Source organism: Streptomyces sp. NPDC102406 (assembly GCF_044765725.1).
Lineage (GTDB): Bacteria > Actinomycetota > Actinomycetes > Streptomycetales > Streptomycetaceae > Streptomyces.
This window is the reverse complement of record NZ_JBIWKP010000001.1, coordinates 1,679,599-1,792,489: the sequence shown is the minus strand read 5'-3', so window position 1 is coordinate 1,792,489 and position 112,891 is coordinate 1,679,599. Positions and strand designations below refer to the sequence as shown.

Here is a 112,891-nt window from a genome sequence, read left to right as displayed (position 1 = left end):
TGCGGGGCGCGGTGCGCGAGTCCGTGGTGGCGCCGCCCGTCGGCGCGGACGTGCTGCGGGTCGCCGTGTGCGCGGTGCCGCTGATGTCGAACTTCACGGATGTCGACGCGCTGGCCGCAGAGCCGGGTGTCGTGGTGCGGTTCGTGGACCGTGCCGAGGAGTTGGTCGACGCCGATCTGGTGGTCGTGCCCGGGACGCGCGGGACGGTGCGGGCCCTGGAGTGGCTGAGGGCGCGCGGGCTCGCGGACGCGCTCGCGCGGCGGGCCGCCGAGGGGCGCCCGGTGCTCGGCGTCTGCGGCGGCTTCCAGGTGCTCGGGGAGCGCATCGAGGACGAGGTCGAGTCGCGGGCCGGGGTCGTGGACGGGCTCGGACTGCTGCCCGTACACGTACGGTTCGCGGCCGACAAGACGCTGGACCGGCCCGTCGGCACGGCCCTCGGGGAACCGGTCGAGGGGTACGAGATCCATCACGGCGTCGCCGATGTGCTCGGCGGCGAGGCCTTCCTCGACGGGTGCCGGGTGGGGGCCGTGTGGGGCACGCACTGGCACGGGTCGCTGGAGTCCGACGGGTTCAGGCGGGCGTTCCTGCGGGAGGTCGCCGCGGCGGCCGGGCGGCGGTTCGTACCGGCGCCCGACACCTCGTTCGCGGCGCTGCGCGAGGAGCAGTTGGACCGACTGGGGGATCTGATCGAGCGGTACGCCGACACGGACGCGCTGTGGCGGTTGATCGAGGGCGGGGCTCCCCCGGGGCTGCCCTTCGTCCCGCCGGGAGCTCCGTCGTGAGCGCCCCGCTCCCCCCTCCCGCGCCGTTCGCCGCGCCCCTGACCGGGCTCGGCCGCCCCCGCCCTGTCGTCTTTCTGGAGGTCCGATGACCACCCCGTACCCGTTCACAGCCCTCGTCGGCCAGGACGATCTGCGCCTGGCCCTGCTGCTGAACGCCGTGTCGCCCGCGGTCGGGGGTGTGCTCGTGCGCGGCGAGAAGGGCACCGCCAAGTCCACCGCCGTACGCGCCCTGTCGGCGCTGCTGCCCGCGGTGGACGTCGTCGCCGGGTGCCGTTTCTCCTGCGACCCCGCGGCGCCCGACCCGCGGTGCCCGGACGGGCCGCACGAGACCGGCCCGGGGGTCCGACGGGACGCGCGCATGGTCGAGTTGCCGGTCGGCGCGTCCGAGGACCGGCTCGTCGGGGCGCTCGACATCGAGCGGGCGCTCGCCGACGGCGTCAAGGCCTTCGAGCCGGGGCTGCTCGCCGACGCGCACCGCGGCATTCTCTACGTCGACGAGGTGAACCTGCTCCACGACCACCTGGTCGACCTGCTCCTGGACGCCGCGGCCATGGGCGCCTCCTACGTCGAACGCGAGGGCGTCTCCGTGCGGCACGCCGCGCGCTTCCTCCTCGTGGGGACGATGAACCCCGAAGAGGGCGAACTGCGACCGCAGTTGCTCGACCGGTTCGGGCTGACCGTGGAGGTCGCCGCGTCCCGGGAACCCGAGCAGCGCGTCCAGGTCGTCAAGCGCCGGCTCGCCTACGACGACGACCCCGAGGGGTTCACCGCGCGCTGGGCCGCCGAGGAGGCCGAGGTGCGCGAGCGGATCGCCGCCGCCCGCGCCCTGCTTCCCCACGTACGCCTGGGCGACGGGGCGTTGACGCGGATCGCCGCGACGTGCGCCGCGTTCGAGGTGGACGGCATGCGGGCCGACATCGTGATGGCCAGGACCGCGACCGCGCTCGCCGCGTGGGCCGGGCGCACGGACGTCCTGGCGGAGGACGTGCGGCAGGCCGCGCTGCTCGCGCTCCCGCACCGCAGGCGCCGCAACCCCTTCGACGCGCCGGGTCTCGACGAGGACAAGCTCGACGAGACCCTGGACGAGTTCGGCCCCGACGACCCCGAGCCCGACGGCCCGGACGACCCGGACGACGGAGGCCCGGACGGCGGGGGCCCCGGCGGAGGCGGCGGGCAGCCTCGACAGGACGGACCCCCGCAGGACGGGGAGCAGCGGGACGGGGAGCAGCGGGACGGACAGCCGCAGGACAGTGCCGAGTCGCCGTCGTCGCAGACCCCGGAGGGCCCCGCGGGCGCTCCCGCGGCCGGTGGCGCCCAGGAGCAGCGGGCCGTCTCGGCCGGCGAGCCGTTCCGGACGAAGATGCTGAGCGTCCCGGGTCTGGGCGAGGGGGCCGCGGGGCGGCGGTCCCGGGCGCGGACCGAGCACGGCAGGACGACCGGCGCCGTACGGCCCCGGGGTGCTCTGACCAAGCTGCATCTGGCGGCGACCGTGCGGGCGGCGGCGCCGCACCAGCGGGCGCGCGGCCGGTCCGGGCGCGGGCTCGTGGTGCGCCGTGACGATCTGCGGCAGGCGACCCGGGAGGGCCGCGAGGGAAACCTGGTCCTCTTCGTCGTGGACGCCTCCGGCTCGATGGCCGCCCGGCAGCGGATGGGCGCCGTGAAGGGCGCCGTGCTGTCGCTGCTGCTCGACGCCTATCAGCGGCGCGACAAGGTGGGGCTCGTGACGTTTCGCGGGGCGGGTGCCGAGGTGGCGCTGCCGCCGACGTCGAGCGTGGACACGGCCGCTGCCCGGCTCGCGACGCTGCCCACCGGCGGGCGTACGCCGCTGGCCGCCGGGCTGCTCACGGCGCACGAGGTGCTGCGCGTGGAGCGGCTGCGGGACCCGGCGCGCCGGCCCCTGATGGTCGTGGTGACCGACGGGCGGGCCACGGGCGGTCCCGAGCCGGTGAAGCTGGCGGGCCGTGCGGCCGGGCTGCACGCCGCCGAGGGCACGGCCAGCGTGGTCGTGGACTGCGAGTCGGGCATGGTGCGGCTCGGGCTAGCCGGTCAGCTCGCCGGACAACTGGGCGGCTCGGCCGTCACGTTGGAGGAGCTGCGGGCCGACGCCATCGCCGGACTCGTCAAGGACGTACAGGGAACGAACCAGACCCGCAGGAGGGCCGCCTGATGCCGCAGGGACAGCCGAGTGTCGTACCGGACGACGGGCTGACGACACGTCAGCGACGCAACAGGCCGCTGGTGTTCGTGCACACGGGCGTCGGCAAGGGCAAGTCGACGGCCGCGTTCGGGCTCGCGCTGCGCGCCTGGAACCAGGGCTGGCCGATCGGGGTGTTCCAGTTCGTGAAGTCGGCGAAGTGGAAGGTCGGCGAGGAGAACGCGCTCAAGGTCCTCGGCGCCTCCGGTGAGGGCGGCACCGTCGCCTGGCACAAGATGGGCGAGGGCTGGTCGTGGGTGCAGCGTGACGATCAGGCCGACAACGAGGAGAAGGCCCGTGAGGGCTGGGAGCAGGTGAAGCGGGACCTGGCCGCCGAGACGTACAAGCTGTACGTGCTCGACGAGTTCGCGTATCCGCTGCACTGGGGCTGGATCGACGTGGACGAGGTGGTGGAGGTGTTGCGCGGGCGCCCCGGCACCCAGCACGTCGTCATCACGGGCCGCAACGCCCCCGGGAAGCTGGTCGAGTTCGCCGATCTCGTGACCGACATGTCGAAGGTGAAGCACCCGATGGACACGGGCCAGAAGGGTCAGCGGGGCATCGAGTGGTGAGCATGCGGTCCGTGGACGTGCCCCGCCTCGTCGTCGCGGCGCCCGCGTCGGGTTCGGGCAAGACGACGGTGGCGACCGGTCTGATGGCCGCGTTCGCCGAACGAGGTCTCGCCGTGTCGCCGCACAAGGTCGGCCCCGACTACATCGACCCGGGCTACCACTCGCTGGCGACCGGGCGCCCCGGCCGGAACCTGGACGCGTACATGTGCGGGCCCGATCTCGTCGGCCCGCTGTTCGCGCACGGCGCGCGAGGCTGTGAACTCGCCGTCGTGGAAGGCGTGATGGGCCTCTTCGACGGGGCGTCGGGCCAGGGCGAGCTGGCGTCGACGGCGCATGTCGCCAAGCTGCTGAAGGCGCCCGTGGTGCTGGTCGTCGACGCGTCGTCGCAGTCGCGGTCGGTGGCGGCGCTCGTGCACGGCTTCGCCTCGTTCGACCCGCAGGTGCGGCTCGCGGGCGTCATCCTCAACAAGGTCGGCTCGCGGCGGCACGAGGAACTGCTCACGGAGGCGCTGGAGGAAGTCGGCGTCCCCGTCTACGGCGCGTTGCGCCGCACCCCCCAAGTGGCCACCCCCGCCCGCCATCTGGGGCTGGTGCCGGTGGCCGAGCGCAGTGGCGAGGCGGTGGACTCGGTGCGCGCGGCGGCGGCCATGGTGCGCGACGGCTGCGACCTGGAGGGCCTGCTGGCCCTGGCGAGGACCGCCCCGCCGCTGACGGTGGAGGAGTGGAGCCCGGCCCTGGCAGGGGCGCGCGCGACCACGACGGAGCCCTCGGGCCCCGGCCCGGTCGTGGCCGTCGCGGGCGGTCCCGCCTTCACCTTCTCCTACGCCGAGCACGCCGAACTGCTCACCGCCGCGGGCGCGCGGGTCGCCCCCTTCGACCCGCTGCACGACGAACACCTTCCCGAGGGCACGGCGGCGGTCGTCATAGGCGGCGGTTTCCCGGAGGTCTACGCGCCCGAGCTCTCCGCCAACGCACAGCTCCGCAAGGCCGTCGCGGAGCTGGCCCGCGCGGGCGCCCCGGTCGTCGCGGAGTGCGCGGGCCTGCTCTACCTCTCCCGGTCCCTCGACGGCCAGGAGATGTGCGGTGTCCTCGCGGCGGACGCGCGGATGTCGCCGCGTCTCACCCTCGGCTACCGGGACGCGGTCGCCGTCTCCGACAGTGTCCTCGCCCCGGCCGGGGCCCGGCTGCGCGGCCACGAGTTCCACCGGACCGTGATGGAGCCGGGCGCGGGGCCCGCCCCCGCGTGGGGCCTGCGGCTCCCGGCGGCGCGCGTCGAGGGCTTCGTCCAGCAGAACGTGCACGCCAGCTACCTCCACACCCACTGGGCGGCCCGCCCCGAGATCGCGGCGCGCCTGGTCGAGCGGTGCGGCGGCGCGCCGTGACCTCAGCCGGCGAGGCCGACCACGAGCCAGATGAACGCCGCTCCGGCGACCGTGCACAGCAGGGTCGAGCGGGCGGGGTGCTCGTGGTGGGCCTCGGGCAGGATCTCGGCGGCGGCCAGGTAGAGCAGCACGCCGCCGAAGAAGCCGAGATACCCGCCGAGCAATTGCTCCGGAATGGTGAACAGGAGCGTGGAGGCGGCGCCCACGACAGGGGCCGCCGCGTCGGCGAGGAGCATCGTCGTCGCCTTGCGGCGGGCGTTCCCGTACAGGCGGGTGATGGTGTACGTGTTGAAGCCGTCGGCGAAGTCGTGGGCGATCACCGCGAGCGCCACGGCGACGCCCATCCCCCCGCCCACCTGGAACGCGGCGCCGATCGCGATGCCGTCCATCATGCTGTGCCCGACCATCGCCCCGGCCGCCGTGAGCCCGACCTCGGGGGCCCGGCCGTGCGTGTGCTCGGCGGCGCCGTGGGCGGCCTGGCGCTGGGCGAGGAGATGTTCCAGGACGTGGGCGGCGAGGAACCCCGCCACGAACAGCAGCAGCGCGGCGGGCACCCCGAAGACCGGGCCGCCCGTCGCGTCCAGCGCCTCCGGCAGCAGGTCGAGGCCGACCACGCCGAGCATCAGCCCACCCGCGAGACCGAGCACCAGGTGGCGCCGGTCGGTGACCCTCCTCGCGGTCCAGCCGCCGACCAAGGTCATCACAAAGGCGCCGAGCGCCACGAACACCGCCATGGGCCCTTGCTAACCCATCCGGCACCCACGGCGCACATCCGACACCGGCCCGGCGGTGTCATCGTCGGGGTCGGGGCCCGCGCCGGGGCGGCGGCCGGGGAGGTGCTCGCGCTCGTCCGGGCCGTCCTGGCGGAGGCGGGGTCCTGCCCCGGCGACGTGGTGGCGCTCGCGACCGTCGACGCGAAGGGACGCGAGCCGGGGATCGTGGCGGCGGCCGGTGCGCTCGGGGTGCCGCTGGTGACGTACGGTGCGGGGCTCCTCGCCACCGTACCCGTGCCGCGTCCCTCGGAGCGGGTGCGCGCGGCGGCGGGTACGCCGTCGGTCGCCGAGGCCGCCGCGCTCGCCGGCGGGGGTGAGCTGCTGGTGCCCAAGCGGGTGTCGGTGGGGGCGGGTGGGGCGCCCGGGCGGGTGACTTGTGCGGTGGCCCGGGCGGGGTAGGCGGGGGCCGTCCGTCCGTTCTCCGCACCGTGCTCTCCGCGCCCGCCTTTCCCCTTCCCGTCCCGCTTTTCTTTCTCGTCGTCCTTCGTTCCGTACGTTCCCCGCAAGGAGTCAGTTCCGTGCTCACCCCTCCCCCGGCTCTGCTCGCCGCCCTGGAGCAGCGGCTCGATGACGTCCTGGGCACGGCACGCCGCCGCGCCGACGTGATGGTCCTGCTCGTGGGGCGGGGCTCGGCCGATCCCGCGGCCAATGCCGAACTCGCCGCCGCAGGGCGGTTGTTGTGGGAAGGCAGCGGGCTCGCCGGGGTCGAGCCGGCCTTCGTGTCGGGCGCGGCCCCCGATGTGCCGTCGGGGCTCGACCGGTGCGCGGCGCTCGGGGCGCGGCGGGTGGTCGTGCTGCCGTACGAGGCGCCGGTCTCGGTGTCCGACCTGTGCTGGGCGCAGGTGTCGGGCTGGGCCGACGCGCATCCGGGGGTGGAGGTGCTGCGCGGGGCGTTCCCGGGCGGCCCGTCGGTCGCGGGGGGTGGCGGGCCCGATCTGCGGCATCACGGGGACGCCGAAGTGCGGGACGACGGGGAGAAGTTGACGGACCTCGCGGTGAACGTCCGTACCGGTACGCCGCCTTCGTGGCTGCGGGAGTGTGTCGCCGCGTCGCTGGAGGGGCTCGCGGCGTATCCGGACGGGCGGGCGGCTCGCGCGGCGGTGGCGGCGCGGCACGGGGTGCCGGTGGAGCGGGTCCTGCTCACGGCCGGGGCGGCGGAGGCGTTCGTCCTGCTGGCGCGGGCGCTCAGGGTGCGGCGGCCGGTGGTGGTGCATCCGCAGTTCACGGAGCCGGAGGCGGCGCTGGCGGACGCCGGGCACGCGGTGGGGCGGGTGCTGTTGCGGGAGGCGGACGGGTTCCGGCTGGATGCCGCACTGGTGCCGGACGACGCGGATCTGGTGGTGGTCGGCAACCCGACGAACCCGACGTCCGTGTTGCATCCCGCTGAGGAGATCGTCCGGCTGGCGCGGCCGGGGCGGGTGCTCGTGGTAGACGAGGCGTTCATGGACGCGGTGCCGGGCGAGCGGGAGTCGCTGGCCGGGCGGACGGACGTGCCGGGTCTGGTGGTGCTGCGGAGCCTGACGAAGACGTGGGGGCTGGCCGGGTTGCGGATCGGGTACGTGCTGGCCGAGCCGCGGGTGGTGGCGGAGCTGGAGCGGGCGCAGCCGTTGTGGCCCGTGTCGTCGCCGGCGCTGGTGGCCGCGCAGGCCTGTGTGTCGGATCGGGGGGTCGCGGAGGCGGCGGACGCGGCGGTGGCGGTGGCCGGGGACCGGGAGCATCTGGTGCGTCTGCTACGGGAGTTGGCCGGGTTCGGGGTGGTCGTGGCGGGGCCCGCGCAGGGGCCGTTCCTGCTCGTCCGGGTGCCGGGCGCGGAGGGGGTGCGGGAGCGGTTGCGGGAGAGCGGTTTCGCCGTGCGGCGCGGCGATACGTTTCCAGGGCTCGGGCCGGACTGGGTGCGGGTCGCCGTACGGGACCGGGCCACCGGCGCGCGGTTCGTGGCGGCCTTGCGGGAGGTACTGGAGGCAGCCGTCTGAAGGGGCGCCGCCTCCCCCGGCGACGCCCCTTCCTTCCCCCCTGATCCCCCCTGATCCCCCCTCCCGGGGTCGCCGCTACGCGCGTGAGCGGGCGCGGCGGGTCATGGCTACTGCTGCGCCTCCTGCGACGAGAAGGGCGATCGCGCCACCCGCGATGTAGGGCGTCGCCGTGTTGCCGCCCGTCTCCGCCAGATCGGGCTCGGTGGCGGTGGCGACCGGGCGGTCCGCCTTGGCGCCCTGCGGTTCCACCTCGTCGGCCGGTTCGGGCGCGGCGGGCGCCGGGGCCGCCTTCGGGGTCTGGCAGGTGGCTTCGGCCAGGGTGACCTCGCCGTCGACCTCGGCGACGTTCAGCTTCAGCGGGTTGACTGCGACCTTGAGCCGGAGCGCGGAGGCGGCGGCCGTCGTGGAGGTGGTGGAGGTGGTGGACAGGCCGAGGGAGACCTCGCCGACGCCCGGCACCTTGACCTCCGTGGTGCCGCCCGTGGTCAGTGTCACCTTCTTGCCGAGGACCGTGACGGAACCCAGCAGGTTCGAGGTGGCGACCGGCTTCTTCCCGGCTTCGCACAGGGCCTTCGAGGTGACCTGGTCGACCTCGATCAGGGAGAGCAGCGGCAGGCCGGGGACGTGGACCTTCGCGTGGGCGAGCTGGGTGAAGCCCTCCGCCTTGTCGGCGTCGGCGGTCGCCCGCGCCGTGGCCACGTCGGCGCGGAGCACGTTGATCGGCCGGCCGCCGTCGACCCCGTCCAACCGCACGGTCAGCGCGGTCTTGTCGGCGCCGGCGGGGGCCTGCACCTCGTTGAGCGTGGCCCGCAGCGGGACGTTCACGGTCTTGTTGAGCAGGGAGACGTCGAGGCCCGTGCGGAGCACGACCGCACCGGCCTTGCCGCCGTGGTCGCCCGTCGCGGCGGCCGGGCCCGCGGTCGCGAGCGCGGCGGGCCCGACGGCGAGCACGGTCGCGACGGCGATCACGGCGATGCGGCGGGCGGGCGTGCGCGGGGCGGTGGTGACAGTGGAGCTGGGCATGCTGGTGGGACCCCCAGAGAGGACAGAACGGGACAGGGGACGAACGGCACGGGGGCCGTCGGGGCTCGGCGCATGGGGACATCACGCGGCGCCGCCGACGGCGTCGGCCGGTCATCGATGAGGGAATCTTTACGCACTGAGGGTGAACGGGCGGCTACCCGCGATCAGTTCACCCCAAAGGGGGGTTTCCGCTCATGCCTTCGAATCTTGGGGCTCGGTTGTTCCCTGCCGTCACCCTGGTGTCCCCCGATTCACCGTTCGCGCCGGGGCACGCGAGTGATGTGCAACGAGCGCCCGGCCGCGCGGGTAACGGCGCGTCAACCGGCCCGCCCGAGACTGCTCGTTGCCGCACCTAACCCACCACGTGGCCCCGCAGCACGATCCTGCGCGGCGCCGCCAGCACCCCGATCTCCTCGCGCGGGTCCTCCTCGTACACGACGAGGTCGGCCGGGGCGCCCTCCTCCAGGGCCGGGCGGCCGAGCCAGGCGCGGGCTCCCCAGGCCGTGGCGGAGAGCGCGTCGACGGCCGGGATACCCGCCTTGACGAGTTCGGCGACCTCCCCCGCGACGAGGCCGTGGGCGAGCGAGCCGCCCGCGTCCGTGCCGACGTAGACGGGGACGCCCGCGTCGTAGGCCGAGCGGACCGTGTCGTAGCGGCGCTCGTACAGCCGCCGCATGTGCGCCGACCAGCGCGGGAACTTCTTCTCGCCGCCCTGGGCGAGCTGCGGGAACGTGGCGATGTTGACCAGGGTGGGCACGATGGCGACGCCGCGCTCCGCGAAGAGGGGGATCAGGTCGTCGGTGAGGCCCGTCGCGTGCTCGACGCAGTCGATGCCCGCCTCGACGAGGTCGCGCAGCGAGTCCTCGGCGAAGCAGTGGGCGGTGACGCGGGCGCCGAGCCGGTGGGCCTCGGCGATCGCGGCCTCGACGGCGTCGCGCGGCCAGCAGGCGCCGAGGTCGCCGGTGGAGCGGTCTATCCAGTCGCCGACGAGTTTGACCCAGCCGTCGCCGCGCCGGGCCTCCTGGGCGACGTAGGCGGTGAGGTCCTCGGGTTCGATCTCGTGGGCGTAGTTGCGGATGTAGCGGCGGGTGCGGGCGATGTGCCGGCCCGCGCGGATGATCTTCGGCAGGTCCTCGCGGTCGTCGATCCAGCGGGTGTCGGAGGGCGAGCCCGCGTCGCGCAGCAGCAGGGTGCCGCGGTCGCGGTCGGTCAGGGCCTGCTTCTCGGCGGTCTCGGCGGGGACCGGGCCGTGGGCGTCGAGGCCGACATGGCAGTGCGCGTCGACGAGTCCGGGCAGGACCCAGCCGTCGACGGTCGTCATGTCCGGACGCGGGGTGACGGGGCGGTCGTAGGTGATCCGGCCGTCGATCACCCACAGTTCGTCGCGCACGTCCTCGGGCCCGGCCAGGACCCTCCCCCTCACGTGCAGCGCTCCCGGCTGGCTCAGCTCACTCATGCACGAAGCCTATGAGGGGGGTGGGTACGCTCGACAGCGGCATCCCGTCCGAACCCGTGAGCGAAGAGAGCACCACCGTGACGCATCCGTTTCTCGATCTGGCCCCCCTGAGCGCCGGGCACTTCGCCGCCGTCGAGGACCGTGTGGCCCGTCTCCTGGACGTCTCGACCCCGTCCCACGACGTCGTGATCATGCAGGGTGAGGCGCTGCTGCCGCTGGAGGGGGCGATCCGCGGGACGGCGGGGCCCGGCACCGTCGCGCTCAATGTGATCACCGGCCCGTACGGGCAGACCTTCGGCGACTGGCTGCGGGACTGCGGGGCCACCGTGCACGACCTGGCGGTCCCCTTCCACGCGGCGGTCACCGCCGAGCAGGTGCGGGCGGCGTTCGCCGAGCACCCGGAGATCGACTTCGTCTCGCTGGTGCACGCGGAGGCCGCGACCGGCAACACCAACCCCGTCGCCGAGATCGGCGAGGTGGTGCGGGAGCACGGCGCGCTGTTCTACCTGGACGCCGTGGCGTCGATCGCCGCGGAGCCGGTGCTGCCGCGGGCGTGGGGGGTGGACCTGTGCGTGATCGGCGCGCAGAAGGCGATGGGTGGCCCGGCCGGGGTCTCCGCCGTGTCGGTGTCCGCGCGGGCCTGGGAGCGGATGGCCGCCAACCCGCGGGCGCCGCGCCATTCCTATCTGTCGCTGCTGGACTGGAAGCGGCGCTGGATCGACGGGGGCAGGAAAGCGCTGCTGCACGCTCCGGCGCAATTGGAGATGCTGGCGCTGGAGGCGTGCGTGGAGCGGATCGAGAGTGAGGGCCTGGATTCCCTGATGGCCCGTCACGCGAGCGCCGCGGCGGCGACCCGGGCCGGAACTCTCGCTCTGGGCGGGGGACTTGAGCCGTACGTCCATGAGGCCCGGGACGCCGCGCCGGTCGCCACGACGCTGCGCGCCCCGGCCGGGACCGACGCCCGCGATCTGGTGGCGCGGGCGCTCGCCGTCGACCCGGCGCTGCCGCTGGTCGCGGGTGGTGGCGCGCTGGCCGAGGAGATGATCCGGGTCAACCACTACGGTCCGCAGGCGACGCGGGGGGTCGTGCAGTCCTCGCTGGCCGCGCTCGGCGGGGCGCTCGCGGAGGCCGGGCTCACGGTGGACCTGGAGGGTGCGCGCAAGGCTGTCGCCGGCGCCTGGGTCTGAACCGCTCCGCCTCCGCACAGTGGCGCCGCCCTTTCCGGGCGGCGCTTTTCTTTTCCGCTTGCAGTTCTTCTTCCGACTCTTCTTCTGCTACTACTTCCAAGCATTCTTCGGGTAATTATCTGAGTAGCTTCCCGTACTGCTTCTTCCCGCTTTTCCGGAACGTAAACACTAAGATTCCGAGAACGGAAAATGACGCAATCCGGACGCCGTCCGGGACCGCCGCAACGCTGTGACGTACTCCACAAGTGCAGCGTTATGCCCCTTATTTCCACCTCAAATCACCCTATTTCGTCAGGGGCTCGTGCGCGGGCTCACCTGCGCGCGATAACACAGATCAGCCCAGTACGTAACCCCTCGCCCAGATGCAATCCCAGAAATTGCTCGGTAAATTCAATTCGCATGACCGCCGCACAAGCGCAATTCCAGCTCGATCAGCCCAGCGTGGCCGACGGCGCCGCGATCTGGCGTATCGCACGTGACTCGAAGGTGCTCGACCTCAACTCCTCCTACAGCTATCTGCTGTGGTGCCGCGACTTCGCCACCACCTCGGCGGTGGCTCGCGACGAGACCGGTGAGGTCGCCGGGTTCGTCACCGGATACATACGGCCGGAGCGCCCGGGCACCCTGGTCGTGTGGCAGATCGCCGTGGACGACGCACACCGCGGGCACGGTCTGGCCGGAGAACTGCTCGACGCGCTGACCGCCAAGGTGGCCGCGGCGCGGCAGGTCACCACCGTCGAGACGACCATCACGCCGGACAACGCGGCGTCCCAGGCGCTGTTCCTCTCCTTCGCCCGCAGGCACGGGGCGGAGGTGGAGCGTCGGGTCCTGTTCGACGCCGGGCTCTTCCCCGACGACGGGCACCTGCCCGAGGAGCTGTACCGCATCGGTCCGCTCGCGCCGGCCGCCTGACCGACCGGCGTCCCCCAAGCCAACCCCCCTCAACTCCCCTCCCAAGAGGAGCATTCGCTGTGACCATCACCCAGCCGGACCTGAGCGTCTTCGAGACCCTTGAGTCGGAGGTGCGCAGCTACTGCCGAGGCTGGCCCACCATCTTCGACCGGGCCCAGGGCAGCCGCATGTACGACGAGGACGGCCACGAGTACCTGGACTTCTTCGCGGGCGCCGGTTCGCTCAACTACGGGCACAACAACCCGGTGCTGAAACGCGCGCTCATCGACTACCTGGAGCGCGACGGCGTCACGCACGGCCTCGACATGTCGACGACGGCCAAGCGCAACTTCCTGGAGTCCTTCCAGAACATCATCCTGCGCCCGCGCGACCTGCCCTACAAGGTCATGTTCCCGGGCCCGACGGGCACCAACGCCGTGGAGTCCGCGCTCAAGCTGGCCCGCAAGGTCAAGGGCCGCGAGTCGATCGTCTCGTTCACCAACGCCTTCCACGGCATGTCGCTCGGTTCGCTCGCCGTCACCGGCAACGCGTTCAAGCGGGCCGGCGCGGGCATCCCGCTGGTGCACGGCACCCCGATGCCGTTCGACAACTACCTGGACGGGCGGACCCCGGACTTCATCTGGTTCGAGCGGCTCCTGGAGGACCAGGGCTCGGGCCTCAACCAGCCCGCCGCCGTGATCGTCGAGACGGTGCAGGGCGAGGGCGGCATCAACGTGGCCCGCGCCGAGTGGCTGCGCAAGCTCGCCGAGGTGTGCGAGCGCTGGGACATGCTGCTCATCGTCGACGACATCCAGATGGGCTGCGGTCGCACCGGTGCCTTCTTCTCCTTCGAGGAGGCGGGCATCACACCGGACATCGTGACCGTTTCGAAGTCCATCAGCGGGTACGGGCTCCCCATGTCCCTGTGCCTGTTCAAGCCGGAGCTCGACGTCTGGGAGCCGGGTGAGCACAACGGCACGTTCCGCGGCAACAACCCCGCGTTCGTGACGGCCGCCGCCGCCCTGGAGACGTACTGGACCGACGGCCCGGCCATGGAGAAGCAGACGCTCTCCCGCGGCCAGCAGGTCGACGAGGCGCTCGGCGCGCTGCGCGACGAGTTCCGCGACGAGACCGTGGAGTACCGCGGGCGCGGGCTGGTGTGGGGACTGGAATTCCGTGACAAGGAGCGGGCCGACAAGGTCGCCAAGCGGGCCTTCGAACTCGGCCTGCTGATCGAGACCTCCGGCCCCCAGAGCGAGGTCGTCAAGCTCCTCCCGGCGCTGACGATCACGCCCGAGGAGCTGGAGGAGGGGCTGCGCACGCTCACCAGGGCCGTGCGCGAGACCGCCTGACACCCCTCAGGAACGTAGAAGAGAGAGGCAGCGACACACCGTGATTGTCCGTTCGTTCAAGGAGATCGAGAACACCGACCGGCACGTGAAATCGGCGTCCGGCACGTGGGAGAGCAAGCGCATCGTGCTCGCCAAGGAGAAGGTCGGCTTCTCCCTGCACGAGACCATCCTCTACGCGGGTACGGAGACCAAGATGTGGTACGCCAACCACATCGAGGCCGTACTCTGCGTCGAGGGCGAGGCCGAGCTCACCAACGAGGAGACCGGCGAGAAGCACTGGATCGAGCCGGGCACCATGTACCTCCTGAACGGCCACGAGCACCACACGCTGCGGCCCAAGACGGACTTCCGCTGCGTGTGCGTGTTCAATCCGCCCGTGACCGGGCGGGAGGACCACGACGAGAACGGCGTCTACCCGCTGCTGACCGAACCCGAGGAGGCCTGATCCCCATGACCGCCATCTCCGCGGAGCACGGCATCGCCGATCTGTACCCGACCCGCGGCACCTCCGAGGTGGCCACCCCGCGCGTCGACCCGGTCGTCTGGTCGCCGCCGGGGGCGCGGGGCCCGATCCGTGAGACGGATCTCGCGGCCTTCGAACGGGACGGCTTCCTCGCGATCGACGAGCTGCTCGGTCCGGACGAGATCGGCACCTACCAGGCCGAGCTGAACCGGCTGATCACCGACCCGGAGATCAAGGCCGACGAGCGTTCCATCGTCGAGCCGAAGTCGAAGGACGTGCGCTCCGTCTTCGAGGTGCACAAGATCAGCGAGGTCTTCGCGAACCTGGTGCGCGACGAGCGCGTCGTGGGCCGGGCGCGGCAGATCCTCGGCTCGGACGTCTACGTCCACCAGTCGCGGATCAACGTCAAGCCCGGCTTCGGGGCCAGCGGCTTCTACTGGCACTCGGACTTCGAGACCTGGCACGCCGAGGACGGCCTGCCGAACATGCGCACGGTGTCCGTCTCCATCGCGCTGACGGAGAACTACGACACCAACGGCGGCCTCATGATCATGCCGGGGTCGCACAAGACGTTCCTGGGCTGCGCCGGTGAGACGCCGAGGGACAACTACAAGAAGTCGCTCCAGATGCAGGACGCGGGCACGCCGTCGGACGAGGCGCTGACCAAGTTCGCCGACAGCCACGGCATCAAGCTGTTCACCGGCAAGGCCGGCTCGGCGACCTGGTTCGACTGCAACGCCATGCACGGCTCGGGCGACAACATCACCCCGTACCCGCGCTCGAACGTGTTCATCGTGTTCAACAGCGTGGAGAACACGGCGGTGGAGCCGTTCGCGGCGCCGGTGCGGCGCCCCGAGTTCATCGGGGCACGGGACTTCACCCCGGTGCGGTGACGTCCGCGTAGGGACACCCGCGTCTTCGTACGCGGACGAGTGGGGCGGGACCGGTCGACGGTCCCGCCCCACTCGTGTACTCACAGCCAGGCGAGCCGGGCCGCCCGGTCCAGGACGGTGCGCGCGGTGGCCTCGTCGCCGCGGCTGGTCCTGGGGACGGTCCGCGGGGTGACCCGGCCGCCGATCAGGAGGCAGAAGTCGACGGCGTCCAGGGTGAGTTCGGCGCGTACCGGTGCTCCTTCGGCGCCGAGGACCCACTCCGTGCCGCCGTCGGCGTCCGTGACGGTGAGGGCGACCGGCTCGGCCGCCGGGCCGAGCGCGAGGCCCAGGAGGCGGACGCCGAGGCGGACCAGGCGCCACAGGTGCGGGGCGGGTGGCGCGGGGACGGGGTGGCCCAGGGCGCGGCCGATGTCGTCGGCGTGGATCCACGTCTCGAAGGCGCGGACCAGGAAGTGGTCGGCGACGGGCAGCCGCACGCCGAACAGCGTGGCGGCGCGCGCGGCGAGTTCGGGGTCGTGGGCGGCCGGGCAGGCGAGCAGCGCGGTCGCCTGGGTGCGCCAGGTGGTGAGGGTGGCCCGCGGGGAGCGGGTGCGTTCGTGGGCGATGACGTGCTGGGTGCGGGTGTCCCAGGCGGTGCGCCAGCCGGTGTCCCGCGGCGCCGGGGAGGCGGGCGGGGCCGGCGGGTCGTAGGCGGGGAGGCCCACGTGGACGGCGAGGTGTTCGTCGGCGGCGACGAGGTGGGCGACGGTGTCCTGGACGGTCCAGTCGTGGATCACGGGGGTCCGCCAGGCGGCGAGGTCGGGTGCGGCGTCGGGCTCCGGGTCGAGTTCGGCCAGCAGGGCCTGGAGCGCGGCCACGGCGGCGGCGTACGGCTGGGCGTGCGGGGCGGTGCGGGGCGCGGCGGGGCGTGCGGCCAGGGCGCGGGCCAGGACGCCGTCCGGTGGGGCGGGGGCGGGCGGGGCGGTGTCCCCGGCGGGTGGGCCGTCCAGGAGGCGTACCGTCTCGCGGAGCCGTTCCGCCTCCGCGGCGCACGGGGCGCAGTGCGCCACGTGGTCGGGCACGATGTGCTGTTCGGAGGGTGGGAGAGCGCCTACGGCCCAGGCGCCGAGGAGTGCACAGATCGCCGCGTGGTCGTACGCGTCGGTGCTCATCACGCGCTCCTTTCCCCGGGCGGCTCGGGTGGGTCCGCGAGGGTCTCGGCCAGCCGGTGCAGGGCCGTGCGCAGCCGGGTCTTCGCGGTGCCCTCGGGGATCCCGAGTTCCGCCGCCGCCTGACGGTACGTCCGTCCCGCGAAGTACGCCAAGTGGACCACCTGCCTCTGGGGCAGCGGGAGTTCGGCGAGGGCGGAGTGGAGCAGGAGGGCGCGTTCGCGGTCCACGACCCGTTCGTCGGGGCCGGGTTCCCGGGCCGGGATGGCGTGCAGCACCTCGTCGTCCGCGGCGACCGCCTTGCGGTGGCGGGCCTCGCCGCGCACCCAGTCCACGGCGCGGCGGTGCGCCAGCATGGTGAGCCAGGTGCGCAGGGAGCCGCGGCGCGCGTCGTAGGCGTAGGGCCGCGCCCAGAGGTGGGCGAAGACCTCCTGCGCCACGTCGTCGGCGGAGCCCGTCCGACGGGTCACCCGGACGGCGACGGCGCGGACGAGCCCGCCGTAGGTGTCGTACGCCTCGGTGAGCGCGGTCTCGTCGCCGTGGACGAGCCGCTGGTGCAGCTCGGCGTCGGCCGTAGGTCCTGTCCCGTCCTTGCGGGCCACCGGCACCACCACCTCGTAGTGCCTTCCTAGCGTCCGGCGGGCCCGCGCGCCAGATGTACCGGCGCGCGGGCTTGTCCGGGCGGGGGCGGGACGCGTTCAGCGGGACAGTGCCTCCAGGAGGCGGTCGACGTCCTCGGCCGTGTTGTAGAGGTGGAAGGAGGCGCGCAAGTTGCCCGCCCTGTCGGACACCTCGATCCCGGCGGCGTGCAGATCCGCTTGCAGCGACCCGAGTTCGGGGACCGAGACGATGGCCGAGTCCGGGGAGGGGATCGGCTCGCGCCCGAGGGCCGCGAGCCCTGCGCGGAAGCGGTCGGCGAGGGCCAGGTCGTGGGCGCGGACGGCGGCAGGGCCCAGCTCCTCGATCACGGCGAGGGAGTGTCGTGCCCCGGTGTACGCGATGAGGCCGGGCGACTCGTCGAACCGGCGGGCGGAGTGGGCCAGTTCGGTGACGGGCCCGTAGCAACTGTCCCAGGGCTTCTCCCCCGCGACCCAGCCGCCGAAGATGGGCGTCAGCTCGTCCGGGTCCTCGGGGCCGACGAAGAAGACGGCGCCGCGCGGGCAGGTCAGCCATTTGAAGGCGACGGTGGCGAGGTAGTCGGCGTGGGCCGCGTACGCGTCGAGCGGGAACCAGCCCGCCGCCTGCGAGGCGTCGACGTAGAGGCGGGCACCGTGGGCGCGGGTGGCGGCGCGCAGGGCCGTCAGGTCCGCCACCCGCCCGTCCGCGGACTGGACCGCGCTCACGGCGACCAGGGCGGTGCCGGGGCGGACGGCCTCGGCGAGCGCGTCCAGCGGAACGGTGCGGACCTTGAGGTCCCCGCGGACGTGGAAGGGGTTGACCGTGGAGCTGAACTCGCCCTCGGCCGTGAGGACTTCGGCGCCTGCGGGCAGCGAGGCGGCGATCAGTCCGGTGTACACGGCGACGGCCGAGCCCGTCGCCACCCGGGCCACCGGGACCCCCGCGAGCCGGGCGAAGGAGGCGCGGGCCTCCTCGACGTCCGCGAAGAGGGAGTCGCTCGGGCGGCCCTGCGCCATGCCGACGAGCGCCTCGCGCATCGCGTCCACGGCCCGCGCGGGCAGCAGCCCCACGCTGGCGGTGTTCAGGTAGGTGGTGGCCGGTGCGTACTGGGCGCGGACGAGGTCGAGGTCCAGGGCGGGGGCGACGGGCGGGTGCTCACCGATAATCTCCATGGCCTCACTGTGCCGCGCCGCCAACTCCCCGTCCATCGCGGATTTTTACGCGTTACCTCTAAGAGGTGCTTATCCGTGCTGATCGGTGGGGCCGGTCAGGCCTGGGGGACCGCGCAGCCGTCGGGGCCGCAGGCGTCGGCGTCACCGGCGCTGTCGATCACGGTGAGCGGCGAGCGGTTGTCCCACGCCTGGGTGAGGGCCTGGGTGAAGACCTCGGCGGGCTGGGCGCCGGAGACGCCGTAGGTGCGGTCGAGCACGAAGAACGGCACGCCGGTCGCGCCCAGCTCGGCGGCCTCGCGCTCGTCGGCGCGCACCGCGTCGGCGTAGGCGTCCGGGTCGGCGAGCACGGCGCGGACGTCGGCCTCGTCGAGACCGGCCGCCACAGCCAGCCGCACCACGTGCTCCTCGTCGGCGAAGACGGAGCCGTCCTCGGCGAAGTTGCCGCGGTACAGGGCGTCGACCAGGGCGTCCTGGACCCCCTTGTCCTTGGCGAGGTGGAGCAGGCGGTGCAGGTCGAAGCTGTTGCCGTAGTCGCGGCCCTCGGTGAGGTAGGGCAGGCCGAGCGCCTGGGCCTGCGCTCCGAGGCCCCGCTCGTTGGCCGCGGCCTGCGCCTCGCTGATGCCGTACTTCTCGGCGATGCGCGGGACGACGAGGCCTGTGTCGCCCTTGGCGACGGCCGGGTCGAGTTCGAAGGAGCGGTGCACGACCTCGACCTGGTCCTTGTGCGGGAAGGCGTCGAGGGCCTGCTCGAACCGGGCTTTGCCGAGGTAGCAGAACGGGCAGTTGATGTCGGTCCAGATCTCGACGCGCATGGGGTCTCTCGCTCCAGTGGATACGTACGGCGCAGGGGGTGCCCTGCGCCGTACGTCAACCGCTCGGGCCGGTGGCTAATTCCCGTCCCGCAGGTCCCCCGGCGCCCCGGACCGCAGCTCGATGCGGTCGAAGGTGACGTCGCACCCCTTGCCCGTCGGCGACTGCGCGAGGAAGCCGACCTGGGCCGCCGCCGCGGACTTCTCGTCGCCGAGCGCGAAGACGCGGACGAACGTCCACGTCTCGCCGTCGGTGGAGGCGTGGAAGGCGAAGGCGGAGCCGGTGCGGGTGATCCGCAGCCACACCGTGGCGCCGGGGACCACGAAGGAGTTCGCGTCGTCGGAGTGGCCGCGCGTGACGACCGTGCAGATCGTGGGCTCGTCCGGGGAGCGCTCGTAGCAGAGCTTGGCCCACTCCCGCTCCCCCACGTGGAGGTAGAGGACGCCCGCGTCGAACGCCGCCGCGAACCCGACGCTCACGCGGGCGACGAGCTGGAAGTCGCCCTCGGGCGCCGTGCCGAGCAGGCGCGGCGCGTCGGAGGCGGGTTCGAGCGCGTCGCCCGCCGGGGGCACGAAACGGTCCTGGCGGGCGCCCGCCCGGCCGGTGAGCACGCCGTCCGCGTAGGCCCAGTGCCCGTCGGGGCCGTGGGCGCGGAGCGCGAAGGGCAGTTCGGGGATGCGCAGGTCCGCGTTCTCCATGGGTCTCAGTTCTCCAGGCGGCCGTTGAAGCGGCGCGGCAGACCCAGCGGGTTGTCGTCACGCAGCTCCGGCGGCAGCAGGGCCTCGGGCGTCGTCTGGTACGAGACCGGGCGCAGCCAGCGATCGATCGCGGTGCCGCCGACCGAGGTGGAGGTGGAGGTGGTGGCCGGGTAGGGGCCGCCGTGGTGCTGGGCGGGGGCGACCGCGACGCCGGTGGGCCAGCCGTTGACCAGGACGCGGCCGGCGATCGGGGTCAGCTCGGCGAGGATCTCGGTGCCGCGGCCCTCGCCCGCCGCCTCCTCGGTGGAGAGCTGGACGGTGGCCGTGAGGTTGCCGGGCAGGCGCGAGAGGACGGCGGTGATCTCGTCCGCCGTCTCGTACCGGGCGACGACCGTGACCGGGCCGAAGCACTCCTCCAGGAGCAGGTCGTGGGGGCCGCCCTCGACGGCGAGCTTCGTGGCCGGGACCGTGAGGAAGCCGGGGCTGACGGTGTGCTCGCCGCCCGCGCCGGGCGTCACGGGGGCGTCCACGTCGGGGAGCTGCGTCCGCTCGGCGACGCCCGCGACGAAGTTGTCCCGCATGCGGTGGTCGAGCAGGACCCCGGCGGCGGTGGAGCTGACGGCGGCGGTGAGGGACTTGACGAGGGTGTCGCCCGCCTCGCCGCTCGGCGCGAAGACCAGGCCGGGCTTCACGCAGAACTGGCCGACGCCCAGGGTCATGGAGCCCGCGAGGCCCGTACCGATCTGCTCGGGGCGCTCGGCGGCGGCGGCCTCGGTGATGACGACGGGGTTGAGGGAGCCCAGCTCGCCGTGGAAGGGGATCGGCACCGGGCGGGCCGCCGCCGCGTCGAACAGGGCGCGTCCGCCGCGTACGGAACCGGTGAATCCGGCGGCTGCGATCAGCGGGTGCTTGACCAGCTCGACACCGGCCTCGAAACCGTGCACGAGGCCGAGCACGCCCTCCGGGATGCCGTGCCGGGCGGCGGCCCGGCGGATGACGGAGGCGACCAGCTCGGAGGTGGCGGGGTGGTCGGGGTGCGACTTGACGACGACGGGGCAGCCCGCGGCGAGCGCGCTCGCGGTGTCGCCGCCGGGCACCGAGAAGGCGAAGGGGAAGTTCGACGCCGAGTAGACGGCGACGACGCCCAGCGGGATCTTGTAGCGGCGCAGGTCGGGGATGGGCGGGGTCGCGGTGTCGTCGGGGTGGTCGATGACGACGCCGAGGAAGGCGCCCTCGTCGACGATCCCGGCGAACGCCCGGAGCTGGTAGCTGGTGCGGGCGAGTTCCCCGCTGAGCCGGACCGGGCCGAGTGCGGTCTCCGCGTCGGCGGCCTCGACCAGGTGGTCCTTGGCCTCGTCGAGCAGATCGGCCGCGGTGCGCAGGAAGGCCGCGCGGACGGTGCGGTCGGCGAGGGCGGGCAGGGCCTCATGGGCGGCGCGGACCGCTTGGTCCACCTCATGGGCCGTGGCCTCGACCGCGACCTGCTCCCGCTGCTTCCCGGTTCGGGGGTCGACACTCCAGACTGGTGCTGCTGCCACGGCAAATCCTCCGGCTTTTCTCCCGGCTCGGCGGACGAGCCGCGAGAGTCGTTCGATATACTGAACGCTGTCTCTGATGGTGAACTCTATGGAGACTATTTCTCGTCGAACGAAGGGGTCAAGGGCGATGTCGGCTGGCGAGACGGGGGCCGTTGCGGGCGCCGCAACGGGTGGCGCACAGGTCAAATCGGCGGTCCGCACGGTCGAACTGCTCGAATACTTCGCCGGACGCCCCGGCATGCACTCCCTCGCGGCGGTCCAGGAGGCCGTCGGGTACCCCAAGTCGAGCCTCTACATGCTCCTGCGCACGCTCGTCGAACTCGGCTGGGTGGAGACGGACGCGACCGGCACGCGGTACGGGATCGGGGTGCGGGCCCTGCTCGTCGGGACGTCGTACATCGACGGCGACGAGGTGGTGGCCGCGGCACGGCCCACGCTCGACCGGCTCTCCGACGACACCACGGAGACCATCCACCTGGCGCGGCTCGACGGCACGAACGTGGTCTACCTCGCCACCCGCCAGTCGCAGCACTACCTGCGGCCCTTCACGCGCGTGGGGCGGCGCCTGCCCGCGCACTCCACGTCGCTCGGCAAGGCGCTGCTCGCCACGCACACCGACGAGCAGGTCCGCAAGATGCTCCCGGAGACGCTGCCCGCACTGACCGAGCACACGATCACCGACCGCGAGAAGCTGATCGAGGAGCTGCACGCGGTGCGGGAGCAGGGCTTCGCGGTGGACCGCGAGGAGAACACGCTCGGCCTGCGCTGCTTCGGTGTCGCCGTTCCCTACCGGACACCGGCCAGGGACGCGATCTCCTGCTCGGTGCCGGTGGCCCGGCTCACCCCCGCGCACGAGCAGATGGTCAAGGACGCGTTGTTCGACGCCCGGGACCGGCTGACGCTCGCCACGCGCCGCCTCTGACCGCGCCGCCCCTCCTCGCCGGATGAGAGCTTCCTGAAAAAGCGGCACGAACGGAACGATTCGCTCCTAGCCGCTCGTCCTGTCTGTGGGATGAACAAGACGATCAGGCGCGCCGCCGTCTTCAGTCTGCTGCTCGTGCTCGCTCTGCTGGTGAGGGCGACATGGGTGCAGTTCTACGACGGTCAGGCCCTCGCGGACAACGACAAGAACCGGCGGAAGACGATCGCGCGGTACGCGTATCCGCTCGGCGACATCATCGTGGGCGGAGAGGCGGTGACGGGCTCGGAGCGGACAGGTGGCGGCAGCGACCTGAAGTACCGGCGGACCTACAAGGACGGCTCCCTCTACTCGGCGGTCACCGGCTTCACCTCGCAGGTGTACGGCTCGACACAGTTGGAGGCGCTGTACCAGGACGTGCTCGACGGCACGGACAGCAGGCTGTCGAACCCCGTCGACACGCTCACCGGCAAGCACGCCGACCCCGGTGATGTGATCACGACGATCGACCCGGCCGTGCAGAAGGCCGCCGCCGAGGCGCTCGGCTCCAAGAAGGGCGCCGCCGTCGCGATCGACCCGAGGACGGGGAAGATCCTCGGCATGGTGTCGTCGCCGTCGTACGACCCGTCGAAGATCAGCGGTTCGGGCGCGGCCGACGCGAAGGCGTGGCAGGAACTTTCGGCCGACAAGGACGTGCCCACCCTGAACCGGGCCCTGAAGCAGGCGCTGCCGCCGGGCTCCACGTTCAAGCTGGTGGTCGCCGCCGCCGCCCTGGAGAACGGGCTGTACGCGTCGGTCGACGAGAGGACCGACTCCCCCAACCCCTACCTGCTCCCCGGGACCAGCACGTACCTGAAGAACGAGAGCGTGAGCGCGCCCTGCGAGAACGCCTCCCTCCGCACGGCTCTCCAGTACTCCTGCAACAACGTGTTCGGCAAGATCGCCGTCGACCTCGGGCAGGACAAGATCCGGGCGATGGCCGACAGGTTCGGCTTCGACGACAAGAAGCGGGACGTGCCCGTCCGCGCCGCCGAGAGCGTCTACCCCACCGGCATGGACAAGGCCCAGACCGCGCTCTCCGCCATCGGCCAGTTCGACGTGACGGCCACACCGCTCCAGATGGCGATGGTCTCCGCGACGCTCGCCAACGGCGGTGAGCAGGCCGCGCCGCACATGGTGTCCGAGGTGACCAACGCCGACGGCGACGCGGTCAGGAGCTATCCGGACTCCGACACCGAGCGGGTCGTCAGCGAGTCGACGGCGTCGCAGCTCCGGTCGGCGATGGAGACCGTGGTGGCGAAGGGCACGGGCACCAACGCGCAGATCTCCGGGGCGACCGTGGGCGGCAAGACGGGCACGGCGCAGCACGGCGAGAACAACAGCCAGACCCCCTACGCCTGGTTCACCTCGTACGCGAAGGACGACACGTCGGGCAAGGAGGTCGCGGTGGCCGTGGTCGTGGAGCAGTCCGACGCGGCGCGCTCGGAGGTCAGCGGCAACGGTCTCGCGGCGCCCGTCGCGCGGGCCATGATGGCGGCGGCGCTGCGGGACTGAGGCCGGCCGCGGCTCGGCCGGGGCTCTTTCCGTCGCTCCTCTTGCGCGCGATTCCACTCTCCGGAACCCTTTCCTCCGCCGGATGCGAAATCCCGTACGACCTTCGAGACGTCGTACGGAACGCTGGTACGCTCTCGCATCCCGTCGAGCCGCACAGTGAGGGGAGGATCCGCGTGAGCACCGTCGTGGACGACGACGCCTCCGCCGAGTTCCAGGCCTTCTTCGAACGGCACCATGCCGAACTCGCCCGGCTCGCCCACCTGTTGACGGGTGAGCCGGACGCCGCCGACGATCTCGCGGCGGACGCCCTGCTCGCCCTCTGGCACCGCTGGGACCGGGTCAGGAACGCCGACCACCCGGTGGCGTACGCCCGCGGTGTCGTCGCCAATCTCGCCCGGACCCGGATCCGCAGCGCGGTCCGCGAGCGGCGGCGCGTCGCCCTGTTCTGGTCGGGGCGGCAGGAGCGTGCCGAGGACCCCGACGTACCGGCCGTCGTCGACGTGCAGGGCGCGCTGCGCGAACTCCCCTTCCGCAAGCGGGCGTGCGTGGTGCTGCGGCACGCGTTCGACCTCTCGGAGAAGGACACCGCGCTCACCCTCGGCATCTCGGTGGGTACGGTGAAGAGCCAGACGTCGAAGGGCATGGCCGAGCTGGAGCGGCGGCTCGGGCCCGACGAGCGGGGCGGGCAGGCGCCGTCGCGTCCCGTACGGGCGCTCGGAGCGACGGCGGAAGGAGGCCGGCGGTGAACCAGGAAGTGCGGCAGCGGCTGCGCGACGCCGCCGACGCGCACCGCCCCGACCGGGAGCGGATGCTCGCCCGGATCGAGCGCGGCATGTCCGCGCCGCATCCGGCGCGGCCGGAGCCGCGCCGGCCCGCCGCCGGCTGGGTGCGGATCGCGGGGGCCACGGCCGGGGTCGCCGGGGTACTGGCCGTGGGCGGGTTCGCGGTCGACGGGGCGCTGCGCCAGGACGACGGGCCGCGCCGGAGCGTCGCGGTGACCCCGACGCCGACGGCCGTGCCGACACCGACGGCGGACGCCACCTCGCGGGCCCCGCGGCCCTCGGACCCGCCGCGCCACCGGACCGGTTCGCCGCCCGCCGCGCGGCATTCGGCCTCCGCGCCGGTCGCCCCTCCCCCGGCCGGCGGAAAGGCGACGGCGCCCTCGGCACCCGCCCCGACGGCCACGCTCGACGGGCCCCTGTGGTCGGACGGATCCGTCGACCCCGGCTCCAACGACTACTGGGCGCAGAGCAACATCACCTTCAAGAGCAAGAGTCCCTTGGCCTCCCTGACGGTGGAGTTGCGGATCGCGCAGACCGGGAAGGTCTCCGACACCGGCAACTGGCGCTCCCTGTCCGCCGAGGACTTCACGGTGTCCGTCGCCGAGCGGGACGGCTTCCTGGTCTACCGGTGGGTCCTGAAGGACGGCCGTACGGTGCCGCCGGGACAGTACGTGTTCGCCGGGCAGTACAACCACGCCCAGGGCGGACGGGACGCGGGCGACGACACGTATTCCGTGACGGCACGGACGACGGGGGGCGAGCGGGCCGCTGTGGGCGGGGACTTCGCCTAGGTGTTCCGTCCACGGAGGTCGGTGCGAGAAGGCGGCAACCTTTCCCGGTGGCCCGGCGACTACCGGGCATGACCAAGAAAGCCAACCGCTCCCCCCATACGCACCGGCGCCGCGTCACCCGCCGCCGCGCCACCCTCGGCGGCCTCGCCGCGCTGACCCTCACCGGCGCCGCCCTCGTCACGACCGGCATGCTCGGCACGGCCGGCGCCGCGACCGCCTGGCCGACGGCCAAGGGCACGCAGGCCGTGAGCAGCAGCATCTCGGTGTCGGGCACCTACGACGGCGGCTACAAGCGGTTCTACGGCTCCGGTGACCTCGGCGGTGACGGTCAGGACGAGGGCCAGGACCCGATCTTCAACCTGAAGGACGGCGCCACGCTGAAGAACGTCATCATCGGCTCTCCCGCCGCCGACGGCGTCCACTGCGCGGGCACGTGCACCCTGCAGAACGTCTGGTGGGAGGATGTCGGCGAGGACGCCGCCACCTTCAAGGGCAAGTCCACGTCGTCCGTGTACACCGTCTACGGCGGCGGCGCGAAGAAGGCCGACGACAAGGTGTTCCAGTTCAACGGCGCGGGCAAGCTCGTCGTCTCCAAGTTCCAGGTGTCGGACTTCGGCAAGCTGGTCCGCTCCTGCGGCAACTGCTCGACGCAGTACAAGAACCGGAACATCGTCATCGACGACGTCGACGTGACCGCCCCGGGCAAGTCCGTCGTCGGCATCAACTCCAACTACGGCGACACGGCCACGCTGCGCAACGTGCGGATCCACGGCGACAGCAGCAAGAAGATCAAGCCGTGCATCCGGTACACCGGCAACAACACCGGCGCCGAGCCCAAGGAGGTCGGCAGCGGCCCCGACGGCACGTACTGCCGGTACACCGCCTCCGACCTGACCTACGACTGAGCCGTCACGGTCCGACACCGTCCCTGAGGGACACAGAGCGCCCCGCCGGCGGGACCCGGCGGGGCGCTTCGTCCCGGTGCCGGGCGGCTACGGGCGCCAGTCGCCGAGGTAGCCGCGCGGGGTGTGGCGCGCGGCCTGCTCGCGGGTGAGCTGCGGCCGGTTCTCGGGCACCGTGACGACCGCGCCGGGTCCGGAGTTGCGGTACTCGGCGAACCGCTGGTCCTGCCACGGATAGCCGCTGGCCATATTGGTGTAGGGCGTCACCGCGTCGATGCCGGCGTCCATCCGGGTGTCGCGGACGGTGAGCATGGGGCGGGCCGTGGTGTCGGAACTCGGCACCCACGGGCGGGCCAGTTTGTAGTACGCGTCCGGCGCCGCGGAGGTGATCCGGGAGCGCGTGACGAGGAAGCCGCGCGGGTTGGCGCCCGCGGTGGACGGCGCGAGAACGAACCCGTACGGGGCGCCCGCCAGGTCGGTGCGGACCAGCGTACGGAAGTGGCAGTGGTCGAAGACGGCGGTGCCGCGCCCGAAGACGAAGTCGACGTCGCCCTCGACGTAGCAGCCGTGGAAGTACTGGCGGGCGAAGGTGGTGAGCGCCGTCGTGTCGGCGTACAGGGTGTCCTGGTGACCGAGGAAGCGGCAGTCGAAGAAGGCCGAGCGGTCCCCCATGACCTTGAGCGCGACGGCCTGGGTGCCGGTGACGCCGGGGTGGTCGGCGCGCAGCCAGTCGTTGGCGAAGGTGATGCCCCGCGCCGTGAAGCCGTCGGCGCGCAGGGTCACGGTGGCCGACCCCGAGGTGCCGTAGGTGCCCGAGCCGTCGGGTCTGGGGGTGCCCGCCGCGTTGTCGTGGACGATGACGGTGCGCCGCGGGTCACCGGCCGCGCCGATCCAGGTCATGCCGGTGGAGGTGGGGGCGGCGGTGACCGTCTCGCGGTAGGTTCCCGGCGCGATGACGAGGGTGTGGCCGTCGCCGGGGGCGGCGGTGACGGCGGCCTGGACCGTGGTGAAGTCACCGGCGCCGTGCGCGTCGACGTAGAGGGTGCGCTCGTTCAGGCGGCGCGCGGGCGAACCGTAGGGCCCGAAGGGGCGGGGCCGGGCGGCGGCCGGGCCCGCGGTGAGGCCGAGCGGGACGGCGGCGGCTGCGGCACCTGCGGTGAGCAACGTCCGTCGTGACAGGCCTGGTTGCATGGGTGTGCTCCTTCCGGACGGGGTGCGGAGCGGCCGGGGCCGCCCCGCACCCGGGCGACGACGTCGGGTCAGCGGAGCCGGTCCGCTCCGGCGCCGTGCGCGACGACGCGGGGCACGGCCTTCGCCGGGTCGACGTGCGTGCGCAGCGTCGGTGTCCATCCGGCGCCCGACCTGAGCGGGGTGTCGGGGTGGGTGGCGTTGTAGGCGGCGACGATGTCGGTCCTGGTGCCGTTGACGACGTTGCCCTCGGCGGTGAGGGGAGAGTCGCTCCAGCGGTGCAGGACCGAACCGGCGTCGACGCCCTCGGGCAGTGTGAACGCGTTCTTCTCCGCGACGAGCTGCGACTTGAAGCCGATGCCGAAGGCGTAGGCGAAGTCGCCGTTGGCGACGTAGGAGTTGTTGTACGCGTCGACCTGCCCGAAGCGGACGCGCGGCGCGCGCTCGACGAGGTCGCGGAACAGGTTGTGGTGCAGGGTGACGCGCAGCTTGCCCTCGTCGGTGGCGCCCGCGCTGTCGCTGTTGCCGATCATCAGCGTCTTGTCGTGGTCCTCGAAGACGTTCCAGGAGGCGGTCACGAGGTCGGCGCCCTTGACGATGTCGAGCTCGCCGTCGTGCTGCTGGTAGATGCGGCCGTAGTACGAGGGCAGGGTGGAGTCGGGGTGGGTGCCGTCGGTGAACGTGTTGTGGTCGAGCCAGACGTGCGTGGCGTTGTAGACGACGGCGGCGTCGTACTCGGAGTTCCAGTTGCCGGTGGAGCCGTCGGTGGGGTCCCACTGCGGGAAGCAGTCGAGCGGGGACTCCAGGGTGAGGCCGCGCACGATGACGTTGTCGACGCCGTTGATCTGGAGGCTGCCGCCGACGATGCCGGCGCCCTTGCCGACGCCGATGATCGTGGTGTTGGCGGGGACGGCCGCCTTGATGGCCTTGGCCTGCGCGGTGGCGGACTGGTTGCGCAGGTACTCCTGGGTGCCGGGGGTCGCCTTCTCGCCCTCCAGGTCCGTGTCGTAGCCCCATACGGCGGGGTCGTAGTCGGCGAGGTAGCGGGAGAAGTCGTAGCCGTCGACGGCGAACTCGGAGCAGTCCGCGCCGTCCGCGTCGAGGACGCCCTTGACCTTGATGATGCGCGGGGCGGTGCCGCTGTCGGCGAGGGCCGCCTTGAACGCGGCCCAGGTGGAGACCGTGTACACGCGGCTCGCGGCGGCGCCGCCCGTGGTGCCGGTCGTGGCCGAGGCCCAGCCGTCGCCCGCGGGCAGCGTCCGGCGGGCGGTGTCGCGGCCGTGCGCCTGGGCGGTGGTGGCGGTGACGGCGAGGACGAGGGCGGTGCAGCCCACGAGCCCAGCTATGACGCGGCCATGACATCTCGGTGTGCTCACTGTGTGCTCCTTGCGAGTGCGAGGGGAAGGGCGGAAGTCACGCGGGGGTGGTGCCGGGCAGCCAGGTCAGCCGGGACCGCCAGGCCTCGGAGCGTTCGTCGATCTCGTCACCGAGGCGGCGCACGTCACGCGCGGGCAGCACCCGGCGGCGCAGCAGCTCCCCGGCGACGAGCCGGGCAACGGCGATCGCGCCGGGCGGGTTGGCGTGCGTGTTGTCCTGTTCGGTGGCGGTCCAGTTGAAGTAGACCTTCGTCTCCTCGACGCCGAGCCGCTGCCACAGCGCGAGGGAGAGCGCCTGGATGTCGAGGAGCGCGACGCCCTCGTCCCGGGCGAGGGCCCGCATCGCCGCGGGGTAGTCGCCGTGCGTGGGCAGGGCGTTGCCGTCGGCGTCGAACTTCCTGCGCTCGACGGGGGTGGCGAGCACCGGCCGGGCGCCCTTGGCCCGCGCGCCGTCGACATAGCGCTTCAGATACTCCTGGTACGTCGACCAGGGCTCGGTCCAGCGCGTGGGGTCGGCGCTCTTCTCGTCGTTGTGCGCGAACTGGATCAGCAGGAGGTCGCCGGGGCGGATCGCGGCGAGGATCGTGGCGAGGCGGCCCTCGTCCAGGAAACTCTTCGAACTGCGGCCGTTGACCGCGTGGTTGGCGACCGCGACGCGCGAGGAGAGGAAGAACGGCAGGGCCATGCCCCAGCCGCTCTCCGGTGCGGCGTCCGCGTACTTCTGGGCGGCGGTGGAGTCACCCGCGACGAACAGGGTCCGGCCGCCGGTTCTGTGGCCGGGCCGCGCGGGCCGGGCCTCGGCCGGGGACCCGGCCGCCGCGGCCAGCGGCAGTCCGGCGAGCGCGGCCAGGGTCGCTCTTCGAGTGGTCGACACGACGATGTGCCAGTCCTTTCACGGACGTAACGCAGGTGCGTACGGGGTGGGAGGGTCCGACGGCGGGAGTGGCGGGACGTGTGACATCCCGCCGCCGGACCGGTCGACCGGGCGCGTCACGGCCTTACTTGGCCTGCGCCTTCCATTCGTCCTGCGCCTTGTTGAGCTGCTCGGCGAGCGTGTCGAGGAACTTCTTCGCCGACTCCTTGCCGAGCATCACCTTCTGGAGGTCGTCCTCGTTGTCGGCCTTGGAGATGGTGTTCCAGTCCGGCAGGTAGTACGGAAGCTGCACGATCTTGGTGGAGCCGGACGACAGGGCCTCGGCGGCGAGCCGGGTCGGCTCCGACTTCCGCACCCAGGCGTCCTTGGCCGCGTCGGTGTTGGCCGGTATCTGCTTGGCCGACTCGTTCCACTTGCTGTTCTCCGCGTGGGAGGCGGCGAACTCGATGAACTTCCAGGCCGCCTGCTTGTTCTTGCCCGACTTGAAGAGGGCGAGACCGTCGACCGGGTTGGAGACCTGGACGCGGGTGCCGTCGTCGCCGGTCGGGTTGGGCAGGCCGCGGAACTTGTCGCCGAACGCCTTCACGTGGTCGCCGTAGGAGCCCAGGTTGTGGCTGAGCATGCCGATCTGGCCGCTGTCGAACTGCGCGACCATCTTGGTGAAGTCGTTGTTGACGTCGGCGGACGGCGTGGCCTTCTTGTAGAGGCCGACGTACTTCTCCAGCGCGGCCACGTTCTTCGGGTCGTTGACCGTGGTCTTGGTGTTGTTCGCGTCCCAGAACGAGGTGATGCCGCTCTGCCCGTACATCACGTCGAGGGCCTGGGCGATGGAGCCCTCGCCGCCGCGGATGGTGTAGCCGAACCGGTTCTTGCCGGTGTCGGTGAGCTTCGCCGCGGCGTCGAAGAACTTCGTCCACGTCGTCGGCGCAGGCAGGCCCGCCGACTTGAACAGGTCGGTGCGGTAGTACAGCACACCGTTGTTGGCGGAGGTCGGGACGGTGAACAGCTTCGAACCGGAGCCGCCCGCGGCCTTCACCGAGTCGATGAAGGCGTCGTTGAGCTTGCCGTTGAGGGAGCTGGTGGCGAGCCGGTCGTCCAGCGGTTCGAGGGCGTTCTGCGCGGCGATGCCGGCGAGCATCGCGGTGCCCACGCCGCCCACGTCGGGCAGGCCGCCGCCCTGGATCGCGGTGTCGTACTTGGACTGCACGTTCTCGGCGGGGATGCCGACGTACTTCACCTTGATGCCGGGGTTGGCCTTCTCGAAGTCCTTGATGATCTCCATCCAGACATCGCGGCGCACGGCCGTGTTGTTGTCCCAGAAGGTGATCTCACCCTTGCCGGAACCCTCGTCGCCCTTGTCGCCGCCCGCGCCGCTGCCGTCGTCGCCGCAGGCGGTCGCGGTGAGGGCGAGGACGGTGGTCAGGGCGAGGGCGGTGCCGGTGCGGAGCGCGCCTTTGCGCATACGGATGTTCATGATCGGCTCTCTTCTTCTGGATCCAACGGGGTGTGACTGGCTGGGGTGTGACTGGCTGGGGTGTGACTAGCTGTTTCCGGGCCGGCCCAGGGCTGCCTGGGGGCCGGAGAACTTCCCTACGAGGGCGGGCACGGCGGCCGCCGGGTCGAGGTGGTAGGCGTAGAAGGCGTGCGGGTCGAAGGCGTCGCCCCAGGCGTCGGTGCGTCCGGTGGTGTCCTTCAGGATCGAGCCGCGCTGCACCAGTTCGGCCGTGGCATCGGCCTGGTAGGGGTGCTGGAGCCCGTCGTAGTAGCTGTTCTCGATGACCATCTCGGTCCGGCCGCGCGACCAGTTCCCGTACGTCCAGGTCGGGTCGCCGTCGTCCGGCTGCGACGACAGGTAGTTGTTGTAGAGGTGCGCGTAGCGGCAGTTGTCCGCGGAGGGGTTGCGCTGCTTGGTGCCGCGGAACCAGTTGTGGTCGACGGTGATCTTCGTGACGACGTTCGTGGTCCAGCCGATGCCGAAGGTCTTGTTGTTGTTCTCGAAGCGGTTGGCGGAGACGGTGACGTAGTCGCTGTCCTTGCGGATGTCGAGCTGGCCGTCGCAGATGTTCGAGAAGCGGTTGTGGTCGATCCACACGTGGTCGGCGGTGTCCATCTGGATGCCGTCGAAGTCGGTGTCCTTGCAGTCCCGGTTCCCCTCGATCGCGGAGTCGCGGATCGTGAGGTTGCGGATGATGACGTTGCCGGTGCCGGGGTTCAGGTGCAGTTCGCCCGCGACGAGCTGCCCCTGGGTGCCGACGCCGACGATCGTCTTGTCGGAGGCGACGACGATGTTCGCGCCGAACGGCTCCGCCTCGATGGTGGCGGCGACCCGGATCACGTAGGGCTCGGTGGCGGCGGCGTACTTCTCCAGGGACGCCTGGTCGGTGACGGTGACGACCCGGCCGCCGGCACCGCCGGTGGTGCCGCCCGCGAGGGAGGCGAAGCCGTGCGGGGTGGCGAGGAACCCGCCCGGGCGGTCAGGTCCCGGCGCGGCGTGCGCGGCCGGGCCGAGGGCGGTGAGTCCGGCGACGGTGAGGAGTGCGGCCAGGGCGGCCCGTGCCCTACGGCGTCCGGTGCGGTGGAGGTGCATCGTTGCGGCTCCCAACAGAACAGGGCGGGCGGTCAGTCGGTGGCGGTGATCCGGAAGTGGCTGAACAGGGCCGTCCCGGCGGGTCCCGGACCGGTCGGCGCCGCCGCGAAGAGGCCGAGCAGCGCCCCCACCCAGCGCCACGGCGCCGCGGCGAACACCTGGCCCGAGCGCCGGAACCCGGCGCCGTCGCCCGTGTCGACGAAGAAGCGGCAGCGTGCCCCCTCCGCGATGTCGACGCGCAGCCGTGCCGTCCCCTCCGGTGCCGGGCGCGCGGCGGCGGCATCGCGTTCGGCGTCCGCGACGGCCTCCGCGAACCGGTGCACGACGCGGGCGGTGCCGTCCTCGGCGCGCTCCAGACCGATCCAGGAGTAGGCGTCGCCGAGCACCACGAGCCCCGCCCTCGCGCCCGGCGCGGTGCTGGTGAGCCGCAGGTCGACCTCGACCCGGGACGGCAGCAGCGGCAGCCGCTGGGTGAGCAGATGCGGTACGCGGCGCAGGTCGCGCACCCCGTCCGCGGACCGCACACAGGTGAGCCGCAGCCCGTCCCCCGCGTGCGAACTCGCCCAGCCGTCACGGGGGTTGGCCGTCCACTGCCACTGCCGCCCGAACCGGCCGCCGGGGAAGTCGTCGTCGGTGGCGGGCGCGGTCACCGGCTGCGCGGGCAGCGCGGGCTTGCGATGCACGCGCACGGGGGCGCCGTCGTCACCGAGCACCGGCCAGCCGGCGGCGTCCCACCGCATCGGCTGGAGGTGCACGACGCGTCCGTAGGGGCCGCGCTGCTGGAAGTGCAGGAACCAGTCCTCGCCCGCGGCGGTGCGCACCCAGCCGCCCTGGTGGGGGCCGTTGATGTCGGTGTCGCCCTGTTCGAGCACGACGCGCTCCTCGTAGGGCCCGAAGAAGGAGCGGGAGCGGAAGGCGCCCTGCCAGCCGGTCTCCACGCTTCCCGCCGGGGCGAGGATCCAGTACCAGCCGTCGTGCCGGTAGACCTTCGGGCCCTCGATGGTGAACCAGCCGGGCAGCAGGTCCCCGTCGATCAACAGCGTCCCCTCGTCCAGGAGTTCGCTGCCGTCGGGGCTCATCCGGTGTCCGGTCAGCCGGTTCTTGACGCCGGCCCGCGATCTGGCGTAGGCGTGCACGAGGAACGCCTCGCCGCTCTCCTCGTCCCACAGCGGGCAGGCGTCGATGAGGCCCTTGCCCGCCTTGAGGAGGTGCGGCGCGGTCCAGGGCCCTCTGATCGAGGGCGCGTTGACGTGATGGACGCCGTGGTCGGGGTCGCCCCAGAAGATCCAGAAGCGGCCCGCGTGGTGGCGCAGCGACGGTGCCCAGACCCCGCAGTCGTGGCGGGGCGCGGCGAACGCCTCCGCGGGTGCGAGCCGGTCGAGGGCGTGCCCGACCAGCGTCCAGTTGACGAGGTCGCGGGAGTGCAGCAGCGGCAGGCCCGGGGCGCGGCCGAAGCTGGACGCCGTGAGGTAGAAGTCGTCGCCCACGCGGACCACGTCGGGGTCGGACCAGTCGGCGGCGAGGACCGGATTGCGGTACGTCCCGTCGCCCAGGTCGCCCGTGCGCCGTGCCCCGCTCATGCGGTCACCGCCCTGCGGACCAGGGCCGCGGCGCGGGCCCTGTCCAGGCGCCCGTCGGCGACGACGGTGAGGACGCGGCGTACGGCGGTGGCACCGGCGGCGATCCGCAGCCGGGCGTCGGAGGCGAGCGAGGAGCCGACGCCCGGGTACTCCTCCGTGCGCACGAACCAGGGGTCGCGGCGGGTCTCGGCGGTGGCACCGGCGAAGACCAGGGTCCAGCCGTCGCCGGCCAGGGCCAGCCAGTCGGCGGTGCCGCCGTGGACGGCCGCCTCGCCCTCGGCGGTCGCGGTGAACACGGCGGGGGCGGCGGCCTCCTTGGGGGCGCGCCAGAAGAACCCGCCGTAGGCGGCGCCGGGGCGGCCGTTGGTGGCGGGGCTGCCGATGGACACCTCGTCGGTGCCCGGGTTGGTCAGGGTGAAGGTCAGGTCGAGGGCCCAGGCGTCGGGGCTGAGGGGCACGGCGGCGACGGTGCGCCGCTCGCGCAGCACGAGGCAGCCGCCGGCGGTCCACTCCAGGTCCTCGACGAAGCCGTCCGGGTCGCACAGCTTGAATTCGAGGTGCCGCTGCTCGCCGTGGTTGTCCAGGACGGTCGGGCCCTGGCCCCGGACGTAGGTGCGACCGCCCCAGAAGTTGTACCCGGCGACGTCCGGGACCGCGACGCCCGCCCCGAGGTGGTGGACGTGGTCGGCGGGGGCGAACTCGGTGACCCGGACGCCGCCGAGGGTGCTGACCGGGTGCAGGCAGGGGCGGGGCGCGAGGTCGTGCCCGACGTCGGGGCGCAGGTCGTAGCGGGCGACGGGGCGGCCCGCGCAGCTCAGGGTCAGCGGTGCGGTGACTTGTCGCAGGAGGTGACTCACGATGCTGCCTCCAGTCCTGGCCGGGCCCAGACCGCTCCGAGCTCGGCATATCCGGTGAGGGAGTCGGCGCTGGCGGCGACGAGGCCGTCGATGCCGTGCACGACACGGCGGACGGCGCCGACGCCCGCGCCCGGCAGGGCGCTCCACGCCTCGGCGGGCAGGGGGTGCGGGTCGGGGGCGGTGCGGACCGCCTCGACGACCCGCATGAAGGCGCCGGTCGCGGCGGGCGGCACCAGCAGTTCCGTGCCCGCCGCCAGGTGGTCGAGCAGGTTCTCCAGGAGGTCGGTGCGGCCGTGCACGGTCTCCTGCGGGCCGTGCCCCGCGCGCTGTACGAGGACCCGGTCCTGCTTGTACCAGAAGGTGATCCGGCCGCGGTCGCCGTGCACGACGACGTACGGCTCGTCGGGGTGTTCGGCGCAGAGCGTCGCGGCGACGGTGACGCGTGCGCCGTCGCGTGTGGTGAGCGCGACGAAGGAGGTGTCGTCGGCCTCGATGGCGTTGGCGCGGAACAGTTCGGTGCGGATGGCGGCGAGGTCGTCGGCGCCGGTCGCCCCGTCGAGGGCCAGGGCGGTGGAGACGGCGTGGGCGAGGGGGTTGGTGAGGACGCCGTCGACGACGTCGACGGGCCCGGTGCCGGCCGGGTCGTCCAGGCGGCGGCGCCCGGCCCAGGGGGCGCGCCGGAAGTACGCCTCGTCGCGCGCCCAGGCGCCGGCCGCGCCGATGCCGAGGGGTTGACCGATGAGGCCGTCCCGTACGAGTCCCCTGATGTGGGGCACGGCGTGGGAGCCGAGGGACTGGAACCCGATCTGGCAGGCGACGCCCGCCTCGGCGACGCCCCTGACCATCCGCTCGTACTCCGCGTACGACGGCGCGGGCGGCTTCTCCAGGAGGAGGTGCACGCCCCGCCGCGCGGCGGTCAGGGCCAGCTCGGTGTGGGTGGGGATCGGGGTGCAGATGATCGCGACGCGGGCGCCGGTCGCATCGAGCAGCGCCCCGAGGTCGTCGCCCTGCGCGACCGGCGGGTGCTGACCGGCGAACCCCCCGAGTTCCCCGGCGTCCAGCGGCCGCAGCTCGCACACGCCGGCGAGGGTGACGCGGCCGGCGTCGGCGAGGCGCCGGAGGTTGTTCAGGTGCCAGTGGCCGTGCCCGCGCGCCCCGGCGAGGACGACCGGGACCGGCTCGGTGACCGCCGGGGCGCTCATCCCTTCACCGCCCCTGCGCTGAAGCCCGTGACGAGCCACTTCTGGATGAAGGCGAAGACGATGACGACCGGTACGGCGGCGACGACACCACCGGCGGCGAGCGCGCCCAGGTCGACGGAGTCGGCGCCCATGAGGGTGGCGAGGCCGACGGGGATCGTCTGCTTGTCCTGGTCGGAGAGGAACATCAGGGCGAACAGGAAGTGGTTCCAACTGTGTACGAAGGCGAAGGAGCCGACCGCGATGATGCCCGGCCGCAACAGCGGCAGGACGACGGCGCAGAAGGCGCGGAAGCGTCCGCAGCCGTCGACCCAGGCCGCCTCCTCCAGGGAGTACGGCACGTTCTTGATGAAGCCGCTGATGAGGATCATCGTCAGCGGGAGCTGGAAGACGGTCTCGGCGATGATGACGCTGCCGAGCGAGTTGATCATCTTCAGGTTGGCGAAGATCTGGAACAGCGGGACCAGCATCAGGGCGCCGGGGATGAACTGGGAGCACAGCAGGGCCAGCATGAAGCCCTGCTTGACCTTGAAGTCGAAGCGGGCGAGGGCGTAGCCGCCGGCCAGCGCGACGACGGTCGTCATCAGCATCGAGGCGACGCCGACGAGCAGGCTGTTCTGGAAGAAGATGCCGAAGGACCGCTCGTTCCAGACCTTGTCGAAGTGGTCGAGGGTCAGCGGCCACGGCACGAGCGAGGTGGAGCCGGTGGGCCGGAACGCGAAGAGCAGCATCCAGTAGAACGGGATGAGCGTGAAGAGGAGGTAGACGCCGAGCGGCACGTAGATCTGCCAGCGCGGCACGTCGTCGTAGGAGCGGCCCTTCTTGCGGGGCGGGACGGCGTCGAGTCGGTGCCGGGCACCGGTGGTCGTGGTGGCGGGTGCGGTGGTGGCGGTCAACTGGGCTTCCTTGACGGTCACTTGCCCTCACCCCCGAACTTGCTCAGCCGCAGATAGACCATCGAGCAGAACAGGAGGATCACGAAGGCGATGGAGGTCAGCGCGGACGCGTAGCCGAAGTCGTGGCTGTCGACGGCGATGGAGGCGATACGCAGCGGCAGGGTGGTCGTCTCACCCGCGGGCCCGCCGCCGGTGAGGGTGTACAGCAGGTCGACGTTGTTGAACTCCCACACGGCGCGCAGCAGCGTGGACAGGATGATGGCGTCCTTCAGGTGCGGCAGCGTGATGTGCAGGAACTGCCGGAAGCGGCTGGCGCCGTCGACCTCGGCGGCCTCGTACAGGTCCTTCGAGACGGACTGGAGGTCGGCGAGGATGAGGATGGCGAAGAAGGGAACGCCGCGCCAGAGTTCGGCGGTGACCACCGCGGGGAAGACGGTCGCGGTGTCCGACAGCCACGAGGTGCCGTAACTGCCCACGCCCATGTCGGCGAGGTAGCGGGTGATGCCGGTCTGGGAGTTGTAGAGCAGCATCCAGACGGCGGAGGTGAGCACGCCGGAGACGGCCCAGGGCGAGAAGACCAGGGCGCGGGCCATCGCGCGGCCCACGAACGTCTGGTTGACGACGAGGGCGAGACCGAGACCGAGCAGGAGCTGGAGCACGACCTGCACGACGACCCATTGGAGGCTGAAGCCGAGGGTGCTCCAGAAGTCGGGGTCGTCGGTGAACGCGGTGACGAAGTTGTCCAGGCCCGCGAAGCCGTTCCGCCACGGTTTGGTGGGGTTGTAGTTCTGGAGGCTGTAGTAGAAGACGCTGATGACGGGGTACGCGATGAAGCCCAGCATCAGCAGCCCGGCGGGGGCGATCAGCAGGTACGGGAGCCTGCGGGGGGTGGCCGACTTGCGGCGCCGGGCGGGCGGGGCTTTCGCCACGGCAGTGGCTTGGGCCATGACTGGACTCCGTTCTTCGAAGCGCTTCGCAGACGCTGTTCGGGGTATCGGCCGGGGGGTGCGGGGCGCGTGGGCAGGTCAGCCCGCGTAGGGATCAGGGACCTTGCCCGGCCTGGCCAGGAAGGCGAAGTCGCAGCCGGTGTCGGCCTGGGTGATCTGTTCGTTGTAGAGCGCCCCGTAGCCGCGCTCGTAGCGCTCGGGCGGCGCGGTCCACTCGGCGCGGCGCCGCTCCAACTCCGCGTCGTCCACGTTGAGTTGCAGTGTGCGGGCTTCGACGTCGAGGGTGATGCTGTCGCCGGTGCGCACCAGCGCCAGGGGTCCGCCGACGTACGACTCGGGGGCGACGTGCAGCACGCACGCCCCGTAGCTGGTGCCGCTCATCCGGGCGTCGGAGATCCGCACCATGTCCCGTACGCCCTGCTTCAGCAGGTGGTCGGGGATCGGCAGCATCCCGTACTCGGGCATGCCGGGGCCGCCCTTGGGTCCCGAGCCGCGCAGCACGAGGACGCTGTCGGCGGTGATGCCGAGCTCGGGGTCGTTGATGGTGCGCTGCATGGTCTTGTAGTCGTCGAAGACCACGGCGGGGCCGGTGTGCTTGAGCAGGTGCGGTTCGGCGGCGATGTGCTTGATGACGGCGCCGTCGGGGCACAGGTTGCCGCGCAGGACGGCGACGCCGCCCTCGGGCGCGACCGGGTTCTCGCGGGTGCGGATGACGTCGTCGTCGTGGACGACGGCGCCCTCGATCTGCTCGCCGAAGCGGCCGTTGACGGTCGGCCGGTCCAGGTGGAGCAGGTCGGGGATGCGGGTCAGGAACGCGGGCAGGCCGCCGGCGAGGTAGAAGTCCTCCATCAGGTAGGTCTGTCCGCCCGGCCGTACGTTCGCGAGCACCGGCACGGTCCGCGCGACGCGGTCGAAGTCGTCGAGGGTGAGGCGGACCCCGGCGCGGCCCGCCATGGCTATCAGGTGGATCACGGCGTTGGTCGAGCCGCAGAGCCCGAGGATCGTGGTGACGGCGTCCTCGAAGGCGTCGGAGTCGAGGATCTCGGAGGGCTTGAGCGCGGTCCAGGCCAGTTCGACGGCGCGCCGCCCGGACGCGGCGGCCATCCGTTCGTGCGCCGAGTCGACCGCCGGGATGGAGGAGGCGCCGGGCAGCGTCATGCCGAGCGCCTCCGCCGCCGCCGTCATCGTGGAGGCGGTCCCCATGGTCATGCAGTGGCCCGGGGAGCGCGCCAATCCGCCCTGGAGTTCCCGCAGTTCGCAGTCGGTGAGGTTGCCCGCGCGGTGCTCGTCCCAGTACTTCCACATGTCGGTGCCGGAGCCGAGGGTCTCGCCGCGCCAGTGCCCGGGGAGCATGGGCCCGGCGGGCACGAACAGGGACGGCACGTCGGCGGAGGTGGCGCCCATCAGCAGCGCGGGCGTCGACTTGTCGCAGCCGCCGAGGAGCACCGCCGCGTCGACGGGGTAGGAGCGCAGCAGCTCCTCGGTCTCCATGGCGAGCAGGTTGCGGTAGAGCATGGGGGTCGGCTTCTGGTACGTCTCCGACAGTGTGGAGACGGGGAACTCCAGGGGGAAGCCGCCGGCCTGCCACACGCCCCGTTTGACGGCCTCGGCGCGCTCGCGCAGGTGGACGTGGCAGGGGTTGATGTCGGACCAGGTGTTGAGGACGGCGACGACCGGGCGGCCCCGGTACTCCTCGGCCTCGTAGCCGAGCTGACGCATCCGGGCGTTGTGCGACCAGGTGCGCAGGGTGCCCTCGGTGCCGTACCACTGGTGGGAGCGCAGCTCGGTCGGGTCGAGCCGCTTTCTGGGGGCGGTGCTCACAGGGACCACCCCGCCGCGATGTCGGCGACCTCGGCGCGCTCCGCCTCGGGCAGCTCCTGGCTGGGCGGGCGCACCTCGCGGCGGCACAGACCGAGCGAGGCGAGGGCCTCCTTGACGACGGTGACGTTGTTGGCGGAGGCGTCGGCGCCGCGCAGCTCCTCGAAGCGGCGGATCTGTTCCCAGACCTTCATGGCGCCCGGGAAGTCACCCGCTCGAAGCGCTTCGATCATGGAGAGCGAGATGCTGGGCACGACGTTGACGAGGCCGGAGGTGAAGCCGGTGGCGCCAGCGGAGAAGTAGGACGGCGCGTAGGGCTCGGCGAGTCCGGCGACCCAGACGAACCGGTCGAGGCCCGCGTCCCGGGCGAAGGCGGCGAACCGCGCGGCGTCCGGCACGGCGTACTTGACGCCGATCACGTTCGGGCAGGCCGCGCCGAGTTCGGCGAGGCGGGCGCCGGGCAGCGAGGCGTTCTTGAGGTAGGGCACGACGCCGATCTCGGGCACGGCCTCGGCGATGGCGCGGTGGTAGTCGACCCAGCCGCCCTCGGAGACGTACGGGTGCACGGGCTGGTGCACCATCACCATGTGGGCGCCGAGGTCGCGGGCGTGGCGGGCCGCCTCGACGGCGGTCGGCACGTCATGGCCGACGCCGACCAGGATCGCGGCCCGCCGCGCCGCCTCGGCGACGGTCAACTCGGTCACCCGGCGCCGCTCGCGCGGCGTCAGGGCGTAGAACTCACCGGTGTTGCCGTTCGGCGTGAGCGTGCGCACCCCGGCGTCGAGCAGCCGCTTCAGCAGGGTCGTGTACGTGGCCTCGTCGACCGAGCCGTCCTCGGCGAACGGGGTCACCGGGATCGCGACGACGTCGGCCAGCGCGGCCCGCTGGGTCTCGAACGAAACGGACTGCGCGGTCATGACTGCTGCTCACCCTCTTCATCCCGGACCTCGGGAAAGGCCCGCTGTACGAACGACGCGATGTGGTCCCGCAGGGCGCGTGAGGCGCCCTGGGCGTCACCGGCGAGGGAGAGTTCCAGGATCTCCTGGTGCTCGGCGGCCTCCCGCTCCCAGGACGGGTCGGCGGCCCAGGCGACGGCGGAGACCAGGGCGGCCTGGTCGCGGACCTCGTCGAGCATCTTGCCGAGCAGCGGATTGCCGCAGGGGATGTACAGCGCGCGGTGGAACTCCCGGTTGGCCAGGGAGCGTTGAGCGGTGTCGGTGGCGGTGGCGGCGCTCTCCAGGGCCGCGCGGGCGGCGTCGAGGGAGGCGCGGCGCCGCACGGTGCGGCGCAGGGCCTCGGGTTCGAGGAGCAGCCGCACGTCATAGACCTCGCGGGCCATGTCCGCGTCCACCATGCGCACCGTGACGCCCTTGTACTGGCTCATCACGACGAGCCCGGTCCCGGCCAGCGTCTTGAGCGCCTCGCGCACCGGCGTCTTGGAGACCCCGAACTGCGCGGCGAGGTCGGTCTCGACCAGTGCCTGTCCCGGTCTCAACTGCCCGGTCAGGATGCGGTGCTTGATCTCGTCCTGCACGTACTGCGTACGGGAGGGGATCGGAGTGGGCACTGAGGTCATGCGCGCCTCTCGGGTCTGGCGTGGGGGTGTGTCGCGTCTGATGACTGACGTGTGCGCGGATCGCGTATCTCGTATCGCGTATCTCGTATCGCGTATCTCGTATCGCGTCTCATATATGACGTACGAAGTACGACGCGTTGAAGCTAGAAGCACCGCGGGGTTTCGTCAACGCTTCCGCCAAAAGAAGTTCGGACGACTTTCGCGACCGCCTCCACAACGGCGGCTGCCTCCCGCGAGGCCCCAAGAGGGCGCTCGCGGAAGGCAGTTGTGGGTGCTCGCCGGTTACGGCCTCCAGGCCGGGTCGCGTCCGCTCAGGCCGATGACGCGGTCGAGCAGCGGCGCGTCCTCGGGCACCGGCACGACCGGCCCGAACAGGCCGTCCGGGCCCTCCTCCGCCGGCGTGAGCAGGTCGCGGGCGGCCCGGAGCGCCGCCTCGTCGGGCGTGTACTCCTGGCCGGTGGCGCGGGCCAGGTCCCAACCGTGCACGACCAGTTCATCGGCGGTGACCAGGCCGGCGACGGCGCCGGGCAGGTCGAGACCGCCCGCCCTCGTCATGCCCTCCCAGGCGGCGGGCTCGCGCCAGGTCTCGACGAGTCCGTCCAGGGCCACGGGCAGGGCCGCGCGCCAGTCGGGGCCGAGTTCGGGCAGCGCGGCGCCGGGGCCGTGCTCCTCCGTCTCCTTGCGCCCGGTGGCGCTCAGTCCGGCGGACAGGCCGAGGAGGTGGCCGAGCAGGTCGCGCACGGCGTACTCGGAACAGGGTGTGGGCGCGTCGAGCTGGTCGTCGCGGACGCCGTGGGCGAGGCGCGCGACGATGCGGGCCTGCGGACCGATGTCCACTGTGCTGTCACTCATGGGTGACCCTTCCGGTGAGGGTGACGTTCTCCACCGGTGGACCGGTCCGCGGCCCGGAACTCATCGCCGCGGCGCGCCGACACCGCCCGCGGCACCGCTCAGAGCTGTGCGAGCGCCTCCCCGACCGCCGTCAGATCCGCGTCCGACGCGAGCCCGGCGTGGTAGAGCCGCAGCTCGTCCGCGCCCAGGTCGCGGGCGGCGCGGGCGTCCTCGGCGAGGGTGCCCGGGCTGCCGCCCATGCCGCGTACGACGGTCAGGTTCGCGGCGAGGACGCCCTTGCCCCGGGCGGCGAAGGGCCGCAGCAGGCCCGCGCCGCCCGTGCACGGCACGACGACGCCGTCGGCGACGGACAGGATGTGCGCGGGGTCGACGCCCGCGTTGGCGCCGCAGTGGTAGGAGACCGGGTCGGCGTGGAGCAGCACCTGGAAGTCGGCGGGGGCCGCGTCCCTGACCGCCGCGACCGCCGCCTCCTGGAGGCTTCGGGCGACCTCGTCGCGGTAGGCGCGGGTGGCCGTCGCGGTCTCGGCGCCGAGCAGCTTCTCGACGCTCGCCCAGCCCTCGTCCTCCGCCCGCCCGCGCCACAGGGGCTCCAGAGCGGCCCGCACGGACCGCGCCAGCTCTTCGCCGTCGAGGCCGTGTTGTGCGTACCCCCGGTGGCAGGCGGCGCAGAAGCAGAGCGACATCAGGTACTGCCCGGCCTCGCCGAGTCCGACACCGGCCGTCTTGTCGTGGGCGTGCAGATGGGCGAGGCCGTACCAGCCGAGCGACTCCAGTTCGGTGCCGTCGGCGCCGGGCCGGACGGCGGCCTCGGCGGCGAGGTCGACGAGGTAGGCGCGGGTGGCTTCCTGCGCGATGCAGGGCGCCCAGGGGTAGGGGTCGCCGTAGGCGTTGCGGACGGAGGTGTCCGGGTGTTCGGCGCCGAGGCGGGAGTTGTGGGCGAGGACGACCCAGGTGTGGACGGAGAGCCCGGCCTCGGCGAGGGCGTCCGCCGCCTCGCCGTACGCGTCACCGGGCGCCCAGTCACCGGCGGCGTACGGCCGCAACTCCCTCCCGCGCCAGCGCTGTTCATCCACCGGGTAGAGCACGGCGGCGTGTTCGGCGGTGACGACGCGGTGGCGCGGGTGGCGCGGGGTGAGGGCGCGGGTGGAGTGGTAGGCGGCGGCGAGGGTGACCTGCCGGACGCCGAGTCCGGCGATGCGGCGGGCCGCGTCGGGGTCGCCGACGACGTCCCAGGGATAGACGAACGCGGAGGTCTTCACTCGCCGGTTCCTTCCACCAACGCCTGGCCGCGCTCGATGAGTTCGGCCAACTGCTTGACGTGTTCCTCGGTCGGCTCCTGGAGCGGCGGGCGCACCTCGCCGACGTCGAGCCCGCGCAACCGTACCCCGGCCTTGACGAGGGACACGGCGTAGCCCCTGCCCTGGTTGCGCAGTTCGACGAGCGGCCGGTAGAAGCCGTCGAGCAGCTTGTTCGCGGTCGCGTCGTCGCCCGAGTTCAGTGCCTTGTGGAAGGCCTGCGCGAGGTCGGGCGCGAAGCAGAAGACGGCGGAGGAGTAGAGGGTGATGCCGATGCCGCGGTAGGCGAGGCCGGTGAGTTCGGCGGTCGGCAGCCCGTTGAAGTAGAGGAAGTCGCCCGGGGCCTCGGCGCGGACGGCGCTGACGATGCGCTGCATGAGGTCGAGGTCGCCGAGGCCGTCCTTGAGGCCGAGGACCTTGGGGTGGCGGGCGAGTTCGACGACGGTCGACGGGGTGAAGACCGCGTTGTCCCGCTGGTAGACGATGATGTCGAGGGAGGTGGCCTCGGCGAGTTCGGTGTAGTGCCGCAGCAGGCCTTCCTGGCCGGCCACGACGAGGTAGGGCGGCATGGCCAACAGGCCGTCCGCGCCCGCCCGTTCGGCCAGGCGCGCGTACTGGACGGCGAGCGCCGTGCCGTACCCGGCGCCGGCGACGACGGGCACCCGTCCTCCGGTCGCCTCCACCGCCGCCGCGACGCAGGTCTCGAACTCCTCGGGGGTGAGCGCGTGGAACTCCCCCGTGCCGCAGCAGGCGAACACGGCGGCGGCCCCGGCCTCGACACCGCGCCGCACGTGGGTGCGGTAGGTGTCGAGGTCGAGGGCGCCGTCAGGTCCGTACGCGGTGACGGGGAAAAACAGCGGCCCGCTGGGGACGCTGAGTCGATCGGCGAGGGGCGCTGACGTCACGGGCTCTCCCTGAACTGTGCACGTTTCTGATCCGCGTCTATATTTCTGAACGCGCTCACCGTAAGCCGCCTCAAAGCAGGCGGTCAAGCATCCCAACTCGCCCGGCTGCGGCGGAATTTCTCCCTTCGGATGACACCGCGCGCACGCTCGCGGAACGCCGCGTACGCCCCGCCCGGGCGCGCGCGACCCTTGACGCCGCAGGACGCCCCTCCTTAGCGTGTCCACGAATGTGAATGCCGCTCACACATACGGAGATCACGCACATGTCAGTCCCGTCAGAGCCGCCCGAGTCGCCCGAGCCGTCACGCGCCGCCGGGCCCCGCACGATCCTGCTGACCGGCGCCGCCGGCGGACTCGGCACCCTCATGCGGGAGCTGCTGCCTGAGCACGGGTACGCGCTGCGGCTGCTCGACGTGCGCCCCATCCCGGACGCGCCGGACGCGATCGTCGCCGACCTGAACGACACGGAGGCGCTGCGCGAGGCGGTCCGCGGCGTGGACGGCGTGCTGCACCTCGCCGGGATCTCCCTGGAATCCACCTTCGACAAGATCCTCGAGTCGAACATCAAGGGCACGTACCACCTCTACGAGGCGGTGCGCGCCGAGGGCGAGAGCCGCGCGGACGGCGTCGCCCCCCGCATCGTCTTCGCGTCGTCCAACCACGCGATCGGCTTCACCCCGCGCCCGCGCACCGAGGACGGCGACCCCCTGGTCCCCGTCGAGACGCTCCGCCGCCCGGACACGTACTACGGCCTGTCGAAGTCGTTCGGTGAGGACCTCGCCCAGTTCTACTGGGACAAGTTCGGCCAGGAGACGGTGTCGGTGCGCATCGGGTCCTGCTTCAAGGAGCCGACCGACGTACGCATGATGTCGGTGTGGATGAGCCCCGCCGACGGCGCGCGCCTCTTCCACGCGGCGCTGAGCGCCGAGAACGTCGGGCACACCGTCGTCTACGGCTCCTCGGCCAACACCCGCCTGTGGTGGGACCTGTCGAGCGCGCGGGCGCTCGGCTACGAGCCGCAGGACGACTCCGAGGAGTACGCGGGGAACCTGCTCGCCGAGTTCGGCCCGCTCCGCGACGACAACCCGGCCCACCGCTACCTGGGCGGTCGCTTCGTCGACGACCCGCCGATCTGGCCCCACTGAGCGCCGGTCTTCGAACGAGCGACGCGACAGGGCGGCGGGCGGGCACCGAACGGGCCCGCCCGCCGCCCTGTTCGGGCATCCGCCGTGCCCGAACCCACATGATCCGCCGCTCCCCCGCAGGTCCGCGACGGGCGGCGATGGAGCCGAACGGGCCGATGCGGGCAGCATCGGGCCCGCGACAGACCTGGTCACCGCCGCCCGACGCCGGTAGAACTTCCGGTGCGGGCCCTTCCGGGCCCGAACGGGCAACGGAGCTCTTCCAGGGAGGCGGACCGGCATGAGCGCGGAGGAACGGCAGCGGGAGATCGTGCGCGCGGCGCGCCGCGCCGGTTCCGTCGACGTCACGGAACTCGCGGCCGAGCTGGGCGTCGCCAAGGAGACCGTCCGCCGCGATCTGCGCGCTCTGGAGGATCACGGCCTCGTCCGGCGTACGCACGGCGGGGCGTATCCGGTGGAGAGCGCCGGGTTCGAGACGACCCTCGCCTTCCGTACGACGATGCACGTGCCGGAGAAGCGGCGGATCGCCGCTGCCGCCGCCGATCTGCTGGGGGACGCCGAGACCGTCTTCGTCGACGAGGGGTTCACGCCGCAGCTCATCGCCGAGGCGCTGCCCCGCGACCGGCCGCTGACGGTCGTCACCGCCTCCCTCGCCACGGCGGGCGCGCTGGCCGGCGCCGACCACACCACCGTGCTGCTGCTCGGTGGCCGGGTGCGCGCCGGCACCCTCGCCACCGTCGACCACTGGACGACGAAGATGCTGGCCGGCTTCGTCATCGACCTCGCCTACATCGGCGCGAACGGCATCACCCGCGACCACGGCCTCACCACCCCCGACCCGGCCGTCAGCGAGGTGAAGGCGCAGGCGATCAGGGCCGCGCGGCGCACCGTCTTCGCGGGCGTGCACACCAAGTTCGGAGCCGTCAGCTTCTGCCGGTTCGCACCGGTGGGGGCGCTGGAGACGATCGTCACGGGCAGCCAGTTGCCCGCGTCCGAGGCTCACCGCTACTCGCTGATGGGCCCCCAGGTCATCCGCGTCTGACCCCCGTCGCTCTCCGGGCGGCACCCACCCCGCGCCGTACCACCTGTCGTACCACCGGTCGGCATCCGCCTGCCCAGGCATGCCCTTTTCCCCTCCACGCGACATGAGTCCAGGAGCATCCATGCGAACCCAGAGCCGACGGAGGCCGCCGGGCGCCCTGCTCGCGACGGCCGCCGCAGGGACGCTGCTCACCCCCTTCCTGTCCGGCTGCTGGGCCGGCGCGGGCGGGCTCGGTACGAGCGGCGACGCCATCAACGTCCTGATGGTGAACAACCCGCAGATGACCGAGTTGCAGAAGCTGACCGCCCGCCACTTCACCCGCGAGACCGGCATCAAGGTGAACTTCACCGTCCTGCCGGAGAACGACGTCCGCGACAAGATCAGCCAGGACTTCGCCAACCAGGCGGGCCAGTACGACGTCGCGACGCTCAGCAACTACGAGATCCCGATCTACGCCCGCAACGGCTGGCTGCACGACCTCGGCCCGTACGTCCGCAAGGACCCCCGCTTCGACCAGCGGGACATCCTGCGCCCCATGCGGGAATCGCTCACCGGCGACGACGGCAAGCTGTACGGCGAACCCTTCTACGGCGAGTCCTCCTTCCTCATGTACCGCAAGGACGTCTTCGCGAAGAAGGGGCTCAGGATGCCCGCGCGCCCGACCTGGCGGCAGGTCGCGGACCTCGCGGCGAGAGTCGACGGCGCGCAGTCGGGCATGAAGGGCATCTGCCTGCGCGGTCTGCCCGGCTGGGGCGAGTTGATGGCGCCGCTGACCACCGTCGTCAACACCTTCGGCGGCACCTGGTTCGACAAGGACTGGACCGCGCGCCTGGACGACAAGGGCTTCAAGGACGCCACGCGCTTCTACGTGGACCTCGTACGCGAGCACGGCGAGGCGGGCGCGGCCCAGTCCGGTTTCGCCGAGTGCCTCAACAACCTCACCCAGGGCAAGACCGCCATGTGGTACGACGCGACCTCCGCCGCCGGTTCGCTGGAGTCCGCGAACTCCCCGGTCAAGGGCAAGATCGGGTACGTGTCCGCGCCTGTCGAGAAGACCGCGAACAGCGGCTGGCTGTACACCTGGGCGTGGGGTCTGCAAAAGGCGTCCCACAACCCGGACAGCGCCTGGAAGTTCATCTCCTGGGCGTCGGGCAAGGAGTACGAGAACCTCGTCGGCCAGAAGGTCGGCTGGTCCGACGTGCCCGCGGGCAAGCGCGCCTCCACCTACGAGATCCCGCGCTACCGCTCGGAGGCCGCCGCCTTCGTGGACGTGACCCGCACCGCCATCGAGGGCGCGAGGCCCCGCGACCCGGGGGTCCAGAAGCGGCCCGCGCCCGGCATCCAGTTCGTCGGCATCCCCGAGTTCACCGACCTCGGCACCAAGGTGTCCCAGGAGATCAGCGCGGCCATCGCCGGACGCCAGTCCGTCGACTCGGCCCTGCGGAAGTCCCAGAAACTCGCCGCCGAGGTCGCGAAGGAGTACGAGGGCCGATGACGACGACACCGACCTTGACCCCGGCCCCCGCGGCCACCGCCGGCATCCGCACCACCCGCCCGGCGCCCCGCAGGCTCCGCGCGTGGGCGACCCGGGCACCCCTGCTGCCCGCACTCGTCTTCATGATCATCGTGACCCAACTGCCGTTCGTGGCCACCCTGGTCATCTCCCTCTTCGACTGGAACGCGCTCTACCCGGACGCCCGGCACTTCACCTGGTTCGGCAACTACGCGGAGGTCCTCACCGACCCCGACCTGCGCCGGTCCGTCCTGACGACCATCGTGCTGACCGTCACGGTGGTCGTGGTGAGCCTGCTCGCGGGGCTCGGTCTCGCCCTGCTCCTCGACCGGCGGTTCCGGGGGCGCGGACTGGTCCGTACGCTCCTCATCGCACCGTTCCTCGTGGTGCCGGTCGCCGCCGCCCTGCTGTGGAAGCACGTCCTCTACAACCCCGAGTACGGGCTGCTCAACGGCCTGCTGCACTACGTCGGCGGCCCCCAGCCCGACTGGATCTCGCACAACCCGCTGATCGCGGTCGAGGTGTCGCTGATCTGGCAGTGGACCCCGTTCATGATGCTGATCCTGCTCGCGGGCCTCCAGTCGCGCTCCCCCGAACTCATCGAGGCGGCCCGGATGGACGGCGCGGGCCCCTGGCAGGTCTTCCGCCACCTCACCCTGCCGCACCTGCGCCGCTACCTCGAACTCGGCGCCCTGCTCGGCTCCATCTACATCGTGCAGAACTTCGACGCCGTCTTCACCCTCACCTCGGGAGGCCTCGGCACCGCCAACCTGCCCTACACCGTCTACCAGAGCTTCTACCAGGCCCACGAGAACGGTCTCGCCTCCGCGGCGGGGGTCCTGGTCGTCATCGGTTCGATCATCATCGCGACCTTCGCGCTGCGCGTCGTGTCGTCCCTGTTCCGCGAGGAGGTGTCACGCGGATGAGCCTCACGGCCTTCTTCAGGAACAAGGGCCTCGGTCTGGCCGCCTGGCTGCTCGGCATCGTCTTCTTCCTGCCCATCGCGTGGATGGTGCTGACGTCCTTCCACTCCGAGGAGGACGCGGCGACCAATCCGCCGTCCTTCGCGGCCTCCCTCACCCTCGACGGCTACCGCGACTTCTTCGGCGCGGGCGGCGGCGCGAGCCCCTGGCCCGCGCTCATCAACTCGACGGTCGCCTCGCTCGCCTCGACGCTCTGTGTCCTGCTCCTCGCCCTCCCGGCGGCGTACGCGCTGTCGATCCGCCCGGTGCGGAAGTGGACCGACGTCCTCTTCTTCTTCCTCTCGACCAAGATGCTCCCCGTCGTGGCGGGCCTGCTCCCGATCTACCTCTTCGCCAAGAACACGGATTTCCTCGACAACATCTGGCTCCTCGTCATCCTCTACACCTCGATGAACCTGCCGATCGCCGTGTGGATGATGCAGTCGTTCCTCGCGGAGGTGCCGGTCGCGGTCATCGAGGCGGCCCAGATCGACGGCGCGCGCCTGCCCACGGTCCTCACCCGCGTCGTCGCCCCGATCGCCCTGCCCGGCATCGCGGCGACCGCGCTCATCTGCTTCATCTTCAGTTGGAACGAACTCCTCTTCGCGCGGGTGCTCACGGGCGTCGTCGCCCAGACCGCGCCCGTCTTCCTGACCGGCTTCATCACCAGCCAGGGCCTGTTCCTGGCGAAGGTGTGCGCCGCGTCGCTCGTGATCTCCCTGCCGGTGCTCGCGGCAGGGTTCGCCGCCCAGGACAAGCTGGTCCAGGGCCTGTCGTTGGGAGCTGTGAAATGAAGGCCGCGATCGTCGAGTCCGTCGGCAAGGTCGTCGTCGGCGAGGTCCCCGACCCCACGCCCGGCCCCCGGGACGTCGTCGTGGAGGTGGCGGCCTGCGGCCTGTGCGGCACCGATCTGCACATCAGGCAGGGCGAGTTCGCCCCTACGCTGCCGGTCGTGCCCGGCCACGAGTTCGCGGGCACGGTCGCGGAGGTCGGCGGCGACGTCACGGAGGTGCGGGTCGGCGACCGGGTCGCGGTCGATCCCTCGCTCCACTGCCACGAGTGCCGCTTCTGCCGCGCCGGACGCGGCAACCTCTGCGAGCGCTGGGCCGCGATCGGCGTGACGACGGCCGGCGGCGCCGCCCAGTACGCGCTGGCCCCCGTCGCCAACTGCGTCCGCCTCCCCGACCACGTACGGACCCAGGACGCGGCTCTCATCGAACCGCTGTCCTGCGCGGTCCGCGGCTACGACGTGCTGCGCTCGCGGCTCGGCTCGCACGTGCTGATCTACGGCTCGGGGACCATGGGGCTGATGATGCTGGAGCTGGCCAAGCGCACCGGCGCGGCCCGTGTCGACGTCGTCGACGTGAACCCGGAGCGCCTCGCGACGGCCCGGCGGCTCGGGGTCTCCGCGTCCGCCGCGAGCCCGGACGATCTCGACCGGCCCGAGGGCTGGGACGTGGTGGTCGACGCGACGGGCAACGCGGCGGCGATCCAGGACGGCCTCGGCCGCGTCGCCAAGGCGGGCACGTTCCTCCAGTTCGGCGTCGCGGACTACGCGACCCGGGTGACGATCGACCCGTACCGCATCTACAACCAGGAGATCACCGTCACCGGCTCGATGGCGGTCCTGCACAGCTACGAGCGGGCGGCGGAGCTGTTCGCGGGCGGCGTCCTCGACCCGGACGTCTTCATCAGCGACCGGCTGCCCCTGGACGCGTATCCGCAGGCGCTCGACCGGTTCGCGTCGGGGGTGGGGCGGAAGATCGTCGTCGTGCCGTAATCCGGTGTCGGCCGCGGCACGGTCAGCTCTACGCTCCGACCGTGCCGAGACCACAGGGATTCACCTACACCGAGCGCGCCGACGGCAGCGTCACGATCAGCCACGCCGGGCGCGACGCGGGCGTGCTGCGCGGTGCGCGGGCCGAGCGGTTCCTGACCGAGGTGGCCGCCGGGGACGCGCAGGTGGTCATGGCCCGCTGGACCGGCAACTACCGCCGGGGCAACGAGCGGCAGGCCCGCGACCACCCGCGCAACCGGCGCTGACGCCGGGCGCCGGGCGTCAGAGCGCCTGGGCGGCGGGCTTGACCATGCCGCGCACCGTGCGCGACTTCACGAAGTCGCCCATCGCCGTCATCTCCCACTCACCGGAGAACTGCTTGATGAGCTTCGCCATCATCACGCCCGTCTGCGACTCCGCGTTCGTCAGGTCGAAGCGGACCAGCTCCTCGCCGGTCGCCGCGTCCAGGAGGCGGCAGTACGCCTTGGCGACCTCCGTGAACTTCTGGCCCGAGAACGAGTTCACCGTGAAGACCAGGCCCGTGACGTCCTGCGGCAGGCGGCCCAGGTCGACGACGATCACCTCGTCGTCACCGCCGCCCTCACCCGTGAGGTTGTCGCCGGAGTGCTTGATGGCGCCGTTCACGATCGAGAGCTTGCCGAAGTAGCAACTGTCGATGTGGTTGCGCTGCGGCCCGTACGCGATGACCGACGCGTCCAGGTCGATGTCCTTGCCGCGGAACGCGGGCTCCCAGCCGAGGCCCATCTTGACCTGGCTCAGCAGCGGCTTGCCGCCCTTGACCAGGGACACCGTCTGGTTCTTCTGGAGGGAGACCCGGCCCTTGTCCAGGTTGATCTTGCCCGAGCCCGGGGCCGGGGCGGCGGGCGCGGCGGCCGGGGGCGCGGCCTGCGGCGGGGGCGGCGCCAGCCGCGGGTCGACCGGCGGGGTGGTCGGGGCGGGCATGGAGGGCACGGCGGCGGCAGGGGTGGCCGCGGGGGCTGCGACGGGCGGGGCGGCGGGCGCGGCCGGTTCCTCGACCGAGACGCCGAAGTCGGTGGCGATACCGGCCAGTCCTTCGGCGTAGCCCTGGCCGACGGCGCGGGCCTTCCACGCCCCGTTGCGCAGGTAGATCTCCATGATGACCAGCGCCGTCTCCGTGCCGAGCTGCGGGGGCGTGAACGTGGCCAGGACCGAGCCGTTGGCCGCGTCACGGACGGTTGCGGTGGGCTCGATGCCCTGGAAGGTCTGACCCGCCGCGTCGGGGCTGGCGGTGACGACGATCTTCTCGATGCCCGCCGGGACGGCGGCGGTGTCCACCGTGATCGAGTCGGGGCTCGTGCCGCCGCCCGACGTGTAGGTCACGCCGGGGCCCGCGGGCTGGTTGAAGAAGATGAAGTCGTCGTCCGAGCGCACCTTGCCGTCGGCGGCGAGCAGCAGGCCCGAGACGTCGAGCCGCACGGGGGCCGAGACGTCCACCACCACACGCTGCGCCGTGAGGGGGATGTTCGAGCCGGGCGTCATAACTGTCATGCCAGGGGTAACGAGCGACTCCGCTTTACCGTTCCCTTACCCAAGACTTTTCTGGCGGCGCCGACCAGGATGCCACTCGAATGCGAGAGTTTCCGGCGTGAACCTGCACAAAAAAGACTCTTCGCACAAAACCGCACCGGACGATCCGACCACCGCCGAGGGCGTCGCCGACGCGGGCGACCTCGGGTACAGCAAGGCGCTCAAGCCACGGCACATCAGCATGATCGCGATCGGCGGCGCGATCGGCACGGGTCTCTTCCTCGGCGCGGGCGGCAACCTCACCAAGGCGGGACCGGCGCTGGCGATCGCGTACGCGGTGTGCGGGGTGTTCGCGTTCTTCGTGGTGCGGGCCCTTGGTGAACTGGTCGTGCACCGGCCCTCCTCGGGCTCCTTCGTGAGCTACGCCCGCGAGTTCCTGGGCGAGCAGGGCGCGTACGTCGCGGGCTGGATGTACGTGCTGAACTGGGCGACCACCGGGATGGCCGACATCACAGCGATCGCGCTGTACGTGCACTACTGGTCGGTGTTCACCTCGGTCCCGCAGTGGGTGCTCGCGGCGATCGCGCTCGCGGTCGTGCTGACCGTGAACCTGGTCTCGGTGAAGAGTTTCGGCGAGACGGAGTTCTGGTTCGCCATCGTCAAGGTCACCGCGATCGTGGTGTTCCTGCTGGTGGGCATCTTCTTCCTGGTCTCCCGCAAGGAGGTCGACGGCCACACCCCCGGCCTGTCGCTCATCGGCGACCACGGCGGCTGGTTCCCGATGGGCGTACTGCCGGTCGTCCTCATCACACAGACGGTGATCTTCGCCTACTCGGCGGTCGAGATGGTCGGCGTGACGGCCGGGGAGACGGCCGATCCGGCGACGGTCGTGCCGAAGGCCGTGAACTCGATCATGTGGCGGGTGGGCATCTTCTACGTCGGCTCGATCGTGATGCTGACACTGCTGCTGCCGTGGACGGCGTATTCGGCGGACCAGTCCCCGTTCGTCACGGCGCTGTCGAGGATCGGGGTCCCGGCGGCGGGCGGCATCATGAACCTCGTCGTGCTCACGGCGGCGATGTCGTCCCTCAACTCCGGTCTCTACACGACCGGGCGCATCCTCCGCTCCATGGCGATGGCCGGATCCGCTCCCTCCTTCACCGCGCGGATGAGCCGCAGCCATGTCCCGTACGCGGGCATCCTGCTGACGTCGACGGTGGCGCTGCTCGGGGTCGCGCTCAACGCGTGGCTGCCCGACGACGCGTTCGGGATCGTCACGAACGTGGCCTCGCTCGGCGTCATCTCCACCTGGTGCATGATCATGCTCTGCCATCTGGTGTTCGTGCGCCGGGCGAGGCAGGGGCTGGTGCGACGGCCCGCGTTCCGGCTGTGGGCCTCGCCGTGGATCGAACTGACGACGATCGCGTTCCTGCTGGCCGTGCTCGTGATGATGTGGTTCGACACCGACGGTCCCGGCCGCGACACGGTGCTGCTGCTCGTCCCCGTCGCGCTCGCCCTGACCGGCGGCTGGTTCGCGGTGAGGGGCCGGGTCCACCGGATCGCCGCCGAACGGGAGGCGCCGCCGGTGGACCCGCTGGGCTGAGCGCCGCGCACACGGGTGTGCGCGGCGCCCGCCGTCGGCCGCCCGTCAGCGCTGGCGCTTCCAGGGGCCGGTGATCGCCAGCATGATGCCGGGCGTCTGGATGTTGGCGTACAGGGTGCGCCCGTCCGGCGAGAACGTGACGCCGGTGAACTCGCTGTACTCCGGCTCCTCCGCGGTGCCGATGTTCAGCTCGTTGCGCGCGATCGGGTAGGTGTTGCCGCGCTCGGTCGCGCCGAACAGGTGCTGGACGCCCTCGCCGTCCTCGGCGATGACCAGGCCGCCGTACGGGGAGACGGTGATGTTGTCCGGGCCGTCGAAGGCACCGTCGACCGAGGGGTCGGCGTTGACGCCGAGCAGCACCTTGAGGGTCAGCGTGCGGCGCTTGGGGTCGTAGAACCAGACCTGTCCGTCGTGGGCGACGGGGCTCTCGTCACGGGCGAACGAGGCGACGACGTAGGCGCCGCCGTCCGCCCACCACATGCCCTCCAGCTTGCGGGCGCGGGTGACCTCGCCGTCCTTGAACTGCTTGCGCGTGGAGACGGTCTTGGCGTCGCGGTCGGGGACGTCCACCCAGTCCACGCCGTAGACCGTGCCGATCTTCGTGGCGCGGGACAGGTCGTCGACGAACCGGCCGCCGGAGTCGAAGCACTTGAAGGCCTGGAGGACACCCGCGTCGTCGGCGAGGGTGCGCAGCTTGCCACGGCCGTGGTGGAAGCCGTGCGGCGGGACCCAGCGGTAGAGCAGGCCGTTGGGGCCCGAGGCGTCCTCGGTCAGCAGCAGGTGCCCGCGCTTGGGGTCGACGACGACGGCCTCGTGGGCATAGCGGCCGAGCGCCTTGATCGGCTTGGGGTCGCGGTTGGCGCGGCGGTCGGCGGGGTCGACCTCGAAGACGTAGCCGTGGTCCTTGGTGAAACCGTTCTTCCCGGCCTTGTCCTCGGTCTCCTCGCAGGTCAGCCAGGTGCCCCAGGGGGTGTTGCCGCCCGCGCAGTTGGTGGCGGTGCCGGCGATGCCGACCCATTCGGCGACCTCGCCGCCGCGGCGCACCTCGACGACCGTGCAGCCGCCGGCGGCCATCGGGTCGTAGACGAGGCCCTCGGTGAGCGGCACCGGGTGCGGCCAGTTGGCGCGGGCGCCGGCCAGCTCGTGGTTGTTGACGAGGAGGGTGGTGCCGCGCGGCCCCTCGAAGGTGGAGGTGCCGTCGTGGTTGGACGGCGTGAACTCGCCGGACTCCAGCTTGGTCTTCCCGCTGTAGGTGATGACCTTGTACGAGAATCCGGCGGGCAGCGCGAGGATGCCCTTGGGGTCGGAGCGCAGCGGACCGTAGCCGGCGCCGTGGTGGCCGCCGTGGTGGCCGTGGCCGTGCCCCGCGGCCTCGACGGTCTCGGCGTCGTCGGTGGCGGCGAGCGCGCCCGGCGCCGTGGCGAGGGCGCCGACGGACCCTGCGAGGGCGACGCCCGCTCCGGTGACGGCGGAGCGTCTGGCGAAGTCCCTGCGAGAGAGTGACATGGTGGCTGTCTCCTGCTGACGGTGAACGATGACGGACCCGGTTTCGGCCACACGTTCCCGTCCTCGCCTGAACGGCGGTTGAACGCCGCCCTACGTCCAGGGGCCCGCTTGCGGGCATTTCGCGCGGGACGCCTTGACCACCTTGTCGTACGGCAATAGACAGGCACTACCCGCAGCACAGCATCACCCGCCCAGGGGGTGGCGAGCCCAGTGGACGCACGCCAGGCACGCGATCTCCATGAGAGCCGGCTGTTGCGGCTGGCCCATGTCACCGGAGTCGGCACCGGCAAGGACGAGGGCTCGGGCGAGGACGTGATCGTCGTCTTCGTCACCCGGAAGGTGCCCCGCGACCGGCTCGGTGCGCACGACGTGGTTCCCGACGCGCTCGACGGGGTGCCGGTACGCGTACTCGCGATCGGTGAGGTCCACTCCCGGAGCGGGGCGGACGACGAGGCGTAGGGACCACGCACTCAGGCGGGGCACGTACGGCTTCGACGGCGCGACCTCGTCGTTCGAGCACACGACGCGGCACCTGTGCTGACCCGCACCTGAGGCGCCTGCCCGCACCGGGGCCGAACTCCCGTCACCACAGCGGGAGTCCGGCCATGCCGGGAGAGGTCAGCCCTGTGCCGAACGCGCCTTGAAGGCGGCCTTGCGGGCCTCCTTGGCCACCTTCTTGTTCGGGTGGAGACGGCCCATCGCCTCCAGGACGTCGGCCGTGGCGGGGTGCTCCACCCGCCACGCCGCCGAGAAGAACCCGCTGTGCTGCTCGGCGAGGCCCTCGACCAGGGCCTGGAGCTCGTCCGAGTTGCCCTCCAGGGAGAGCTGCGCGGCGATCGTGTCGACCGTCAGCCAGAAGACGAGGTCCTGCGAGGGCGCGGGCACGTCGACCGCGCCGTGCTCGGCGAGCCAGACCCGGGCGAGGCCGCCCAGCTCGGCGTCGTCGAGGACCTCACGCAGCGCCGGTTCGGCCTCCGCGCCGACCAGCGAGAGCGCCTGCTGGCAGCGGAGCCTGCGCAGCGGCGCGCCCTCGTCGCCGCCGCGCGCCGCCGCCAGCAACTCCCTCGCGGCGCCGAGCGGTTCACGCCGTGCGAGCCACTGCTCGATCTCGGCCTGCGCCGCCGCCTGCGGGAACGCGGACGTGCCGTCGAGGAGCATGTCGGCGCCCTTGTCGACGAGGTCGCCGACCGCGGGCGCCGCCACTCCGGCCTCCAGCAGCCGCGAGCGGATCCCGAACAGTCCGAGCGGGGTGAGCCGCACCATGCCGTACCGGGCGACATCGGCCTCGTCCACGGACTCCACGGACTCGACGGGCACCTCGTCGGCCTCGGCCATCAGCGCCTCGTCGACCGGCTGGAACTCCACGAGCCCGACCGGTTCGAGCAGCCGGAACTGGTCGTCGAGGCGCATCATCGCGTCCGACACCTGCTCCAGGATGTCGTCGGTCGGCTCCCCCATGTCGTCGGGCACGATCATCGACGCGGCGAGCGCGGGCAGCGGCACGGGTCCGTCGCCCGCGCCGCCCTCGCTGACGGTCAGCAGGTACAGGTTGCCGAGCACGCCCTCCAGGAACTCGGTCTCCGCCTCGGGGTCCCATTCGAGCTGCGAGAAGTCGATCTCGCCGCCCTCCTCCATGGCGCCCATGAGGTCGTCCAGGTCGGGCACGGTGGCGTCGGCGATCGACGTGTCGAGCGCGGCGAGCCACAGGCCGAGCACGTCGGCGGGCCCGCCGGAGGTGAGGGTGGTGAGCTCCGCGCCGACGGTGACGGTGCCGCCCCCCTCGGCGTCCTCGTCCACGACCTCGATCAGGCCGGTGTCGACGGCGACGTTCCACGCCTCGCTCGCGTGGGCGACGGCGTCGTCGCCGCTCAGGCCCAGCTCGGCCGCGGCGGCGGGCAACTGCTCCTCGACGAGTTCACCGCCGGCGCCGACCCGGGTGTCGGGCCCGGCCCAGCGGGCGAGCCGCACCGCGCGCGACAGAAGGGGGGTGGCGAGGGCGTCCCGCGCCAGCTCCGCTTCGGCGGGCAGCCGGACCGGCGGCAGGGGGAGGCTGTCTGACATCGGCTGGTTCTCCTCAAGGGCGTACGTTGCGACCGCTCAGCCTAGACGGATTTGACCCTTTGCCGCCCAGTTCATGTACCCGTCAGGTTTCGGTCGGCCCGCGGACACCCCCGAGACCTTGACAACTCCCCGGCCCAGGACAGAGATTGACGCGCGTAGAAGGCTCTGAACGGCCACAGAACGCCGTAGCAGGACCCGCAGATCACAGAGAGCCACCCTCGTCCCGGCGCTCGCCACTCGCACGTCCCCGGAGGGATCCCCTTGCCGAGCAAGCCCGCGCAGTCCGTGTACTCCCGCTCCCGTCTCGCCGCGCTCGCCGTCACCACGGCCTGCTGCGCCACGTACGCCGTCGTCGCGACGGGCCCCGCGCACGCCGCCGCCACCGCCGCCGTCCACGACATCCAGGGCACCACCCGGACGTCCCCGCTCGCCGGTCAGCAGGTGACGGGCGTGGCCGGTGTGGTGACCGGGGTCAGGACGTACGGCTCCTCCCGGGGCTTCTGGCTCCAGGACACGACGCCCGACGACGACCCGGCCACCAGTGAGGGCGTCTTCGTCTTCACCGGTTCCGCGCCGACCGTGAAGGTGGGCGACGCGGTGACGGTCTCCGGCACGGTGACCGAGTACGTGCCCGGCGGCGCCTCGTCCGGCAACCAGTCGCTCACCGAGATCACCAAACCGACGGTGGCCGTGGTCTCGTCCGGCAACCCGGTGCCCGTCACGAAGGTCGACGCCACGTCCGTCCCCGCCGCCTACGCGCCCGCGGGCGACCCGGCGGCGAACGGCTCGGTCAACGCCCTGCCGCTGCGACCGGCCGCGTACGCCCTGGACTACTACGAGTCCCTTGAGGGCCAGAACATACGGATCGGCTCCTCGCGCGTCGTCACCGCCACCGACCCGTACGCGGAGCTGTGGGTCACGGTCAAGCCCGGCGAGCACCCGACCGCGCGGGGCGGCGCCCGGTACGGCTCGTACGCCTCGCAGAACACCGGCCGCCTCCAGATCCAGTCGCTCGGCGCGGTCGCCGACTTCCCCGCGGCGAACGTCGGCGACGTCCTCACCGGCGCCACCGAAGGACCGCTCGACTACAACCAGTTCGGCGGATACACCCTCGTGGCACGGGAGTTGGGCGCGCTGAAGCAGTCCGGGCTCGCCCGGGAGACGACGCGGGCGCAGAAGTCCGGCGAGCTGGCCGTGGCGACGTACAACGTCGAGAACCTGGACCCGACGGACGCCACGTTCGAGGAGCACGCGGCGGCGATCGTCCGCAACCTGAAGTCGCCCGACATCGTGTCCCTGGAGGAGATCCAGGACAACAACGGCGCGAAGAACGACGGCACGGTCGCCGCCGACGTGACCGTCACCAAGCTGATCGACGCGGTCGTCGCGGCGGGCGGCCCCCGGTACGACTGGCGCTCCATCGACCCGGTCGACGGCAGCGACGGCGGCGAGCCCGGCGGCAACATCCGCCAGGTGTTCCTCTTCAACCCCGAGCGGGTGTCGTTCACGGACCGCGCGGGCGGCGACGCCACGACGCCCGTCGGTGTGACCCGCAGCCACGGCAAGGCCGCGCTCACCGCCTCCCCCGGCCGGATCGACCCGGCGAACGAGGCCTGGAAGAACAGCCGCAAGCCGCTCGCGGGCGAGTTCACCTTCCGCGGCAGGACCGTCTTCGTCATCGCCAACCACTTCGCGTCGAAGGGCGGCGACCAGGGCCTGACCTCGCAGTACCAGCCGCCCGCGCGCAGCTCGGAGACCCAGCGCCACGCGCAGGCGACAGCCGTGAACGCCTTCGTGAAGTCCGTCCTCAAGGTCGAGCGGAACGCCGACGTGATCGCGCTCGGCGACATCAACGACTTCGAGTTCTCCGGCACGGCGCAGCGCCTTGAAGAGGGCGGAGCGCTCTGGTCGGCGATCAAGTCGCTGCCGCGCGCCGAGCGTTACACCTACGACTACCAGGGCAACAGCCAGGTCCTCGACCAAATCCTGATCAGCCCCTCGATCAGGAAGAAGGCCGCGTTCCGCTACGACAGCGTGCACATCAACAGCGAGTTCCACGACCAGATCAGCGACCACGACCCGCAGGTGCTGCGCCTGCGCCCGTAGCGCACACCGTCCGCCGGTGCCGGGCCCACGGGCCCGGCACCGGCGGACGGCTACGACTGCTCGGGCCGCCGCATGAGGACCGCCCGGCGTTCGGCGCCCTCCCCGTCGGCGACGAGCAGCGCGTACTCGTCGGCCACCATCGCCTCGGCCACGGCGACCGCCCGCTGCGCCGCACGGTCCGGGCTCGTCCCGCGTCTGCGCCGCCACCACGTGTCGCCCGCCGCATAGATCCCACCCGCGCACATCAGCAGGGGCATGGCCAGGGCGGTCGCCACGTCTCGCACCACGGACCTCTTATGAACTGGGCGGCATCTTCCGTTAGTTCATCGGAGCCCGGACGCGCCACCTGAAGACTTCCTCTCGGCCAAAAATCACGAAAAAGGACTGGAAAGCGCCCCTCTTCCCCCGTAACCTTCAGCGTTGCTCCGCCCCATCTCGTAGCGAATTTAAGTGGAGCTTCACGGTGCAACACCCGACACTCCCCCCATGACCCACACCCACGCCGCCCCCTTCGGCCGCGCCCTGTGCGCCATGGTCACGCCCTTCACCGAGGACGGCGCCCTCGACCTGGACGCCGCGCAGAAGCTGGCCGACCGGCTCGTCACCGAGGGCTGCGACGGCCTCGTCCTGTCCGGCACGACCGGCGAGTCCCCGACGACGACGGACGCCGAGAAGGCGGACCTGGTACGGGCAGTACGGGAAGCCGCCGCCGGCCGGGCGTCCGTCCTCACGGGCGTCGGCACAGCCGACACCCGTCATACGCGGGAGCTGGCCCGGCAGGCTCAGCAGGCGGGCGCCGACGGCCTGTTGGCAGCGACCCCGTACTACAGCCGCCCGCCACAGGACGCCGTCGAGGCGCACTTCCGCGACCTGGCCGACGCGACGGACCTGCCGCTGATGCTGTACGACATCCCCGGCCGCACCGGCACCCGCATCGAACCGGACACCCTGCTGCGCCTGTCGGACCACCCGCGCGTCGTCGCCGTGAAGGATTGCGCGTACGACCTGCTCGGCACCCAGAAGGTCATGGCCGCGACGGACCTCGCGTACTACACGGGCTGCGACGAGTACGTCCTCGCGCTGTACGCCCTCGGCGGCGCGGGCTACGTCTCCACGGTGGCGAACGTCGTGCCCGGCGCGTTCCGGGCGATCATCGACGCGTACGACGCGGGCGACACGGCCCTGGCCGCCCGCCACCAGCGACTCACCATCCCGCTGACCGACCTGATGATGAACGCGGGCCTGCCCGGCACGGTGACGACGAAGGCCCTCCTCACCGCCCTGTCCCTCCCCGGCGGCGGCCCGCCCCGCCCCCCACTGCTCCCGGCACCCCCCCACCACGACCCACACCCTGCGAACGGCCCACGACGCGCTGGTCAACGCGTCGTGAGCCGGGGTTCGTCGGTGAGGTCCGCGGGGGCTCAGTTGTGGCTGTGCAGGACCTCGTTCAGCCCGCCCCACACCGCGTTGTTCGGCCGGGCCTCCACCGTGCCGGTGACGGAGTTGCGGCGGAAGAGGATGTTCGAGGCGCCGGAGAGTTCGCGGGCCTTGACGATCTGGCCGTCGGGCATGGTCACGCGGGTGCCCGCGGTGACGTAGAGGCCGGCCTCGACCACGCACTCGTCGCCGAGCGCGATGCCCACGCCCGCCTCGGCGCCGATGAGGCAGCGCTCGCCGATGACGATGCGGACGTTGCCGCCGCCGGAGAGGGTGCCCATGGTGGAGGCGCCGCCGCCGATGTCGGAGCCGTCGCCGACGACGACGCCGGCCGAGATGCGGCCCTCGACCATCGACGTGCCGAGCGTGCCCGCGTTGAAGTTCACGAAGCCCTCGTGCATGACCGTGGTGCCCTCGGCGAGGTGCGCGCCGAGGCGAACGCGGTCGGCGTCGGCGATGCGGACGCCCTTGGGGGCGACGTAGTCGGTCATGCGCGGGAACTTGTCGATGGAGGTGACCTGGAGGTGCAGGCCCTCGGCGCGGGCGTTGAGCCGTACCTTCTCGACGTCGTCGACGGCGACCGGGCCGAGCGAGGTCCAGGCGACGTTGGCGAGGAAGCCGAACTGGCCCTCCAGGTTCACGCCGTGCGGCTTGACCAGGCGGTGGCTGAGCAGGTGCAGGCGCAGGTAGACGTCGTGGGCGTCGAGCGGCTTGTCGTCGAGGGAGGCGATGACCGTACGGACGGCGACGATCTCCACGCCGCGGCGGGCGTCCGGGCCGACGGCCTTGGCGGCGCCTTCGCCGAGCAGTTCCACGGCCTTCTCGGCGGACAGCCGCTCGGAGCCGGCCGGGCCGGGCTCGGCGACCAGCTCGGGGGCGGGGAACCAGGTGTCGAGAACGGTGCCGTCGGCGGTGACGGTGGCGAGGCCGGTGGCGACGGCGCCGGTGGAACGCGAAGCAGTGGTGGTGTCGGTCATGGAGGCAAACCTAATCGGCCCGCCCCCGCCGAGGCGAACCGGCGGCGCCCCCGTCTCAGCTCCCGAACTACCCGAACTACCCGAACTACCCGAACTACGGGATGAGCCGGCCCAGCATCTCCCGCGTGTACCCGGCGTCGTACTCCGCCCCCGTCAGCAGCACCTGGAGCGAGATCCCGTCGAGCAGCGCGACGAGTGCCCGCGCGGTGACGGGGTCGGTGCGGCGGGCGACGACCTCGGCCAGCTCCTGGCACCACTCGGCGGCCACCGGCCGCAGCGCGGGCCTGCGCAGCGCGGCGAGGTACAGCTCGTACTCCAGCTCCACGCCCACCCGGTCCCCGGCCAGCCACTCGCCCAGCACCTGCGCGAGCTCCCCCGGCAGGTCGCTGCCCGGGTCGAGGAGCCCGGCGTGGTCCGCGACGTACTTCGCGAACCCCTCGTTGGCCTGGCGCAGCGCGGCGACCATCAGCTCGTCGAGCGTAGCGAAGTGGTACGTCGTGGAGCCCAGCGGCACATCGGCCTCCGCCGCGACGCTGCGGTGGCTGAGCCCGCCGATGCCCTTCGCCCCGACGACACGGATCGCGGCGTCGATGATCCGCTGCCGCCGCTCGGGGTCGTAGCGCCGGGCCATCAGTGCGCCCCGCCCACATTGAGGAGCACGACGCCACCGATGACGAGCACGATCCCCGCGATCTTGGCGAGGTTCAGCCCCTCGCCGAGGAAGATCATGCCGATCGCGGCGATGACGGCGGTGCCGGCACCGGCCCAGATCGCGTACGCGGTGCCGACCTGCACGGTCTTGAGGGTCTGGGCGAGCAGCGCGAACGCGATCACATACCCGGCGACGGTGATCAGCGAGGGCCAGAGCCTGCTGAAGCCCTCGCTGTACTTCATGGCCGTGGTGGCGCCCACCTCCGCGGCGATGGCCCCGGCCAGCAGCACGTATCCCATGCGTACAAGTGTACATAGCGTTGCGTACGACCGTACACAAGCGTCGGTCTCCCTGGGTCAGTCCAGCAGCGTCCTCTTCGGCCGCAGCACGCAGAACTCGTTGCCCTCGGGGTCGGCGAGGGTGACCCAGGTGGCGTCGGCTCCCTGCCCCACGTCGATCCGTCGCGCCCCGAGCGCGGTGATCCGCTCCACCTCGGCGTCCCGGTCGTCGGGGCTGAGGTCGATGTGCAGCCGGTTCTTCACGGCCTTGGACTCGGGTACCGGGACGAAGCACAGCCCCGGCAGCGCCGCGGCGTCCCGCCCGATGACGACCTCGTCGTCGTCCTCGTAGAGCACGTGCCAGTCGAGGACCCCGCACCAGAAGCGGGCGAGTGCGCGCGGGTCATGGGCGTCGACGACGGTCTGGTACCAGGTGACGGTCATGCGGGCCAGTCTCTCGTCGGGGGCGCCTCAGGAGACGGTGAACAGGGCCGCGCGGGACTTCTTCCACTCGTCGTGGTCGAGGTCCTTGGCCTCGGTGCCGTCGCCGTACAGGTCGGCCGAGCCGTTGTCGGTGACGAGCTGGGCGCGCTGCCCGGGCAGGGACAGGTCCGGCACGGAGACGATCGCCTCCCAGCCGCCGGGGTCGTCGGTCGGCAGGTCGGCCGTCTTGACGGGCGCGTGCCCCGCGACGCCGTCCCACGTGTACAGGGCGTAGGGGTCGGAGTTGTCGTCGGCGGCCCAACTGCCGGCCAGGATCAGATACTGGCCGGCGGAGTTCTTGCGCAGGTCGCGCACGGCGAGCCCGCCCAGGTCGAGCTCGACGGGCGTACCGAAGACCGGGGCCGCCCCACTGGCGAGCACCTTGTCGACATTGGTGACGGGCACGAGGAGCCCCTTGCCGCCCTCCTTCGGCGGCACGAGCGGCGCGCGGAAACCGAGGTACGCGGTGGAGGTCGACCCGGGCGCGAATTCCAGACCCTCCACGTTGAACCCGTCGATCTGCTTGGGCGCCTGTCCGTCCGCGGTCCCCGCGGCGAACCCGTACCGGTCCCCGTGGTCCTCGTCCCACGCCACGAGCTGGTCGCGCAGCTTCTTGTAGGAGTGCGCGTACGTGAGCTGCGTGGCGGCCCCGCTGCCGCTCACCGAGGTGGTGAAGACGGTGTTGCGGGCGGCCTTGTACTCGCCGTCCTTGTTGTTGCCGAGCGATCCGGTCCAGTAGACGAGGTCGCCGACGCGGGCGGCACCCTCGATGTCGACCTCCTTGTCGACGCCGAGTGCGCCGGAGAAGTCCCAGGTCCGCACCGGTGCCCCGGAGACCGAGCCGTTGTACAGGCGCAGCACGTTGGACTCGTCGTCGGCCACGACGACATAGCCGCCGCCCACGTCGACGGCGGCGGAGGCGTCGCTGGAGCCGGTGAAGTACCGCGTGTCGGCGGCGTTCCGCACGGCCGCGGACGCGGCGAAGTGCAGCTTGGTGGTGGCCGACGCGCCGCCGCTGCCGGTCACCTTCAGCGTCAGGTCGGTGTACCCCTGGCCGCGCGCGGCGACGGCGACGGTGCGGGTGGCCCCGGTGCCGCTGACGGTCACGTCGGCGGGCCGGGCGACGGACGTCCTGCTGCTGGCGCTCGCGGTGACGGTGAGCGCGGAGGCGTCGGTGCCGCTCTGCGCGATCTTCACGGTGACCGTCGGCTCGCCGGTCCCGCCGACGGCTCCGCCGAGGTAGGCGGCCGACAGCGCGATCGTGGGCGTGGCCGTGGCGGCGGCGCTCGCCGGGACATGGCCGCCGACGACGGCCAGCGTCAGCAGGCCACCGGCAGCGGTGACGGCCGCGTGGCGGGTACGCGGGGAACGGTGCGGCACTGCGGGCACGGGGGCTCCTTCGTCGGCCTGATGTCGACGGGAAGGTTCCGCTCCGCGCGCCAACGCCGCGTATCGATCACGCGTACGGCGGCCGAACAGCGGGCGCCGGAACGGGAATCGGCCCCGGCGGGAAACCCGCCGGGGCCGATCGCGTACGTGCGCGCGTGGTCCGTCTCAGACGTTGAAGCCGAGCGCCCGAAGCTGCTCGCGGCCGTCGTCCGTGATCTTGTCCGGGCCCCACGGGGGCATCCAGACCCAGTTGATCCGCAGTTCGTTGACGATGCCGTCGGTCGCGGACTTGGCCTGGTCCTCGATGACGTCGGTCAGCGGGCAGGCCGCGGACGTCAGCGTCATGTCGATCGTCGCGATGTTCGCGTCGTCGATGTGGATGCCGTAGATCAGGCCCAGGTTGACGACGTCGATGCCCAGCTCGGGGTCGACGACGTCGTACAGCGCCTCGCGGACCTCCTCCTCGGAGGCCGGCTTCATCTCCACTGCCGTGCTGTCACTCATGCGGTCTTCGCCTCCTTCGCGAAGGCCTGGGCCGTCGCGTCCTTCCACGCCATCCAGCTCAGGAGGGCGCACTTGACTCGGGCCGGGTACTTGGAGACGCCCGCGAACGCGACCGCGTCCTCGAGCAGCTCCTCCATGGAGTCGTCCGGCTCGACCTGTCCCTTGGACTGCATCAGCTCCAGGAAGGTCTCCTGGATCTTCTGCGCGTCGGACAGCTCCTTGCCGACCAGCAGATCGTTGAGGACGGAGGCCGAGGCCTGGCTGATGGAACAGCCCTGGCCCTCGTACGACACGTCCTCGATCTTCTCGCCGTCGTACTTGACGCGCAGCGTGATCTCGTCGCCGCACGTCGGATTGACGTGATGCACCTCGGCGTCGCCGTCCCGCAAGCCCCGGCCGTGCGGGTGCTTGTAATGGTCCAGGATGACTTCCTGGTACATGGAATCCAGCTTCACGTTTCCTGTCCCATCCGTCCCGCGGTCAGCCGAAGAAGTTCCGTACGTGCTCCAGGCCGTCGACCAGAGCGTCGATCTCGCCGGGCGTGGAGTACAGATAGAACGACGCTCGCGTGGTCGCAGGAATTCCGTACCGCAGGCAGACCGGCCGCGCGCAGTGGTGACCGACCCGCACCGCGATGCCCTGCTCGTCGAGGACCTGGCCCACGTCGTGCGGGTGGATGTCGCCGAGCGTGAAGGAGATCGCGGCGCCGCGCTCCTCGGCCGTCGTCGGGCCGATGATCCTGAGGTCCGGGACCTCCTGGAACCGCTTCACGGCGTACTCGGTGAGCGCCTGCTCGTGGCGCAGGACGTTCTCCATGCCGATCGCGCTCAGGTAGTCGATCGCCGCGCCGAGGCCGATGGCCTGCGAGATCGGCGGCGTGCCGGCCTCGAACTTGTGCGGCGCGGGAGCGTACGTCGAGGAGTGCATCGAGACGGTCTCGATCATCTCGCCGCCACCGAGGAACGGCGGCAGGTCCTCCAGGAGCTCCTGCCGGCCCCACAGCACACCGATGCCGGTCGGGCCGCACATCTTGTGGCCGGTGAAGGCCACGAAGTCGGCCTGGAGCGCCTGCACGTCCAGCGGCATGTGCGGCGCGGCCTGCGAGGCGTCGATGAGGACGAGCGCGCCCACCTCCTGGGCGCGGCGCACGATGGCCTCGACCGGGTTGTGGGTACCGAGGATGTTCGAGACGAGGACGAACGAGACGATCTTCGTCTTCTCGGTGATGACCTCATCGATGTTCGACAGGTCGAGCCGGCCGTCGTCGGTCAGGCCGAACCACTTCAGCTTCGCGCCGGTGCGCTGCGAGAGCAGCTGCCACGGGACGATGTTGGAGTGGTGCTCCATCTCCGTGATGACGATCTCGGTCTCGTGATCGACCTTGTACGGCTCGTCGGCCCAGCCCAGCATGTTGGCGACGAGGTTGAGCGACTCCGAGGCGTTCTTCGTGAAGATGACCTCGTCGCGGCTCGGCGCGTTGATGAACGCGGCGACCTTGTCGCGCGCGCCCTCGTACAGCGCCGTGGCCTCCTCGGCCAGCACGTGGACGCCGCGGTGGACGTTGGCGTTGTGCTGCGTGTAGTACTCGTCGATGACGTCGAGGACCTGGCGCGGCGTCTGGCTCGTCGCCGCGTTGTCCAGGTACACGAGCTTCTTGCCGTCGTGGAGCACCCGGTCGAGGATCGGGAAGTCCTTGCGGATCGCCTCTGTATCAAGGAGGCCCGGCAGCTGCGTCACGCAGATACGCCACCCTTCGTGTACTTCTCGTAGCCCTCGGCCTCGAGGGTGTCGGCCAGCTCGGGGCCGCCGGACTCGACGATCCTGCCCGCCGAGAAGACGTGCACGAAGTCCGGCTTGATGTAGCGCAGGATGCGCGTGTAGTGCGTGATCAGCAGGGTGCCGACCTCACCGGTCTCGCGGACGCGGTTGACGCCGTCGGAGACCTGGCGGAGCGCGTCGACATCGAGGCCGGAGTCGGTCTCGTCGAGGATCGCGATCTTCGGCTTGAGGAGCTCCATCTGGAGGATCTCGTGGCGCTTCTTCTCACCGCCGGAGAAGCCCTCGTTCACGTTGCGCTCGGCGAAGGCCGGGTCCATCTGGAGGGTCTCCATCGCGCCCTTGACCTCCTTCACCCAGGTACGCAGCTTGGGGGCCTCGCCGCGGATGGCGGTGGCGGAGGAGCGCAGGAAGTTGGAGACCGAGACGCCGGGGACCTCGACCGGGTACTGCATGGCGAGGAACATGCCGGCGCGGGCGCGCTCGTCGACGGACATCTCCAGGACGTCCTCGCCGTCGAGGGTGACGGTGCCCTGCGTGATCGTGTACTTGGGGTGACCCGCGATGGAGTAGGCGAGGGTCGACTTGCCCGAGCCGTTAGGGCCCATGATGGCGTGCGTCTCGCCCTGCTTCACGGTGAGGTCGACGCCCTTGAGGATCTCCTTCGTGGCGTTGTCGGCCTCGACGGTGACGTGCAGGTCTCGGATTTCAAGCGTTGCCATGGTGCCTCAGGACTCCTGGGAGAGGGAGACGAGCACATCGTCCCCATCGATCTTTACGGGGTATACGGGGACGGGGCGCGTCGCGGGAAGGCCGGACGGCTTGCCGGTGCGGAGGTCGAAGGCGCTGCCGTGCAGCCAGCACTCGATCTGGCAGTCCTCCACCTCGCCCTCGGAGAGCGACACGTTCGCGTGGCTGCAGATGTCGTTGATCGCGAACACCTCGCCCTCGGTGCGGACGACGGAGACCGGCGTGCCGTCGATCTCCACCCGCTTGGGGGTGGAGTCCTCCAGCTCGCTCAGCCCGCAGGCGCGTACGAAGGCCGACATCAGACGGTGGCCTCCAGCTCGGTCGCGATCTTCGCGAGCAGGCGCTCCTCGATGTCCGGGACACCGATCTGCTGGACCAGTTCGGCGAAGAAGCCGCGCACGACGAGGCGGCGCGCCTCGTCGGCGGGGATACCGCGGGCCATCAGGTAGAAGAGCTGCTCGTCGTCGAAGCGGCCGGTGGCGGAGGCGTGACCGGCGCCGACGATCTCACCGGTCTCGATCTCCAGGTTCGGCACGGAGTCGACGCGGGCACCGTCGGTCAGAACCAGGTTCCGGTTCATCTCGTAGGTGTCCGTGCCCTCGGCGGCGGCCTCGATGAGGACGTCACCGATCCACACGGCGTGCGCGTCGTCACCCTGGAGCGCGCCCTTGTAGACGACGTTGGACTTGCAGTGCGGGGTGTTGTGGTCGACCAGGAGGCGGTGCTCCTGGTGCTGGCCCGCGTCGGTGAAGTACAGGCCGAACAGCTCGGCCTCGCCGCCGGTCGCCGCGTACCGCACGCGCGGGTGCAGGCGGACCAGGTCGCCGCCGAAGGTGACGACGACGGACTTGAAGGTGGCGTCGCGGCCGACCAGCGCGTTGTGCTGCGCCACGTGGACGGCCTTGTCGTCCCAGTCCTGGACGGAGACGACGGTCAGCTTCGCGCCGTCGCCGAGCAGGTAGTCGACGTTGGCGGCGAGCACCGCGTCACCGGTGTGGTCGATGACGACGACGGCCTCGGCGAACGCGCCCAGCTCGATGACCTGGTGGCCGTAGGCCACGCCGCCCTCGCCGTGCACGCGGATCCGGATGGGCTCGGTGAGCGCCGTCTCCTTGGGCACGGAGACGACGGACGCCTGCTCGAACGCGGAGTACGCCTGCGCGGCGACGCGGTCGACGGGCTTGCCGGCCTTGCCGATCCGGGCGTCGTCACGGCCCACGGCCTCGACGGAGACGCCGGCCGGCGCCTCCACGTCGACCTTGACGCCGGTGCCGGTGGCGACGGCGGTGCCGTCGTGCAGCCCGCGCAGCCGCTCCAGCGGCGTGAACCGCCACTCCTCCTCGCGGCCGTGGGGAACCGGGAAGCTCTCCACGTCGAAGGAGGGGGGCGCGCTCATGCGCGTGGCGACGGTCGACTCGGCGGCCACCGCGATGGATCCGGCGGTGGTCGAACCGGCCGGGAGATTCTGAGCCTCAGCCATGGCTGTCGTAGCGCTCGCTTTCTTACGTAAGTGGCTTGACGGGTGGGTCGGGCGGCCGGGTCAGCCGACCGAGCCCTCCATCTGCAGCTCGATCAGCCGGTTGAGCTCAAGGGCGTACTCCATGGGCAGCTCCTTGGCGATCGGCTCGACGAAGCCTCGCACGATCATCGCCATCGCCTCGAACTCGCTCAGACCACGGCTCATCAGGTAGAAGAGCTGGTCCTCGGAGACCTTGGAGACGGTCGCCTCGTGGCCCATGGAGACGTCGTCCTCGCGGACGTCGACGTAGGGGTAGGTGTCCGAGCGGGAGATCGTGTCGACCAGCAGCGCGTCGCACAGCACGTTCGACTTGGATCCGGCGGCGCCCTCACCGATCTCGACGAGACCGCGGTAGGAGGTGCGGCCACCGCCGCGCGCCACGGACTTGGAGACGATGTTGGACGACGTGTTCGGCGCCATGTGGACCATCTTGGAGCCGGCGTCCTGGTGCTGGCCCTCGCCCGCGAAGGCGATGGACAGGGTCTCGCCCTTGGCGTGCTCGCCCATCAGGTAGACGGCCGGGTACTTCATGGTGACCTTGGAGCCGATGTTGCCGTCGATCCACTCCATGGTCGCGCCCTCGTACGCCACGGCGCGCTTGGTGACCAGGTTGTAGACGTTGTTCGACCAGTTCTGGATGGTCGTGTAACGGCAGCGGGCGCCCTTCTTGACGATGATCTCGACGACCGCGGAGTGCAGCGAGTCCGACTTGTAGATCGGCGCGGTGCAGCCCTCGACGTAGTGGACGTAGGCGTCCTCGTCGACGATGATCAGCGTCCGCTCGAACTGGCCCATGTTCTCCGTGTTGATACGGAAGTAGGCCTGGAGCGGGATCTCGACGTGCACGCCCTTCGGCACGTAGATGAAGGAGCCACCCGACCACACGGCGGTGTTCAGCGCGGCGAACTTGTTGTCGCCGGCCGGGATGACGGTCCCGAAGTACTCCTTGAAGAGCTCCGGGTGCTCCTTGAGGGCGGTGTCGGTGTCGAGGAAGATGACGCCCTGCTCCTCCAGGTCCTCGCGGATCTGGTGGTAGACGACCTCGGACTCGTACTGGGCCGCGACACCGGAGACGAGGCGCTGCTTCTCCGCCTCGGGGATGCCGAGCTTGTCGTACGTGTTCTTGATGTCCTCGGGCAGGTCCTCCCAGGACTCCGCCTGCTTCTCCGTGGAGCGCACGAAGTACTTGATGTTGTCGAAGTCGATGCCGGAGAGGTCCGAGCCCCAGTTCGGCATGGGCTTCTTGCCGAACAGCTTGAGGCCCTTGAGGCGGAGCTTGAGCATCCACTCCGGCTCGGACTTCTTGGACGAGATGTCCTTGACGACGTCCTCGTTGATGCCGCGCCTGGCAGAGGCACCGGCCGCGTCGGAGTCCGCCCAGCCGTATTCGTACTTGCCCAGACCCTCGAGCTCGGGGTGGGCAGTCTCCTCGATGGGGAGCGTCATGCGGGGTTCCTCCCGGCGGTGCTTGCAGATGCGGTGCTGACGGTCTTCGGAGTGTTCTTCAGGGTGCTCTGGGGGATGAACGTCGTGCAGACGCCGTCGCCGTGAGCGATGGTGGCCAGCCGCTGCACGTGCGTGCCGAGGAGCTGCGAGAACATCTCGGTCTCGGCCTCACAGAGCTGCGGGAACTGCTCGGCGACGTGGGCGACCGGGCAGTGGTGCTGGCAGAGCTGCTCGCCCTGTTGCGGGAGGGGCGCGCTGCGCGCCGTAGCAGCGTACCCGTCCGCGCTCAGCGCCTTGGCCAGCGCTGCGGCCCGCTCGCCGGGGGGCGCGCCCTCGACGGCCTTGCGGTACTGCGCGGCCTGGGCGGCGAGCCGGGCGCGGGCGAAGGCGACGACCGCCTCGTCCCCACCGGGCTGCTCCTGGATCCAGCGGATGGCGTCCGCGGCGAGCTTGTCGTAGGACTGGTCGAAGGCGTCGCGGCCGCAGTCGGTCAGGGCGAACACCTTGGCAGGCCTGCCGCGGGTCCGCGCGCCGTAGACCCGCTGCTCGCGCGCCTCGACCACGGTGTCGGCCACGAGGGCGTCGAGGTGGCGGCGGACGGCGGCCTGGGTGAGCCCGAGGCGTCCGGCCAGATCGGCGACGGTGGACGGGCCGTGATCCAGGATGGAGCGCGCGACGCGGTTGCGTGTCGAACGCTCACCGGTCGCGAGCTCTTCCTGAGGGGCCCCCGTGGGTGCCTCCTGAGCCTCGCCGACGTTTTTCACAACGCCATTGTTGCGTAATTCCTCAGACCCTGACAAGCGCAGCCCTGATCGATCTCGGTGCCGTACATCACTTAGGCAGACCTAAGTAGATACGCGGCGTGACCTGCGAGAACGATCTTTGATCGATCGAACGGCCCCGGCCGCCGGCCTCGGCTCCGGTCGACCCGCCCGCCCGTGACCGCGGGCCCGTCCCTAGACTTGGCCACCATGCGAAGCGATCCCGTCGTCCGGATCACGAGTCTGGTGAAGCGGTACGGAGACAAGACCGCGGTCGACGGCCTCGACCTGGAGACCGGCCCCGGCATCACGGCCGTCCTCGGCCCCAACGGTGCGGGCAAGACCACCACCATCGAACTCTGCGAGGGCTATCGCAGGCCGGACTCCGGAACCGTCCGGGTCCTCGGCCTCGACCCCGCCAAGGAGGCCGCCCGGCTCCGCCCCCGGATCGGCGTGATGCTCCAGTCCGGCGGCGTCTACCCCGGCGCCCGGGCCGACGAGATGCTGCGCCACATCGCGAAGCTGCACGCCCACCCGCTCGACGTGGACGCCCTCGTCGAGCGCCTGGGGCTCGGCGGTTGCGGCCGTACGACGTACCGGCGGCTCTCCGGCGGTCAGCAGCAGCGCCTCGCCCTGGCGATGGCCGTGGTCGGCCGCCCCGAGCTGGTCTTCCTCGACGAGCCGACCGCGGGCCTCGACCCGCAGGCCCGCCGCGCCACCTGGGACCTGGTCAGGGACCTGCGTGCCGACGGCGTCGCGACGATCCTGACCACGCATTACATGGACGAGGCCGAGCAGCTCGCCGACGACGTGGCGATCGTCGACGCCGGCCGGGTCATCGCCCAGGGCACCCCCGAACAGCTCTGCCGCGGCGGCGCCGAGAACACGCTGCGCTTCACCGGCCGCCCGGGACTGGACGTGGCCTCCCTGCTCAAGGCCCTGCCCGCCGACTCCGCGGCCGTCGAGCTCACCCCGGGGTCCTACCGCGTGTCCGGCAAGGTCGACCCCCAGCTCCTGGCGACGGTCACCTCCTGGTGCGCCCAGCACGGTGTGATGCCGGACAAGATCTCCGTCGAGCGGCACACCCTCGAAGACGTCTTCCTCGAACTGACCGGCAAGGAGCTGCGCGGATGAGCGCCGGTACGTACACGCCGAGCCCCGGAGCGGCCCCGCTGCCCCGCATGATCGCCGCGCAGGCGGCGCTCGAGACGAAGATGCTGCTCCGCAACGGCGAGCAGTTGCTCCTCACGGTCGTCATCCCGACCCTCCTGCTGGTCCTGTTCTCCTCGGTCGACATCGTGGACACCGGCTCCGGCGAGGCGGTCGACTTCCTGACGCCGGGCGTCCTCGCGCTCGCGGTGATGTCGACGGCGTTCACCGGGCAGGCCATCGCGACGGGCTTCGAGCGCCGCTACGGCGTCCTCAAGCGGCTCGGCGCCTCCCCGTTGCCCCGCTGGGCCCTGATGGCGGCCAAGACCCTCTCGGTCCTGGTCACGGAGGTCCTCCAGATCGTCCTGCTGACGGTCATCGCGTTCGGCCTGGGCTGGTCCCCGCACGGCAACCCGTTCGCCGTGCTGCTCCTCCTGGTCCTCGGCACCGCCGCCTTCTCCGGTCTCGGCCTGCTGATGGCGGGCACGCTCAAGGCGGAGGCCACCCTCGCGGCGGCCAACCTGGTCTTCCTGCTGCTGCTCGTCGGCGGCGGCGTCATCGTGCCGCTCGACAAGTTCCCGGACGCCGCGCAGTCGGTGCTCGGCCTGCTGCCCATCTCGGCGCTCTCCGACGGCCTGCGCGACGTCCTGCGCGACGGTGCCTCGATGCCCTGGGGCGACCTGGGCATCCTGGCCGTGTGGGCGGTCGTGGGGCTCGGCGCGGCGGGCCGCTTCTTCCGCTGGGAATGAGCGCCGCGCTCGTAACGCGCGTCACAGACGGCCCTCTCACGTCCCCCTCGTGAAGGCGTGCACAAGCGGCCCCCTACGATGGTGCGCGTGCCAAACGTGACCCGCACCGACGCCGTCCGAGCGCTCCGCAACCCGCTCGCCTTCATCGCCGAGCGCTGGACCCCCACGCAGCGGACCGTCCGGCGGGCGGCCCTGTCCGCCATCGTCATGACGGTGGTCATCGTCGTGACCGGCGGCGCGGTGCGCCTGACCGGGTCGGGCCTCGGCTGCCCGACCTGGCCCAAGTGCACCGACCAGTCGCTGACCACGACGAGCGAGATGGGCTTCCACGGAGTCATCGAGTTCGGCAACCGCATGCTCACCTACGTGCTGTGCGCCGCGGTCGGCTGGGCCATCATCGCTGCGCGCTCGCAGAAGCCGTGGCGGCGGGCGCTGACCCGCCTGGGCTGGACCCAGTTCTGGGTCGTGATGGGCAACGCGGTGCTCGGCGGCATCGTCGTCCTGGTCGGTCTCAACCCGTACACGGTCGCGGCCCACTTCATCCTCACCACCGCCCTCCTCACGGTCGCCGTGGTGATGTGGCAGCGCACCCGCGAGGGGGACGGCGAACCGCGCCCGCTGGTCGGCGCGTCGATCAAGCAGCTCGTCTGGTTCCTGGTCGCGGCCTCGGCGCTCCTCATCGCCGTCGGCACGGTCGTGACCGGCGCGGGCCCGCACGCCGGCGACTCCAGCGACGTCCACCGGATGCCGCTGGACTGGGAGACGGTCGCCAAGGGGCACGCGGTCCTGGCGTGGATCGTGGTGACCCTGACCTTCGCCCTCTGGTTCGTCCTGAAGGCCGTCGACGCGCCCAAGGGCCCGCTGCACCGCACCCGCGACCTGTTCCTGATCCTGCTCGCCCAGGGCGTCATCGGGTACGTCCAGTACTTCACGGACCTGCCCGAGGTCCTGGTCGGCCTGCACATGTTCGGCTCGGCGCTGGTCTGGATCGGTGTCCTGCGCGTCGTCCTGTCGCTGCGCGAGCGACCCCACCGGGCGGTGGACGTCCCCGCCCAGGCGGACTCGCAGCTCTCGGCCGTCTGACCCCTCCCGCGCGCCGGGGGCGGACGGTTCAGCCGTCCGTGCTCCCGGCGCCGAGCCCGTAGACCCGCTGCGCCGTTCCCGCCGCGATCATCGACGCCACCCGCTGCGCGTCCCCGAGCGACCACGCGCCGTCCGCGACCCAGCCACCGAGCACCCGGCCCAGCGCGTCGCGGAACAGCCGGGCGCCCACCACGTGCAGTTCCGGGATGCCGTGGGCGCCACTGGAGAACAGCAGCTTGCCGAACGGCGCCAGTTCGAGGATCTCCGCGAGGACCGCGGCGGCCCGGGCCCCGGTACGGGCGAGCGCCGGGCCGAGGTCGGCGTAGACGTGCGGGAAGACGCCCGCCAGATGAGCGGCGTGCCGGTGGTACGGGTAGCCGTGCAGCAGGATCAGGTCCGTGCCGAGCCCGGCCGTGGCGCGCGCGAAGTCGGTCAGCAGGACCGGGTCCGCACGGTCGGCCCGCAGCCCCGGCTCCCCGAGCCCGGCGTGCAGTTGCAGCGGCCGGCCCGACGCCACCGCGATCCACAGCAGGTGGCGCAGGAGGACCGGGTCCGTCAGCGGCCCGCCGACGGTGCGCGCGGCGAGCCAGCGTCCCGCCGCCCCGCGCACCTCGCCGGGGCCCGGCGGCTCCGGCGCGAGGGCGAGTCCGTGGCGTACGCCCGCCAGTGAGGTGAAGGCGACGGCGCCCGCGGCGGCGGCGTGCACCGACTCGGCGAGGTTGGCGAGGAAGGACTCGACGGTCCCCGAGGTGTCCGCGACCTGCTCGGCCAGCAGTTCGAGGCGGACGATCTCGTGCGCCTCCGCCTCCCCTGCCCGGCCCATCTCGGCGGGCCCGGTCAGATCGCCCGGCCGTCCCGTGTCGACGAGGTAGGTGGTGATGCCGCTGCCGCGCAGGAGCCGGCGCCCCGCTTCCACGACCCCGAGCTCGCGGCGCCTGGCCAGGTAGCGGGCGGGCGCGCAGTGGGGTTCGAGGCCGAGCAGGGGCGGGCACCAGCGGCGCAGCGCGAAGCCGGTCTGGGTGTCGAAGAGGGTGGTGCCGGGCGCGGGCGGCCCCTCGCCCCGGCCGAGGTGGGCCTCGAACGTGCCGAGGCCCAGTTCCGTGCGCAGTACTCCGTGGCAGTACTGGTCCACCAGGGACGGTGTTTCGATCATCCGGGGCTCCCGTTGACGGACCGTGCTCCTACGGTCCTAACGGGTGAACGGGCGCGGGGTGTTGCTCCGCCACGGGTCGCACACCTGCGCCCATGTCCCGGTGTCAGCCGCCGATCTGGATGCCCGCCATGCGCTTCCACTCGTACGGGCCGGTCTCGACCTTGGCGGCGAAGTCGCCGTCGAAGTCCTCGTGGACCGGGATGCCTGCCTTCTCGACCGCCTTCTGCGCGACCTCGTAGGTGGCGGCCACCAGGTCGCCCCAGCCGCCGTCCTGGCCGACGAGGACGATGCGGGTACCGCGCTCACCGAGGTACGCCAACTGGCCCTCGGCGCCGCCGTGCGCCTTGGCGAAAGCGCTGATGTCCTTGGCCAGGCCGGCCGCCCGGCGCTCGTCCTTCGCCGCCCGACGGGGCGTCTCAACCGCTTCAGTCTCTGCCATGTGCAGGATGCTACCGACGAGTAGCGAAACAAGCGATGGGTGGGGTGCGTGGTCTGGGCCACGCACCCCACCCATCGTGGGATCAGTCGGCGATCAGCGCAGGAAGGGGTCGACCGCGACCGCGACGAAGAGCAGCGAGACATAGGTGATGGACCAGTGGAACAGTCGCATCTCCTTGAGCTTGCCGCCCGTGACCTCGGCCTTGGCGCGGTTCTGGAGCCCGTGCGCCTCCCACAGCCAGAAGCCGCCGGCCAGGAGCGCGACCACCGTGTAGAACCAGCCCGTGTAGCCGAGCGGCGTCAGCAGCAGCGAGACGGCGACCATCACCCAGCTGTAGAGGACGATCTGGCGTGCCACCACCTTGTTGGACGCGATGACCGGCAGCATGGGCACGCCCACGCGCGCGTAGTCGTCCTTCACCTTCATGGACAGCGGCCAGTAGTGCGGCGGCGTCCAGAAGAACATGACGAGGAAGAGGACGACCGGCGCCCACGACATCGAGTCGGTCACCGACGACCAGCCGATGAGGACGGGCAGGCAGCCGGCGATCCCGCCCCACACGATGTTCTGCGAGGTGCGCCGCTTGAGGATCATCGTGTAGACGACCACATAGAAGAGGAGCGCGCCCAGCGACAGCCAGGCCGACAGCCAGTTGACGGCGAAGCCGAACAGGAGCGTGGAGATCACCGCGAGGGAGATGCCGAAGACCAGGCACTCGGCCGGGCTCACCATGCCGGTGACCAGCGGCCGCTGCGACGTACGGTCCATGAGGGCGTCGATGTCGCGGTCGTACCACATGTTCAGCGCGTTGGCGCCGCCCGCGGAGAGGTAACCGCCGAGGCAGGTGATCAGCACCAGCTTCAGATCCGGCACACCCTGTTCGGCGAGGAACATCACCGGGACCGTGGTGATGAGCAGAAGCTCGATGATCCGCGGCTTGGTCAGGGCCACGAAAGCCTTGACGCGGGCCCCGAACGGCCGCTGACCCCGGCTGCTGCTCGTCCCGAGCGCTCCCGATGGACGGGATTCGACGGCCGTCACGCACACCCCTGACAAAGACTCCAGCGAGCCCCAGGCCGTTCACTTGATGTGAGGTCCCGGTAAAGGCTCGCGCGTACCACGCCACTGTAGACGTTGCCTATACCTCGCCCTTCGCGGGGGTGGGGTCGTGTTGGGCGGGTACTCCGGATGGGGCCGCATCCCCTAGCGGCAGCCCCCGGATGAGCGCCCTCGCGATCAGGTGATGAGGGGCGTCGATCCCTGTCAGGAGGCGGATCGCGCGGAGTCCCGGCAGTCTGGAATGACTCGAAAGAATGCGTGTTCCAGCAAGGGTAGGCTCGACAACAGCCGGTGAGACCGACATCACCGGTATGAGACATGTGGAGAGGAGCCCTGACTCAGGGTGAGCACCAAGCCGACCACCACTGACCTCGAGTGGACCGATGTGGACCAGCGGGCCGTCGACACCGCGCGTGTCCTGGCCGCCGACGCCGTACAGAGGGTCGGCAACGGCCATCCCGGTACGGCGATGAGCCTGGCCCCGGCCGCGTACACCCTCTTCCAGAAGGTGATGCGACACGACCCGGCGGACGCCGACTGGGTCGGCCGGGACCGGTTCGTCCTGTCCGCGGGCCACTCGTCCCTGACCCTCTACATCCAGCTCTACCTGGCCGGCTTCGGCCTGGAGCTCGATGACCTGAAGTCGTTCCGGACCTGGGGCTCCAAGACCCCCGGCCACCCGGAGTACGGCCACACCACCGGCGTCGAGACGACCACGGGCCCGCTGGGCCAGGGTGTCGCCAACGCGGTGGGCATGGCCATGGCCGCCCGCTACGAGCGCGGCCTGTTCGACCCGCAGGCTGCCCCGGGCACCTCTCCGTTCGACCACTTCATCTACGCGATCGCCGGTGACGGCTGCCTCCAGGAGGGCATCTCCGCCGAGGCGTCCTCGCTCGCGGGCCACCAGAAGCTCGGCAACCTGGTCCTGCTGTGGGACGACAACCACATCTCGATCGAGGGCGACACCGAGACGGCGGTCTCCGAGGACACCTGCAAGCGCTACGAGGCGTACGGCTGGCACGTCCAGCGGGTCGCCGCGAAGCCCGACGGCGACCTCGACCACGAGGCGATCTACAACGCCGTCGAGGAAGCCAAGAAGGTCACGGACAAGCCGTCCTTCATCGCGATGCGCTCGATCATCGCCTGGCCCGCACCGAACGCGCAGAACACCGAGGCCGCGCACGGCTCGGCGCTCGGCGACGACGAGGTGGCCGCCACCAAGCGCGTCCTCGGCTTCGACCCCGAGAAGACCTTCGAGGTCTCCGACGAGGTCCTCAAGCACACCCGCAAGGCCCTCGACCGCGGCGCCCAGGCCAAGGCCGAGTGGGAGAAGTCGTTCCAGGAGTGGCGCTCCGCCAACCCCGAGCGCGCCGCGGAGTTCGACCGCATCAACGCGGGCGAGCTGCCGGAGGGCTGGGAGGAGAAGCTGCCGGCCTTCGAGACGGGCAAGGGCGTCGCCACGCGCGCCGCGTCCGGCAAGGTCCTCCAGGCGCTCGGCCCGGTCATCCCCGAGCTGTGGGGCGGCTCCGCCGACCTGGCCGGCTCGAACAACACGACGATCGACAAGACGTCGTCCTTCCTCCCCGAGGGCAACGCGCTGCCCGAGGCGGACCCGTACGGCCGCACCATCCACTTCGGTATCCGCGAGCACTCCATGGCCGCGGAGATGAACGGCATCGCGCTGCACGGCCACACCCGTATCTACGGCGGCACCTTCCTGGTGTTCTCCGACTACATGCGCAACGCGGTGCGTCTGTCCGCCCTGATGCACCTGCCGGTGACGTACGTGTGGACGCACGACTCCATCGGCCTCGGCGAGGACGGCCCGACGCACCAGCCGGTCGAGCACCTGGCCGCGCTGCGTGCCATCCCGGGCCTGAACGTGGTCCGCCCGGCCGACGCCAACGAGACGGCCATCGCCTGGCGCGAGATCCTGCGCCGCGGCAAGAAGGACTACGGCAAGAGCGCCCCGCACGGCCTGGTCCTCACCCGTCAGGGCGTGCCGACGTACGACGCGAACGAGGACACCGTCAAGGGCGGTTACGTGCTCGCCGAGGCGTCGAAGGCCACGCCGGACCTCATCCTCATCGCCACCGGTTCCGAGGTGCAGCTCGCCGTCGAGGCGCGCGAGACCCTGGAGGCGGAGGGCGTCGCCACCCGCGTCGTGTCGATGCCGTCGGTCGAGTGGTTCGAGGAGCAGGACCAGGGGTACCGGGAGAGCGTCCTGCCGCCGGCTGTCAGGGCTCGGGTCGCCGTCGAGGCCGGTATCGGTCTGACCTGGCACAAGTACGTCGGTGACGCCGGTCGCATCGTCTCGCTGGAGCACTTCGGTGCCTCGGCCGACGGCAAGGTGCTCTTCAAGGAGTTCGGCTTCACCGCCGAGAACGTGGCGGCCAAGGCCAGGGAATCCCTCGCCGCGGCCCAGCGCTGACGCCCGACGGACCCTCAGACACGTAGGAGATGCAATTTCCATGACAGACGCACTGAAGCGCCTCTCCGAGGAGGGCGTCGCGATCTGGCTGGACGACCTGTCGCGCAAGCGGATCACCTCGGGCAACCTCGCCGAGCTGATCGACCAGCAGCACGTCGTGGGCGTCACGACCAACCCGTCCATCTTCCAGAAGGCGATCTCGGAGGGTGACGGTTACGACCAGCAGCTCTCCGACCTCGCCGCTCGCCGGGTCACCGTCGAGGAAGCCATCCGCATGATCACGACGGCGGACGTCCGCGACGCCGCCGACATCCTGCGGCCGGTCTTCGACGCGACCGGCGGCCAGGACGGCCGGGTGTCGATCGAGGTCGACCCGCGGCTCGCCCACAACACGCACGCCACGGTCGCCGAGGCCAAGCAGCTCGCGTGGCTGGTGGACCGCCCGAACACGCTCATCAAGATCCCGGCGACCAAGGCGGGCCTGCCCGCGATCACCGAGACGATCGCCCGGGGCATCAGCGTCAACGTGACGCTGATCTTCTCCCTGGAGCGCTACCGCGAGGTCATGGACGCCTACCTGAGCGGCCTGGAGAAGGCGAAGGCCGCGGGCCTTGACCTGTCCGGGATCCACTCGGTCGCGTCCTTCTTCGTGTCCCGTGTGGACACCGAGATCGACAAGCGGATCGACGCCCTCGGCACGGACGAGGCCAAGGCGGCGCGCGGCAAGGTCGGCCTCGCCAACGCCCGGCTCGCCTACGAGGCGTACGAGGAGGTCTTCTCCTCCGACCGCTGGGCCGCGCTCGACAAGGCGCAGGCCAACAAGCAGCGTCCGCTGTGGGCCTCGACCGGCGTGAAGGACAAGGCGTACAAGGACACGCTGTACGTCGACGAGCTGGTCGCCCCGGGCACGGTGAACACCATGCCGGAGGCCACGCTCGAAGCGGCGGGCGACCACGGCCAGATCACCGGGAACACGCTCGCGGGCACGTACGACCAGGCCCGCAAGGAGATCGAGGCCGTCGAGAAGCTGGGCATCTCGTACGACGAGGTCGTGCAGCTTCTGGAGGACGAGGGCATCGACAAGTTCGAGGCGGCCTGGAACGACCTGCTCAAGTCGACCGAGGCGGAGCTCAAGCGCCTCGCCCCTTCGGAGGGCTGAAACCTTGACCGCACACGGAGCCAACCCGCTCCGTGACGCCGCAGACCGACGGCTCCCGCGTATCGCGGGGCCGTCGGGTCTGGTGATCTTCGGCGTTACGGGCGATTTGTCACGTAAAAAGCTGATGCCCGCTGTGTACGACCTCGCCAACCGCGGTCTGCTCCCGCCGGGCTTCTCGCTGATCGGATTCGCCCGCCGCGACTGGGAGGACGAGGACTTCGCCCAGGTCGTGCACGACGCGGTCAAGCAGCATTCCCGGACCCCCTTCCGTGAAGAGGTCTGGCAGCAGCTCATCCAGGGCATGCGCTTCGTCCAGGGCAACTTCGACGACGACGAGGCCTTCGAGACCCTGAAGTCGACGATCCAGGACCTCGACAAGTCCCAGGGCACGGGCGGGAACTTCGCGTTCTACCTCTCCGTACCCCCCAAGTTCTTCCCCCTGGTCGTGCAGCAGCTCAAGGAGCACGGCCTGGCGGACGCGCCCGAGGGCTCCTGGCGGCGCGCCGTCATCGAGAAGCCCTTCGGTCACGACCTGGCCTCGGCCAAGGACCTGAACGCGATCGTGCACGAGGTGTTCGACCCGGACCAGGTGTTCCGGATCGACCACTACCTCGGCAAGGAGACGGTCCAGAACATCCTGGCGCTGCGTTTCGCCAACCAGATGTTCGAGCCGATCTGGAACCGTAGTTACGTGGACCACGTGCAGATCACGATGGCCGAGGACATCGGCATCGGCGGCCGGGCCGGCTACTACGACGGCATCGGCGCCGCCCGTGACGTCATCCAGAACCACCTGCTCCAGCTCATGGCCCTGACCGCGATGGAGGAGCCCGCCTCCTTCGACGCGGACGCGCTCGTCGCCGAGAAGGCCAAGGTGCTCGGCGCCATCCGGCTGCCGAAGGACCTGGGCGAGAGCACGGTGCGCGGTCAGTACGCGGCCGGGTGGCAGGGCGGCGAGAAGGCCGTCGGCTACCTCCAGGAAGAGGGCATCGACCCCAAGTCGAAGACCGACACCTACGCCGCCGTGAAGCTGGAGGTCGACAACCGCCGCTGGGCGGGCGTCCCCTTCTACCTGCGCACCGGCAAGCGCCTGGGCCGCCGCGTCACCGAGATCGCGGTCGTCTTCCAGCGCGCCCCGCACTCCCCCTTCGACCACACGGCGACGGAGGAGCTGGGCCAGAACGCCATCGTGATCCGCGTCCAGCCCGACGAGGGCATCACGGTCCGCTTCGGATCGAAGGTCCCGGGCACGTCCATGGAGATCCGGGACGTGTCGATGGACTTCGCCTACGGCGAGTCCTTCACCGAGTCCAGCCCCGAGGCGTACGAGCGGCTGATCCTGGACGTCCTGCTCGGCGACTCCAACCTCTTCCCGCGCACGGAGGAGGTCGAGCTGTCCTGGAAGATCCTCGACCCGATCGAGAAGTACTGGGACACGCACGGCAAGCCCGCGCAGTACCCGTCCGGCACGTGGGGGCCCGCGGAAGCGGACGAGATGCTCGCACGAGACGGACGGAGCTGGCGCCGGCCATGAAGATCGACCTCACGGACACCACCTCCAGCAAGATCAACAAGGCGCTGGTGAAGGGCCGCCGCGCCATCGGCACCCCCGCCGTCGGCATGGTCCTGACCCTCGTCATCGTCACCGACGAGGAGAACGCCTACGACGCCCTGAAGGCGGCCAACGACGCGTCGCGGGAGCACCCCTCGCGCACGCTCGTCGTCATCAAGCGGGTCTCCCGCTCCCCGCGCGACCGCACGAAGTCGCGGCTCGACGCCGAGGTGCGGGTCGGTGTCGAGGCGGGCACCGGCGAGACGGTCGTGCTCCGCCTCTACGGCGAGGTCGTCAACCACGCCCAGTCGGTCGTCCTGCCGCTGCTGCTGCCGGACGCCCCGACCGTCGTGTGGTGGCCCGTGGACGCGCCGCTCGACCCCGCCCAGGACCCGCTGGGCGCGCTCGCCCAGCGCCGCGTCACGGACACCTACGCGGCCGAGCAGCCCATCCACGAGCTGGAGGCCCGCGCGGCGTCCTACTCCCCCGGCGACACCGACCTGTCGTGGACCCGGATCACGCCGTGGCGCTCCATGCTGGCCGCCGCCCTGGACCAGGTGACGTGCGACGTCACGTCGGTCGAGGTCGAGGGCGAGGAGTTCAACCCGAGCTGCGAGCTGCTCGCCATGTGGCTCGCGGACCGGCTCGACGTGCCCGTGCGGCGCACGCTCTCGCCGGGTCCCGGGCTGACCGGGGTCCGCATGGAGTCCACCTGCGGCCCGATCGTCCTCGACCGGGCCGACGGCATCCTGGCCACGCTCTCCATCGAGGGGCAGCCGGACCGAGCGGTCGCGCTCAAGCGCCGTGAGACGTCCGAGCTGATCGCGGAGGAGCTGCGGCGCCTGGACCCGGACGACACGTACGCGGCGGCGCTGCGGTTCGGCGTGGACCGGCTCGCGGAGTCGGCCGAGCGGACGCCCGCGCAGGCACCGGAGGAGGCCCCGGCGCCGGCGGACGACTCCCCCGGGCCGGTGAAGAAGGCGGTCGCCAAGAAGGCGGCCAAGGCTCCTGCCAAGAAGGCCCCGGTCAAGGCTCCCGCCAAGAAGGCCGCCAAGGCCCCGGTCAAGAAGGCGGCGGCGAAATGAGCGCAGCACCCCAACTCGTCGTCCACCGCGACAAGGAGCTGATGGCGCAGGCCGCCGCGGCCCGGCTGATCACCAGGATCGTCGACGCCCAGGCGGCCCGCGGCTACGCCTCCGTCGTCCTCACGGGTGGCCGCAACGGGAACGGCCTGCTGGCCGCGCTCGCGGCGGCGCCCGCCCGGGACGCCATCGACTGGGGCCGCCTCGACCTGTGGTGGGGCGACGAGCGGTTCCTGCCGGACGGCGACCCGGAGCGCAACTACACGCAGGCGAAGGAGGCACTGCTCGACTCGGTGCCGCTCAACCCCGCGCGCGTGCACCCCATGCCGCCGTCGGACGGCCCGTACGAGGCGGACGCGGCGGCCGAGGTGTACGCGGCCGAGCTCGCCACGGCCGCGGGGCCCGAGGACCACGGCCCCGTGCCGACGTTCGACGTCCTGATGCTCGGGGTCGGCCCGGACACGCACGTCGCGTCTCTCTTCCCCGAGCTGCCCGCCGTCCGGGAGACGGAGCGCACGGTGGTCGGTGTGCGGGGCGCCCCCAAGCCCCCGCCCACCCGGATCACCATGACGCTCCCGGCGATCCGGGCCGCGCGCGAGGTGTGGCTGCTCGCGGCGGGCGAGGACAAGGCGAAGGCGGCGGCGATCGCGCTGTCCGGCGCGGGCGAGATCCAGGCCCCGGCGGCGGGCGCGTACGGCCGGTCGCGGACGCTGTGGCTGCTGGACGCGGCCGCGGCGTCGCAGTTGCCGCCGGAGCTGTACCCGCCGGCTGTCGCGTAGCCCCTTCCGGCTGTCCGAGGCCCCGCGTCCCCAGGGATGCGGGGCCTTACGCGTGCTGCGGCACCCGGTAGTCGGAGCCGTCCTCCTCCCGTACGAGCAGGCCGTCGCTGACGCAGTAGCGGCGCAGGGCGGCGGTGTCGTCGTGGACGGTGCGCAGCGCCTCGTTGATCTCGCGCTCGCTGTAGGTGCGGCCGGTGTCGAAGAGGGTGTCCGTGAGATGGACCAGGAGTTCGTGGCGCACCGCCGGGCGGACCGGGATGGCGGTCAGCCGGCCGCGGGCGAAGAAGCCGGTGAGGTGGCGCGGGACGCCCGTGGCGGGTTCGGCGGTCCTGGCGCGGCGGAACGCCTCGGGTCCGGCGCGCAGCGACCCGTCGTCGAGCCGTTCGACGAGCCCGGCGGCGACGAGCTTGCCCAGGTGCTTGCGCGCGGCCGGGGAGTCGGCCTCGCCGGGCGGCAGTTCGCCGAGCACTATGCGCGCGTACAGCCTGAGTCGTTCGGGGTCGGCGAGGGCCGACATGAGCTGGTCCACAGGGGTGCCTCCCGGCTGGGTCACTGCGGGCAGTCTCACCCGCCGGGCGGCGCCCCGCATCCGATTAACTCGAACGGCCGCGCAGTTCGCGGTACTTGTGTACAAGCGCCCGGGTCGACGTGTCGAGGCCCGGCACGTCCGCGCCTTCCGTCAGGGCGGGCTCGACGCGTTTGGCGAGGACCTTGCCGAGTTCGACGCCCCACTGGTCGAAGGAGTCGATGTTCCAGACGGCGCCCTGCACGAAGACCTTGTGCTCGTAGAGGGCGACCAACTGGCCGAGCACGGACGGCGTCAGGGACGTCGCGAGGATCGTCGTCGTGGGGTGGTCGCCCTTGAACGTCTTGTGCGGCACCAGTTCCTCGGGCACGCCCTCGGCGCGTACCTCGTCCGGGATCTTGCCGAAGGCGAGGGCCTGGGTCTGCGCGAAGAAGTTGGCCATGAGCAGGTCGTGCTGGGCCACGAGGCCCGGCGGCAGGTCGGCGACGGGCTCGGCGAACCCGATGAAGTCCGCCGGGATCAACTTCGTGCCCTGGTGGATGAGCTGGTAGTAGGCGTGCTGGCCGTTGGTTCCCGGGGTACCCCACACCACGGGCCCGGTCTGCCAGCCGACCTCCTCGCCGTCGCGCTGCACGTACTTGCCGTTCGACTCCATGTCGAGCTGCTGCAAGTAGGCGGTGAACTTCGACAGGTAGTGACTGTAGGGCAGCACGGCATGCGACTGGGCGTCGTGGAAGTTGCCGTACCAGATGCCCAGCAGGCCCATCAGGAGGGGCACGTTGGACTCGGGGGGCGCGGTGCGGAAGTGCTCGTCGACGAGGTGGAAGCCGTCGAGCATCTCGCGGAAGGCGTCGGGGCCGATGGCGATCATCAGGGACAGGCCGATGGCGGAGTCGTACGAGTAGCGTCCGCCGACCCAGTCCCAGAACTCGAACATGTTGGCCGTGTCGATGCCGAACTCCGCCACCTTCTCGGTGTTGGTCGACAGTGCCACGAAGTGCCGGGCGACGGCCTCCTGCCCGGCTTTCAGTTCGGTCAGCAGCCACTCGCGCGCGGAGGTCGCGTTGGTGATCGTCTCGATGGTGGTGAAGGTCTTCGAGGCGATGACGAACAGCGTCTCCGCGGCGTCCAGGTCCCGTACGGCTTCGTGCAGGTCGGCGCCGTCGACGTTGGAGACGAAGCGGACCGTGAGGTCGCGGTCGGTGAAGGAGCGCAGTGCCTCGTAGGCCATGGCGGGGCCGAGGTCGGAGCCGCCGATGCCGACGTTGACGACGTTCTTGATGCGCTTGCCGGTGTGCCCGGTCCACTCGCCCGAGCGGACCTTGTCGGCGAAGGCGGCCATCTTGTCGAGCACCGCGTGCACATCCGGCACTACGTTCGCGCCGTCGACCTCGATCACCGCGTCGCGCGGGGCGCGCAGGGCCGTGTGCAGCACGGCGCGGTCCTCGGTCGTGTTGATCTTCTCGCCGCGGAACATGGCGTCGCGCAGGCCGAAGACGTCGGTCGCGGCGGCCAGCTCGCGCAGCAGGCGCAGCGTCTCCTCGGTGACCAGGTGCTTGGAGTAGTCGAGGTGCAGGTCGCCGACTTCGAGGACGAAGGCCGAGCCGCGCGCCGGGTCCGCGGCGAACAGTTCGCGCAACCGCACGTCGCCCAGGCGCCGCCGGTGCTCGGCCAGCGCCTGCCACTCGGCCGTCTGGGTGAGCCGCGTGCGGCCCTCTGCGCCTGCTGCGAACGCGTTCATCTCGGACTTCAGCCGCCTCTCGTACGTGCGTACGTGCCTTGCTCCGCTGCTCCGACCAACCTAATCGATCAGCGACCGGTATGAGCGGTCTGTCCGGGGCGGGCGCAGCCGACCGGGGGCGCGGCGGCTCAGTGTCCGCCGCGGTGCAGGCGGCCCGTGTAGTGGTCCTCCAGGCGGCTGTTGCGTTCGAAGCCGCCGGGCAGGTTGGCGGAGACGTAGACGGGCGGTTCGTGGCCCTCGGCGAGCAGCAGGGCCACGGCTTCGGCCACGACCATCTGCACGAGCAGGGCCGAGGTGATGGTGGAGACGCCACAGAGGCTGCCGCCGTCGGGCAGCGGCAGGATCGCGTCGCCGGTGGGCGCGCAGTTGTCGAGGACGGCGTCGGCGTGGTCGGCGAGGCGGCTGCCGCTCGTGTGCAGGGCGGGGACCGAACGGGTGTGCTCCAGCGAGGTGAGGGCGATCAGCGGGTGCCCCTTCTCCTTGACCAGGAGCGCCATGTCGACGATGGAGTTGTTGACGCCCGAGTTCGAGATGATCACGAACAGGTCCTGCGGACGCGGGGTGCTCAGTTCGTAGAGGCGTGCGGCGAGCCCGGGGCGGCGCTCCAGGAGCGGGTCGGCGAGTACCGAGCGGTCTTCGCCGCCGCGCAGGACGAGGTCGTGCAGGGCGATACGGGTGGTGGGGATGAGGCCGCCCGCCCGTCCGGAGATCTCCAGGGCGGTCGCCTGCGAGTGGCCGGTGCCGAAGGCGTGGACGACACCGTCGGCGGCGACGCAGTCCGCGACGAGGCGGGCCGCCGCGGTGACGCCCTCCTTGTTGGTGGCGACGGTGCGCTCGACGTGCTCGCGCACCTGGTCCGCCAACTCGGCCGCGCCGAGCCGCTGTTCCGTCATGTCCCCGACCACCTTCGGTTCATTGATTCACTTCATCTCTTCCGAGATGAAAGGTTGAACCAGGCGAGGGGTGCCGTCAAGGCATCTCCGCCGATTCGGCGATCAGCAGTCGGGCCAGGGCCACCGCGCCGCCGACCCCGTCCGGCACCGCGGCGCAGCGCAGCCCCATCGGCTCCACCGCCGTACGCAGCCGGTCCTCCAGGGGGCCGCCTGGGCCCAGGAGGCCGCCCGTGATCACCAGCGACTCACCGGGGCTGGGCTCCAACGCCCTGACGGAGTCGCGGAGTTGCCCGGCCGCCGCGTCGAGCAGAGACCGCGCCCCTGTGTCGCCCATCTGCGCGGCGGACACCACGAGCGGACTCAACTCCGCCAGCGCCACGGGCCGTCGGGTGTACGCCCAGGCCGCTATCGCCTGCTTGAGGCGGTGCCGCGCGGCCCAGTCGAGTCCGGGGTCCGCCTGCCCCGGCACCACCCGGTCGAGCACCAGCGTCACCAGCGGCCCCCACTGTGCCCGGCCGTCCACCGCCCGCAGCGCGCCGCGCAACGCCTGCCGCCCGAGCCAGAAGCCGCTGCCCGTGTCGCCGAGCAGCCAGCCGTCCCCGTCCACGACGCGCACCGTGCGGCGCCCGGCCACCCGCGCCGCCGCCGCACCGGTCCCCGCGACCAGGACGAGCCCGTCGGCCGGGGCGCCGGGCCCGGCGGCGCAGGCTACCTCCACGTCGCCGTACACGCGCAGCGCCGCCGCGACGCCCAGCCGGGCCAGCGCCTCGGCCAGGCACTCCTCGGCCACGCCGCGCCCGCGCGCCGAGCCGCCGCCCTGCCCCGCCCCGGCGAACCCGCCGACGACCCCGGCCACCGCGCCGCGAAGACCCAGGGGCACGGCCGCTTCCAGGGCTTGTTCCAGGTGCCGGACGAGGGTGGGGCGTTCGACGCTGAGCGCGTTGCCCGGGCCGCCGTGTCCGACGCCCACGGTCCGGCCGTCCGCATCGACGCAGCGGGCCCGCACCCGGGTGCCTCCGGCGTCGACGCCGACGGCGAGCGGAGCGGCGTATCGATCGATGGATTCAGTCAGCACACCGCATGATGATTGATAGATTCAGCGCGGGACAACACCCGGACACCACCCGGGCCGCCCCCAGACCTCACCACCGGCACCGGGAGACCCCCTTGATCACAGCCCGGATCCGCTCCGAACTGCCCACGCTCAGCGGCTCGTTGCGCAAGGTCGGCGCGTACGTCCTCACCGACCCCGCCGCGGTCGCCCACACCTCGGCGGCCGACCTGGGGCGTCGTACCGGCACCTCGCAGGCCACCGTCACCCGGTTCTGCCAGGCGCTCGGCCTGGAGACGTACCAGCGGCTGCTGCTCGAACTCGCCAAGGAGCAGGGCGAGCAGGACCACGCGGACGACCGCGCCGGCCGGGACCGCCCCCTCGGGCCCGACATCGGCCCGGACGACGACCTGGAGCATCTGATCTCCGTCGTCGCCCACGCGGATCTCCAGGCGTTGCGCAGCACCCGCGACCAACTCGACCGCTCCGCGCTGGAGTCCGCGGCCCAGGCGCTCGCCAAGGCCCGCCGCATCGACGTCTACGGGGTGGGCGGTTCGGGCGTCCTGGCGCGGGAGACGGAAGCCCGCCTGTTCGGTATCGGGATGCCGGCCCGCGGCTGGACCGAGGTGCATGCCGCGAAGACCTCGGCGGCCCTGCTGACACCGGCGGACGCGGCCGTCGCCCTCTCCCACTCGGGGCGCACCCGCGAGGTCCTGGATCCTCTGCGGCTCGCCGCCGAGCGCGGCGCCACGACCGTCGCCGTCACCGGCGATCCGCGCTCCCCCGTCGCCCAGGCGGCGGCCGTGCACCTGACGTGGACGGCGGCCGAGACGAGCTTCCGGCGCGGCAGTTTCGGCGCCCGCCACTCGGCGCTGCTGATCCTCGACTGCCTCTACGCGCGCGTGGCGCAGTTGACGTACGAGCGGGCGACCGCCTCGATCGCGCTCACGGCGCACATCTCCGAGGAGCACGCGGCGCGTCCCCGCCGCCGCTCCTGACATACGGCACAACGGCACCGGCCGGGCCCCTTCTGGGCACCCGGCCGGTCCAACCTCTAGATCTCGCCCCGCAGTTTGGCGAGGGCCTCGGCGAGGATGGCCTCGCCGTCCGCGTCGCTGCGCCGCTCCCGCACATAGGCGAGGTGCGTCTTGTACGGTTCCGTGCGCGGCGGGTCCGGGGGGTTGTCCCGGTCCTGCCCTGCGGGGAAGCCGCAGCGCGGACAGTCCCAGGTCTCCGGCACCTGCGCGTCGGAGGCGAAGCTCGGCTGCGTCTCGTGCCCGTTCGAGCACCAGAAGGAGATGCGCAGGCGCGGCGCGGACTCGCCGCGCTCGGCCTCGCCCATCGGCCCCGCCCCGACCCGACTTCCACGGATCGCGTTGCCACTTGCCACGGTCGTAACTCCCTGCGTGATGGTGCCGCGAAGCGTGTCGGCGTCTCGCTTCGCCGCGGAGCGCCTCAGTGTACGTAAGGCCCAACGCGCGTCCAGTGATGAGAGTTACCTGCCCTCCCCTAGACGCAAGCCCCATGATAGGCGGCGCTGTTGGGCGCGTACCGGACATGGGGCTTTACGTGAGCTCTGTGCAGTTGTGACGGGTCGAGCCGAGGGCCGGCCGTCGAAGATCAGTTGTTGATCTTCATCAGGATGCCGAGCACCACGATGCACGCGAACCAGAGCAGACCGAGCACGATCGTGATCCGGTCCAGGTTCCGCTCGGCGACCGAAGAGCCACCGACGGAGGACTGCATGCCGCCCCCGAACATGTCGGAGAGGCCGCCACCCTTTCCCTTGTGCATGAGCACAAGGAGCATCAGCAGCAGGCTGAAGACGATCAGGGCGATCGAGAACCCCATAACCACGGCTGGACCAACTTCCTCGGACGTGTCCGGACGACGGGGCCGAAGCTCATGGTGGAGAAGGGCTTCGGCCCCGCAAGGGTACGACGTATCGCCGCTAGCGCATACTCACAGGTCGCGCCACTCGGGAATCACTGCTCGTGGAAGCGGACGATCTTGACGAACTCGTCGGCGTCCAGGGAGGCACCGCCGATCAGCGCTCCGTCGATGTCCGGCTTGCCCATGATCTCGGCGACGTTGCCGGACTTCACCGAACCGCCGTACTGGATGCGGACCTTGTCGGCCACGTCCTGCGAGTACAGCTCGGCGAGCTTGGCGCGGATCGCCGCGCAGACCTCCTGCGCGTCGTCGGCGCCGCACACCTTGCCGGTGCCGATGGCCCAGACGGGCTCGTAGGCGATGACGACGGTCTCGGCCTGCTCGGCGGGCAGGTCCTTGAGGCCGCCCTCGACCTGGGCGAGGGTGTGGGAGACGTGGTCGCCCGCCTCGCGCACGTCCAGCTCCTCGCCGACGCACAGGATCGGGGTCAGGCCGTGCTTGTAGGCGGCCTTCACCTTGGTGTTGACGATCTCGTCGGTCTCGTCGTGGTACTGCCGGCGCTCGGAGTGGCCGATCGCGACGAACGTGCACTTGAGCTTGGCGAGCATCGAACCCGAGATCTCACCGGTGTACGCGCCGGAGTCGTGCGCCGAGAGGTCCTGGGCACCGTACTTGATCTTGAGCTTGTCGCCGTCGACCAGCGTCTGGACGGAGCGCAGGTCGGTGAAGGGCGGCAGGACGGCGACCTCGACGGCCTCGTAGTCCTTGTCCGCGAGGGCGAAGGCGAGCTTCTGGACGTGGGCGATGGCCTCCAGGTGGTTGAGGTTCATCTTCCAGTTGCCCGCCATCAGCGGCGTGCGGGTGCTCATTAAGGGTCAGTCCTCCAGTGCGGCGAGACCGGGCAGCGTCTTGCCCTCGAGGTACTCGAGGGAGGCGCCGCCACCGGTCGAGATGTGGCCGAATGCCTTTTCGTCGAAGCCCAGGGTACGGACGGCCGCGGCGGAGTCGCCGCCGCCCACCACGGTGAAGCCCGGGGAGTCGAGGAGGGCCTGGGCGACCGCCTTGGTGCCCTCGGCGTAGTCGGGGTGCTCGAAGACGCCCATCGGCCCGTTCCAGAAGACGGTCTGCGCGTCGGCGAGCTTCGAGGCGTACAGCTTGCGGGTCTCCGGGCCGATGTCCAGGCCCTCCTGGTCGGCCGGGATGGCGTCCGCGGCGACGGTGGTGGGGTGGGTGGCGGCCTTGGCCTTGAGGTCGGGGAAGTCCGTCGAGACGAGGACGTCGACCGGGAGCACGAGCTCCACGCCGTTCTGCTCGGCGCGCTTCATGTACTCCGTGACGGTCGGGATCTGGTCCTCCTGGAGGAGGGAGATGCCGACCTCGTACCCCTTGGCCTTGAGGAACGTGTACGCCATGCCGCCGCCGATGAGCAGCCGGTCGGCCTTGCCGAGGAGCTGGTCGATGACGGCGAGCTTGTCGGAGACCTTGGCGCCGCCGAGCGCGACCACGTAGGGGCGCCGGACGTCGTCGGTGAGCTTCTTCAGGACGCCGACCTCGGTGGCGATGAGGAAGCCGGCGTAGTGCGGCAGCCGGGCCGGGAGGTCGTAGACGGACGCGTGCTTGCGGTGCACGGCACCGAAGCCGTCGCCCACGTAGAGGTCGGCGAGGGCGGCGAGCTGGTCGGCGAACTCGCCGCGCTCGGTGTCGTCCTTGCTCGTCTCGCCCGCGTTGAACCGCAGGTTCTCGATGACGGCGACCTGGCCCGGCTCCAGGCCGTTCACGGCGTCGTGGGCGGCGGGGCCGACCGTGTCCTGGGCGAACGCGACCGGCTTGCCGAGGAGTTCACCGAGCCGCTCGGCCGCGGGCAGCAGGGAGAACGCGGGGTCCGGGGCGCCCTTGGGGCGTCCCAGGTGGGAGGCGACGACCACCTTGGCGCCCGCGTCGGCCAGCGCCCGGACGGTGGGCAGGACGGCACGGATACGGCCGTCGTCGGTGATCAGGCCGTCGGCCAGCGGCACGTTGAGGTCGGCGCGGACGAACACCCGCTTGCCGTCGACCCCTTCGGCGAGAAGTTCCTCGATGGTCTTCATGACTGGACTCCTAGTGAGGCTGAGGCGGTGAGGCTGACGCGCGAAAGGCCCGGACCGACGCGCGGCGTCGCGCGGGTCCGGACCCTTTCGCTCACATCGAGCTGCCTTGCTGCTCTAGAACCTTAGAGCTGGCCGCCGACGAAGACCGTCAGGTCCACGAGGCGGTTCGAGTAGCCCCACTCGTTGTCGTACCAGCCGAGGACCTTCACCGTCTTGCCCTCCTGGACCATGGTCATGGCGGAGTCGAAGGTGCAGGAGGCCGGGTCGCTCACGATGTCCGAGGAGACGATCTCGTCCTCGGTGTAGAACAGGTAGCCCTTGAGGTCGCCGTCGTCGGCGGCCTTCTTGAACGCGGCGTTGACCTCGTCCTTGGTGACCTCGCGCTGCAACTCGACGACCAGGTCGGTGGCGGAGCCGGTCGGGACCGGGACGCGCATCGCGATGCCGTCGAGCTTGCCCTTGAGCTGCGGCAGGACCAGGGCGGTGGCCTTGGCGGCACCCGTCGTGGTCGGGATGATGTTCTCCGCGGCGGCGCGGGCGCGGCGCAGGTCCTTGTGCGGGAAGTCCAGGATGCGCTGGTCGTTCGTGTACGCGTGGACCGTCGTCATGAGGCCCTTGACGATGCCGAAGTTCTCGTCGAGGACCTTGGCCATCGGCGCCACACAGTTGGTGGTGCAGGACGCGTTGGAGATGACGTGGTGGTTGGCCGCGTCGTACTTGTCCTGGTTGACGCCCATCACGATCGTGATGTCCTCGTCCTTGGCCGGAGCCGAGATGAGGACCTTCTTGGCGCCACCGGTGATGTGCTTCTCGGCGTCGGCCTTCTTGGTGAAGATACCGGTCGACTCGATGACGATGTCGACACCGAGGTCACCCCACGGGATGTCGGCCGGGTTGCGCTCGGACAGCACCTTGATGGTGTGGCCGTCGACCGTGATGGTGTCCTCCGTGTGCGACACCTCGGCCTTGAGACGGCCCAGGATGGTGTCGTACTTCAGAAGATGCGCGGTGGTCGCGGTGTCACCCAGGTCGTTGACAGCCACGATCTCGATGTCCGCACCCTGCTCGAGCAGCGCGCGGAAGTAGTTACGACCGATGCGGCCAAAGCCGTTGATGCCTACGCGGATCGTCACGAACCGATCTCCTCGTTGGTACGCCGGTTTTCGACGCCGGCGAGATGTATTGGGATGTCCCCGACCGCCTCCGACCCTACCTCCCATAAGGGCTTGGGGTGACATCGAGCGGCTCTATGCAGGACACAGCGGCCCGTACTCGCCAGTAACGTACGGGCCGCTGTCTATTTCCCAGGTATTTCGCCGTCAATCAGTCGCTAATTGAGCGCAGCGCCTTTCCGATGAGCGCATTTCGATCGGCCGGCGTGGTGACGTGTTCCAGTCCGAATCCGAGGAGAACGGTGTCCGGGGTGCTGATCGCCCCGTACGTCGTGAACAGGTCCTTGGCGAGCGCCCAGTCCTTGACCGCGGCCGGGCTCCCCTCGGGCGGCCCGGGGGTCCGCCAGACGCCCAGGGACGTCTCGAAGTTCTCGGTCTCGGTGGCCTGGCCGCCGATGACGACGGACAGGTTGTCGGCCCGTACGCCCTCGCCGCCGGTGCCGGGGTCGGATACGTAGCTCAGCGAGACCTCGACGGACCGGCCCGCGTAGGCGCTCAGGTCGTAGGTGACCGTCTTCCAGTCGTCCGAGGAGCCCGTGAGGCTGTGCCAGGCCCCCGAGGTGCCCGTGTTGCCGCAGGCGACCCCGTCGGGCGTCAGATAGCGCTTGAGGGCCGGGTGCTCCTCGATCAGGAAGCCCGCCTCGCACTCGGTGGGCACGGCGTTCGAGGTCAGGCCGCCCGTGTCCGGCAGGGTCGTCCAGTCCTCGGCGCCGACCGTGTGCGCCTCCAGGATGACGTGGTCGTAGCCGGTCTCGGTGTCCCAGAACAACTGCGTCCGCAGGGACGGCCGGTCGGCCGCGGTGGCGCCGGTGAGGTCGATGGTGCGGGTCAGCCGCTTGTAGGCGTCGTCGGTGTGCACGGCGGCGGCCATGCCCGCGCCCTCGTACTGGCCTGCCCCGGCGCTCTCGAACTGCGGCAGGGTGGCCGCCGTGGCCTCGTACAGGCCGGCGGCGTCGAGCGGGTTGCCCGGCGCGTCGCCGAGCGCCGCCGCGATGCCGGCGAGCTCTCCCGAGCCGTCGAAGCGGGTGGCGACCGGCGCCGCGGTGCGGGAGTAGGCGCCCAGGTAGTACTGGCTGAAGTCGTTGGTCGTGGTGTCACCGATGGCGACCGAGCCGCCCGCCTTCTCGCCCGCCTCGACCAGCTTGCCGCCCTCGTTCAGGTAGTCGCGCACGGCGAGCTGCGTGGCGAGTCCCGGACGGTCCGCCCCCGTGTAGTGCACGACGGCCTTGAAGTGGTCGAGGACGCCGAGCGCGTCCGGGACGCCCTGCGTGGCGACGTTCCAGACGGCGGCCTTGCGGCCGTTCGCCCTGAGCGCGTCCACATAGGCCGCTGTCTGCCGGCCGGTGGCGTCGTTCTCCGCGACGACGAGAGTGTCCGCCTTGGGACGCGCGGCGACGGTGTAGGTGAAGGGGGCACTGGAGGTGCGCTTTCCGGATTTCGTGCGCCCGGTGAACCACACCTCCACCTTGTCGCCCACATCGGCGCCCTCGACCTTCGCCCTATACGCGTCGAAGTGGAGATTGTCCTCGCCTCCGTAGGTCTCACCGCCCTTCCAGGCGCGCAATTCCTCGTCGTGCGAACGGCCGCCATTGACGCGGTAGTTCAGCTCCTTGTCGCGTACGGACTTACGGGCGACGACGGACACTTCCTGGTCGCCACCGCGCGCGTACGAGGTCGGGAACGTGGCCGGGGTGAAGTCGGGGGCCTCCAGACCGACCGCGGACGACGGCTGGTCCGGGTGGGACGCGGTCTCCGCGACGGAGAGGGCGAAGGGCACGTTCTTGGCGAACTCGGCCTGGATCAGCTTCTCGTCGTCCGGGAACGTGAAGATGGACGCGCAGTCCTGGGGCCGCCAGGCGTCGTTCGGGTCGACGTTCGAGGCGGTCTGGCAGGTGCTCATCTCGGGCGTGAACATGGAGATGCCGTTCACGTTGGCGGCGTGCCCGTCGGCCTCGCCGTTGGTGGTGTACAGCTCGGAGGAGACCTGCGGGTGGTAGCCGGTTATCGCGGAGTTGCCCGGGGTACCGGCGAGCGCCCGGTAGAGCACGTCGTCCGGGGTCGGTGTGGCGACCTGCCAGCCCACGCCGTAGAGCAGCAGTTCGGCGGCGGAGTGGTAGTTGATGGCGTAGTCGAAGCCGATCCGCTTCTCGAAGGCGTCGAGGGCCTTGGTCTCGGGCTCGGAGTTCGGGCCGGTGCCGCGGTAGGTCTCGCTGGCGGGGCGTGGGGAGGAACCCTCGTCGTCGTAGCCCCACTTGTAGGCGAAGTTGCGGTTGAGGTCGACGCCGTCACCGGGGGTGTAGGCGCCGTCGCCGTTGTTGTCGCGCATGTTCTTGCGCCACTGGCGGTTGGCGGCGGCCTTGTGGGTCCAGTCGTAGCCGTCGGGGTTGGCCGAGAGGACGAACCACAGCTCCGTGGAGTCGACGATCTTCTTGACGCGCCGGTCCTTGGCGTAGTTGTCCACGTAGTAGTGCATCAGGCGGCGGGTCATCTCGGGGGTGATCCACTCGCGCGCGTGCTGGTTGGACATGTAGAGCACGGCCGGTTTGGCGCCGTCCTTGACCTTCTTCGCGCCCTTGCTGAGCTTCAGCGCGAGGATGTCCTGGCCCTGCACCGTCTTGCCGAGGGAGACGACCTTGGTGAGGTCGGGGTTCTCCTGGCCCGTGCGGAGGATCTCCTCCTGGAGGTTGCCCTTGCCGCTGTACGGGCGGAAGACGCCGTCGCCCGCGGCCTTGACCCGGGCCTCGGCCTTGGCCGTCAGATCGTGCTCGGTGACCTTCACGCCCTTGCCGCGCAGCGCTTCGGCCTGCCGGTCGGTGAAGTAGACCTCGACCTCGGCGGTGCCCTTCCGCGGCACCTGTTCGCTGAGTTCACGGGCGTCCTGGCCCGCCTGGAGGAGCAGGGGTACCTGCTCCTTCGACACCTCGGCGCGGAACACCTTGACGGTGTCCGCGCCGGGGTCCTGGTGCGCCGCGCTTCCGCTCTCCGCCTGGGCGACGGGCGCGGTGACGGCCCCTCCGAGTCCCAGGACAAGTGCTCCGACAGCGAGGATCGATCTCGCTCTTCGTCTCATGAGCCCCCCTTGCGGTGGTCCGCCGCGGTCGTGGCGTGTGCCACAGAGGCGAACAGCCGCCAGACTCATGACAGTTCAAGGTCAAGTCAAGGGGGCCCGGGGACACCTTCGGGGGACGACGGAAGGCCGGTGGCGGCACCCTGTCCGGGTGCCGCCACCGGCCTCGCGTACGTACGCGTCCGCGGATCCGTCCCGCGGGGTCAGCCCGCCATGTTGTCCGCCAGGGTGTTCGCCATCTCGCCGGCCATCTCCTCCACCATCTCCTCGGCCAGCTCCTCCGTCAGGTTCGACTCGGTGCCGGGGATGCCGAGGTCCTGCGCCCGCTTGTCCGCCATGGCGAGCAGCCGCCGGATGCGGCCCGCGACGGCGTCCTTGGTCAGCGGCGGGTCGGCGAGCGCGCCCAGCTCCTCCAGGGAGGCCTGCTTGTGCTCCATGCGCAGACGCCCGGCGGCGGCCAGGTGCTCGGGCACGTCGTCGGCGAGGATCTCCAGGGCGCGCTGCACCCGGGCGCCCGCGGCGACGGCCGCGCGGGCCGAGCGGCGCAGGTTCGCGTCGTCGAAGTTGGCCAGCCGGTTGGCGGTGGCGCGGACCTCGCGGCGCATCCGCCGCTCCTCCCAGGCCAGCACCGACTCGTGTGCGCCCATCCGGGTGAGCAGTGCGCCGATCGCGTCGCCGTCCCTGACGACCACGCGGTCCACGCCGCGCACCTCACGGGCCTTCGCCGCGATGGACAGGCGGCGGGCCGCGCCGACCAGGGCGAGGGCCGCCTCCGGGCCCGGGCAGGTCACTTCGAGCGAGCTGGAGCGCCCTGGCTCGGTGAGCGAGCCGTGCGCCAGGAACGCGCCGCGCCAGGCCGCCTCCGCGTCGCAGGTGGCCCCCGAGACCACCTGCGGCGGAAGTCCCCTGATGGGACGGCCCCGGCCGTCCACAAGGCCGGTCTGGCGGGCGAGCTGGTCGCCGCCCGCGACCACTCGTACGACAAAACGTGAGCTGCGGCGCAGTCCGCCGGGCGCCATCACGATCAGTTCCGAGCTGTGCCCGAAGATCTCAAGAATGTCCCGCTTCAGCCGCCGTGCGGCCATCGCGGTGTCCAGCTCCGCCTCGATCACGATGCGGCCGCTCACCAGGTGAAGGCCGCCCGCGAACCGCAGAACGGCCGAGACCTCGGCCTTTCTGCAGCAGGTCCGGGTGACGGGAAGCCGGGAGATCTCATCCTTCACCGCTGCCGTCATCGCCATGGGCCGATCCTTCCATGCATCCGAAAAATACGGTCGTACGCGGCGGCCAACAGCTCCGGATCGTGCCTCGGAGTCCCGTCGGGCCCGGCCACCGGCGCCAGCTCGACCGCGGCACCGAAACGCTCCTTGGCTGCGTCGGTCAAAGACTCGCGGTCGGGCACGGCGGCCTCGTCGGCCAGCACCACGTCCAGGGCGAGTTTAGGGGCGTGTCGTCCCAAAACCTCCAAATGACGCTGCGGTGAGAACCCATCGGTTTCTCCGGGTTGCGGCGCGAGGTTGAGCGAGAGGACCCGGCGGGCCTTCGTCTCGACGAGCGCGTCCAGCAGTTCGGGGACGAGCAGATGGGGGATCACGGACGAGAACCAGGAGCCCGGGCCGAGCACCACCCAGTCCGCGTCGCGCACGGCGGCCACCGCCTCGGGGACGGCCGGCGGGTCGTGCGGCACGAGGTGCACCGACTGCACCTCGCCCCGGGTGAGCGCCACCGTGGCCTGGCCGCGGACGGTGTCCACGTCCTCGGGCCGCTCCGGGTCGTGCCCCTTGACCAGGGCCTGGAGCTCCAGCGGCACGGCGGACATGGGCAGCACCCGCCCGTGCGCGCCGAGCAGCCTGCCGACGAGGTCCAGGGCCTGGACGTGGTCGCCGAGCTGCTCCCACAGGGCGACGATCAGCAGATTGCCGACCGCGTGCCCGTTCATCTCGCCCGGCGACTGGAAGCGGTGCTGGATGACGCGGGCCCAGGTCTGGCCCCAGTCGTCGTCGCCGCAGAGCGCCGCGAGCGCCTTGCGCAGGTCCCCGGGGGGCAGGACGCCGAGTTCGTCCCTGAGGCGTCCGCTGGAGCCGCCGTCGTCGGCGACCGTGACGACGGCCGTCAGGTCGCCCGTGATGCGGCGCAGCGCGGCGAGCGAGGCGGACAGGCCCATGCCGCCACCGAGCGCGACGACCTTGGGCGTCGCGCCCCTGCGACGCGTCGCGGTTACGTTCCTGCGGCTCAGCCTGCTGGTGAGCCGCAGCGTGCGTCCTGTCATTCGCGGCCCATGTCGCGGTGGACGACGACGGTCTCCACCCCTTGCGCGGCGAGTCGGGCGGCGAGCTTCTCCGACGTGGCGACGGAGCGGTGCTTGCCGCCGGTACAGCCGACGGCGATGGTCACGTAGCGCTTGCCCTCGCGGCGGTAACCGGCGGCGATGAGCTGGAGCAGCTCGGTGTAGCGGTCGAGGAACTCCTTGGCGCCGGGCTGCGCGAAGACGTAGTTGGAGACCTCCTCGTTGAGGCCGGTGAAGGGGCGCAGCTCCGGGACCCAGTGGGGGTTCGGCAGGAACCGCATGTCCACGACGAGGTCGGCGTCGACGGGCAGACCGTACTTGAAGCCGAACGACATGACGGTGGCCCGCAGCTCGGGCTCCTCCTCGCCGGCGAACTGGGCGTCCATCTTGGCGCGCAGCTCGTGCACGTTGAGGCTGGAGGTGTCGATGACGAGGTCGGCGTCGCCGCGCAGCTCGCGCAGGAGTTCGCGTTCGGCCGCGATGCCGTCGACGATGCGGCCGTCGCCCTGGAGGGGGTGCGGGCGCCGCACCGATTCGAAGCGGCGCACCAGGGCCTCGTCGGAGGACTCCAGGAAGACGATGCGGCGCGTGACGTGCTTGGCCTCCAGGTCCGCGAGGGACTCCCGCAGGTTGTCGAAGAAGCGCCGTCCGCGGACGTCGACGACGACGGCGATCCGCGCCACGTTGCCCTGCGAGCGGGCGCCGAGCTCCACCATGGTGGGGATCAGGGCGGGCGGCAGGTTGTCCACGACGAACCAGCCGAGGTCCTCCAGGCACTTCGCCGCCGTGGAGCGGCCCGCGCCGGACATCCCGGAGATGATCACCAGTTCGGGGATGACGGCGTCCGGGACGCTTGGGGTGTCGACCGCCGGGCCCGCGCCGGTGTTCACCTGTGCTCCGTGCTCCGGCTGCGCGCTGTCCGCCGCGGTGCCGGTGTCGCTGCTTTCGTGGTCGTGCTCGCTCATGGCTCCTGCCCCCGTCGTTCTTCCGAGGCGCCCGTGCCGACGGGCTCCTGCGCGGAGCGCGCGTCCGTCGCGGGCTCCGTGGTGGTGTCCTCTTCGTCTTCCATGATCTCTCCGGTGGCCATGTTGACCGCGGGCGCCGCCGGTGCCGCCTGCGCGAAGGCCGCCACGATCGTCTCGGCTGTCTTGCGACCTATGCCGGGAACCTCGCAGATCTGGTCGATTGTGGCGGACCGGAGCCGCTTCACCGAACCGAAGTGCTTGATGAGCGCCTGTTTGCGCGCGTCGCCGAGGCCCGGCACCTCGTCCAGGGGGCCGGCCTTGAAGCGCTTGGCCCGCTTGGAGCGCTGGTAGGTGATGGCGAAGCGGTGGGCCTCGTCGCGCACGCGCTGGAGGAGGTAGAGCCCCTCGCTGGTGCGGGGCAGGATCACCGGGTCGTCCTCGTCCGGCACCCAGACCTCTTCGAGGCGCTTGGCCAGGCCGCAGACGGCGATGTCGTCGATGCCCAGCTCGTCGAGGGCCCGCTTGGCGGCGGCGACCTGCGGCCGGCCGCCGTCGACCACGACGAGCTGCGGCGGGTAGGCGAACTTCTTGGGGCGGCCGTCGTCCTCCGTGAGGGTGGACTCGTTCGGCCCCTCGTCGTCCGCCAGCTCCGTGTCGGACCACTCGCCCGACTTCTCCTGCGCGGCGAGGTAGCGCCGGAAGCGCCGGGTGATCACCTCGTGCATGGAGCGGACGTCGTCCTGTCCCTCGAACCCCTTGATCTGGAAGCGGCGGTACTCACTCTTTCGGGCGAGGCCGTCCTCCAGGACCACCATGGACGCCACGACGTCGTCGCCCTGGAGGTGCGAGATGTCGTAGCACTCGATGCGCAGCGGCGCGCTGTCCAGGCCGAGCGCCTCGGCGATCTCCTCCAGGGCGCGGGAGCGCGTGGTGAGGTCGGAGGCGCGCTTGGTCTTGTGCAGGGCGAGGGCGTGCAACGCGTTGCGGTGCACCGTCTCCATCAGGGCTTTCTTGTCGCCGCGCTGGGGGATGCGCAGGGACACGGCCGATCCGCGGCGCTCGGTCAGCCAGGCCTGGACGGGCTCCAGGGGGTCGGGCAGCGCCGGGACGAGCACCTCCTTGGGGACGGAGTCTCCCGTCTCCTCCCCGTAGAGCTGCTGGAGGGCGTGCTCGACGAGGTCGCCGCTGGTGACCGCCTCGACCTTGTCGGTGACCCAGCCGCGCTGGCCGCGGACGCGTCCGCCGCGCACGTGGAAGATCTGGACCGCGGCCTCCAGCTCGTCCTCGGCGAGGGCGACGAGGTCGGCGTCGGTGGCGTCGGCGAGGACGACGGCGCTCTTCTCCATGGCCTTGCGCAGGGCTTCGATGTCGTCGCGGAGGCGGGCCGCGCGCTCGTACTCCATGTCCTCCGCCGCCACCGCCATGTCCTTCTCCAGGCGGCGGATGTACGTGCCGGTGCGGCCCGCCATGAAGTCGCTGAACTCCTCCGCGAGCTCGCGGTGTTCCTCGGGGGTGACGCGGCCCACGCAGGGGGCCGAGCACTTGCCGATGTAGCCGAGGAGGCAGGGGCGGCCGGTACGGGCCGCGTTCTTGAACACGCCGGCGGAGCAGGTGCGGACCGGGAAGACGCGCAGCAGGAGGTCGACGGTGTCGCGGATCGCCCAGGCGTGCCCGTACGGGCCGAAGTAGCGCACGCCTTTCTTCTTCTGCCCGCGCATCACCTGGACGCGCGGGAACTGCTCGTTCATCGTCACCGCGAGGTACGGGTAGCTCTTGTCGTCGCGGTACTTCACGTTGAACCGCGGGTCGTACTCCTTGATCCAGGAGTACTCGAGCTGCAAGGCCTCGACCTCCGTGGACACCACCGTCCACTCCACCGAGGCGGCCGTGGTGACCATGGTGCGCGTACGGGGGTGCAGGTTCGCCAGGTCCTGGAAGTAGCTCGCCAGGCGCTGGCGCAGGCTCTTCGCCTTTCCGACGTAGATCACCCGGCGGTGCTCGTCGCGGAACCGGTACACCCCTGGCGAGTCGGGGATCTGTCCCGGCTTGGGGCGGTAGCTGGAGGGGTCGGCCATGTCAGACACCCTACTGGCGGGGTGTGACAGTCCGGACGGGTCTCCTTGCGCGGGCCGCTACTTCTGCGGGCCCGCGACGATCTTGCCGCCCTCGACCCGCACCGACAGCTCCTCCAGCGGCGAGGTCGCCGGGGCGTGCAGCACCTTGCCGGTCGTCGCGTCGAACTTGCTGCCGTGGCAGTTGCAGGTCAGCTCCGTGCCCTCCAGCATCCCGATCGGGCAGCCCGCGTGGGTGCAGATGGTGCTGAACGCCTTGTACCGGCCGCCCTCGGTACGGCTGACGACGACGTGCTCGTCCTTGTAGAGCTTGGCCCCGCCCTCGGGCACCTCGTCGGCCTTGCCGAGGTCGACCGGCGCGGTGGGCGCCGCGGCCGCGCCGCCGTCGGACCCGGTGGAGCAGGCGGTCAGGCCGAGGCCGGCCGTCCCCGCGACGGCGGCGCCGCGCAGGGCGGTGCGGCGGGAGATACGGGAGGAGGTCGTGCCGGACATCTGGACTCCAGGGACAGCAGGGGTGACAGATCCGACGATACCGGCGGGGCCACGGGGTTTCCTTCAGGCCCCCGCCCCTGGGCGCGCGGGTCGGCGGCCCGTCTTCCGAAGGCCCGGTACGCTGCCCGGTCCCGTCCTCGCCGTGCCCGTGTGCGGGTGCGGACGTGCCCGTACGGGGTGCGGGTGCCACCCGGAGCCCCGGACGTTCTAGCCTGCCGACGGCACCCGGTGCCCATCCGTGCACCGCCCGCCGTCCGTCCCCGCTCGCCCCTGTCCGAGAGGAACCATCGTGATCGTCGTCGCCGGAGAGGCCCTGATCGACCTCGTGCCGCTGGGCGGGGGCCCCGGCGACCGCCCGGCCGGCGGCACGGCCGCGCTGCCCGACCTCGCGCCGCGGCTCGGCGGCGGGCCGTTCAACACGGCGGTGGCCCTCGGCCGGCTCGGCTCCGCCGTTGCCTTCTGCTCGCGGGTGTCCCGGGACGCGTTCGGTGACGCCCTGCTCGGCGGGTTGCGGACGGCGGGCGTGGACGTATCGCCTGTGCAGCGGGGCGACGAGCCGACGACGCTGGCCGTCGCCTCCATCGGCGCGGACGGCTCGGCGGGCTACTCCTTCTACGTGGAAGGGACCGCCGACCGGCTTTTCGCGGTGCCGGACGCCCTTCCCTCGGGCACGCGCGCGGTGTCGTTCGGTACGTGCTCCCTGGTCCTGGAGCCGGGGGCGAGTGCCTACGAGGAACTGATGCGCTCGGCTGCCGCCCAGGGCCTGGTCACCGCGCTCGACCCGAACATCCGGGCGGGTTTGATCCCCGACGCGGACGCCTATCGGGCCCGGTTCAGGAGCTGGCTGCCGTCCACCACGCTTCTCAAGCTCTCCGAGGAGGACGCGGCGTGGCTCGGGGGTACGCCGCGGGAGTGGCTGGCCGCGGGACCGGCGGCCGTCGTGGTCACGCGCGGCGGCGACGGACTGACCGTCTTCACGCGGGACGGCGGCGAACGGGCGGTGCCGGGCGAGCGGGTCGACGTCGTGGACACGATCGGCGCCGGGGACACCGTCAACGCGGCGCTCCTGCACGGCCTCGGTGAACAGGGCGCCTTGTCCCCCGCCGCGGTCGGCGCCCTGTCCGGCGACGACTGGGTTCGGCTGCTGCGGTTCGCGGCGCGGGCGGCCGCGATCACCTGCTCACGCGCGGGGGCGGAGCCTCCGTACGCGTCGGAGGTCGGCGCCCTGTAGGGCGGACGCAGGGCCGGTCGCTCGGCGCCGCACAGGCTCGGCGCACGAACGGCGCCCCGCGGGACTTCCCGCGGGGCGCCGTTCTCTCACGCGCGTGACCGAGCCGCTACACGGTCGTCAGGCCTTGCGGGCCCGGCCGGCCGTCTTCTTGGCAGGCGTCGTCTTCTTCGCGGCGGACTTGGCGGCGGCCGTCTTCGCCGTGGCCGTCTTCTTGGCCGGCGCCTTGGTGGCCGCCACCGTCTTCCTCGCCGTGCTCTTGCGGGCCTTGGCGGCCGGGGCCGACGCGTCGCTGACCCGCTCCGAGCCGAGAATGTCGCGGAGGAACTTGCCGGTGTGGCTGGCCGGTTCGGACGCGACCTGCTCCGGGGTGCCCTCGGCGACGACGATGCCGCCTCCGTTGCCCCCCTCGGGGCCCATGTCGATGACCCAGTCCGCGGTCTTGATGACGTCGAGGTTGTGCTCGATGACGATGACCGAGTTGCCCTTGTCGACCAGGCCGGACAACACGGTGATCAGCTTGCTGATGTCCTCGAAGTGCAGACCGGTGGTCGGCTCGTCGAGGACGTAGACCGTGCTGCCCGTGGAACGCTTCTGGAGCTCGCTGGCGAGCTTCACGCGCTGGGCCTCACCGCCGGACAGGGTCGGCGCGGACTGTCCGAGGCGGACGTAGCCGAGACCCACGTCGTTGAGCGTCCGCAGGTGGCGGGCGATCGCGGGGACGGCCTCGAAGAAGCCGAGGGCCTCCTCGATCGGCATGTCCAGGACCTCGGCGATGGACTTGCCCTTGTAGTGGACCTCCAGGGTCTCGCGGTTGTACCGCGCACCGTGGCAGACCTCGCACGGGACGTACACGTCCGGCAGGAAGTTCATCTCGATCTTGATGGTGCCGTCACCGGAGCAGTTCTCGCAGCGGCCGCCCTTGACGTTGAAGGAGAAGCGGCCCGGCAGGTAGCCGCGCACCTTCGCCTCGGTGGTCTCGGCGAACAGCCGGCGGACGTGATCGAAGACACCGGTGTACGTCGCCGGGTTCGAGCGGGGCGTACGGCCGATGGGCGACTGGTCGACGTGCACGACCTTGTCGACGAGGTCGTCGCCCGCCACGCGCGTGTGGCGGCCGGGGACGGAACGCGCCCCGTTCAGCTCCCGGGCCAGGTGCGTGTACAGGATGTCGTTGACCAGCGTGGACTTTCCGGATCCGGAGACGCCGGTGACGGCCGTGAGGACACCGAGCGGGAAGGACACGTCGATGTCCCGCAGGTTGTTCTCCTTGGCGCCGTGCACGGTGAGGTGGCGCGCCGGGTCCACGGGCCGCCGCACGTCCGGGACGGGGATGGCCTTCTTGCCCGACAGGTACTGGCCGGTCATCGACTCGGTGTTGCGCAGCAGCTCCTTCAAGGGACCGCTGTGCACGACCTTGCCGCCGTGCTCGCCCGCGCCGGGGCCGATGTCGACGATCCAGTCGGCGACCTTGATGGTGTCCTCGTCGTGCTCGACCACGATGAGCGTGTTGCCCATGTCGCGCAGCCGGACGAGCGTCTCGATCAGGCGGTGGTTGTCGCGCTGGTGGAGGCCGATGGACGGCTCGTCGAGCACGTAGAGCACGCCGACGAGTCCGGAGCCGATCTGCGTGGCGAGGCGGATGCGCTGGGCCTCGCCGCCGGAGAGGGTGCCGGCCGCCCGGTTCAGCGACAGGTAGTCGAGGCCGACGTCGACGAGGAAGCGAAGCCGCTCGTTGACCTCCTTCAGGACGCGCTCGGCGATCTTCTTGTCGCGCGCGTTGAGCCGGAGCTTGCCCAGGAAGTCGGCGCAGTCGCTGATGGACATGGCGGAGACCTCGGCGATGGACTTCTCCATGACCGTGACGGCGAGGACGATCGGCTTGAGGCGCGTGCCCTGGCAGGTGGGGCAGGGCACTTCGCGCATGTAGCCCTCGAAGCGCTCGCGGCTGGCGTCCGACTCGGCCTCGCTGTGCCGCCGCTTCACGAACGGGACGGCGCCCTCGAAGGGCGTCGTGTACCGCCGCTCGCGCCCGTACCGGTTGCGGTAGCGGACCTCGATCTGCGTCTTGTGGCCGTGGATGAGCGCCTTCTTGGCGCGCTGCGGCAGCCCGGCGAACGGGATGTCCGTACGGAAGCCGAGGGCGTCGGCGAGTGCCCCGACGAGGCGGGCGAAGTAGTCCTTGGTGTGACCGTGCGACCAGGGGTGGATGGCGCCCTCGTCGAGCGACTTCTCCTCGTCGGGAACGATCAGCTCGGGGTCGACCTCCATGCGCGTGCCGATACCCGTGCAGTCGGGGCAGGCGCCGAAGGGCGAGTTGAAGGAGAAGGAGCGGGGCTCCAGCTCCTCGAAGGACAGGTCGTCGTGCGGGCAGTACAGGTGCTCCGAGTACATGCGCTCGCGCTCCGGGTCGTCCTCGGGGAGGTCGACGAAGTCGAGCACGACCATGCCGCCCGAGAGGCCGAGGGCGGTCTCCACGGAGTCGGTCAGGCGCCGCTTGGCGGAGTCCTTCACGGTGAGGCGGTCGACGACCACCTCGATCGTGTGCTTCTCCTGCTTCTTCAGGGTGGGCGGCTCGGTGAGCTGGATCGTCTCGCCGTCCACGCGCGCGCGGGAGTAGCCCTTGGTCTGGAGGTCGCCGAACAGGTCGACGAACTCGCCCTTGCGCTCCCGCACCAGCGGCGACAGGACCTGGAAGCGGCTGCCCTCGGGCAGCTCCAGGACCTTGTCGACGATGGCCTGCGGCGACTGGCGCGCGATGGGGCGACCGCACTCGGGACAGTGCGGCTTGCCGATGCGCGCGAAGAGCAGTCGCAGGTAGTCGTAGACCTCGGTGATGGTGCCGACCGTGGAGCGCGGGTTGCGCGAGGTCGACTTCTGGTCGATCGAGACGGCCGGGGAGAGGCCCTCGATGAAGTCGACGTCCGGCTTGTCCATCTGGCCGAGGAACTGTCGGGCGTACGAGGACAGCGACTCGACGTAGCGCCGCTGCCCCTCGGCGAAGATCGTGTCGAACGCGAGCGAGGACTTGCCGGAGCCGGACAGACCGGTGAAGACGATGAGGGAGTCACGCGGGAGGTCGAGCGACACATTCCGGAGATTGTGCTCGCGCGCGCCACGGACGATGAGACGGTCGGCCACGCCGGTCCGTACCTTTCTTGGGAGAAGTGACAGGAAGCCCCTGAGAAGCCTGTCGTTGTGAAGACCCTGTCGTTTGAAAACCCTGTCGTTTTGAAGACTAGGGGGAGCCACTGACAACGCCGGTCGGCTTCCCTTGTCGGTAACAAACCCGGACCTTCAAGAATGCCCGACGCCGCCGTCGAGCTTATAGCACGTACATTCGATTCCGTCATGGTGTCGGCCACCTTCACCCGAACGTGTGGCCCGGTTACCGTCTGCCCCATGAGCACTCACGAACACGACCTGGTGTCTGTACGCACTGCGACCGAACGGCTGCTCGCCGCGGTCGGCGCCCTGGACAACGCCGCTGTGACCGAGCCGTCACGCCTTCCCGGCTGGAGCCGCGGCCATGTGCTCGCCCATCTCGCCAGGAACGCGGACGCCCTCGTCAACGTCCTGGCCGGCCGGCCCATGTACGTGAGCGCCGAGGCGCGCGACGCCGACATCGAACGGGACGCCCCGCGCCCGCTGCGCGCCCAGATCGATGACGTACGGGAGAGCGCGGAGCGGTTCCAGCGCGTCGGCGCCGAGGGCACGGACTGGTCGCGCACCGTGGAGCTGCGCAACGGCGTCAAGGACGTCGCCTCGCGGTTGCCGTTCCGGCGCTGGGTCGAGGTGGAGCTGCACCACGTCGACCTCGGTATCGGCTACGAGCTGGAGGACCTGCCGGAGGAGTTCACCCAGCGGGAGATCGACTTCCTCGCGGACCGTTTCCGCGGCCACCCGGGCCTCGCGCCGCTGCTGATCAAGCAGGACGACGGCCGGACCGTCACCACCGGCGCGGACCGGTCCCCCGCGACCGTCGTCACGGGCCGCCGGGCGGACCTGCTGGGATGGCTCTCGGGCCGCAGGGACGGGGCGGCCCTCTCCGTCGATCAGGGCTCCCTGCCCACGCTGCCCCCGCTATAGGCTGGGCGCATGACGTACAGCGGAACGGTGAAGGTCGGCGGCGCGGCGGACGTGCACGAGCTCCAGGACCTGATGATCTCCAAGGTCGCGGTCGGCCCCATGGACAACAACGCCTATCTGCTGCGGTGCCGCGCGACCGACCGGCAGCTCCTGATCGACGCGGCGAGCGAACCGGCGACGCTGCTGCGCCTCATCGGTGACGACGGCATCGACGCCGTCGTCACCACCCACCGGCACGGCGACCACTGGGGCGCTCTCGCGGAGGTGGTCGAGGCCACCGGCGCGCGCACGTACGCGGGGCGCGAGGACGCCGAGGGCATCCCGGTGCCGACGCGGGTCGCCGTGGACGACGGGGACACCATCGAGTTCGGCCACATCGAGCTGACGGCCCGTCATCTCGTCGGTCACACGCCCGGCTCCATCGCGCTGATCTACGACGACCCGCACGGCCATCCCCACGTCTTCACCGGCGACTGCCTCTTCCCGGGCGGCGTCGGCAACACGTGGAAGGACCCGGAGGCGTTCGCGCGCCTCATCGACGACGTGGAGACGAAGATCTTCGCGCCGCTCCCGGACGAGACCTGGGTCTACCCGGGGCACGGGAACGACACGTCGCTGGGGGCCGAGCGGCCGCACCTGGCGGAGTGGCGCGCACGGGGCTGGTGACCTGGCGGTTCGGGGGCGAACGCCGGGGCAGCGGGCGGCTGTTCACAAGAACGCAACGCCCGTTCCCACTATGCGGACAGTTGCCGGGCCGACCTCGACAGACGGTGCCGTGCGCTGTCAGTCTCCCGCCATGCCTTACGCCCATCGCGCCGCGCGCCTCGCCGTCTGCTCCGCCGTCGTTCTCGCCGCCGCGTCGGCCTGTGCCCCCGAGCCCGAGGAGAAGGGGGCGGACAAGCCCGCCACGGCCGCCTCCTGCGCCCCCGGCAAGGCGGCCACGGTGACGGCAGGGAAGCTCACCGTGGGCACGGACAAGCCCGCCTACGCGCCCTGGTTCGAGGACGACGACCCGGCCAACGGCAAGGGCTTCGAGTCCGCCGTCGCGTACGCCGTGGCGAAGCGGCTCGGCTACGGCGCGGAGCACGTGGTGTGGCAGACCGTGCCGTTCAACAGTTCCTTCGCGCCGGGCGCGAAGAAGTTCGACTTCGACATCAACCAGGTGTCGATCAGCGCCGCCCGCAAGAAGGCCGTGGCGTTCTCGTCCGGCTACTACGACGTGCGTCAGGCCGTCGTCGCCCTGAAGTCGTCCCGGGCCGCGAAGGCGAGGACCGTCGCCGACCTCAAGGACGTGAAGCTGGGCGCCCAAGTGGGCACCACCAGCCTGGACTACGTCAACGACGTGGTGAAGCCGTCGCAGAAGCCGGCCGTCTACCAGAAGAACGACTTCGCCAAGTCCGCCCTGAGGAACGGCCAGGTGGACGCCATCGTCGTCGACCTGCCGACGGCGTTCTACATCACCGGTGCCGAGGTGACGGACGCCGAGGTCGTCGGCCAGTTCGAGAACACGGCGGGCTCCCCCGAACAGTTCGGTCTGGTGCTCGACAAGGAGAGCGCGCTCACGTCGTGCGTGACGGGCGCCGTGGACGCCCTCCGCAAGGACGGCACGCTCGCCTCCCTGGAGAAGAAGTGGCTGTCGGACGCCGTCGACGCCCCGGTGCTCAAGTGACCGTCGTGAAACAGCCGCCCGCCGCCGAGGACGCGTACGCCCCCTCCGCGCGGCGCCTGGCACGTGAGCGCTACAAGCGCGTCCGCGCGCGCCGGGCGACCGGTCTCGCGGCGCTGAGCACGCTGGTGACGGGCGCTGTCCTGTTCGTCGTCCTCGTCAACTCCCCCGGCTGGCAGCGGACGAAGGAGACGTTCTTCAGTGCCCACTACGCGCGCGTGGCGTTGCCGCAGGTGCTGGAAGGGCTCTGGCTCAATGTGCGCCTCCTGTTCGTGTGCGGGGCGTGCGTGCTCGTCCTCGGAATGCTGCTCGCACTCGCGCGGACCCTGCGCGGGCCCGTGTTCTTCCCCCTGCGCGCCCTGGCCACGGCCTACACGGACTTCTTCCGCGGACTGCCGCTCATCATCTGCCTGTTGATGGTCATCTTCGGGGTGCCCGCGCTCCGCCTCCAGGGGGTGACCACGGACCCGGTGGTCCTGGGCGGTGTCGCCCTGGTCCTCACGTACTCGGCGTACGTCGCCGAGGTGTTCCGCGCGGGCATCGAGTCGGTCCATCCGTCCCAGCGGGCCGCCGCGCGTTCCCTCGGCCTGAACAGCCGCCAAACACTGCGCCACGTGGTCCTGCCGCAGGCGGTACGCCGTGTGGTGCCGCCCCTGTTGAACGACATGGTGTCGCTCCAGAAGGACACCGGACTCGTGTCGATCGGCGGCGCGGTGGACGCCGTGTACGCGGCGCAGATCATCGCCGGCAAGGACTTCAACTACACGCCGTACGTGGTCGCGGGCCTGGTCTTCGTCGCCCTCACCATCCCCATGACCCGCTTCACCGACTGGGTGACGGCCCGGATGGACCGGCGCCGGGCCCAAGGAGGACTCGTATGACCGGGCCCGTGCTGCGGATGGAGTCCGTGCGCAAGACGTTCGGCGGCTCCGTGGTCCTGCGCGACGTCGACCTGGAGGTCGCGCCGCACACGGTGACCGCGCTGATCGGCGCGTCCGGTTCGGGCAAGTCGACGCTGCTGCGCTGCGCCAACCTCCTGGAGGAGATCGACGACGGGGCGATCTGGCTGGACGGCGAGGAGATCACCGACCCACGCGCGGACGCGGACGCCGTGCGGCGGCGGATCGGTGTCGTCTTCCAGGCGTACAACCTGTTCCCGCACATGACCGTCCTGGAGAACGTCACGCTCGCGCCGCGCCGCGTGCACGGCGTCCCCCGCAAGGAGGCCGAGGAGCGGGCCAGGGGGCTGTTGGAGCGCCTCGGGCTCGACGCGAAGGCCGACGAGTACCCGGACCGGCTCAGCGGCGGCCAGCAGCAGCGTGCGGCCATCGTGCGGGCGCTCGCCGTACGCCCCCGGTTGCTGCTCCTCGACGAGATCACCGCGGCCCTCGACCCGGAGCTGGTGGGCGAGGTCCTGGACGTCGTGCGCGACGTGAAGGGCGAGGGCATGACCATGGTCCTGGCCACGCACGAGATGGGCTTCGCCCGTGAGGTCGCCGACCAGGTGTGCTTCCTGGACGGGGGCGTGGTGCTCGAACGCGGCACCCCGGAAGCGGTGTTCGGGGACCCGCAGCAGGAACGTACGCGCCAGTTCCTGCGCCGGATCGTGGACGCGGGCCGCCTCTAGGGGGCGCCCTACGCCTCCGCGCCGGCCGGTGTCGCCAGGGCCGCGACCCGCTCCACCCCGAACGCGTAGCCCTGCACGCCGCATCCGGCGATCACACCGTCGGCGCGCAGGGACACGTAGGAGTGGTGCCGGAACTCCTCGCGCTGGTGGATGTTGGAGATGTGGACCTCCACCACGGGCAGGCCGTCGCAGGTGTTGAGCGCGTCCAGGATCGCCACGGAGGTGTGCGAGTAGGCGGCCGGGTTGATCACGATGCCGACGTGGTGCTCGCGCGCCTCATGGATCCAGTCGACGAGTTCGCCCTCGTGGTTGGACTGGCGGAAGTCCACCGTGGCGCCGTGGGCGGCGGCGGCCTCGACGCAGAGTGCCTCGACGTCGGCGAGGGTGTCGCGGCCGTAGATCTCCGGCTGGCGCTTGCCGAGGAGATTGAGGTTCGGGCCGTTCAGGACCAGGATCGGCGCGGTGGCGAGGGTGTGCGGCACAAGGACCTCCGTACGACGGGCGGATGCTCCTTGAGGGTGTATCACGCGGGCTCCGGGCGGCCGGGACCCGTCTCGCCGACCGGGTCCGTCAGGGCGTGACGGCGAGTTCCACGTAGGCGGCGAGGATCACCAGGTGGACGCCGCCCTGCAGGGGTGTGGCGCGGCCGGGGACGACGGTGAGGGTGGTGACGATCATGGTGAGCGCGAGGAGCACCATGTGGGTCGCGCCGAGGCCGAGCACGAGCGGCCCCGACAGCCAGAACGAGGCGATGGCGACGGCCGGGACCGTCAGGCCGATGCTGGCCATGGCGGAGCCGAGGGCGAGGTTCAGGCTGGTCTGCACGCGGTCGCGGCGGGCGGCGCGCAGTGCGGCGATGGTCTCGGGGAGCAGCACGAGCAGCGCGATGATCACGCCGACGACGGCCTGCGGCATGCCTGCCGCCTCGACGCCGTGTTCGAGCGTCTTCGACACCCCTTTGGCGAGGCCGACGACGGCGATGAGTGCGAGGGCGAGCAGTCCGAGGCTGACCAGGGCGGTGCGGGTGGTCGGCATCTGGGCGTGGTCGTCGGCGTCGATGACGTCGCCGTGCTTGGTGATCGGCAGGAAGTAGTCGCGGTGGCGCACGGTCTGGGTGGCGACGAAGAGGCCGTACAGGACGATCGCCGCGGCGGCCGAGAAGATCAGTTGGGAGGTGGAGAACTCCGGGCCCGGTTTGCTGGTCGTGAAGGTCGGCAGGACCAGGCAGAGCGTCGCCAGTGTGGCGACGGTGGCGAGGGCGCCGCCCGTGCCCTCGGACTGGAAGACCGCCACGCGGTGGCGGAGCGCGGCGGAGAGCAGGCTGATGCCGACGATGCCGTTGCAGGTGATCATCACGGCGGCGAACACCGTGTCCCGGGCGAGGGTGGAGCTTTTCGCGCCGCCGTCGGCCATCAGGGTGACGATGAGCGCGACCTCGATGATCGTGACGGCGACGGCGAGGACCAGCGAGCCGAACGGTTCGCCGACGCGGTGGGCGATGACCTCCGCGTGGTGCACGGCCGCGAGGACGGATCCCGCGAGGACGACGGCGACGACGGCGACGAGTACGCCGGGCAGGTCGCGCCCCCAGGTGAGGGCCAGCAGCACGACCGCCAGGACCGGGACGACGACGGTCCACCGTGTGGTCAGGGCCCGGAGTCTGGTGATCATGCCTTCGATGGTGCCCGGGGCGGAGCGGGGCCGCGACCTCGCGCGCGGGGCGCTCGGGACGGACGACGGCACCGGGTGACGCGTACGGCTGATCGCCGTGCGCGCCTCCCGGTGCCGGTGGCTCCGCGCCCTTAGCCGTCAGGCCTCGACGCTGTCCTTCCGCGCCGCCTCGGCCGCTTCCCGCTCGGCCTGCTTCTTGGAGGCGATGAGGCTGGTGATCGTCGTGATGATCAGCACGCCGCAGATCACGGCGAGGGAGACCGGAATGGAGATCTCCGGGACGTGCACGCCGTTCTCGTGCAGGGCGTGCAGGACCAGCTTCACGCCGATGAAGCCGAGGATCACCGACAGGCCGTAGCTGAGGTGGACCAGCTTCTTGAGCAGGCCGCCGATGAGGAAGTAGAGCTGGCGCAGGCCCATCAGGGCGAACGCGTTGGCCGTGAAGACGATGTACGGGTCCTGGGTCAGGCCGAAGATCGCAGGGATCGAGTCCATCGCGAAGAGCACGTCGGTCATGCCGATGGCGAGCATGACGACCAGGAGCGGTGTCATGACCTTCTTGCCGTGCTCCCGGATGAACAGCTTGGTGCCGTGGTACCGGTCGGCGACGCCGAACTTCGTCTCGATGGACTTCAGGAGGCGGTTCTCCTCGAATTCCTCGTCCTCGTCGTCGCCCATGGCTTCCTTGACGAGCTTCCAGGCGGTGTAGATGA

105 protein-coding genes and 2 pseudogenes (2 of these 107 running past the window's edge) are annotated in these 112,891 nt (G+C 71.4%); 43 read left to right on the top strand and 64 right to left on the bottom strand.

The window, feature by feature from the left end; all coding sequences use genetic code 11:
* The 4 genes from ACIRF8_RS08220 to ACIRF8_RS08205 all read left to right on the top strand — a co-directional run.
* On the top strand, positions 1–782 hold the 3' portion of the coding sequence (locus ACIRF8_RS08220; RefSeq protein WP_404212048.1) for a cobyric acid synthase. Its footprint begins 739 nt before the window's first position; only the last 782 of its 1,521 coding nucleotides appear in the window; the start codon falls outside the window, past its left edge; its stop codon occupies positions 780–782.
* Positions 783–867: 85 nt separating this feature from the next.
* Positions 868–2,949, top strand: coding sequence for a putative cobaltochelatase (locus tag ACIRF8_RS08215; protein ID WP_404212046.1), 2,082 nt, complete (start codon positions 868–870; stop codon positions 2,947–2,949).
* Positions 2,949–3,548, top strand: a complete 600-nt coding sequence (gene cobO, locus ACIRF8_RS08210) for a cob(I)yrinic acid a,c-diamide adenosyltransferase (protein ID WP_404212044.1) — start codon at positions 2,949–2,951, stop codon at positions 3,546–3,548. The genes ACIRF8_RS08215 and cobO overlap by 1 nt, the downstream gene beginning before the upstream one ends.
* A gap of 2 nt (positions 3,549–3,550) precedes the next feature.
* Positions 3,551–4,930 carry a cobyrinate a,c-diamide synthase gene (locus ACIRF8_RS08205; protein WP_404212042.1) on the top strand — a complete coding sequence of 460 codons (1,380 nt, stop codon included), beginning with the start codon at positions 3,551–3,553 and terminating at the stop codon, positions 4,928–4,930.
* 2 nt (positions 4,931–4,932) lie between these two features.
* On the opposite strand, the gene ACIRF8_RS08200 is transcribed toward ACIRF8_RS08205, so the two are convergent.
* A complete protein-coding gene (locus tag ACIRF8_RS08200) occupies positions 4,933–5,664 on the bottom strand; it encodes a ZIP family metal transporter (protein ID WP_404212040.1) in 732 nt (243 codons plus the stop codon).
* 6 nt (positions 5,665–5,670) lie between these two features.
* Here ACIRF8_RS08200 and ACIRF8_RS08195 point away from each other — a divergent pair, with 6 nt between their 5' ends.
* The 3 genes and pseudogenes from ACIRF8_RS08195 (at position 5,671) to cobC (ending at position 7,676) form a co-directional block, all read left to right on the top strand.
* Complete coding sequence (locus ACIRF8_RS08195; RefSeq protein WP_404212038.1) at positions 5,671–6,102, top strand: cobalamin biosynthesis protein; 432 nt, start codon at positions 5,671–5,673, stop codon at positions 6,100–6,102.
* Between the two features lie 206 nt (positions 6,103–6,308).
* A pseudogene (locus ACIRF8_RS08190) lies at positions 6,309–6,494 on the top strand (CbiX/SirB N-terminal domain-containing protein); the annotation flags it as partial.
* Between the two features lie 87 nt (positions 6,495–6,581).
* Entirely contained in the window at positions 6,582–7,676 is a 1,095-nt protein-coding gene (gene cobC, locus ACIRF8_RS08185) for an Rv2231c family pyridoxal phosphate-dependent protein CobC (RefSeq protein WP_404212357.1), read from the top strand.
* Positions 7,677–7,751: 75 nt separating this feature from the next.
* On the opposite strand, the gene ACIRF8_RS08180 is transcribed toward cobC, so the two are convergent.
* Together ACIRF8_RS08180 and ACIRF8_RS08175 are read right to left on the bottom strand one after the other, a co-directional pair.
* The gene (locus ACIRF8_RS08180; RefSeq protein ID WP_404212036.1) at positions 7,752–8,699 is read right to left on the bottom strand and encodes an SCO1860 family LAETG-anchored protein; all 948 of its coding nucleotides are present in this window, start codon (positions 8,697–8,699) and stop codon (positions 7,752–7,754) included.
* Positions 8,700–9,051: 352 nt separating this feature from the next.
* The gene (locus ACIRF8_RS08175) at positions 9,052–10,155 is read right to left on the bottom strand and encodes an amidohydrolase family protein (RefSeq protein WP_404212034.1); all 1,104 of its coding nucleotides are present in this window, start codon (positions 10,153–10,155) and stop codon (positions 9,052–9,054) included.
* A gap of 77 nt (positions 10,156–10,232) precedes the next feature.
* Between ACIRF8_RS08175 and ACIRF8_RS08170 the strand changes: the two genes are divergently transcribed.
* The 5 genes from ACIRF8_RS08170 to thpD all read left to right on the top strand — a co-directional run bounded on the left by ACIRF8_RS08170 (position 10,233) and on the right by thpD (position 14,941).
* Entirely contained in the window at positions 10,233–11,342 is a 1,110-nt protein-coding gene (locus tag ACIRF8_RS08170) for a pyridoxal-phosphate-dependent aminotransferase family protein (protein WP_404212355.1), read from the top strand.
* Positions 11,343–11,741: 399 nt separating this feature from the next.
* Positions 11,742–12,254: a diaminobutyrate acetyltransferase gene (ectA, locus tag ACIRF8_RS08165; RefSeq protein WP_404212032.1), complete on the top strand. Its 513-nt coding sequence runs from the start codon at positions 11,742–11,744 to the stop codon at positions 12,252–12,254.
* 59 nt (positions 12,255–12,313) lie between these two features.
* Positions 12,314–13,585, top strand: coding sequence for a diaminobutyrate--2-oxoglutarate transaminase (gene ectB, locus ACIRF8_RS08160; protein ID WP_404212030.1), 1,272 nt, complete (start codon positions 12,314–12,316; stop codon positions 13,583–13,585).
* Positions 13,586–13,625: 40 nt separating this feature from the next.
* Positions 13,626–14,030: an ectoine synthase gene (locus tag ACIRF8_RS08155; protein WP_404212028.1), complete on the top strand. Its 405-nt coding sequence runs from the start codon at positions 13,626–13,628 to the stop codon at positions 14,028–14,030.
* A gap of 5 nt (positions 14,031–14,035) precedes the next feature.
* A complete protein-coding gene (thpD, locus tag ACIRF8_RS08150) occupies positions 14,036–14,941 on the top strand; it encodes an ectoine hydroxylase (RefSeq protein WP_404212026.1) in 906 nt (301 codons plus the stop codon).
* A gap of 80 nt (positions 14,942–15,021) precedes the next feature.
* Here the strand turns inward: thpD and ACIRF8_RS08145 are convergent, their stop codons facing one another.
* The 6 genes from ACIRF8_RS08145 to ACIRF8_RS08120 form a co-directional block, all read right to left on the bottom strand.
* Complete coding sequence (locus tag ACIRF8_RS08145; protein ID WP_404212024.1) at positions 15,022–16,092, bottom strand: maleylpyruvate isomerase N-terminal domain-containing protein; 1,071 nt, start codon at positions 16,090–16,092, stop codon at positions 15,022–15,024.
* Positions 16,092–16,703, bottom strand: coding sequence for a sigma-70 family RNA polymerase sigma factor (locus ACIRF8_RS08140; RefSeq protein ID WP_404212022.1), 612 nt, complete (start codon positions 16,701–16,703; stop codon positions 16,092–16,094). Before ACIRF8_RS08140 ends, ACIRF8_RS08145 begins: the two co-directional genes overlap by 1 nt.
* Before the next feature lie 84 nt (positions 16,704–16,787).
* Positions 16,788–17,915: an aminotransferase class V-fold PLP-dependent enzyme gene (locus tag ACIRF8_RS08135; protein WP_404212021.1), complete on the bottom strand. Its 1,128-nt coding sequence runs from the start codon at positions 17,913–17,915 to the stop codon at positions 16,788–16,790.
* A gap of 59 nt (positions 17,916–17,974) precedes the next feature.
* Complete coding sequence (locus ACIRF8_RS08130; RefSeq protein ID WP_404212019.1) at positions 17,975–18,691, bottom strand: DsbA family oxidoreductase; 717 nt, start codon at positions 18,689–18,691, stop codon at positions 17,975–17,977.
* Between the two features lie 75 nt (positions 18,692–18,766).
* Complete coding sequence (locus tag ACIRF8_RS08125; RefSeq protein ID WP_404212017.1) at positions 18,767–19,387, bottom strand: DUF1349 domain-containing protein; 621 nt, start codon at positions 19,385–19,387, stop codon at positions 18,767–18,769.
* Between the two features lie 5 nt (positions 19,388–19,392).
* Positions 19,393–20,925, bottom strand: coding sequence for an aldehyde dehydrogenase (NADP(+)) (locus tag ACIRF8_RS08120; protein ID WP_404212015.1), 1,533 nt, complete (start codon positions 20,923–20,925; stop codon positions 19,393–19,395).
* A gap of 127 nt (positions 20,926–21,052) precedes the next feature.
* Between ACIRF8_RS08120 and ACIRF8_RS08115 the strand changes: the two genes are divergently transcribed.
* The 5 genes from ACIRF8_RS08115 (at position 21,053) to ACIRF8_RS08095 (ending at position 25,876) form a co-directional block, all read left to right on the top strand.
* Positions 21,053–21,847, top strand: a complete 795-nt coding sequence (locus ACIRF8_RS08115) for an IclR family transcriptional regulator (RefSeq protein ID WP_404212013.1) — start codon at positions 21,053–21,055, stop codon at positions 21,845–21,847.
* A gap of 90 nt (positions 21,848–21,937) precedes the next feature.
* On the top strand, positions 21,938–23,398 hold the full coding sequence (locus ACIRF8_RS08110) for a penicillin-binding transpeptidase domain-containing protein (RefSeq protein ID WP_404212011.1): 1,461 nt from the start codon (positions 21,938–21,940) through the stop codon (positions 23,396–23,398).
* Positions 23,399–23,571: 173 nt separating this feature from the next.
* Positions 23,572–24,144: a SigE family RNA polymerase sigma factor gene (locus ACIRF8_RS08105; protein WP_404212009.1), complete on the top strand. Its 573-nt coding sequence runs from the start codon at positions 23,572–23,574 to the stop codon at positions 24,142–24,144.
* Positions 24,141–24,971, top strand: a complete 831-nt coding sequence (locus ACIRF8_RS08100; protein ID WP_404212007.1) for a hypothetical protein — start codon at positions 24,141–24,143, stop codon at positions 24,969–24,971. Before ACIRF8_RS08105 ends, ACIRF8_RS08100 begins: the two co-directional genes overlap by 4 nt.
* Positions 24,972–25,039: 68 nt before the next feature.
* Positions 25,040–25,876 carry a pectate lyase gene (locus ACIRF8_RS08095; protein ID WP_404212005.1) on the top strand — a complete coding sequence of 279 codons (837 nt, stop codon included), beginning with the start codon at positions 25,040–25,042 and terminating at the stop codon, positions 25,874–25,876.
* Between the two features lie 87 nt (positions 25,877–25,963).
* On the opposite strand, the gene ACIRF8_RS08090 is transcribed toward ACIRF8_RS08095, so the two are convergent.
* From ACIRF8_RS08090 to ACIRF8_RS08015, 16 genes are all read right to left on the bottom strand, one after another.
* Positions 25,964–27,064 carry a pectinesterase family protein gene (locus ACIRF8_RS08090; protein ID WP_404212003.1) on the bottom strand — a complete coding sequence of 367 codons (1,101 nt, stop codon included), beginning with the start codon at positions 27,062–27,064 and terminating at the stop codon, positions 25,964–25,966.
* Positions 27,065–27,132: 68 nt separating this feature from the next.
* Positions 27,133–28,437: a polysaccharide lyase family 1 protein gene (locus ACIRF8_RS08085; protein WP_404212001.1), complete on the bottom strand. Its 1,305-nt coding sequence runs from the start codon at positions 28,435–28,437 to the stop codon at positions 27,133–27,135.
* A gap of 37 nt (positions 28,438–28,474) precedes the next feature.
* Complete coding sequence (locus tag ACIRF8_RS08080) at positions 28,475–29,311, bottom strand: rhamnogalacturonan acetylesterase (RefSeq protein ID WP_404211999.1); 837 nt, start codon at positions 29,309–29,311, stop codon at positions 28,475–28,477.
* A gap of 124 nt (positions 29,312–29,435) precedes the next feature.
* The gene (locus ACIRF8_RS08075; RefSeq protein ID WP_404211997.1) at positions 29,436–30,785 is read right to left on the bottom strand and encodes an ABC transporter substrate-binding protein; all 1,350 of its coding nucleotides are present in this window, start codon (positions 30,783–30,785) and stop codon (positions 29,436–29,438) included.
* A 66-nt stretch (positions 30,786–30,851) separates the two neighbouring features.
* The gene (locus ACIRF8_RS08070) at positions 30,852–31,898 is read right to left on the bottom strand and encodes a polysaccharide lyase family 1 protein (RefSeq protein ID WP_404211995.1); all 1,047 of its coding nucleotides are present in this window, start codon (positions 31,896–31,898) and stop codon (positions 30,852–30,854) included.
* A gap of 32 nt (positions 31,899–31,930) precedes the next feature.
* Entirely contained in the window at positions 31,931–33,478 is a 1,548-nt protein-coding gene (locus ACIRF8_RS08065; RefSeq protein ID WP_404211993.1) for a family 43 glycosylhydrolase, read from the bottom strand.
* Entirely contained in the window at positions 33,475–34,335 is an 861-nt protein-coding gene (locus ACIRF8_RS08060) for a PmoA family protein (RefSeq protein ID WP_404211991.1), read from the bottom strand. The genes ACIRF8_RS08065 and ACIRF8_RS08060 overlap by 4 nt, the downstream gene beginning before the upstream one ends.
* A complete protein-coding gene (locus ACIRF8_RS08055; RefSeq protein ID WP_404211989.1) occupies positions 34,332–35,537 on the bottom strand; it encodes a Gfo/Idh/MocA family protein in 1,206 nt (401 codons plus the stop codon). The genes ACIRF8_RS08060 and ACIRF8_RS08055 overlap by 4 nt, the downstream gene beginning before the upstream one ends.
* Positions 35,534–36,430, bottom strand: a complete 897-nt coding sequence (locus ACIRF8_RS08050; protein ID WP_404212353.1) for a carbohydrate ABC transporter permease — start codon at positions 36,428–36,430, stop codon at positions 35,534–35,536. The genes ACIRF8_RS08055 and ACIRF8_RS08050 overlap by 4 nt, the downstream gene beginning before the upstream one ends.
* A gap of 17 nt (positions 36,431–36,447) precedes the next feature.
* Positions 36,448–37,377, bottom strand: a complete 930-nt coding sequence (locus tag ACIRF8_RS08045) for a carbohydrate ABC transporter permease (protein ID WP_404211987.1) — start codon at positions 37,375–37,377, stop codon at positions 36,448–36,450.
* 78 nt (positions 37,378–37,455) lie between these two features.
* On the bottom strand, positions 37,456–39,198 hold the full coding sequence (gene araD / locus ACIRF8_RS08040) for an L-arabinonate dehydratase (protein ID WP_404211985.1): 1,743 nt from the start codon (positions 39,196–39,198) through the stop codon (positions 37,456–37,458).
* Entirely contained in the window at positions 39,195–40,112 is a 918-nt protein-coding gene (locus ACIRF8_RS08035) for a dihydrodipicolinate synthase family protein (RefSeq protein WP_404211983.1), read from the bottom strand. The genes araD and ACIRF8_RS08035 overlap by 4 nt, the downstream gene beginning before the upstream one ends.
* Positions 40,109–40,771, bottom strand: a complete 663-nt coding sequence (locus ACIRF8_RS08030) for a GntR family transcriptional regulator (protein WP_404211981.1) — start codon at positions 40,769–40,771, stop codon at positions 40,109–40,111. The genes ACIRF8_RS08035 and ACIRF8_RS08030 overlap by 4 nt, the downstream gene beginning before the upstream one ends.
* A gap of 282 nt (positions 40,772–41,053) precedes the next feature.
* Positions 41,054–41,623 (bottom strand): TIGR03086 family metal-binding protein, encoded by a 570-nt coding sequence (locus tag ACIRF8_RS08025; RefSeq protein ID WP_404211979.1) that lies wholly within the window; start codon positions 41,621–41,623, stop codon positions 41,054–41,056.
* Between the two features lie 98 nt (positions 41,624–41,721).
* Entirely contained in the window at positions 41,722–42,882 is a 1,161-nt protein-coding gene (locus ACIRF8_RS08020; RefSeq protein ID WP_404211977.1) for a hypothetical protein, read from the bottom strand.
* Positions 42,879–43,823 (bottom strand): 5-dehydro-4-deoxyglucarate dehydratase, encoded by a 945-nt coding sequence (locus ACIRF8_RS08015; protein WP_404211975.1) that lies wholly within the window; start codon positions 43,821–43,823, stop codon positions 42,879–42,881. The genes ACIRF8_RS08020 and ACIRF8_RS08015 overlap by 4 nt, the downstream gene beginning before the upstream one ends.
* A gap of 263 nt (positions 43,824–44,086) precedes the next feature.
* On the opposite strand from ACIRF8_RS08015, the gene ACIRF8_RS08010 reads away from it, so the two are divergent.
* From ACIRF8_RS08010 to ACIRF8_RS07980, 7 genes are all read left to right on the top strand, one after another.
* Positions 44,087–44,968 carry an NAD-dependent epimerase/dehydratase family protein gene (locus ACIRF8_RS08010; protein WP_404211973.1) on the top strand — a complete coding sequence of 294 codons (882 nt, stop codon included), beginning with the start codon at positions 44,087–44,089 and terminating at the stop codon, positions 44,966–44,968.
* Between the two features lie 277 nt (positions 44,969–45,245).
* Positions 45,246–46,007, top strand: coding sequence for a DeoR/GlpR family DNA-binding transcription regulator (locus ACIRF8_RS08005; protein ID WP_404211971.1), 762 nt, complete (start codon positions 45,246–45,248; stop codon positions 46,005–46,007).
* A 121-nt stretch (positions 46,008–46,128) separates the two neighbouring features.
* On the top strand, positions 46,129–47,502 hold the full coding sequence (locus tag ACIRF8_RS08000; RefSeq protein ID WP_404211969.1) for an ABC transporter substrate-binding protein: 1,374 nt from the start codon (positions 46,129–46,131) through the stop codon (positions 47,500–47,502).
* Positions 47,499–48,446 carry a carbohydrate ABC transporter permease gene (locus ACIRF8_RS07995; RefSeq protein WP_404211967.1) on the top strand — a complete coding sequence of 316 codons (948 nt, stop codon included), beginning with the start codon at positions 47,499–47,501 and terminating at the stop codon, positions 48,444–48,446. The genes ACIRF8_RS08000 and ACIRF8_RS07995 overlap by 4 nt, the downstream gene beginning before the upstream one ends.
* Positions 48,443–49,276: a carbohydrate ABC transporter permease gene (locus ACIRF8_RS07990; RefSeq protein WP_404211965.1), complete on the top strand. Its 834-nt coding sequence runs from the start codon at positions 48,443–48,445 to the stop codon at positions 49,274–49,276. Before ACIRF8_RS07995 ends, ACIRF8_RS07990 begins: the two co-directional genes overlap by 4 nt.
* Positions 49,273–50,262 carry a zinc-dependent alcohol dehydrogenase family protein gene (locus ACIRF8_RS07985; RefSeq protein WP_404211963.1) on the top strand — a complete coding sequence of 330 codons (990 nt, stop codon included), beginning with the start codon at positions 49,273–49,275 and terminating at the stop codon, positions 50,260–50,262. The genes ACIRF8_RS07990 and ACIRF8_RS07985 overlap by 4 nt, the downstream gene beginning before the upstream one ends.
* Positions 50,263–50,303: 41 nt before the next feature.
* Positions 50,304–50,525, top strand: a complete 222-nt coding sequence (locus ACIRF8_RS07980) for a hypothetical protein (RefSeq protein WP_404211961.1) — start codon at positions 50,304–50,306, stop codon at positions 50,523–50,525.
* Between the two features lie 16 nt (positions 50,526–50,541).
* Here ACIRF8_RS07980 and ACIRF8_RS07975 read toward each other — a convergent pair whose 3' ends face one another.
* Positions 50,542–51,780 (bottom strand): TerD family protein, encoded by a 1,239-nt coding sequence (locus ACIRF8_RS07975; protein ID WP_404212351.1) that lies wholly within the window; start codon positions 51,778–51,780, stop codon positions 50,542–50,544.
* Positions 51,781–51,892: 112 nt separating this feature from the next.
* On the opposite strand from ACIRF8_RS07975, the gene ACIRF8_RS07970 reads away from it, so the two are divergent.
* A complete protein-coding gene (locus tag ACIRF8_RS07970; RefSeq protein ID WP_404212349.1) occupies positions 51,893–53,371 on the top strand; it encodes an amino acid permease in 1,479 nt (492 codons plus the stop codon).
* A gap of 45 nt (positions 53,372–53,416) precedes the next feature.
* Here ACIRF8_RS07970 and ACIRF8_RS07965 read toward each other — a convergent pair whose 3' ends face one another.
* Positions 53,417–54,877 carry an alkaline phosphatase PhoX gene (locus ACIRF8_RS07965; protein ID WP_404211959.1) on the bottom strand — a complete coding sequence of 487 codons (1,461 nt, stop codon included), beginning with the start codon at positions 54,875–54,877 and terminating at the stop codon, positions 53,417–53,419.
* A gap of 210 nt (positions 54,878–55,087) precedes the next feature.
* Here ACIRF8_RS07965 and ACIRF8_RS07960 point away from each other — a divergent pair, with 210 nt between their 5' ends.
* A complete protein-coding gene (locus ACIRF8_RS07960; protein WP_404211957.1) occupies positions 55,088–55,336 on the top strand; it encodes a hypothetical protein in 249 nt (82 codons plus the stop codon).
* A gap of 159 nt (positions 55,337–55,495) precedes the next feature.
* Here the strand turns inward: ACIRF8_RS07960 and ACIRF8_RS07955 are convergent, their stop codons facing one another.
* Entirely contained in the window at positions 55,496–56,938 is a 1,443-nt protein-coding gene (locus tag ACIRF8_RS07955) for a hypothetical protein (RefSeq protein ID WP_404211955.1), read from the bottom strand.
* Positions 56,939–57,199: 261 nt separating this feature from the next.
* Here ACIRF8_RS07955 and ACIRF8_RS07950 point away from each other — a divergent pair, with 261 nt between their 5' ends.
* Entirely contained in the window at positions 57,200–59,044 is a 1,845-nt protein-coding gene (locus tag ACIRF8_RS07950) for an endonuclease/exonuclease/phosphatase family protein (protein WP_404211953.1), read from the top strand.
* 50 nt (positions 59,045–59,094) lie between these two features.
* Here the strand turns inward: ACIRF8_RS07950 and ACIRF8_RS07945 are convergent, their stop codons facing one another.
* On the bottom strand, positions 59,095–59,319 hold the full coding sequence (locus ACIRF8_RS07945) for a hypothetical protein (protein WP_404211951.1): 225 nt from the start codon (positions 59,317–59,319) through the stop codon (positions 59,095–59,097).
* Positions 59,320–59,530: 211 nt separating this feature from the next.
* Here ACIRF8_RS07945 and dapA point away from each other — a divergent pair.
* Positions 59,531–60,439: pseudogene (gene dapA, locus ACIRF8_RS07940) on the top strand (4-hydroxy-tetrahydrodipicolinate synthase); the annotation flags it as partial.
* A 26-nt stretch (positions 60,440–60,465) separates the two neighbouring features.
* Here dapA and dapD read toward each other — a convergent pair.
* The 13 genes from dapD to ACIRF8_RS07875 all read right to left on the bottom strand — a co-directional run bounded on the left by dapD (position 60,466) and on the right by ACIRF8_RS07875 (position 71,019).
* The gene (gene dapD, locus ACIRF8_RS07935) at positions 60,466–61,458 is read right to left on the bottom strand and encodes a 2,3,4,5-tetrahydropyridine-2,6-dicarboxylate N-succinyltransferase (protein WP_404211949.1); all 993 of its coding nucleotides are present in this window, start codon (positions 61,456–61,458) and stop codon (positions 60,466–60,468) included.
* A gap of 94 nt (positions 61,459–61,552) precedes the next feature.
* A complete protein-coding gene (locus tag ACIRF8_RS07930; RefSeq protein WP_404211947.1) occupies positions 61,553–62,089 on the bottom strand; it encodes a TetR/AcrR family transcriptional regulator in 537 nt (178 codons plus the stop codon).
* Positions 62,089–62,409, bottom strand: coding sequence for a DMT family transporter (locus ACIRF8_RS07925; protein WP_404211945.1), 321 nt, complete (start codon positions 62,407–62,409; stop codon positions 62,089–62,091). Before ACIRF8_RS07925 ends, ACIRF8_RS07930 begins: the two co-directional genes overlap by 1 nt.
* Positions 62,410–62,466: 57 nt before the next feature.
* Complete coding sequence (locus ACIRF8_RS07920; RefSeq protein ID WP_404211943.1) at positions 62,467–62,832, bottom strand: VOC family protein; 366 nt, start codon at positions 62,830–62,832, stop codon at positions 62,467–62,469.
* 27 nt (positions 62,833–62,859) lie between these two features.
* Positions 62,860–64,260: a hypothetical protein gene (locus ACIRF8_RS07915; RefSeq protein ID WP_404211941.1), complete on the bottom strand. Its 1,401-nt coding sequence runs from the start codon at positions 64,258–64,260 to the stop codon at positions 62,860–62,862.
* 165 nt (positions 64,261–64,425) lie between these two features.
* Positions 64,426–64,764, bottom strand: coding sequence for a metal-sulfur cluster assembly factor (locus ACIRF8_RS07910; protein ID WP_361081375.1), 339 nt, complete (start codon positions 64,762–64,764; stop codon positions 64,426–64,428).
* Positions 64,761–65,219: a Fe-S cluster assembly sulfur transfer protein SufU gene (gene sufU / locus ACIRF8_RS07905; protein WP_404211939.1), complete on the bottom strand. Its 459-nt coding sequence runs from the start codon at positions 65,217–65,219 to the stop codon at positions 64,761–64,763. Before sufU ends, ACIRF8_RS07910 begins: the two co-directional genes overlap by 4 nt.
* Positions 65,220–65,244: 25 nt before the next feature.
* On the bottom strand, positions 65,245–66,501 hold the full coding sequence (locus ACIRF8_RS07900) for a cysteine desulfurase (protein WP_404211937.1): 1,257 nt from the start codon (positions 66,499–66,501) through the stop codon (positions 65,245–65,247).
* A complete protein-coding gene (gene sufC / locus ACIRF8_RS07895; RefSeq protein ID WP_266720902.1) occupies positions 66,498–67,262 on the bottom strand; it encodes a Fe-S cluster assembly ATPase SufC in 765 nt (254 codons plus the stop codon). The genes ACIRF8_RS07900 and sufC overlap by 4 nt, the downstream gene beginning before the upstream one ends.
* Before the next feature lie 6 nt (positions 67,263–67,268).
* The gene (locus ACIRF8_RS07890) at positions 67,269–67,589 is read right to left on the bottom strand and encodes a non-heme iron oxygenase ferredoxin subunit (RefSeq protein WP_404211935.1); all 321 of its coding nucleotides are present in this window, start codon (positions 67,587–67,589) and stop codon (positions 67,269–67,271) included.
* Positions 67,589–68,770: a Fe-S cluster assembly protein SufD gene (sufD, locus tag ACIRF8_RS07885; RefSeq protein ID WP_404211933.1), complete on the bottom strand. Its 1,182-nt coding sequence runs from the start codon at positions 68,768–68,770 to the stop codon at positions 67,589–67,591. Before sufD ends, ACIRF8_RS07890 begins: the two co-directional genes overlap by 1 nt.
* Before the next feature lie 60 nt (positions 68,771–68,830).
* On the bottom strand, positions 68,831–70,255 hold the full coding sequence (sufB, locus tag ACIRF8_RS07880; RefSeq protein ID WP_404211931.1) for a Fe-S cluster assembly protein SufB: 1,425 nt from the start codon (positions 70,253–70,255) through the stop codon (positions 68,831–68,833).
* Entirely contained in the window at positions 70,252–71,019 is a 768-nt protein-coding gene (locus tag ACIRF8_RS07875; protein ID WP_404211930.1) for a helix-turn-helix transcriptional regulator, read from the bottom strand. The genes sufB and ACIRF8_RS07875 overlap by 4 nt, the downstream gene beginning before the upstream one ends.
* Before the next feature lie 207 nt (positions 71,020–71,226).
* Here ACIRF8_RS07875 and ACIRF8_RS07870 point away from each other — a divergent pair, with 207 nt between their 5' ends.
* The 3 genes from ACIRF8_RS07870 to ACIRF8_RS07860 all read left to right on the top strand — a co-directional run bounded on the left by ACIRF8_RS07870 (position 71,227) and on the right by ACIRF8_RS07860 (position 73,997).
* Entirely contained in the window at positions 71,227–72,150 is a 924-nt protein-coding gene (locus ACIRF8_RS07870) for an ABC transporter ATP-binding protein (RefSeq protein WP_404211928.1), read from the top strand.
* Positions 72,147–72,914 carry an ABC transporter permease gene (locus tag ACIRF8_RS07865; RefSeq protein WP_404211926.1) on the top strand — a complete coding sequence of 256 codons (768 nt, stop codon included), beginning with the start codon at positions 72,147–72,149 and terminating at the stop codon, positions 72,912–72,914. Before ACIRF8_RS07870 ends, ACIRF8_RS07865 begins: the two co-directional genes overlap by 4 nt.
* 78 nt (positions 72,915–72,992) lie before the next feature.
* Positions 72,993–73,997: a heme A synthase gene (locus tag ACIRF8_RS07860; RefSeq protein WP_404211924.1), complete on the top strand. Its 1,005-nt coding sequence runs from the start codon at positions 72,993–72,995 to the stop codon at positions 73,995–73,997.
* Positions 73,998–74,025: 28 nt separating this feature from the next.
* On the opposite strand, the gene ACIRF8_RS07855 is transcribed toward ACIRF8_RS07860, so the two are convergent.
* The 3 genes from ACIRF8_RS07855 to ACIRF8_RS07845 all read right to left on the bottom strand — a co-directional run bounded on the left by ACIRF8_RS07855 (position 74,026) and on the right by ACIRF8_RS07845 (position 76,540).
* Entirely contained in the window at positions 74,026–75,150 is a 1,125-nt protein-coding gene (locus tag ACIRF8_RS07855) for an amidohydrolase family protein (RefSeq protein ID WP_404211922.1), read from the bottom strand.
* A gap of 103 nt (positions 75,151–75,253) precedes the next feature.
* Positions 75,254–75,589, bottom strand: coding sequence for a hypothetical protein (locus ACIRF8_RS07850; protein ID WP_404211920.1), 336 nt, complete (start codon positions 75,587–75,589; stop codon positions 75,254–75,256).
* Between the two features lie 93 nt (positions 75,590–75,682).
* Positions 75,683–76,540: a heme o synthase gene (locus ACIRF8_RS07845; RefSeq protein WP_404212347.1), complete on the bottom strand. Its 858-nt coding sequence runs from the start codon at positions 76,538–76,540 to the stop codon at positions 75,683–75,685.
* A 451-nt stretch (positions 76,541–76,991) separates the two neighbouring features.
* Here ACIRF8_RS07845 and tkt point away from each other — a divergent pair, with 451 nt between their 5' ends.
* From tkt to pgl, 5 genes are read left to right on the top strand one after another with little or no spacing between them, the layout of a single operon-like run.
* Complete coding sequence (gene tkt / locus ACIRF8_RS07840) at positions 76,992–79,079, top strand: transketolase (RefSeq protein ID WP_404211918.1); 2,088 nt, start codon at positions 76,992–76,994, stop codon at positions 79,077–79,079.
* 40 nt (positions 79,080–79,119) lie between these two features.
* Entirely contained in the window at positions 79,120–80,238 is a 1,119-nt protein-coding gene (gene tal / locus ACIRF8_RS07835) for a transaldolase (protein WP_404211916.1), read from the top strand.
* A gap of 4 nt (positions 80,239–80,242) precedes the next feature.
* The gene (zwf, locus tag ACIRF8_RS07830; protein WP_404211914.1) at positions 80,243–81,772 is read left to right on the top strand and encodes a glucose-6-phosphate dehydrogenase; all 1,530 of its coding nucleotides are present in this window, start codon (positions 80,243–80,245) and stop codon (positions 81,770–81,772) included.
* Entirely contained in the window at positions 81,769–82,875 is a 1,107-nt protein-coding gene (opcA, locus tag ACIRF8_RS07825; protein WP_404211912.1) for a glucose-6-phosphate dehydrogenase assembly protein OpcA, read from the top strand. The genes zwf and opcA overlap by 4 nt, the downstream gene beginning before the upstream one ends.
* Complete coding sequence (pgl, locus tag ACIRF8_RS07820) at positions 82,872–83,651, top strand: 6-phosphogluconolactonase (RefSeq protein WP_404211911.1); 780 nt, start codon at positions 82,872–82,874, stop codon at positions 83,649–83,651. Before opcA ends, pgl begins: the two co-directional genes overlap by 4 nt.
* A gap of 46 nt (positions 83,652–83,697) precedes the next feature.
* Here pgl and ACIRF8_RS07815 read toward each other — a convergent pair whose 3' ends face one another.
* The 4 genes from ACIRF8_RS07815 to ACIRF8_RS07800 all read right to left on the bottom strand — a co-directional run bounded on the left by ACIRF8_RS07815 (position 83,698) and on the right by ACIRF8_RS07800 (position 87,886).
* Complete coding sequence (locus tag ACIRF8_RS07815; protein ID WP_404211910.1) at positions 83,698–84,204, bottom strand: DUF2087 domain-containing protein; 507 nt, start codon at positions 84,202–84,204, stop codon at positions 83,698–83,700.
* Between the two features lie 40 nt (positions 84,205–84,244).
* On the bottom strand, positions 84,245–85,918 hold the full coding sequence (gene pgi / locus ACIRF8_RS07810) for a glucose-6-phosphate isomerase (protein ID WP_404211908.1): 1,674 nt from the start codon (positions 85,916–85,918) through the stop codon (positions 84,245–84,247).
* A gap of 128 nt (positions 85,919–86,046) precedes the next feature.
* On the bottom strand, positions 86,047–86,811 hold the full coding sequence (locus tag ACIRF8_RS07805) for a sugar isomerase domain-containing protein (protein ID WP_404211906.1): 765 nt from the start codon (positions 86,809–86,811) through the stop codon (positions 86,047–86,049).
* A gap of 76 nt (positions 86,812–86,887) precedes the next feature.
* Positions 86,888–87,886: a BadF/BadG/BcrA/BcrD ATPase family protein gene (locus ACIRF8_RS07800; protein ID WP_404211904.1), complete on the bottom strand. Its 999-nt coding sequence runs from the start codon at positions 87,884–87,886 to the stop codon at positions 86,888–86,890.
* 92 nt (positions 87,887–87,978) lie between these two features.
* On the opposite strand from ACIRF8_RS07800, the gene ACIRF8_RS07795 reads away from it, so the two are divergent.
* Entirely contained in the window at positions 87,979–88,860 is an 882-nt protein-coding gene (locus ACIRF8_RS07795) for a MurR/RpiR family transcriptional regulator (RefSeq protein WP_404211902.1), read from the top strand.
* A gap of 56 nt (positions 88,861–88,916) precedes the next feature.
* Here ACIRF8_RS07795 and ACIRF8_RS07790 read toward each other — a convergent pair whose 3' ends face one another.
* The 11 genes from ACIRF8_RS07790 to ACIRF8_RS07740 form a co-directional block, all read right to left on the bottom strand.
* Positions 88,917–89,252, bottom strand: coding sequence for an RNA polymerase-binding protein RbpA (locus tag ACIRF8_RS07790; RefSeq protein WP_003976875.1), 336 nt, complete (start codon positions 89,250–89,252; stop codon positions 88,917–88,919).
* A gap of 230 nt (positions 89,253–89,482) precedes the next feature.
* Positions 89,483–89,713, bottom strand: a complete 231-nt coding sequence (gene secG / locus ACIRF8_RS07785; protein WP_324766249.1) for a preprotein translocase subunit SecG — start codon at positions 89,711–89,713, stop codon at positions 89,483–89,485.
* 134 nt (positions 89,714–89,847) lie between these two features.
* Positions 89,848–90,624 (bottom strand): triose-phosphate isomerase, encoded by a 777-nt coding sequence (tpiA, locus tag ACIRF8_RS07780; protein ID WP_404211900.1) that lies wholly within the window; start codon positions 90,622–90,624, stop codon positions 89,848–89,850.
* Positions 90,625–90,630: 6 nt separating this feature from the next.
* The gene (locus ACIRF8_RS07775; protein WP_404211898.1) at positions 90,631–91,842 is read right to left on the bottom strand and encodes a phosphoglycerate kinase; all 1,212 of its coding nucleotides are present in this window, start codon (positions 91,840–91,842) and stop codon (positions 90,631–90,633) included.
* Positions 91,843–91,964: 122 nt separating this feature from the next.
* Positions 91,965–92,975 (bottom strand): type I glyceraldehyde-3-phosphate dehydrogenase, encoded by a 1,011-nt coding sequence (gene gap / locus ACIRF8_RS07770; protein ID WP_404211896.1) that lies wholly within the window; start codon positions 92,973–92,975, stop codon positions 91,965–91,967.
* A gap of 190 nt (positions 92,976–93,165) precedes the next feature.
* On the bottom strand, positions 93,166–96,084 hold the full coding sequence (locus ACIRF8_RS07765; RefSeq protein ID WP_404211894.1) for a M14 family zinc carboxypeptidase: 2,919 nt from the start codon (positions 96,082–96,084) through the stop codon (positions 93,166–93,168).
* Between the two features lie 200 nt (positions 96,085–96,284).
* On the bottom strand, positions 96,285–97,322 hold the full coding sequence (gene whiA / locus ACIRF8_RS07760) for a DNA-binding protein WhiA (RefSeq protein ID WP_404211892.1): 1,038 nt from the start codon (positions 97,320–97,322) through the stop codon (positions 96,285–96,287).
* Positions 97,313–98,350 (bottom strand): uridine diphosphate-N-acetylglucosamine-binding protein YvcK, encoded by a 1,038-nt coding sequence (gene yvcK / locus ACIRF8_RS07755; protein ID WP_404211890.1) that lies wholly within the window; start codon positions 98,348–98,350, stop codon positions 97,313–97,315. Before yvcK ends, whiA begins: the two co-directional genes overlap by 10 nt.
* A complete protein-coding gene (gene rapZ, locus ACIRF8_RS07750; RefSeq protein ID WP_404211888.1) occupies positions 98,347–99,333 on the bottom strand; it encodes an RNase adapter RapZ in 987 nt (328 codons plus the stop codon). The genes yvcK and rapZ overlap by 4 nt, the downstream gene beginning before the upstream one ends.
* On the bottom strand, positions 99,330–101,408 hold the full coding sequence (gene uvrC / locus ACIRF8_RS07745) for an excinuclease ABC subunit UvrC (protein ID WP_404211886.1): 2,079 nt from the start codon (positions 101,406–101,408) through the stop codon (positions 99,330–99,332). Before uvrC ends, rapZ begins: the two co-directional genes overlap by 4 nt.
* A gap of 57 nt (positions 101,409–101,465) precedes the next feature.
* The gene (locus tag ACIRF8_RS07740; RefSeq protein WP_404211884.1) at positions 101,466–101,897 is read right to left on the bottom strand and encodes a Rieske 2Fe-2S domain-containing protein; all 432 of its coding nucleotides are present in this window, start codon (positions 101,895–101,897) and stop codon (positions 101,466–101,468) included.
* A gap of 289 nt (positions 101,898–102,186) precedes the next feature.
* Between ACIRF8_RS07740 and ACIRF8_RS07735 the strand changes: the two genes are divergently transcribed.
* Positions 102,187–103,128, top strand: a complete 942-nt coding sequence (locus ACIRF8_RS07735) for a carbohydrate kinase (RefSeq protein ID WP_404211882.1) — start codon at positions 102,187–102,189, stop codon at positions 103,126–103,128.
* Positions 103,129–103,245: 117 nt separating this feature from the next.
* On the opposite strand, the gene uvrA is transcribed toward ACIRF8_RS07735, so the two are convergent.
* On the bottom strand, positions 103,246–106,266 hold the full coding sequence (gene uvrA, locus ACIRF8_RS07730) for an excinuclease ABC subunit UvrA (RefSeq protein WP_404211880.1): 3,021 nt from the start codon (positions 106,264–106,266) through the stop codon (positions 103,246–103,248).
* Between the two features lie 261 nt (positions 106,267–106,527).
* On the opposite strand from uvrA, the gene ACIRF8_RS07725 reads away from it, so the two are divergent.
* The 5 genes from ACIRF8_RS07725 (at position 106,528) to ACIRF8_RS07705 (ending at position 110,507) form a co-directional block, all read left to right on the top strand.
* Positions 106,528–107,214, top strand: a complete 687-nt coding sequence (locus ACIRF8_RS07725; protein WP_404211878.1) for a maleylpyruvate isomerase family mycothiol-dependent enzyme — start codon at positions 106,528–106,530, stop codon at positions 107,212–107,214.
* A 9-nt stretch (positions 107,215–107,223) separates the two neighbouring features.
* Positions 107,224–107,880 (top strand): MBL fold metallo-hydrolase, encoded by a 657-nt coding sequence (locus ACIRF8_RS07720; RefSeq protein WP_404211876.1) that lies wholly within the window; start codon positions 107,224–107,226, stop codon positions 107,878–107,880.
* Between the two features lie 130 nt (positions 107,881–108,010).
* Positions 108,011–108,883 carry an ABC transporter substrate-binding protein gene (locus tag ACIRF8_RS07715; protein ID WP_404211874.1) on the top strand — a complete coding sequence of 291 codons (873 nt, stop codon included), beginning with the start codon at positions 108,011–108,013 and terminating at the stop codon, positions 108,881–108,883.
* The gene (locus tag ACIRF8_RS07710) at positions 108,880–109,761 is read left to right on the top strand and encodes an amino acid ABC transporter permease (RefSeq protein WP_404211872.1); all 882 of its coding nucleotides are present in this window, start codon (positions 108,880–108,882) and stop codon (positions 109,759–109,761) included. The genes ACIRF8_RS07715 and ACIRF8_RS07710 overlap by 4 nt, the downstream gene beginning before the upstream one ends.
* Complete coding sequence (locus ACIRF8_RS07705) at positions 109,758–110,507, top strand: amino acid ABC transporter ATP-binding protein (protein WP_404211870.1); 750 nt, start codon at positions 109,758–109,760, stop codon at positions 110,505–110,507. The genes ACIRF8_RS07710 and ACIRF8_RS07705 overlap by 4 nt, the downstream gene beginning before the upstream one ends.
* An 8-nt stretch (positions 110,508–110,515) precedes the next feature.
* Here the strand turns inward: ACIRF8_RS07705 and aroQ are convergent, their stop codons facing one another.
* The 3 genes from aroQ to ACIRF8_RS07690 all read right to left on the bottom strand — a co-directional run.
* Positions 110,516–110,989: a type II 3-dehydroquinate dehydratase gene (gene aroQ, locus ACIRF8_RS07700; protein ID WP_404211868.1), complete on the bottom strand. Its 474-nt coding sequence runs from the start codon at positions 110,987–110,989 to the stop codon at positions 110,516–110,518.
* Positions 110,990–111,077: 88 nt separating this feature from the next.
* Entirely contained in the window at positions 111,078–112,178 is a 1,101-nt protein-coding gene (locus ACIRF8_RS07695) for a calcium:proton antiporter (RefSeq protein ID WP_404211866.1), read from the bottom strand.
* Positions 112,179–112,316: 138 nt separating this feature from the next.
* Positions 112,317–112,891, bottom strand: partial view of a TerC family protein gene (locus ACIRF8_RS07690; protein WP_404211864.1) — the 3' portion only. The gene runs 415 nt beyond the window's last position; 575 of the gene's 990 nt are visible here — the last part of the coding sequence; its start codon lies beyond the right edge, outside the window — the gene reads right to left on this strand; its stop codon occupies positions 112,317–112,319.

What these genes read in the sequence shown, in the direction of transcription:
- ectA (WP_404212032.1), top strand. Translation starts at nt 11,742, where the DNA reads ATGACCGCCGCACAAGCGCAATTCCAGCTCGATCAGCCCAGCGTGGCC.
- ACIRF8_RS08125 (WP_404212017.1), bottom strand. Translation starts at nt 19,387, where the DNA reads ATGGAGAACGCGGACCTGCGCATCCCCGAACTGCCCTTCGCGCTCCGC.
- ACIRF8_RS08175 (WP_404212034.1), bottom strand. Translation starts at nt 10,155, where the DNA reads ATGAGTGAGCTGAGCCAGCCGGGAGCGCTGCACGTGAGGGGGAGGGTC.
- ACIRF8_RS08135 (WP_404212021.1), bottom strand. Translation starts at nt 17,915, where the DNA reads ATGGACGGGGAGTTGGCGGCGCGGCACAGTGAGGCCATGGAGATTATC.
- sufC (WP_266720902.1), bottom strand. Translation starts at nt 67,262, where the DNA reads ATGGCAACGCTTGAAATCCGAGACCTGCACGTCACCGTCGAGGCCGAC.
- ACIRF8_RS07955 (WP_404211955.1), bottom strand. Translation starts at nt 56,938, where the DNA reads ATGTCAGACAGCCTCCCCCTGCCGCCGGTCCGGCTGCCCGCCGAAGCG.
- cobO (WP_404212044.1), top strand. Translation starts at nt 2,949, where the DNA reads ATGCCGCAGGGACAGCCGAGTGTCGTACCGGACGACGGGCTGACGACA.
- ACIRF8_RS08180 (WP_404212036.1), bottom strand. Translation starts at nt 8,699, where the DNA reads ATGCCCAGCTCCACTGTCACCACCGCCCCGCGCACGCCCGCCCGCCGC.
- ACIRF8_RS07930 (WP_404211947.1), bottom strand. Translation starts at nt 62,089, where the DNA reads ATGGCCCGGCGCTACGACCCCGAGCGGCGGCAGCGGATCATCGACGCC.
- ACIRF8_RS07870 (WP_404211928.1), top strand. Translation starts at nt 71,227, where the DNA reads ATGCGAAGCGATCCCGTCGTCCGGATCACGAGTCTGGTGAAGCGGTAC.
- ACIRF8_RS07715 (WP_404211874.1), top strand. Translation starts at nt 108,011, where the DNA reads ATGCCTTACGCCCATCGCGCCGCGCGCCTCGCCGTCTGCTCCGCCGTC.
- ACIRF8_RS08215 (WP_404212046.1), top strand. Translation starts at nt 868, where the DNA reads ATGACCACCCCGTACCCGTTCACAGCCCTCGTCGGCCAGGACGATCTG.
- ACIRF8_RS08115 (WP_404212013.1), top strand. Translation starts at nt 21,053, where the DNA reads ATGTCGGCTGGCGAGACGGGGGCCGTTGCGGGCGCCGCAACGGGTGGC.
- ACIRF8_RS08045 (WP_404211987.1), bottom strand. Translation starts at nt 37,377, where the DNA reads ATGGCCCAAGCCACTGCCGTGGCGAAAGCCCCGCCCGCCCGGCGCCGC.
- thpD (WP_404212026.1), top strand. Translation starts at nt 14,036, where the DNA reads ATGACCGCCATCTCCGCGGAGCACGGCATCGCCGATCTGTACCCGACC.
- dapD (WP_404211949.1), bottom strand. Translation starts at nt 61,458, where the DNA reads ATGACCGACACCACCACTGCTTCGCGTTCCACCGGCGCCGTCGCCACC.
- ACIRF8_RS08090 (WP_404212003.1), bottom strand. Translation starts at nt 27,064, where the DNA reads ATGCAACCAGGCCTGTCACGACGGACGTTGCTCACCGCAGGTGCCGCA.
- ACIRF8_RS08070 (WP_404211995.1), bottom strand. Translation starts at nt 31,898, where the DNA reads ATGCACCTCCACCGCACCGGACGCCGTAGGGCACGGGCCGCCCTGGCC.
- yvcK (WP_404211890.1), bottom strand. Translation starts at nt 98,350, where the DNA reads ATGACAGGACGCACGCTGCGGCTCACCAGCAGGCTGAGCCGCAGGAAC.
- ACIRF8_RS08000 (WP_404211969.1), top strand. Translation starts at nt 46,129, where the DNA reads ATGCGAACCCAGAGCCGACGGAGGCCGCCGGGCGCCCTGCTCGCGACG.
- ACIRF8_RS07720 (WP_404211876.1), top strand. Translation starts at nt 107,224, where the DNA reads ATGACGTACAGCGGAACGGTGAAGGTCGGCGGCGCGGCGGACGTGCAC.
- pgi (WP_404211908.1), bottom strand. Translation starts at nt 85,918, where the DNA reads ATGAACGCGTTCGCAGCAGGCGCAGAGGGCCGCACGCGGCTCACCCAG.
- ACIRF8_RS07965 (WP_404211959.1), bottom strand. Translation starts at nt 54,877, where the DNA reads ATGTCACTCTCTCGCAGGGACTTCGCCAGACGCTCCGCCGTCACCGGA.
- ACIRF8_RS08025 (WP_404211979.1), bottom strand. Translation starts at nt 41,623, where the DNA reads ATGAGTGACAGCACAGTGGACATCGGTCCGCAGGCCCGCATCGTCGCG.
- opcA (WP_404211912.1), top strand. Translation starts at nt 81,769, where the DNA reads ATGAAGATCGACCTCACGGACACCACCTCCAGCAAGATCAACAAGGCG.
- ACIRF8_RS08110 (WP_404212011.1), top strand. Translation starts at nt 21,938, where the DNA reads ATGAACAAGACGATCAGGCGCGCCGCCGTCTTCAGTCTGCTGCTCGTG.
- ACIRF8_RS07805 (WP_404211906.1), bottom strand. Translation starts at nt 86,811, where the DNA reads ATGACGGAACAGCGGCTCGGCGCGGCCGAGTTGGCGGACCAGGTGCGC.
- ACIRF8_RS07985 (WP_404211963.1), top strand. Translation starts at nt 49,273, where the DNA reads ATGAAGGCCGCGATCGTCGAGTCCGTCGGCAAGGTCGTCGTCGGCGAG.
- ACIRF8_RS08200 (WP_404212040.1), bottom strand. Translation starts at nt 5,664, where the DNA reads ATGGCGGTGTTCGTGGCGCTCGGCGCCTTTGTGATGACCTTGGTCGGC.
- ACIRF8_RS07990 (WP_404211965.1), top strand. Translation starts at nt 48,443, where the DNA reads ATGAGCCTCACGGCCTTCTTCAGGAACAAGGGCCTCGGTCTGGCCGCC.
- ACIRF8_RS08005 (WP_404211971.1), top strand. Translation starts at nt 45,246, where the DNA reads ATGAGCGCGGAGGAACGGCAGCGGGAGATCGTGCGCGCGGCGCGCCGC.
- ACIRF8_RS07890 (WP_404211935.1), bottom strand. Translation starts at nt 67,589, where the DNA reads ATGTCGGCCTTCGTACGCGCCTGCGGGCTGAGCGAGCTGGAGGACTCC.
- ACIRF8_RS07975 (WP_404212351.1), bottom strand. Translation starts at nt 51,780, where the DNA reads ATGACGCCCGGCTCGAACATCCCCCTCACGGCGCAGCGTGTGGTGGTG.
- ACIRF8_RS08055 (WP_404211989.1), bottom strand. Translation starts at nt 35,537, where the DNA reads ATGAGCGCCCCGGCGGTCACCGAGCCGGTCCCGGTCGTCCTCGCCGGG.
- ACIRF8_RS08065 (WP_404211993.1), bottom strand. Translation starts at nt 33,478, where the DNA reads ATGAGCGGGGCACGGCGCACGGGCGACCTGGGCGACGGGACGTACCGC.
- pgl (WP_404211911.1), top strand. Translation starts at nt 82,872, where the DNA reads ATGAGCGCAGCACCCCAACTCGTCGTCCACCGCGACAAGGAGCTGATG.
- ACIRF8_RS07865 (WP_404211926.1), top strand. Translation starts at nt 72,147, where the DNA reads ATGAGCGCCGGTACGTACACGCCGAGCCCCGGAGCGGCCCCGCTGCCC.
- ACIRF8_RS07765 (WP_404211894.1), bottom strand. Translation starts at nt 96,084, where the DNA reads ATGAGACGAAGAGCGAGATCGATCCTCGCTGTCGGAGCACTTGTCCTG.
- ACIRF8_RS08010 (WP_404211973.1), top strand. Translation starts at nt 44,087, where the DNA reads ATGTCAGTCCCGTCAGAGCCGCCCGAGTCGCCCGAGCCGTCACGCGCC.
- ACIRF8_RS07920 (WP_404211943.1), bottom strand. Translation starts at nt 62,832, where the DNA reads ATGACCGTCACCTGGTACCAGACCGTCGTCGACGCCCATGACCCGCGC.
- ACIRF8_RS07925 (WP_404211945.1), bottom strand. Translation starts at nt 62,409, where the DNA reads ATGGGATACGTGCTGCTGGCCGGGGCCATCGCCGCGGAGGTGGGCGCC.
- ACIRF8_RS07855 (WP_404211922.1), bottom strand. Translation starts at nt 75,150, where the DNA reads ATGATCGAAACACCGTCCCTGGTGGACCAGTACTGCCACGGAGTACTG.
- ACIRF8_RS08075 (WP_404211997.1), bottom strand. Translation starts at nt 30,785, where the DNA reads ATGAACATCCGTATGCGCAAAGGCGCGCTCCGCACCGGCACCGCCCTC.
- ACIRF8_RS07740 (WP_404211884.1), bottom strand. Translation starts at nt 101,897, where the DNA reads ATGTCCGGCACGACCTCCTCCCGTATCTCCCGCCGCACCGCCCTGCGC.
- ACIRF8_RS07860 (WP_404211924.1), top strand. Translation starts at nt 72,993, where the DNA reads ATGGTGCGCGTGCCAAACGTGACCCGCACCGACGCCGTCCGAGCGCTC.
- ACIRF8_RS08145 (WP_404212024.1), bottom strand. Translation starts at nt 16,092, where the DNA reads ATGAGCACCGACGCGTACGACCACGCGGCGATCTGTGCACTCCTCGGC.
- ACIRF8_RS07910 (WP_361081375.1), bottom strand. Translation starts at nt 64,764, where the DNA reads ATGAGTGACAGCACGGCAGTGGAGATGAAGCCGGCCTCCGAGGAGGAG.
- rapZ (WP_404211888.1), bottom strand. Translation starts at nt 99,333, where the DNA reads ATGAGCGAGCACGACCACGAAAGCAGCGACACCGGCACCGCGGCGGAC.
- tpiA (WP_404211900.1), bottom strand. Translation starts at nt 90,624, where the DNA reads ATGAGCACCCGCACGCCGCTGATGGCGGGCAACTGGAAGATGAACCTC.
- ACIRF8_RS07725 (WP_404211878.1), top strand. Translation starts at nt 106,528, where the DNA reads ATGAGCACTCACGAACACGACCTGGTGTCTGTACGCACTGCGACCGAA.
- ACIRF8_RS07695 (WP_404211866.1), bottom strand. Translation starts at nt 112,178, where the DNA reads ATGATCACCAGACTCCGGGCCCTGACCACACGGTGGACCGTCGTCGTC.
- ACIRF8_RS07850 (WP_404211920.1), bottom strand. Translation starts at nt 75,589, where the DNA reads ATGGCAGAGACTGAAGCGGTTGAGACGCCCCGTCGGGCGGCGAAGGAC.
- ACIRF8_RS08205 (WP_404212042.1), top strand. Translation starts at nt 3,551, where the DNA reads ATGCGGTCCGTGGACGTGCCCCGCCTCGTCGTCGCGGCGCCCGCGTCG.
- ACIRF8_RS08030 (WP_404211981.1), bottom strand. Translation starts at nt 40,771, where the DNA reads ATGACCTCAGTGCCCACTCCGATCCCCTCCCGTACGCAGTACGTGCAG.
- sufB (WP_404211931.1), bottom strand. Translation starts at nt 70,255, where the DNA reads ATGACGCTCCCCATCGAGGAGACTGCCCACCCCGAGCTCGAGGGTCTG.
- tal (WP_404211916.1), top strand. Translation starts at nt 79,120, where the DNA reads ATGACAGACGCACTGAAGCGCCTCTCCGAGGAGGGCGTCGCGATCTGG.
- ACIRF8_RS07775 (WP_404211898.1), bottom strand. Translation starts at nt 91,842, where the DNA reads ATGAAGACCATCGAGGAACTTCTCGCCGAAGGGGTCGACGGCAAGCGG.
- whiA (WP_404211892.1), bottom strand. Translation starts at nt 97,322, where the DNA reads ATGGCGATGACGGCAGCGGTGAAGGATGAGATCTCCCGGCTTCCCGTC.
- ACIRF8_RS08035 (WP_404211983.1), bottom strand. Translation starts at nt 40,112, where the DNA reads ATGACCGCGCAGTCCGTTTCGTTCGAGACCCAGCGGGCCGCGCTGGCC.
- uvrC (WP_404211886.1), bottom strand. Translation starts at nt 101,408, where the DNA reads ATGGCCGACCCCTCCAGCTACCGCCCCAAGCCGGGACAGATCCCCGAC.
- ACIRF8_RS08130 (WP_404212019.1), bottom strand. Translation starts at nt 18,691, where the DNA reads ATGCGCGTCGAGATCTGGACCGACATCAACTGCCCGTTCTGCTACCTC.
- ACIRF8_RS07705 (WP_404211870.1), top strand. Translation starts at nt 109,758, where the DNA reads ATGACCGGGCCCGTGCTGCGGATGGAGTCCGTGCGCAAGACGTTCGGC.
- sufD (WP_404211933.1), bottom strand. Translation starts at nt 68,770, where the DNA reads ATGGCTGAGGCTCAGAATCTCCCGGCCGGTTCGACCACCGCCGGATCC.
- secG (WP_324766249.1), bottom strand. Translation starts at nt 89,713, where the DNA reads ATGGGGTTCTCGATCGCCCTGATCGTCTTCAGCCTGCTGCTGATGCTC.
- ACIRF8_RS08095 (WP_404212005.1), top strand. Translation starts at nt 25,040, where the DNA reads ATGACCAAGAAAGCCAACCGCTCCCCCCATACGCACCGGCGCCGCGTC.
- ACIRF8_RS07995 (WP_404211967.1), top strand. Translation starts at nt 47,499, where the DNA reads ATGACGACGACACCGACCTTGACCCCGGCCCCCGCGGCCACCGCCGGC.